The following is a 115,343-nucleotide window of genomic DNA, read 5'->3' on the forward strand; positions in this document are numbered from 1 at the left end:
TATAAGTTCCTGGTTGTAAATTTGAAACTGTTAAACTATTGTTGGTAAAATTATAATTAGTTCCATTTATAGTTGCCACATACGGATGTGATGCTTGGCCTGTAATAACTATCTGACCATTGTTTTTGTTTGGACAGGTTTCACTGATGGCTGTAACTGAAAAGTTGGATGCAGGTAAACTAAAAATAGGGCAGCCTGTAGCGTTTACATTTATCCCTAACGGTGTGTTTGGACATAAATCAGATGAATTAAAAACCCCATCTTTATCATCATCATCACTTATTACAACAACTCCACAAACATCTAAGCTCCAACTATTAATCACTCCAATATCATCTGGCCCTTCATCTATTACTAATAATTGCCATTCACCATATGATTCTTCATTTAAAAATTTACTTAAACTTTCTTGAGGAATAAAAACCCCAGTAAATGGAGGCATACCTAAGTTTATAATATCAGTACCAGCATCGTCAAAAGTTGTATTATCAAAACCATCCCCTTCATCTCCAACATTTGCAGCCAATAAAACTGTTGTTCCTTTTGGACTTATTAATTTTAATGTTAAGTCACCAACCCAAGGATGTGTAATATTAACTGTTAAAATAAGATCTGTAATAATTTTATTCTGAGTAATACTTATTTTTGAACTGATCCCAACAATTGAATTATCGGGAATATTAATTGGAGTATCTGTAGAATTTATTGAATTGCAAACTTCATCAGCTGTTGTAAAATTAAAAACTGTTGAGTAAGAACTTTCACCACAATCATTTTTACTTTTAACTCTCCAAAAATATTTAGTATTTAATTGTAACAGACTTGCGCTATATTTATTTTCAACTACCGTTGCAGATTCTAATATATTTGTAAATGTGTTATCTGTTGTAACTTCAACAATATATTCTAGCGCATTTATATCTGATTGCCACGATAAATTATATGGCTTTAAAACACTAATTGCATTGTTTTCTGGCAATATTAAATTTGGAGCAGAAATAACAGATGAAAAAGCATTTAAATTAACCGAAGTAGTTTTAACCTTCGCTGTTGTAGCAGAAGTTCCTGTAACCGAAATATTAAATTCACCAATATCTCCTATATCTAATCCACTAATTACCATTTCTACTGGTGTATTATTATTTTGCGCTTTTGTTGGATTAAATGTAACGGATGATCCAGCAGGTAAATTAGTTGCTGAAAAGGTTGTTTCTTCATTAAAACCTAAGAAAGTAGTATATGTGAAATTATAAGTTACATCATTTGGCAAACAAGACTTTTTTGAAAACTCCTGAAAATTCATTACAAACTCTGAAGTTTGAATTGCTATTTTACTTGCATTAATTGCATAAAAGATATTACCTACACTTTCAATTTTTATCCTTCCTTGCGCTGTTCCTACTAACGGAGCCACAATAACATGACTTCCATTATTATCAACGTTAGACGCTAAAACTGTTGGATATGTTAATCCTCCATCTGAAGAAAATAAAATATTTACTAGGCTACAATTTACAGGTGCATTATTTGTGTTAGCCACATTCCACGTAATTGTTTGAGATGTTCCCGCATCCCAAGTTACTGAAGTAGATTGTGAAGTAACTGCAAATGGACCCGCAGTTGCATCAAATGTAATTACATTTTCTTTACTTGCCGTTTGACCTCCTCCAACAAAATTATCTCTAACGTTTACACCAAATCGCATTGTTCTTGAAACTGAAGGTAAAACCTCCCAAGTACTTTGTAAATTTCCAGCTAATACAGTTGCCACATCTGGAAAATATCTTTTCGAAGAGGTAGATGGTTTTACAGATCGAAATGCAGGTCCAACTGTAGATGTTGAAACTAGGGGATGTACAGCTATTTCAGTGTCCAATTGCTCCCAAGTATACGTTAAATTATCACCATTCGCATCTGTTGCACTTGCATTTAAAACAAAAGGTGTAGAAACAGGAATAGTATAATTTTGAAGTGCTGCTATAACAGGTACACTATTTGAAGTTGCTGTTTGTACAGCACATGTACTATTTCCTGCTGAAATATTATTCCACATTTCTCTAATACTAACTAAATGAAAATAATCATCACTAGCATTTTGAACATTTTGAGGTGTACAAATTCCTGCATACGCCATAATTGTAGATCCACTTCCAGGCTCTACAGCTGTGCTATTATTTCTGTTGGTTCCACTACAATTTCCTGCATCGCCATTAAAAGTATGATGTGCCCCAAACTGATGCCCCATTTCGTGAGCTACATAATCAATATCATACGCATCACCAATTGGACTACCTGACCCTGTAATTCCCCTTGCTTTATTAGTAGTACAAGGCGAGTTTAATTGCGCTAAACCACCACCTCCGGTACTAAATGTATGTCCAATATCATAATTACTTATACCAATCCCTGCATTTATTTTTGTTTGACTTTCATCAATCAATTTATCACTATCATCATTTGTAAAACCATCAGTGGCTGCATCTAAAAAAATTATGTTCTTGTTAGTTGCTACTAAAACCATAGTTAAAGCCACATCCCTCTCAAAAATGCCATTCACTCTTGTCATAGTTGCTACTATAGCCGATAAAATTGCTGTTTTCTTTTCGTCGTCAGTTGCTGTTGCTAAAATCCCTTGATTTGTTAAGTGAAATTGCGAATATTCTCCTGTGGTTGCAATGGCCAACCTAAAGGTTCTTAATTTACCATCATTAGCGTTTTCAGCTTTAGCACTTACATCACTTGTATTGGTTTTAACATTTTGGTTTATTTCATCAAATTTACATTCAAAAGGATCTATGGCAGGTAAATTATTTTTTGAGTACACTACATAAGAGTTGTCATTTTTTGCTTCTGGATCTATATAAACTGTAGATTCTCCATCTTTTAAAATCATTCCATGTAAACCCATTGGAGTAACAGTAAATCGAATTAAAGCATTTGAATTATGTATTCCCTTTCCTACATAAGATCTTATTGAAGGATTTTCTTTTTGAAGTTTTTCATCCATTATTGAAGCTTCAACAACAGTGTATTGTTCTAAAATACCTTCAGCATTTGGAAAACTAATTGTAACTCCATTGGAAATCTGGCTTCCTTTTCTTTGCGGTATATTTTTAAGTTTACTTTTTAATAAATCAACATTTAAACTGAACTCATTAAACTTTGTTGGAATGGTTTTTCTAATATATTTTTTCGAACTATTTTTTTTAGAGTTCCCGCCCTTTTTCCATAATTCATCAGCATTTTGCCCAGAAACTGCGACACTTAAAAAAAACAATAAAACAACACTACAAATAGTATTTAACTTCAAATTACTCATATAAACCTAATTTTAGGGGTATTTAAGACAACAAATATATCATTAATAAATAGTTTGAATACAACTTTTGTACCATTATATTGTAGTTAATATTTCACATTGCAATAAAAAAAGTACTTTTGCACACTAATTTCACTTGTTATTATTTTGAAGATATTTAAAAATATATCTACCTACAAATCCACAAATAAATCATTTGTTACCATTGGAACTTTTGATGGTGTTCATTTAGGGCATCAAAAAGTGATACAAGATTTAGTTGAAAGTGCTAAAAAAAATAATGCAACATCTGTATTACTTACTTTTTTTCCACATCCCAGAATGGTGCTTCAAAAAAATGCAACAATTAAATTAATAAATACTATTGAAGAACGTATTAAATTACTTGATAACATTGGGCTTGATGCTATAATTATTCACAAATTTTCTGATGAATTTGCAAATTTAACAGCCTTTGAATTTGTCAAAAATATTTTAGTAGACAAACTGAAGATTTCTAGATTAGTAATTGGCTACGATCATCATTTTGGGAAAGACAGAACTGGAAATTTCACTTCTTTACAAAAATTTGGTACTGAATTTAACTTCACACTTAAAGAAATTTCACAACAAGATATTAGCAATAGTACCGTTAGTTCTACCAAAATTAGAGCCGCTATAGAAAAAGGAGAAATAGAAAAAGCAAACAGCTATTTAGGGTATAATTTTATGTTAACTGGCAGTGTTGTAAAAGGTAAAAACTTAGGTGAAAAAATAGGGTTTCCAACAGCAAATATTCATATAAAAGAAACTTACAAATTAATTCCTAAAACAGGTGCTTACATTGTAAAATCTACTATTGAAAATAGCGTTGTTTTTGGCATGATGAATATTGGCTACAGACCAACTGTCAGTGGTAAAAACCAAACTATTGAAATCAATTTTTTTGAGTTACATAAAGATTTATACAATCAAATTTTAACAATTGAAGTGTTACATTTTTTACGGGATGAAATTAAATTTAACTCCATTGAGAAATTAACAATTCAGCTTAAAAAAGATAAACAAAAATCGTTAGAAATCATTCGTGGCACTTTTTTTGAAACTAATTAAGTGAAATTCATTCTTATGAAAAAAAACATCTTTTTAACACTTATTCTTTTTGCAACATTAAGTTCTTGCAAAAGTTTTAACTTTCAAATAAACGAACCGATAATGATAGATTCTTTAGATTGTCCAGAAAATGGAACGTGTAATTTAGAACTTCTTCCGAATAAATCTATTGAATTTAAATCGGATGAATTTGGGAATTTATATCCGGTTATTTCAGATGGAGATAAAACACTCTTTCAATATACTTTTCAAAAAAATCCTTTAAAAAATACCGAAGACAGCAATTATACCGAAATTATCTATGCCGAATTACCTTCTGAAATTACAGAAGTTTCAATAACTAATGAAGAACTTCAAAATGTAAAACTTTATTTTGGAAGATTGTGTTACTGCAAAGGTGCTACAGGTTATTACGCTATAAAAAATGGTGAATTTAAAATTTCAAAAGCATCAAAAGATAGCATTACTTTTAAGGTAGATTTTAAAATAACCGAAGTTCCTCAAATTATTTCAACAATACACCAAACGGTTTCTTTAAAATGATTTGAAACTAAATAGTTACTATTAGCAGCATTTTCTTAAATTTGCGCATCATTTAAAGGAAAAAAACAATGTTACAAGTAGCTTTTATTAGAGAAAACAAAGAAATTGTTTTAAAAGGTTTAGCCAAAAGAAATTTTAAAAACGCTGAAGAATTAGTTGATAAAACTATTGCTGCAGATGAAGAACGTAGAGCAATTCAAACAGAATTGGATGCAATGCTTGCCGAATCTAATAAATTATCGAAAGATATAGGAATGCTTTTCAAATCTGGAGAAACTCAAAAAGCTGATATTTTAAAGAAAAAAACAGTTCAATTAAAAGATAAATCGAAAGATTTAACTGAAAGTCTTCAAAATAAAGCGAATGAATTACAAGAATTACTGTATTTAATTCCGAACATTCCAAATGAAATTGTTCCGAATGGCGTTTCTGCGGATGATAATTTAACTGTTTTTCAAGAAGGTAAAATTCCGGTGTTACACAAAGATGCTTTACCACATTGGGAATTAGCAAAAAAATATGATATTATAGATTTTGAACTTGGAAATAAAATTGCTGGTGCCGGATTCCCAGTTTATAAAGGTAAAGGTGCAAAATTACAACGCGCTTTAATCAACTATTTTTTAGATAAAAATACTGCTGCGGGTTACGATGAAGTTCAGGTGCCGCATTTGGTAAACGAAGCTTCTGGATTTGGAACAGGTCAATTGCCAGATAAAGAAGGGCAAATGTACCACGATGCACAAGATAATTTATATTTAATTCCTACTGCTGAAGTTCCAGTAACTAATATTTTTAGAGATGTAATTTTAAAAGAAGATGAATTTCCTATCTGCAAAACTGCTTACACTCCTTGTTTTAGACGTGAAGCTGGTTCTTATGGAGCACACGTTAGAGGCTTAAACAGATTGCACCAATTTGATAAAGTTGAAATTGTACGAATTGAACACCCAAACAATTCTTATAAAGCTTTAGACTCCATGGTTAACCACGTAAAAAGTATTTTACAAGAATTAAACATGCCATATAGAATTTTACGCTTATGTGGTGGAGATATGGGCTTTACATCAGCCTTAACATATGATTTTGAAGTATTTTCAACAGCACAAGATCGTTGGTTAGAAATAAGTTCAGTATCTAATTTTGAGAATTTTCAAGCAAATCGCTTAAAACTTCGTTTTAAAAATAGTGAAGGCAAAAGCGAATTAGCACATACTTTAAACGGAAGTTCTTTGGCATTACCACGCGTTTTAGCTGGTTTATTAGAAAACTGCCAAACACCTGAAGGTATAAAAATACCTAAAGTTTTAGTGCCTTATTGTGGATTTGATTTAATTAATTAGACTGAACAGCTATTAATAATTTTTTATAATAGTTCATTTCAATTAACGCATCAAAATATGCATTGATTTGACCTTTTTTCATAAATTTTATAGCTTTCTTTTTTGCTGTTTCGTAGTGTTTGATTAAGTCGTTCATTTTAATAAAATTTAGTTGTTTTATATTGTTAAGACAATTTCCGTGCCAAAATGTAACAGCGCCTAGTTCAAAATAACTTGTATTTATAAAAACTTTAACACTTGTTTGTGCTATATTTGATTGATAAACTATAGATAATGCGCTATTTATTTTTCATATTTTTTTGTTGTTTTTCTCTGCAATTTCAAGCACAGGAACAACAATTAGCATTTCAATATTTACGAAATGGTGACTATGAAAAAGCAGCAGCATTATACAAACCTTTACACGAAGAAAACCCTTACAATTCTATTTATTTAAACTATTTAATTGACTGTTATCAACAATTACAACAATTTGATACTGCTAATGAAGTTATAACTAAACAAATTAATACTTTAAAAAATCAGCAATATTTATTTATTGAAATTGGTTACAATTATCAATTACAATATTTACCAGAAAAGGCAGAGGAATTTTACAAAAAAGCGCTTAACGCAATAAATGAAACTCCAAATTTAGGTTACATTGTAGGTAAAACATTTCAAGATAATCATTTGTTAGATTATGCCCTATTAGCTTATAAAAAAACGATGGAATTAATTCCAAAAGCAAACTACAATTTTCAAATTGCTTTAATTTATGGTGAAAAAGGTGAAATTGAAAATATGTTTAATACATATTTAGATATGATTTTAATTAATGATACGTATTTACCTACTTCAAAAAGTTATATGGGAAGGTTTATAACAGATGATTCAGAAAATGAAAATAATCTTATACTTAAAAAAATATTAATAAAACGTCTTCAAAACAATCCCATAACAAGTTGGAATCAATTATTAAGTTGGCTTTTTATGCAGCAAAAAGAATATGAAAAAGCACTAATTCAAGAAAAAGCTATTTTTAAAAGAAATGAAGCTGGTTTAGAAAACATTATTGAAATTGGTAAAATTGCTTTTGAAAACAAATCTTACGAAGCTTCAAAAAATTGTTTCCATTTTGTATTGGAAAATATTTCAAATCTAGAAACAGAATTAACTGCAAAATTGTACTTACTAGAAATTGATATGAAAACAAACGCTTCAAATGAAAGCATTGAAAATCAGTTTCAACAATTATTTTTACAATATGGAAAAACTAAAAACACTATTGGAATACAAGCTATTTATGCCGAATTTTTAGCTTTCAAAAAGAATGAGCCTGAAAAAGGAATTGACGTACTTAAAGATGCTTTAAAAATACCTATTAATGAATTTCAAACTGGCTATTTAAAAACAAAATTGGCTGATATTTTAGTGTTTACTGGTAAATTTAATTCAGCTTTAATTTATTATACACAAGTTCAGAACGACCTAAAAAATCATACAATCGGACAAACTGCGCGTTTTAAAATTGCACAAACCTCTTATTTTAAAGGTGATTTTGAATGGGCACAATCGCAATTAAAAGTACTAAAAAACTCAACGTCGCAATTAATTTCGAACGATGCTTTAGACTTAAATTTGTTAATTACAGATAATGCCGTAAAAGACAGTTTAAAAATAGCTTTAAAAACCTATGCTAAAGCCGATTTATTAGCTTTTCAAAATAAAAACCAACAAGCAATTGATACTTTGCAAGTTATTTTAAACAACTATAAAGGTCACCCAATTGAAGACGAAGCTTTATTTAAACAAGCGCAACTTTTTGAAAAAACAAATCAGTTCTCAAGCGCTGAACAAAATTATTTAAAAATAATATCCATTAATAATGATGATATTTTAGCCGATGATGCGCATTATTTTTTAGCAGAATTGTACTTAAATAAATTACAAAATATAGAAAAAGCCAAAGAGTATTACCAAAAAATTATATTTGAATATCCATCTAGCATATTTTTAGTAGATGCTCGAAAAAAATTCAGAAATTTACGAGGAGACAACATTAATTAAAGCACCTCAAATTATAATAATATTAAATAAAAACACAAAAATGTACATATACAACGTAACAACTAATGTAGATGAATCTATTCACGATGAATGGCTTAATTGGATGAAATCAAAACATATTCCTGATATGTTAGCCACCGGTAAATTTACAGTTGCAAAAATGAATTTAGTTTTAATTGATGAAGAAATGGGTGGCTCAACATATGCAGTTCAATATTCAACGGATAGTATTGAAACACTTCATAAATATTACAAAGAAGATGCACCAAAATTACGCGATGAAGCCATGAATTTATTTAAGGATAAAATTGTTGCATTTAGAACTGAATTAAAAGTTATTAACGAACAATTTAGTACAAGTATAAACAACTAATTTTATGAGTGTAAAAGCAAAAAAACACCTAGGTCAACATTTTTTAACGGATGAATTAATTGCACAACAAATTGCAGATAGTTTAATAGGAACTAACTATAAAAATGTGTTGGAAATTGGTCCGGGAATGGGTGTTTTAACAAAATACTTGCTTAAAAAAGATTTTACAACGCACGTTATTGAAATTGATACCGAATCGGTTGAATATTTAAAAGCACATTATTTAAATTTAGCTGAAAGAATAATTTCTAAAGATTTTTTAAAAATTAATATATCTGAATTTTTTGGTGAAGAACAAGTAGCTATTATTGGAAACTTTCCTTACAATATTTCAACACAAATTGTTTTTAAAACATTAGAAAACAGGCATCAAATTCCAGAATTTGCTGGAATGTTTCAAAAGGAAGTTGCTTTAAGAATTGCTGAAAAAGAAGGCAGCAAAGTATATGGGATTTTATCGGTTTTAACACAAGCTTTTTATGATGTTGAATATTTATTTACGGTTCCTCCAACGGTTTTTAATCCGCCTCCAAAAGTAGATTCTGGCGTAATTAGATTGGTGAGAAAAGAAAATTACACACTTCCTGTTGATGAAAAATTGTTTTACAAAGTGGTAAAAACAGCCTTTCAACAAAGAAGAAAAACCTTACGCAACAGTTTAAAAACTTTGAATTTATCGGATAATTTAAGAGAAGATACTATCTTTGCCAAACGCCCAGAGCAATTATCTGTTCAGGAATTTATCAATCTCACTTCAAAAATAGAGAACGATGCCATTTGAAATTACCAATGAATATATTCAACAAATTCAACAATTAATTGCTGAAGATAATGAAGATGCACTGCTAACACTGTTAGAAGAAGTGCATTATGCCGATATTGCTGAAATAATTGAAGAAATTGAATATTCTGAGGCTATTTACATCATTAAATTATTAGAAAGCGATGTAACTTCTGAAATTATTGCCGAATTAGATGAAGATACACGTGAAAATATTTTAAAAGGACTTTCATCAAAAGAAATTGCAGAAGAATTATCAGAACTAGATACCGATGATGCTGCCGATATTATTTCTGAACTTTCCGACAAGCAAATAAAAGAGGTAATTTCTCATATTGAAGATGAGGAGCACGCCAAAGACATCATTGAACTTTTAAGGTATGATGAAGATACTGCGGGAGGTTTAATGGCAAAAGAGTTAGTGAAAGTTAACGAAAACTGGAACGTACTAACTTGTGTAAAAGAAATGCGTGCGCAAGCAGAAGAAGTTTCTCGCGTACATTCAATCTATGTGGTAGATGATAACAATATTTTAAAAGGTCGTTTATCATTAAAAGATTTATTAACAACCTCAACAAAAACGGCCATAAAAGATGTTTTTATTAAAAAAGTAGACTCGGTAACTGTTAATGATGATGCGGAAGATGTTGCTAAAATTATGCAAAAATACGATTTAGAAGCAATTCCGGTTGTTGATGAATTAGGTCGTTTAGTTGGTAGAATTACTATTGATGATATTGTAGACGTAATAAAAGAAGAAGCCGAAAAAGATTACCAAATGGCCGCAGGTATTTCGCAAGATGTAGAAGCCGATGATACCATTTGGGAATTAACAAAAGCACGGTTACCTTGGTTAATTTTAGCATTGTTTGGTGGTTTTGTAAGTGTTTCCATTTTAGGCGGATTCGCAACTGCTATGATAAAATATAAAGAGCTTTTCTTTTTTACACCATTAATTGCAGCAATGGCTGGAAATGTAGGTGTGCAATCTTCAGCAATTATTTTACAAGGTTTAGCCAATGATAGTTTAAAAGGTTCTTGGTGGAAAAGGCTTATAAAAGAAGTTTCTTTAAGCTTATTAAATGGTTTTGTTCTTGCGGCACTTTTAATGTCAGCAGGAATGTTTTTTCTAGGTTTTGATATTAAAGTTGGACTTACCGTAGCTATTTCTTTAGTTTCCGTAATAATAATTGCCTCCATAATTGGAACTTTTGTTCCTATAATTTTAGATAAAAGAGGAATTGATCCTGCGTTAGCTACTGGTCCTTTTATTACTACCAGTAATGATATTTGTGGGATTTTAATCTACTTTTGGATTGCCAAATTAATTTTAGGCTTCTAAATTATTTGGGCATTTCACGCTGTGTCAGGCTTTTCACACTCGCTTTCTAATTGTTTTTCAACAATTAAAAGAGCTCAAACAAATGCTTCAATCCTTAATGCAAAACAACCTTTTAAAATTGCATTTTTTTAAACAAATCCCATAAAACAACACCAACACTCACCGAAATATTTAAAGAATGTTTGGTTCCCAATTGTGGAATTTCAACACAATAATCAGAAGCAGAAACTACTTTTTGCTGAACTCCTTTTACTTCATTTCCAAAAACTACCGCATATTTTTTATTCAATTCAATGCTAAAATTTTGCAACATCGTACTGTTTTCGGCCTGTTCAATAGATGCAACAATAACACCCTCTTTTTTTAACTTTTCAACCAAAGCCAAGGAATCTTCCACATATTCCCAATCAACAGATTCTGTTGCTCCCAAAGCCGTTTTATGAATGTCCTTATGTGGCGGTTGCGCCGTAATTCCACAGAGGTATATTTTTTCAATTAAAAAAGCATCACTAGTTCTAAAAACCGAACCAATATTGTTTAAACTTCTAATATTATCCAACACCACAATTAAAGGAATTTTAGTTGTTCCTTTAAATTCTTCAATAGTTGGCCTGCCTAATTCGCTATTTTTTAATTTTCTCATAAATTCGTTTATCTTTAAAACGGAATAATTAACTTCGCAAAACTAACTTAATTTCCTATAAAATTGGCAGCAAAAAAAGAGAAAGTCACACCATTAATGAAACAATACAACGCAATTAAGGTAAAATACCCTGATGCAATGTTGCTATTTAGAGTGGGCGATTTTTATGAAACTTTTGGAGAAGATGCAAAAAAGGCTTCTAAAGTTTTAGGAATTATTTTAACAAAACGTGGCGCAGGAAGTGAAACTGAAACTGCACTAGCTGGTTTTCCGCATCACTCCTTAAACACCTATTTACCAAAATTAGTAAAAGCAGGAATGCGTGTTGCTATTTGCGATCAGCTAGAAGACCCAAAAATGACGAAAACCATTGTAAAACGTGGTGTAACGGAATTGGTAACGCCAGGTGTTGCTTTAAATGATGAAGTATTACAATCCAACACCAATAATTTTTTAGCAGCTATTCACTTTGGAAAAAAACATTTAGGAGTTTCATTTTTAGATGTATCAACAGGGGAATTTTTAACGGCACAGGGGAATACAGAATATATAGATAAGTTGTTACAGAACTTTAACCCAAGTGAGGTTTTGGTTCAAAAACAATATAAAAATAAGTTTAAAGAACTTTTTGGTGATCGCTTTTATACTTTTTATTTAGAAGATTGGATTTTTCAGGAAACCTATGCGATGGAAACCTTAACCAATCATTTTAAAGTAAAAACGTTAAAAGGTTTTGGTGTTGATGAATTAAATGAAGGAATTATTTCATCAGGTGCCGTGCTATATTATTTATCCGAAACGCAACATAATAAACTGGAACATATTTCCGTAATTAACCGTATTTCTGAAGATAATTATGTGTGGATGGATCGTTTTACCATCCGTAATTTAGAATTGTACAATTCAACTTCGGTAAATGCAGTAACGCTTTTAGATGTTATTGATAAAACCATTTCGCCAATGGGCGGACGTTTATTAAAACGCTGGCTTGCATTGCCTTTAAAAGACATTAGCAGAATAAAAAAACGACACGATATTGTAAAATATTTAATAGATAATGATGACTTTTTTGAGTTAACAACCTTTCAAATTAAACAAATTAGTGATATTGAGCGTTTGGTTTCTAAAGTTGCAACCGGAAAAGTAAATCCGCGTGAAGTTGTATTGCTTAAAAATTCCTTAAATGCTATTATTCCAATAAAAGAAGCTGCTGAAAAAAGTGATAACGAAAGTTTAAAAATAATTGGCGAACAATTACAAAACTGCAATACGCTTCGTGAAAAAATAACAAAAACTTTAAACGAAGATGCACCAGTAAATATTAACAAAGGAGATGCAATTGCCGAAGGTGTTTCAAAAGAATTGGATGATTTAAGAGCTATTTCAACCAAAGGAAAAGATTATTTAGATGCTATGTTGGCTCGCGAAATTGAGCGTTCTGGAATTACATCATTAAAAATAGCATTTAATAATGTTTTTGGTTATTATATTGAAGTTAGAAACACACATAAAGATAAAGTACCTGCCGATTGGATTCGCAAACAAACTTTGGTAAGTGCTGAGCGTTATATTACTGAAGAATTAAAAGAATACGAAACCAAAATTTTAGGTGCAGAAGAAAAAATTGGGAAACTTGAAAGTGAATTATTTGCAGAGTTAATCAGTAATTTAATAGATTATATTCAACCAATACAATTAAACGCACAACTTATTGCGCAAATAGATTGTTTATGTTCCTTTGCGCAAATTGCCAAACAACACAATTATGTACGTCCACAATTGGATGAAAGCACCGATTTAGAAATAAAAAATGGTCGCCATCCTGTTATTGAAAAGCAATTACCCATTGGTGAAGAATACATTGCAAATGATGTTGTTTTAAATACGCATCAACAGCAAATTATTATGATTACAGGACCGAATATGAGTGGTAAATCGGCTATTTTACGTCAAACCGCTTTAATTGTTTTATTGGCGCAAATGGGAAGTTATGTTCCTGCTCAAAATGCTCGAATTGGAATAGTCGATAAAATTTTTACACGTGTTGGTGCCAGTGATAATATTTCTATGGGCGAATCTACTTTTATGGTAGAAATGAACGAAACTGCTAGTATTTTAAATAATATTTCGGACAGAAGTTTGGTGTTGTTAGATGAAATTGGACGCGGAACAAGCACATACGATGGAATTTCAATAGCTTGGGCAATTGCAGAATATTTACACGAACATCCTTCAAAAGCAAAAACATTATTTGCTACACATTACCACGAATTAAATGATATGACCAATACTTTTGATCGTATTAAAAACTTCAACGTTTCGGTAAAAGAATTAAAAGATAAAGTTATTTTCTTACGTAAATTAGTTCCTGGAGGAAGCGAACATAGTTTTGGTATTTATGTAGCTAAACTAGCAGGAATGCCGAGTTCTGTTATTCATAGAGCAACAAAAATGCTGAAGCAATTAGAAAAAAATCATACCAATTCAGAAGTAAAAGAAACATTAAAAAATGCCGCTGAAAATGATATGCAATTAAGCTTTTTTAAGTTAGACGATCCTTTATTGGAAAATATAAAGGAAGAAATACTATCAACAAATATTGACACGCTTACACCAATTGAAGCTTTAATGAAATTGAATGAAATAAAAAGAATGTTAGTAAAGAAATAGTTATTGCTTCTAAACAAGAAGCTATTTAATACAAACTTTCTTTAACATTTTTTTGACATATTTTTTAATTACCTTTGTTTATTCTAAAGTTTAAAAACATGTATTTATTTATTAGTGGTGCTGAAATATTTGTTGTTTTAATTATCGCTGTTATGTTATTTGGCGCTGATAAACTTCCCGAAATTGCTAGAGGATTAGGGCAAGGTATGAGACAAATAAAGGATGCAACAAATGATATTAAAAGAGAAATTCAGAATAGTGCTGAAAAACATAATATTGATGTTGACCTTGCTGCAAAAGTAAGAAATGAAATTAGTAAAGTAACTGATAATGTTGAGGATATAACACAACCCGTTAAAAAAATTAAAGACAAAATTATTGATGACATTACTGGGCCAATAAAAAGAAACTTGTAATATTGGATCTATTAAATTCGCTTATTAATTACGACAAAGAATTACTGCTTTTTCTGCATTCAAAAGGAGCTACTCCGTGGGATGAGTTTTGGATATTTATCACCAATCCTTTATATTGGATTCCTTTATTTTTTATATTATTTTATGTTGGTTTTAAAGCTTTTGGCTTTAAAAAAGCTATTATTATAGCAATATTTACAGCATTAAGTGCCGCTTTTTCTTTATTAATTGTACATTTTATAAAAAATTATGTAGAACGCCTTAGACCTATAAATGACTTGAGTGTTAATGAATCTATTAGGGTATTAATTGAAGCACACGATTTTAGTTTTGTTTCTGGCCATTCTACAGTATCATTCACGGTTGCTTTTTTAACATTTTGGATATTGAAAAAACACTACAAATTTGCTTCGCTTATATTTTTATTTCCAATATTATTTGCATACAGTAGACTATATTTAGCGGCTCACTATCCATTAGATATTTTATTTGGAATGCTTTTAGGTTTTAGTATTGCATTCTGTTTTTACAAAATATTAAATAAATTTTTCCTTAAAAATTAAACAGTTTTTACTCTACTAATTGTTAAACCATCTCTAATTGGCAATAAAACTGTTTCAATTCTTTTATCATTATTTAATAATTTATTGTAAGCTAATAATTCTAAAGTATCCATATCATTTGGCTTAACATCTTCAATTACTTTTCCGCTCCAAAGTACATTATCTGATAAAATAATACCTCCTGGATTCATTTTTTCAATAATTAATTGAAAATAATTACTGTAATTCACCTTGTCAGCATCTATAAATACCAAATCAAACTTTTTATTGATGGTTGGAATAATTTCTAACGCGTTCCCTATTTCTTGTTTAATTTGATTTTTATATTCTGAAGCATCAAAATATTTCTTGCAAATAGCTTCTAATTCCTCATTTTTATCAATGGTAATTAGCGTTCCATCTTTTTGTAAACCTTCAGCCAAACACAATGCAGAATAACCTGTATAGGTTCCTATTTCTAATATGCTTTTAGGATTTATTATTTTTGAAATTATAGATAAAATTCTTCCTTGATAAGCACCACTTAGCATTCTTGGATTTAATACCTTCTGCCAAGTTTCTTTATTTAATTGTTGTAAAAGCAGTGGTTCATTTTGAGAATGACTTACCACGTAATCGTCTAATTTTTCAGGTAAAAATTTCATTATTTTTATTTAAAAAAGTAAAAAGGCTATTTAAAAAGAATTGAAAACCATCATTCTGAACTTAATTCTTATAATCAACATACAAATAATCAACAATTATAAGTACCTCAACAAGGAAAGGTTGATGAAAATTTCACTTTTTAAATAGCCTTTTTTATATTATTATATTTAAATTTTTGTTTTCAATTCCTGCTCCATTTGCTTCTTTTCCTGCTCACACAAACACATTTTTTGCTTATTTAAATCGGTTTTATGTTTTTCAATACATTTAGTAATTATTCCATTTTGTTTGGAATAAAGACCGCATTTTTTACATAAAATTAAATGAATATTTAGTTTTATAATTTCCCAAAAAGATGCCTGCTTATATTGGCTTTTATCACAAATTGTGGTTGCTTCGTTACACGTTAATTTCATTTGTACTTTCTTTAATTTTTAAACCAATTATCTTCCATACATTTTCTGAGTTGTGTTCTGGCTCTGTGAATTATTACCCAAAGATTTGACGAAGTAATTTCTAACTCCTTACAAATATCATCTGTTTCAAGCTGTTCAATAGTTTTCATTCTAAATACCATTGCATATTTTTCTGGTAAGCCATTTATACATTTTTCCAATACAACACTTAACTCTTCATTCTCAATGTTTTTTTCTATTTCATTATTCCAAGATGATGGAACTCGCTCTTCAATCCAATCACCTTCTCTTTCGCCATCAGCATAAAAATTCATTTTAACTTCAGCTTTTCCTTTTGTTGAATTTATTTTTCGATAATAATCAATAATTTTTCTTTTTAAAATAGCAACCAACCAAGTTCTTTCGCTTGCCAACCCTTGAAAGTTATCCATCGCTTTTAACCCCGCAAAAAAAGTATCTTGTACTAAATCTTTTGCTAAATCATGATTGTTTATTCTACCTATAGTAAAATTGTACAAATAATCGGCGTGAAGTTTCACCCATTTATCAGGGCTCAATTGGTGTTTTTCTTTTGACATTCGTTAATATTACTTTTGTCTTAATTTATTTAGAGTTATTATAATTTATAGATTGAACTATTTATTAATTATAATTTTGATGCGTAAGTGCTTAAAAGTGCAAATAATTTTTTTCTGTCTATTGGTTTAGATAAATACTCATCAAATCCGTTTTTTAAGGCCGTTTCTTTATCTGATTCCATTGCAAAAGCAGAAAGTGCGATAATTGGTATATTTGGATTGAATTTTTTTATTTCATGCATAGCTTCAATACCATTCATAATTGGCATTTTTATGTCCATAAAAATCAGCCCAATATCTTTATTAGATTTTGCCAAATCAACAGCTTCCTGACCATTAAATGCCTCAAGAATATTTATTTTTGAGTTAGAAAAAAGCTCATTCATATAAAGCATATTATATTCCTCATCCTCTGCTATTAGAATTGTAAGTTCCATATTTTCGATTGGTATTTGTGTGGTTTTTTGTTCTACAACTGATATTATTGGCTTTGCCTTAGATTTTAAATAAGGAATTGTAAAATAAATTGATGTTCCTTTTTTGTTAGAGTCTATCCAAATTTGTCCACCAAATAATTCAACAAATTTTTTAGATATCGCTAAACCTAATCCTGTCCCTTTACTTTGTTTACTTAAATTTAAGTTTGCTTGCATAAATCTGTCAAAAATTACAGAATGCAATTCTTTATCTATACCAACTCCAGTATCTTTTACATAAAACAATAAAGTTTCATTATCTTTTAATTCATATCCAAATTCAACACCACCTTCTTCCGTAAATTTAAAAGAATTTGACAATAAATTTGTTAATATTTGATTCAATTTTGGACCATCTATTTCAATAAAACTTTTTGCACTATCTAAACCTTTGCTAACTTTTAAATTTAAGTTATGATCCTTTGCAATTTGCTTGTAAAACTCATGTAAATCATCAATTAAATGGTTAATATTTGTACTTTGATAATTTAATTTTACTACACCTGCCTCAATTTTAGAAATATCTAATATATCATTTACAATAGCAAGTAACCGCTTACTACTATTTACTACTATATTAGCATATTTTTTTCTATCAAAATTTGATAACTCCGGATTTAAAAATAATTCTGAAAACCCAATAATACCATTCATTGGTGTTCTAATTTCATGACTCATATTGGCTAAAAAAGAAGATTTCAGCTTATCAGATTCTTGGGCCTTTATCAATGCTTTTTTAAGTTCGTCTTCACTGTTTTTTCTTTGTATAGTTATACTTATTTGATCAGCAACAAATTCCAGTAATTGTAAATCATCTTGATGGTATGCATTAATATTACTGTAACTTTGAACAGCTATAGCGCCAATAATTTTATCTTGAATTTTTAGAGGTACTCCAACCCAAATTTCGGCTTCCTCACCCACTAAATCTACTATTCCAAGATCTATAAGTTGTTTATGTTGTTGGTTAGAAACCATTAACGGTTTTCCAGATTTTATTACATAACCTGTTAAACTTTTTTCAGCAGGAAACTCAATTAAGTCTTCCTTTTCATCAACCATTACTGGCATTTTTATCATATCTGTACTTTCTTCATAAAGCGCTATATAAAAATTGCTAGTGTCAATAATTTTATGAAGTTCTTCTTTAATAAATAAACTAAATTCATTAAAATCATCTATTGCAGATGCTCCTTTGGAAATATTATATAATACATTTTCAAGTTCCTCTTTCTTTACTCTATCTGAAATATCTATTACTACGGCATGTATAGTTGTTGAATTATCAATATCTTCTATTTTTGTTAAGGTTACTTCCGCCGGAAAAACCTCACCGTTTTTACGTTTATGATACCATTTAAATCTATTAAAACCTTTTTCAACGGCTATACTTATTACTTTTTCAGCTTTAATAAATGAGTTTCTTTCGTCCTTTTGAAATTCAGGCGATAGTTCTGATGGATGTAACTTTAATAAATCTTCTTTATTTTTAAAACCAAACATTTTTAAGGTTGCCTCATTACAATCTGAAAATAATCCGTTTTTAAGCACCATTACGGAGTCTACTGATTTTTCAAAAATATCTTTATACTTTTTTTCAGACTTTTCAAGAAGTTTTTTAGCTTTTACCCGCTCTGTAATGTCATCAACCATACAGGCAACTCCAATTGTGTTGTTTTTAGCATCTTTAAGAGTAACGCTATACCAATCGCAAGTTATTATTTTACCGCTTTTTGTAATATTTTGGTTTGTATGCCTGAATCTATCACTTTCAATTAATGAGGTTTCTCTTATAGTTTTCATTTCATTTAACAAATGCGGTGGCGTTAGTAAATCTTTATTAGATTTCCCTTTTACCTCTGCTGAAGAATATCCAAAAATACGTTCTGCTGCATCATTCCATTCAATAATATTAAAATCTAAATCCCAAATTATGGATGCCAAAGGAGTATTATTGAATAAGTGTTTTAATCGTTGACTACTTTCAAAAAGTAATTCTTCAGTTTTTTTTCGTTCAGTAACATCTTCGGCTAAAGATGCAATACCTGTAATATTACCATAAGAGTCTTTTAGTGTTACATTATACCAATCGCAAATAATTATTTTACCGTTTTTGGTTTTATTTTTATTGGTACTTCTATAACCTCCTTTGTCATTTATTAAATTTTCCCAAATAGCTTCTACTTTGGTAAATGTGTCTTTTAATAACAATAACTCATTCACATGCTTTCCAATTGCTTCAGCTGCTGTATAGCCAAATATTCTCTCCGCAGATGAATTCCACTCTAAAACATTAAAATTATAATCCCAAATTATAGATGCTAATGGAGTATTATTAAATTGCTCTTTTAATTGTTGGTTACTTTTAAAAAATAAATCTTCGGTGTTTTTTTGCTCCGTATAATCTTCAACTATCCCTTGAATATGAGTTATTTCATTCTGTTCATTTCTAATAACATCAATATTAGGTTTAATCCACTTTATAGTTTTATCTTTTGTATAAACTCTAAAAGGTTTAGGCTTTATAGTTATTAAATTACTTTTTATTAGTTTAAAAATTTCGTTTCGTATATAACTTAAATCTTCAGGGAATACTGTGTCATGTATTTTTACACTTCCATTTAAAAAATCTTCTTGACTATACCCAAATAATTTTTCGGCATTTTCTGAGGCAAAAACAACTGGAAAATCTCTTTCATTCTTACATAGAATAGCAACGGAAGAACTTTTATTTATAATATTATACGCTTCCCTAATTATGTTTTCATTATGTTTTTTTTCGGTTATTTCATGAAAAAACACCATCAAACCCTTTTTTGAAGGTATAATTCTATTTTCAAACCATCTATTCCAAGGTTTAAAATAGTTTTCAAAACTAATTGGTTTGTTTGTTTTTATTGCAATTTGAAAATTATCATAAAATATGTCACCTTCTTTTTCTGGATACTCTATCCAAATATTTTTACCCAACAAATAATCTACACTCCTACCTAATAAATCTGCTGCTCTTTGGTTTAAATAAACATAATTGGCATTTGAATCTAAAAGTATAAATCCTTCTTTTATACTTGAAATAGTATCTGACAACAAGTCTTTTGTTAAATTAATTTCATGTTCTGCTAAAACACTTTCTGTAACATCTTGCGCAATTCCAATTATTTTAACAATTTTACCATCCTCAACAATAACACTTCTTTTTTCGGTTAAATATTTTAACTTATTGTTGCTTGTAATAATTCTATAATTTAACTGCTGATTGGTGTTTTTTAATAAATGTTCTAACGAAAAATTACAAACCACCGCTCTATCATCTTCATGTATAAATGATTCAAAAAACGATAAAGAAGGCTCAATTGATTGTGGTTCAATTTCAACCATATTAAAAGCTTCATCAGACCAATGAGTTTCATTTGTTTTAAAATTATAAAACCAACTTCCTAATTTTGCAATGGACTGAGATTGTTTGTAGCGACTTTCGCTTTCCTTTAATTTATTTCTAATTTTTACCTTTTCAGTAATGTTTTCAATAGATATCACTACATTTTCAAGAGATGCTATACTGTCATTTGCTACTTTAAATCTTATTAAAATATCAAATTCTTCACCCTCAATTGTTTTGTTTACCGTTTCTAATTCCGTTTCCGTTCTACCTAACAAAACATCTACAATTAATTTTGCAAATCCTGCATTAGATTTTTCGGTAAAAACAATGTTTAAATTATTTAATAAGTCTTTTTTACTTTTGGCTTTATAGAGTTGTACGGCAGTTTTATTTACATCTTTAATAGTAACTAGTGAAGCTAATTCTGGTATAAGGTGAGGGTTTTTGTTTAATAAGTCTATTAAATTAGTATTATGTTCCTTCAGTTTATTTTCAATAAATAATTTAGCTTTTGAAAAATCTTCAATCCACAATGCAATTGGAGCATATTCAAAAAAATTAAAATAATTAAAGTTTAAACTCTCATCATTCGAACCATTAGTAATAATTCTTTCCTTCATTTTATTAATTTATGGGGTTTAAATTATAAATATACTAAATATTTGTAGGATTTTACTTGTTGAAAAACTTAAAGTTTAGGATTAAAATTCCTAATTATTTGTTGGTAGGGAAATTGTAAATGAAGAACCTTTTAAAATTTCACTTTTTACAGAAATTTTTCCTTCATGTTTTTTTACAATTTTTTGTGCAATTGGCAAGCCTAAACCAATACATTTTACTTTATCTTCTGAATAGGTATTAACAACGCTAAACTCATTAAAAATAAACGACAAATCCTTTTCTTCAAGCCCAATGCCATTATCCGATATGCTAATAATTAAATTAGGGTTTTCATGAACTATCTCAACTTCAATTTCTGTATTTTCTTTTGAATAGCGAATCGCATTATTCAATATATTTAAAATTGCAATTTCAAGTTCATTCTTATCAAACTTAAATTCAATAACAGCTAATGGTATATGCTTTTTTATACGAATGCTTTTTTTATTGGCTAAAACTTCTGCTTTTTCAATTACAGCATTTATAAAATTATTAAAATTATATGCTAAAAAAGTAAACTTTAAATCAGGTTGTTGATATCTCGCATATTCCGCCAGTTTATTCAAAAAATTCAAAGAAAACTCGGCCGAATTTTTAATAATTTCAATATGACTTTTTAGTTTATCTGGGTTGTAATTTGGTAATCCTTCCAAAATCATTTCTGAAAATGAGAACGACACACCAACTGGATTTTTTAAATTATGAATAAGCTTTTTAAAAATTAAATTATTTAGGTCAACTACCTCGTTTAATTCGTTGTTTTTATTCTTTAGTTTTAGGCTTAATTCAATAATTTTTTCTTCTAGTTCATCCGTGTAATATTGCAACTCTTTAATCTCTTTTTTCAAAATAACATATCTTTTTACGGTAAATTTAAATGTATTACAGTAATAATTCAAATTTTTATATAAATATTATAATTCTAGCGCATCAAAACCTATAAATTGAACATTCTTTTTATAGCAATGTTTTTTCATTACTTTTACCGTTACTTATAATAATACACAAAAAATGTCGACTGCAAAAAAAGACTATAAGAGAATTACTACCAAAAGTTTGGTGGAAATGAAAAAAAATGGTGAAAAAATTGCCATGCTAACAGCCTATGATTACACCATGGCAAAAATTTTAGACAATGCTGGTGTAGATATTCTTTTGGTTGGTGATTCTGCTTCAAATGTAATGGCTGGTCATGAAACAACTTTACCAATTACTTTAGATCAAATGATTTACCACGCAAGCTCTGTAATTAGAGCTATTGACCGCTGTTTGGTAGTGGTAGATTTACCTTTTGGAAGCTATCAAGGAAACTCACGTAGTGCGCTTGATTCTGCCATAAGAATTATGAAAGAATCTGGTGGACACGCAGTGAAACTAGAAGGTGGAAACGAAATTAGAGAATCTATTTCTCGTATTTTAACAGCCGGAATTCCTATAATGGGACATTTAGGTTTAACACCACAATCTATTTATAAATTTGGATCTTATACAGTAAGAGCAAAAGAAGAAGAAGAAGCTGAAAAATTAAAAGAAGACGCTTTGTTATTAGAAGAATTAGGTTGTTTTGCAATAGTATTAGAAAAAGTTCCAGCAAAATTAGCCAAAGAAGTTGCAGAAAGTATTTCAATTCCTGTAATTGGAATTGGCGCAGGAAATGGTGTTGACGGTCAAGTATTAGTAACACACGATATGTTGGGAATGACACATGAATTTCACCCACGTTTTTTACGTCGTTATTTAGATTTATATTCTGAAATGACAACAGCCTTTGAAAATTACGTTACCGATGTAAAAAGCAGTGATTTCCCTAACGATAATGAACAATATTAAATGAAAATACTTCTTATAGATACCAATCATAGTATTTTAAAAGCTGGTTTAGAAAAATTAGGCTGTATTTGTGACGAAGATTATACTTCTTCAAAAGAAAAAATTGAAGAAAAAATAAGCAATTATAACGGTATTGTAATAAGAAGTAGATTTGATATAGATCAACATTTTATAAATAAAGCCACCAACCTTAAATTTATTGCTCGTGTTGGTGCAGGGATTGAAAGTATTGATGTTGATTATGCCAAAACAAAAGGAATTCATTTAATTTCATCTCCAGAAGGAAATAGAAATGCTGTTGGAGAACACGCACTTGGAATGATTTTATCTTTATTCAACAATATTAAAAAAGCCGATTTAGAAATCCGTCAAGGGAAATGGTTACGTGAAGCAAACAGAGGAATTGAACTAGAAGGCAAAACAGTTGGAATTATAGGTTACGGAAACATGGGAAAAGCCTTTGCCAAAAAACTAAAAGGTTTTGATGTTGAAGTTATTTGTTATGATATAAAAGAAGGTGTTGGTGATGAAAATTGCAAACAAGTAACATTGACTGAATTACAAGAGAAAGCAACTGTTTTAAGTTTGCACACACCATTTAATGAATTATCTTATAAAATGGTAAATACTAGTTTTATTTCAAAATTCAAAAAACCATTTTATTTAATAAACACTGCTAGAGGATCTGCCGTTGTAACAAATGACTTAGTTGAAGCACTTATAAATAAAAAAGTGTTAGGCGCTTGTTTAGATGTGTTGGAATACGAAAAATTATCTTTTGAAAATTTATTTGAAAACGATATTTTACCGGAAGCGTTCAGCTATTTAATAAAAGCTGATAATGTATTATTATCGCCACATATTGCTGGTTGGACAGTGGAATCTAAAGTTAAATTAGCCCAAGTAATTGTTGATAAAGTGCAAACTACTTTTTTTGAAGAAAATAGTATTGAAGAAAAAACAACAACTAAAAGAGTTACCGGAATTGGTGGATTATTTTTTAAAACCGAAAATCCAACTGAATTAAAAGAATGGTATAAAAAACATTTAGACTTTAATGTAGATGATTACGGATGTACTTTTTGGTGGAAAAACAACAATAACAAACCCGCAAGTACGCAATGGAGTCCTTTTAAAAGTGACACCACTTATTTTTCTCCTTCAAAAAAAGACTTTATGTTTAACTATAGAGTTGAAAATTTAGTAGATTTATTAGTGCAATTAAAAAATGAAGGCGTCACCATTGTTGGAGAAATGGAAGCATACGAATACGGTAAATTTGGTTGGATTTTAGACCCTGAAGGTAATAAAATTGAACTTTGGGAGCCAATTGATAGTGCTTTTTTATAAAAAAATTAATTAAAACAATAAAAAATGGATGTAATTGATGAAAAAGGAAACGTAATTCCAAAAAGCAGTGAAGAAAGTAAAAGAGTATTGGCGGGAATTTTAGCTATTTTACTTGGTACCTTAGGTGTTCATAAATTTGTACTGGGATACACAAAAGAAGGTATTATTCAACTTATAATATCGGTATTCAGCTGCGGAACATTAGGAATAATTGGTTTTATTGAAGGAATAATTTACCTAACAAAATCTGATGAGGAATTTATTTATATGTACCAAACCAATAAAAAAGGCTGGTTTTAAATTTATTCTGAAGCTGAAGTTTCATTAGGAGTTTCAGCTTCATTGTTTTCATTTTCCAAACGGCTTTCTAACTCTGCCTGAAATTCTTCCATAACAGGTTTTACAGTGCTTTCTGGTATTTCAGAAATTCTGATATACATTAATCCATCAACAGAATTATTAAACAACGGGTCAACATTAAACGCCACTAATCGTGCATTTTGTTTTACGTATTTTTTAATTAATACAGGAATACGCAATGCTCCAGGTTCAATTTCATCAATAACCTTATCAAATTTATTCATATCTGCCTGCGTAGCATCAAAAACAAAATCTTTATCGGCATCTTTTAGTTTTACTTTATATTCTTTTTTAGGATGAATATATTGCGCAATGTATGGATCGTAATAATGAGATTTCATAAACTCAATCATTAACGATTTTGAAAAATTAGAGAACTGATTGCTAATACTAACTCCGCCAATTAAATATTTATATTCTGGATATCGCAATGTAACGTGTACAATACCTTTCCAAAGTAAAAATAAAGGCATTGGCTTTTGTTGGTATTCTTTTATTATAAAAGCACGCCCCATTTCAATAGAATATTCCATCATGGAATATAATTCGGGCTCAAACTTAAATAAGGTTTGCACGTAAAAACCGTGAATACCATACTTGGCGTAAATATCTTTTCCCAATCCCATTCTATAAGCACCAGCTAAAGCTTTTGCTTCATCGTCCCATAAAAATAAATGATGATAATAACTATCAAAACTGTCTAAATCTATAGCTTCATTAGTTCCTTCTCCAACCTCTCTAAAAGTAATTTCACGCAAACGACCAATTTCAAAAATTAAATTTGGTATATCTTTTCTTTGTGCAAAAAACACTTCGTAATTCTTACTCTTTAGCAATCGCCCACCATTTTCTCTTAATGCATCAACCTCAGAAATCATCTTATCCGTGTCTCTTTGCCCAACAATTTCTTTTGGAGCTTTTGGTAATTTAAGTGCTGCAGTAGTTAGCGGTTTTGATTCCTTTTGATAAGGATTTGCTAACATATATGTTTTCCTACGAATAAAATCGCAAAAATCGTGAGTGCTTTTATACTCTTCTTGATCTGCAACCGAAATTGCTTTCCCAATCCTAACTTTAATAACTCTACCTTTTTGAGATAATAGTTCTGAAGGTAATTTAGCTGTACGAAAGGTTGGATTTAATTTTGATAACAAATAAAACAACCTGCTATTTCTAGCATGAAAATATATTGGAATTACAGGTACGTTGGCTTTTTGAATTAATTTAATGGCACCTTCTTCCCAAGGTCTATCAACAATTAGTTTTCCATCTTTATAAGTAGACACTTCACCGGCAGGGAAGACTCCTAGTGGGTTTCCAGCTTTTACATGAGCTAAAGCATTTTTTAAACCAGAAACACTTGATTGCGCCTCCTTTCTATCTTCAAAAGGATTTACAGGCATTATAAACGGTTTCATAGGTTCAATTCTATGCAATAAAAAATTGGCTATTATTTTATAATCAGGACGTTTTTCAATTAATAATTTAAGTAATAAAATTCCGTCAATTCCACCTAGTGGATGATTAGAAACAGTAATAAAGGCTCCTTCTTTTGGGATTCTCCTTAAATCTTCTTCAGGAATTTCAAACTTTATTTCTAAATCATCTAAAAGAGCCGTGAAAAATTCTAAATCTTTTAAATGTTTATGCTTGCTATAAATTCTATTTATCGCAGAAATTCTAAGCACTTTCATAAGCACCCAGCCAAAAAATGTCCCTATAAATCCATATTTATCAAGGTTTACAGCCTTTGCAACTTCTTTAGCAGATACTAAACTCATTTATATAAAATTAACGTAGCTACAAAAATACATAAATTTATTTCAATACAAGTTGAACAGTGCCTTTTGTAGCTTGTTTTAATAATATTTCCCCTTTTTCCTCAATTGTATTTACAGCCTCTTCATTTGCGTGTCTTACGGTATATAACGAAACATTTTCGGAATATGTTACTTTATATTTTTGATTTATTTCTGATAAAAATTGTTGGAAATTATTAAACTTATCTTCAATACACACTGAAAAACTTAATGCTGAATTTTGAATTAAGTTTACCTTTAATTTATAATTATGTAAAATTTTAAAAATATCACTTAAATTATATTCTACCATAAACGAAAAATCCAGCGCTGCAATGGACACCAATATTTGTTGTTGCTTTAAAATGAAACAAGGAATTTCTGGCAATAAATGATGTCCTTTTCCTACAATAGTTCCTTTTGACTCTAAATCGAAAAAAGAACGAACAAATAACGGTATATTTTTATTTTCTAATGGTTTCAAAGTTTTTGGATGAATTACTGAAGCACCATAAAATGCCATTTCAATAGCTTCCCCATAAGATATTTGTTGCAATAGTTGAGCGTTATTAAAAAACCTCGGATCTGCATTTAAAACTCCATCCACATCTTTCCAAATTGTTAAACTATCTGCATTTAAACAGTAGGCAAAAATTGCAGCTGAATAATCTGACCCTTCTCTTCCTAAAGATGTTGTGTTTCCTTGAGGCGTTCTTCCTAAAAACCCTTGTGTTATGTATAAATTATTTGGATTTAACGTTGAAATATTTTGCAACGTACTTTCCCAATTCACATAAGCATCGCGATAATTATCATCTGTTTTTATATAATTCCGAACATCAATCCAACTATTTACAATCCCAATTTCATTTAAATAAATACTGACAATTTTTGTAGAAAGTAATTCTCCAAAACCAATAATTTGATCGTAAATAAAGTTGTAATCTTTAATTTTATTTTTAATTAAAAATCCACTTAACTGACCAAAAAACTGTTCAATTTCTAAAATAATTGTTGCCTTATTATTTGTAAATAAATTGTCAATAATATTAAAGTGATACGTTCTTACAAATTCAATTTTTTGAGATAAATCGTCCTTCTTAGTATGATACGAATGTATAATTTCTTCAAATGCATTGGTCATTTTTCCCATTGCAGAAATTACAATTAAAGTATTTTCAAATCCTTCATGTTGTAAAACTCGTACAACATTTTTTATACTTTCTGCATCTTTAACTGATGCTCCTCCAAATTTAAAAATTTTCATGTTTACTAATTTTACAAACTGTTTATATAATTTTCAATTGCTTCATTTTCAATGTGTACCGTATCCCAATCTCGTAAAACACGCGCGCCCGTTTTTTCATAAAAATCAATTGCTGGCTTGTTCCAGTCTAGCACAGCCCATTCAATTCTTCTTACACCCTTGTTGTAACCAAATTCAATTACTTTGGTATATAAAGCACTTCCAATTTTAAGTCCTCTTTTCTTTTCGGTAACTATTAAATCTTCTAAATGAATTGTTGGCCCTTTCCAAGTGGAATATCTTGAATAAAATAATGCCATTCCAACAATTTTTGAGTCAATTTCAGCAACAAAACAATTGAATAAAGGTATTTTCCCAAAACCATCGTTTTCTAAATCTTCAACCGTAACTTCAACAGCCTCGGTTTCCTTTTCAAAATGTGCTAATTCTTTAATTAAACTTAACACTTCAGACATATCCTCTTTAATTGCTTCTCGAATAGTAAAACTCATTGTAAATAAAAATATTTAATTAGTGTTGCTAAAGTAAAAAATTTGAACACAAAGTATCTTACAATCTCTTCATTATTAAAAAAAAAAATCTCGATATTTGTAAAAAACAATTCAACTTTTAATATGAAAAACGACAATCTTACCTTAGGAGAATTTATTATTGAAAATCAAAAACACTACAAATACACTTCTGGAGAATTTTCTAGATTGTTGAGCTCCATCAAATTAGCAGCTAAAATTGTAAATTATAAAGTTAACAAGGCTGGTTTAGTAGATATTTTAGGAGCAGCGGGAGATACTAATATTCAAGGTGAAGATCAGCAAAAATTAGATGTTTACGCGAACAATGTTTTTATGCAAACACTTATAAATAGAGAAATTGTTTGTGGAATTGCCAGTGAAGAAGAAGATAATTATGTAACAATTAAAGGAAAACACGGTACTAATGAAAACAAATATGTAATGCTTATTGATCCATTAGATGGATCTTCAAATATTGATGTAAATGTTTCCGTAGGTACAATTTTTTCTATTTATAGAAGAATTACTCCAATTGGCGCTCCAGTTGAACAAATTGATTTCTTACAAAGGGGAAACCAACAAGTTGCAGCAGGTTATGTAGTTTACGGAACTTCAACAATGTTGGTGTATACATCGGGCCACGGAGTAAACGGATTTACTTTAAACCCTGCAATTGGCTCCTTTTATTTATCACATCCAAATATGAGTTTTCCTAAAGATGGTAAAATATACTCTATAAATGAAGGTAACTACGTACACTTTCCACAAGGAGTTAAAGATTATTTAAAATATTGTCAGGAAGAAAAAGATGACAGACCTTATACATCACGTTATATTGGATCATTAGTTTCAGATTTTCATAGAAACATGATTAAAGGTGGAATTTATATTTACCCGACAAGTTCCATTGGTCCAAAAGGTAAATTACGTTTATTATATGAATGTAATCCAATGGCATTTTTAGCTGAACAAGCAAATGGAAAAGCAACTGATGGATATAAAAATATTTTAGAAATTAAACCAACCGAACTTCATCAACGTGTTCCTTTCTTTTGCGGAAGCACTAATATGGTTGATAAAGCTGGCGAGTTTATGGCTAAATATCCTGAAAATGCCAATTATTAGTTTTAAATTTAATAACTTAAAACAATAGTACTATAAGAACAATCAATTCTAAGATTTTTTAGAATGAAAACCGTTCATTACCTTTGATTACAATAAATGTTGAACTAAAAAATACAATTATGGCTTTTGAATTACCAAAATTACCGTACGCTTACGATGCACTAGAACCACATATTGATGCAAGAACTATGGAAATACACCATACAAAACATCATGCAGGATATACAAACAACCTAAATAATGCTATTGCTGGAACAGCTTTAGAAGGAAAATCTATTGAAGTTATTTTAGCTGATTTAGATATGAATAATGCTGCTGTTAGAAATAATGGTGGTGGTTTTTATAATCACTCATTATTTTGGGATGTTATGAAACCAGAAGGAAAGGGATATTTATCAGGAGAATTAAAAGATGCTATTATAGCTGCTTACGGTTCTGTTGATGCCTTTAAAGATGTATTTGCAAAAGCTGCTGCAACTAGATTTGGATCTGGATGGGCTTGGCTTTGTGTACATAAAGGAGGAAAAGTTGAAGTTTGCTCAACTCCAAACCAAGACAATCCATTAATGCCAGGTGTTACTTGTGGAGGAACACCAATTTTAGGATTAGATGTTTGGGAACACGCATACTATTTGCATTATCAAAACAGAAGACCAGACTATATTAATGCATTTTTTAATGTTATTAACTGGAACGAAGTTGAAAGACGTTACGCTGAAAGTAAATAATTTATTTACCACTAACTAAAATAAAAAAGTCCGCAATTGCGGACTTTTTTTATCTCAATTATTTGCTTTTTAAACAGCTTTAAATAAGTTTATTATTGCACATAAACTTAGTAAGTTTTAAGTACATTAGCTCCTTAAATTTTATTGTTGATACTTATGTTAACATCTCATTTAGGGGAACTATTCGCTTTATTAACCGCCGTTTTTTGGACAACCACTAGTTTATCCTTTCAACAAGCAACAAGAAGAGCTGGATCATTATCCGTTAACGTTTTACGTTTAATTATTGCATTTTTCATTTACGGTATTATATCCTATTTTACTAGAGGTTTATTTTTACCTTTTGATGCAGGTACTCATCAATGGATATGGATGTCTATTTCCGGATTAATTGGTTTTGTTTTTGGAGATTACTTTCTATTTAAATCGTATGAGTTAATAAGTGCCAGAATCTCCATGCTAATCATGTCTTTAAGCGCACCAATAGCTGCTATTATTAGTTGGTTTTTATTAGGTGAAACAATGAACTTATTATCCATTTTCGCAATGTTTATAACCATTTTTGGTATAATGATGGTTATTACTGAAAAAAAGAAATTAGATGATGAAAAAGCAGGAATAAAAAACAAAAAAATCCAATTTTCATTTTCTCCAAAAGGCATGTTATTTGCATTTTTCGGTTCAATTGGGCAAGCTTTAGGATTGGTTTTAAGTAAATATGGAATGCAAGATTACAATGTTTTTGCAGCCACTCAAATTAGAATTATTACAGGATGTATTGGTTTTATAATTTTAATTTCACTTATAAAAAGGTGGCCTAAAGTTAAACAAGCAGTTGCAGATTCTGTTTCCATGAAATTTATTGTAATTGGCTCTATTTTTGGACCATTTTTAGGTGTTTATGTTTCATTGTTAGCTGTTAAATTTACTACTGTAGGAATTGCATCTACTATTATGGCTATTATTCCAGTTTTAATTATTCCTCCCGCAATTTTATTATATAAAGAAAAAGTAACCTTAAAAGAAGTTATTGGAGCATTTATAGCGCTTAGCGGAATTGTATTGTTTTTTATCAACTAAGCTTGGGGTGTTCTTTTTTTCTGGGATCTTGATTTAATAATTGCGCTAAAGAATTATATAATTTTGGTAGTTTTTGACTAAACTCATCAGGTTTTTCAAAAAAAGACTCTAATGATACCGAAAAAAATTCCATCAAATTTTCGCCTCCATAATTTCGTAAAAAAGAATTCTCGGCAGCTCTTATTTGAGCTATAAAATAGTTGGCAGTATTGCTATAACTTTTAAAATTATTTTCATTAAAAATTCCAATATAATTTCTTTTGGAATTTTCAATTATTAAACAATGACCAAATTCGTGAATACATAAGTTTAAAGCATCATCAGAAATTTTAAAACCTCGCTCCACCGCAGGCCAAGATAAATTTACACGACTAGTTTTCACATTAACATCCCCATCAAAAAACTGATGAACTCTTTTATAAGTGTACGATGAAGGAGCAATAAAAATAGTGTTAAATTTAGAAAATGTAACAATTTTCAAACCAAATGTAACTTGTGTAAATGCACTTGAAATTACTATTTTCATTTCTGGGCTTATATAAAAATTGGGATCCGATAAAAACCGCGTAGTTTTAATAAATATTAAGGTTCTGATTTGAAATATTTCTTGATTTATGGTTGATAAATCCTTGTAATAAGAACTCCATTTCAATAACACCCAATGAACTTCGGCTTTTGATTTCTCTTTTAAAAAATACCCTAAAACTTTATATTTTAAACTCAATGATTATTCAAAATTTAACGGACCAAAATAACCCATTTGCCTTACAATCCAGTTTTTTCTTCTCTCAATATAGTTAGAAGATCTAACAGCTTTGTATTTTCTAGGATTTGGTAAAATAGCGGCAATAGATGCAGCTTCGTATGTTGATAGTTTTTTCGCAGATTTCCTAAACCAATGTTGTGCTGCAGCTTCGGCTCCGTAAACGCCATCACCCATTTCAATACTATTTAAATACACTTCTAAAATGCGTTCTTTACTCCAAATTACTTCAATTAAAAAAGTAAAGTAAAGTTCAAAACCTTTTCTTACATAACTTCTTTGTGGCCAAAGAAAAACATTTTTTGCAGTTTGTTGCGTAATTGTACTTCCTCCTTTAATTTTTTTCCCTTTTTTATTACCTTCATAAGCCTTTTCCATTGCTTCCATATCAAAACCAAAATGCTCCGAAAATTTTTGATCTTCACTTACAACAACTGCTTTTGCTAAATTTGGAGATATGTTATCCATAGAAACCCATTGATGAGTAAGTGTAGCCGGTTTGCCTTGAGACCATTGTTCAATATTTCTAATAAACATTAACGGTGTAAATGGAACTGGCACCCATTTAAATACAATAACTGCGAGTATAGATGTGATAAAAAAGACAATGATTGCTTTAAAAAACCATCGTTTTATTTTTTGAAAAAAACCTTTCATTCAACAAAATTTCAGTAAAAGTATTGATTTTTTGATTTGTTTGGAATTTTATTTTTAAGTGATTTAGATTTTAAAAATTTTAGATTTTAAAAAAATAAGCCTATTTTGTAAAGAAATTCTAATGTATTTATTAAAATTTAAAAAAAATAGAAGACTTTTGTCAATTCTTATTTAACATATAATGAATAATTTTCTGAATAGTATTAAACAATTCCTTTTGAAATTTAATTTTAAGAATTTCACTTTTAAAAAAGCTGTAAAATATGGTTTTATCATATTTTCATTTCTTTTTTTAAGTTTTTTTATAGCCATTTATTTTGGTTATTTTGGAAGAGTTCCTACCAACAAAGAAGTGCAACTTTTTCAAAACATGGAAGCTTCAGAAGTATATTCTGCAGATAACATTTTGTTGTATAGATTTGATAAAGAAAATAGACTAAATATACCATACGACTCTATTCCAAAACATTTGGTAAATGCCTTAATTGCCACAGAAGATACTCGTTTTTTTGAACATAGTGGTGTAGATATAAAAAGTTTATTTCGTGTTTTAGTGAAAACCATAATTATGCGCGATAAAAGTTCGGGCGGAGGAAGTACCATTACGCAACAATTGGTTAAAAATTACTTTCCAAGAAAATCTCATCGCTTTTTCTCAACACCAATTAATAAGCTTGAAGAAATGGTTGCTGCTTATAAATTAGAACAACATTTCACTAAAGAACAACTTATAGAATTTTATTTTAATACCGTTCCATTCGGACAATCTGCCTTTGGGTTAGAAAGTGCAGCACAACGTTTTTTTAGCACAACAACTTCAAAATTAACAGTTGAACAAAGTGCAGTTTTGGTTGGAATGTTAAAAGCAAGTTACACCTATAATCCTGTGAAATTTCCAGAAGCTTCCAAAAAAAGAAGAAATATTGTTTTAAACTTAATGAAAGAAGCTAAATTTCTAACACAAAAAGAAGAAGATTCTATTTCAGATCTACCTTTAGTTACCAAGGAGAAAAGACTGGTTCGCCACGTTGGAAAAGCAAAATATTTTACTGAATATGTGCGTTCTGAAATGAAAAAATGGCTAGAAGTAAATAAAAAACCGAGTGGTAAAGATTACGATTTATATAAAGATGGATTGAAAATTTACACTACTTTAAATTACGAAATGCAACAATATGCAGAGCAATCTGTTTCTAAACAAGTAAAAAAATTACAACAAGAGTTTAATTACGAATGGCAAAATGAAGAACCTTGGAGTGCTATTCCGGTTGTTTTAGAGAATGCTATAAAAAATTCTAGTAGATATAAACGCTTAAAAGAAAAAGGGATTTCTGAAGCCAATATTAGAGCAAATTTTAATACTGAAATTCCAATGAAAATTTTCACTTGGGATGGAGACAAACAAGTAACAATGTCTCCGCTTGATTCTATAAAACATTATTTAAGACATTTACACGCTGGTTTTATAGCTATTGAGCCACAATCAGGTCATATTAAAGCCTATGTTGGCGGAATTAACGAGCAACATTTTCAATATGACCACGTAAAAACAAAACGACAAGTTGGTAGTACATTTAAACCATTTGTTTACACGGCTGCAATAGAAAAAGGTGTTTCTCCTTGTGATATGTATCCAAATATTTTAATAAAATATCCTCAATATGAAGATTGGGAACCTAAAAATTCTGATTGGATTTATGGCGGTGAATTTAGCGTTTGGGGAGCTTTGGCAAATTCCACAAATACAGTTACCGTACAATTAATGGAAAAGGCTGGATTAAAAAACATTATTAATTTAGCACATAACATGGGTATTGAAACTAAACTACCTGAAATTGGTTCTTTATCCCTAGGTACAGCAGAATTATCGCTGTTAGAAATGACACGGGCGTACACTACATTTCCTAATTATGGAAAACCAGTACACGAAGTTTTTTTAACTAAAATTGTGAGCCGTGATGGTGAAAACTTACCGCTTTTTGAAGAAAAAATCAAAAAACCCGTTTATTCTGAAAAAACAGGTGAGATAATGGTACAAATGTTGAGTAAAGTTATTAAAAATGGAACTGCCGCATCTTTAGTTTATGACTATGGTTTATACAACGATTTGGGTGGAAAAACAGGTACATCACAATCACAAGCTGATGGATGGTTTTTTGCGTTTTCATCGAATTTAGTAACTGGAACTTGGGTAGGAGCAGAAAATCCATCCATTCATTTTAGGACAATGGATAAAGGGCAAGGCTCACATTCAGCATTACCAATAAATGGTAACTTTTTAAGATCATTAAACAATAATCAATCTTTTAAATATTACTTAACAGGTGAATTTAAAAAGCCATCAAAAGAAGTTTTAAAACTGTATGATTGTTTATCTCGCAAGGGTGTTCCTTCACCTAAAAAAGATACGTTGGATATTGTTATTGATTCTTTAACTATTGATCCATCAAACATTGTGTTAGATTCTATTCAACCACAAAATTAATAAGAATTATTACAAAACCAATAGTCCATGTTTTCTAAGCGTGTCTATTGGTTTTGAATACCAAAAAAGCTCAAAATTTTCTAAATCAATTTCAAAATCAGTTTTTAAATGTTGAATTGTGAGCGATTCATTGGTATAAACACTTAACTTTTTTAGATTTTGAACCAACCAATTTCCATAATTTTCAGGAACTGAAATTTCAAAATTTCCAGTTGCAACAAAAAAAGTAAGTTGCAACATTTGCCACGTATTTCCTTTTTTAGTTTTTGAAAAAGCACGAACCAAAGGTTCTCCACCTAACCAAATTACTTTTGCTGTTGGTTTAAAAATTTCAAAAGATTGATTTTCTAATGATGAACTAATAAAGTTATTTTTAATACTAGTTCTCGGAATTTTAAAACTGAACCAATCTTGCAATGGTAAGTTAAAACCTATGCCGTACATAAAATTAAAGATAGACTTTTTTAAACCTTCACTAAATTTTTCGTGATGAATACCCGATTTATCAGTAAACTCAATATCATTATTTGCAAACGAAATATTTTTTAAATCAGGAATAATATGGTAATTCTCAGTATTTCGTCCAATTGGACTATGTGTTGTTAAAGCAAATTGATGCCAAAAACCAGATTTTATAATTCCAAGTTCAAAACATTGACGTACCATTTCTAAACTATCAACAGTTTCTTGAATAGTTTGTGTAGGAAAACCATACATTAAATATGCGTGAACCATAATACCAGACTCAGTAAAACTCTTTGTTACTTTAGCAACTTGTTCAACGGTTACACCCTTTTGAATTAATTCTAACAATCTATCTGAAGCAACTTCCAAACCGCCAGAAACAGCAATGCAGCCTGATGCTTTTAGCAACAAACACAAATCTTTGGTAAAACTTTTTTCAAACCGAATGTTTGTCCACCAAGTCACAATTAACCTTCTTTTAATTATTTCAATCGCCAACGCGCGCATTAAAGCTGGAGGTGCTGCTTCATCAACAAAATGAAAACCAGTTTCTCCAGTTTGGGCAATTATTTGCTCCATTCTGTCTACTAATAATTTCGCGGTAATGGGTTCGTAAATTTTAATATAATCGAGAGAAATGTCGCAAAAAGTGCATTTTGCCCAATAACAACCATGCGCCATTGTTAATTTATTCCAACGTCCATCGCTCCATAAACTGTGCATTGGATTTGCAATTTCTATTACGGAAATATAGTTTTCTAACAATAAATCGCTATAATCTGGCGTGCCGATTTGTGCCTGCTTGTAATCGTTTTTTATGGATGAATTATTATAAATAACTTCACTATTTAATCGTAAAAAAGTTCTTTTAAAATTATTAAAATCTAAATTTTCTTGGGTTGGATTTACAACATTTGAAAAAAGAATCTCAATAGGTAATTCGCCATCATCTAAAGTTATAAAATCGAAGAAATCAAAAACACGATTATCCGTTAAACTGCGCAATTCTGTATTTGGAAATCCTCCACCCATGGCAATTTTAATGGTTGGATAATTGACTTTAATATATTGCGCACATCTAAAACCACTATACAAATTCCCTGGAAATGGAACTGAAAAACACACTAGTTTTGGTTGAATTGTTTGCAATTTATCCTCTAAAATTTTCAAAGAAATTTCATCAATAAAACTTGGTTTTGCTTGCAAATTCGTATGCAATTCATCAAAGCTATTAGCACTTTTTCCTAATTGTTCTGCATAACGGCTAAAGCCGAAGTTTTCATCAATACATTCAACAATAAAATCAGATAAATCTTCTAAATACAACGTGGCTAAATGTTTTGCCTGATCTTGAATTCCCATAGAACCAAATGCCCATTCTAAATCATCAATTTCATTAAATCTGGAAGCTTTAGGGAGAAAGTTTTCTGAACAAATTTGTCGTGCAAAAGTTTGATTTTTACCTTGAAGAAATTTAATAATTACATCAATAGTGCTTATATATTTATTGCGCAATCCATAAATAAGTTGTGCGTTTTCAGAAGAAATAGTTTGCTTTTCAAAAGCTAATTCAAAAACCTCATGAAGTTTATCTTTAGAAAAAAGCACTAAAACAACTTCAATCCCTAAATCTGCTTGAAACGAAGAAATATTCTTAGTATTCAAAAAACCTTTTAAATACATAGTAGCTGGATACGGTGTATTTAACTGGGTAAACGGAGGAGTAATTAAAAGAATATCTTTCAAGAGCTATTTATTTTTATTGTTTTTTAAACTTTTCTATTCCAATTTAACACTAATAATTGAAATTCCATGCTTATCTTCTAATTGGTTTTTTAAAATTCCTGGACCAATTGAAAACTGCAAACTTTCAACTTCATTAATATTAAAACTAGAAGTTAATTTATGAGTTAAATAATATGGTAAAAAACTAGGATATGGTCTTGGAAGTGTCACCGTTTTAACAGGTTTTAAATTATTTAAAGCTATTTTATATTCCTTTAATTCTGTTCCAATTTCAATTACTTCACCATATGAATTTCCATCGGTCATAACAAAAGCAATTTGCAATTTGCACGGTTTATTATTTAACGCTTTTCCATAAAAAACAATATTTTCTTTACTTGAAAGGTCTTCATTCCTCCCTTTTATTTTATTAATTATAAAGTGTTTAAAGGAGTAATCATATATTGGTTTTGCATTTAAATTTTCATTATCTGTAACAAATAGCTTTTCAATATTTATTTGATATTCTGCCTCATTTTCATTTTTAGTTGGCAATAACTTAAACTCATTTCTCCATTCTTTTACTAATAAATCTGAGTCTGTTTTTGCATTAAAAAGATATATTGGATTTTCTATAGGTACTATTCGAGTTTCATAAAAGGATCTGTCATAAAAATCCCAATCAAATAAATTTCCTTCTTTATTTGCAGGAAACGAATGTGTTGCATTATTTTCTTTTACACTAATTACATATTTTAAATAGCCTTTTGAAAGAAGTTCTTTAGGAATAGTCACCGAATAATTATAGCCACTGCTTCTCTCCATTTTTAACACTTTTCTTATGTAACCATTATTTGCAATTAATTGAACCGAGGTTGGTGTTTTAGGCGTAACAATTTGGGCAGAAATTTCTATTGGAAGCCCTTTTGTAATTTCAACAGCTGGTATGTGATTTACATAAATTTTATCAACTGTATTTTCTGTAGCAAAAAAATCTTTTAGTTGGTTGTTTTTCCAGAAATCTGTTGATTTCCACTTTTTATCAACTCCTATTTTATTTAAAATATATGTTCCTGGTTTAATATTAAAACTAGACTCTTTCACTTTTGGAGAATACTCATTTCCATCATTTATAGCCTGAATTGTAAAATTTTCACCTAAATCTTTTAGGTTTAATTTCATATTCCATTCATTCCATTTTATAACAGCCACTGTTTTTTTAAGACTATTTTTTCCAAACGGATTGTCAACCCAAACAGCATCTGGCATTACTTCTAATCTCCAGATTCCGTTAGATAATTTATCTAAAAAATACGCGCCTAAACCTTGGTAATTAACAACAACTGAATTCCCAAAACCTGCAATTTGCTTTAGCGAATTTTCATCAACAATTTTAGAATTAGTTGTATTTGTATATATAAATTTTTCTTTAGTATTGTATTCCGCCAAATCCGCTTTATAATTTATTTTGAAATCACCAAAAGAAGTGTTGTTCGGATATTCTTCAAATTTTGAATACATTGGAATTTGATGAAAAACCTCTGAAGCTATCATTAAACTTAAAGCCTTTTGAGGCGTATAAACCAAATTCATATAATGCGTATTATATTCTGTATTTGCATACGCTACATATGTTGGCTCATAGGCAAAATGAGTCGCAATTTGAATTCCTGCAGTTCTAAAACTTCTTGCCATTGCAGGATAAATATAAGATCTGCCTACATCGGCAGCATCAAATTCATATACTAATTTTGCGCCTTTATGGTTTTTTATAGTTTCATTAAAAGGAATATTATAATCATTAACATTTGGCAGCAAATTTCCCGAAAGTTCTCGTTGGTATCCTAAACCTGTGGGATACCATTGAAAAGTTCCACCTTGAATACCAGCATTAAAGTAAGCATCCATAAAGTGAACTGCGTGACTAACATTATAAAAAATGGGTTTTGTACAATTCGTTTTCCGCATTGATTTCACCATGCCTTTTATAAATTTTGTAACTAGTTTAGCTTCACCTTTATGATGTGGTTCGTTACTAATTTCAAAAGCAATTAAATTTGGCTCATTTTTATAGGCTACTCCTGTATATGGGTTTGTGTGATTCAAAAACTGGTACAAATAATTTTGCTGTGCTTTAATAGCTTCTGGGTTTGTAAGGCAATCTGCTTTTCCATATTTATTTGAAAATCCAGGTGTGTTTTCATCAGGTTCTGGCCATCCATTTCCCCAAAAAGCAATTGGCGTAATTACAAAATTAATGTTCTTTTCTTTTAACTTTTTTAGTAAGTAATCAAAAGTATCTAAATGTTCATTTTGTATTAAATTACCTAATGTATCACTAATTTCAGTATCCCAAACGTGAATTCTATACAAATCAAAGCCCAATCTTGAAAAATGATAAACATCATTATCAATAGCTTTTTTAACATTAACATTCATTGCTTTTGCAGAACGAAAGGCATGTGCAAAAGGAGCTGTATAATTTACACCAAATCCTTTTACTTCATCATTACTTTTTTCCCAACGCATGGTGCCGTGGCTATCTATATAAACATTGTTTATATGACTATTTTTTTGAGCAATTAAAAATGAAGTATTTAATAATAGCAAAAAAAATAAAAGAGTTGCTTTTGTTTTCATGCTACCAAATTTAAGAATTATTTAATAAGCTCTTCCCTTATTTCCTTCATAAAAATTAATGAATGAATCATTTACAACTCTGTTTCCACCAGGAGTTGGATAATCTCCGGTAAAATACCAATCCCCTAAATGGTTTGGACAAGCTATGTGTAAATTTTCAACTGTTTGAAAAATAATTTCAACTTCAGAGTTTATTTCTGGAGTTTTTAGCATTTCAGCAATTTTATTTGAAATTTGCTCATTTGTAAATGGCTGGTAAATTTCCTTAACAGCATTGCTTATTTCTGCATCTTCAAGCGGTTGCATTTCTTTACATTTATTGTAAACCTCCTCCACAATATGGTATTGATTTGTGTCTTTTAATAGCTCTAAAGCAGCTCTAAAGGCAATAAAATCTCCCATACGTGCCATGTCAATTCCATAACAATCTGGGTAACGAATTTGAGGAGCTGATGAAACTATAATTATTTTTTTAGGATGTAATCTGTCTAAAATTTTAATAATACTTTTCTTCAAAGTTGTTCCACGAACAATACTATCATCAATTACAACTAAATTGTCTTTCGGTTTTACAATTCCGTAAGTTACATCATAAACATGCGCTACTAAATCGTCTCTACTATTATCATCTGCAATAAAAGTTCTTAATTTTGCATCTTTTATAGCCAACTTTTCAATACGTGGTCTTGCTGATAAAATTTCGGTCACCTGTTCGGCAGAAAGTGTTCCTCTACCATTTAAAATTGCTTTTGTTTTTTGAAGGTTTAAAAAATCTTCAGCTGCTTCCCGCATTCCATAAAATGAGGTTTCAGCAGTATTTGGAATGAAAGAAAAAACAGTGTTTTTTAAATCATTTTTTATTCTTTTTAGTATTTCAGGAAATACTAATTTTCCTAATTTTTTGCGTTCATTATAAATATCCGCATCACTTCCTCTTGAAAAATAAATTCGCTCAAAAGAACATGATTTTTTTGGCAAAGGTTCAATGATTTTATTCATTGTAATTTTACCATTTCTTTTGATGATTAAAGCACAACCAGGATCAATTTCTTTAACATCTTTAATTTGAATATTAAAAACTGTTTGAATAACAGGACGTTCAGAAGCAACCACCACAATTTCATCATCTTTATAATAAAATGCTGGTCTAATTCCAGCTGGATCACGCAATACAAATGAATCTCCATGGCCTAATAAGCCAGCAATTGCATAACCACCGTCCCAGTTTTTTGCAGAGCGTTTTAATACTTTTTTTATATTAATATGTTCTTCTATTAAAGGAGATGCATCCTTTTTATTTACGCCTCTTTCTTCTTTAATTTTTTTATATAATTTGGCAACCTCATCATCAATAAAATGACCAATTTTTTCCATAACCGTTACAGTATCAGTCATTTCTTTTGGGTGCTGACCAATTTCAACTAAATCATTAAATAACCGTTTAGAGTTAGTCATGTTAAAGTTACCGGCCACAATTAAACTTTTATGCATCCAATTGCTTTGGCGTAAAAATGGATGCACACTTTCTATACTGTTTTTACCAAAAGTTCCGTAACGAACATGACCTAAATACAAATTCCCTATATAAGGAGCGTTGTTAACTTGCCAATTAACATCCTCAATTTTCTCAGGAAATTCTTCATTTAAATCGTTTAATCTACCATTTATTTGTGCAAAAATATCTTGAATTGGCTGATCTGCATTAGAACGAATTCTACTAATATAGCGTGTTCCTGGCGCAACATTAAATTTTATACTTGCCAAACCAGCACCATCTTGCCCACGATTATGCTGTTTTTCCATTAACAAATACATTTTATTTAAACCATAAAAAGCAGAACCATATTTATCTTTATAATACTGTAATGGTTTTAATAACCTAACCATTGCAATTCCACATTCGTGCTTAATAGCGTCGCTCATAATAGTAGTTTTAGTTGTAGTTTTTTAAATAAAAAATTCCGCACAGATGCGGAATTTAAATGTTATCCTATTTCAATATCAAATTGAGTTAACAACTTAAATTGTAATAATCGCTCTTGTATTTCGTTATGTGTTAAATTTTCCATACGCTCAGTTCCAAATTTTTCAACACAAAACGATGCTAAATTTGATCCTGCAATTACACCTCTTTTCATATTTTCAAAAGAAATATCTTCCGTTTTTGCCATATGTCCAATAAATCCACCTGCAAAAGTATCTCCTGCTCCTGTTGGATCAAAAACCTCTTCTAATGGTAACGCTGGCGCAAAAAATACATTGTCTTCATGAAATAATAATGCTCCGTGCTCACCTTTTTTAATTACCACATATTTTGGACCCATTTCATAAATTTTTTGGGCTGCTTTTACTAAAGAATATTCACCAGATAATTGTCTAGCTTCTTCATCATTAATAGTAATTACATCAATTTTTGCAATAACTTCCATAAGTGCATCCCATGTGTTATCCATCCAAAAATTCATAGTATCTAACACTACTAACTTTGGACGAACTGGAATTTGATTAATTACAGCCATTTGAACTGCTGGATGCAAATTTCCTAGCATTAAAAATTCTGGTTGAATAAATTTTTCTGGTACCACTGGATTAAAATCTGCCAATACATTTAAATCTGTTATTAAAGTATCTCTAGAATTTAAATCGTTATGATATTTTCCTTTCCAAAAGAAAGTTTTTCCTTCTTCAATAATTTCAATACCATCGGTATTAATATTTCTATCATTCAGTTTTTTCAGATATTCTTTTGGAAAATCTCCTCCCACAACCGAAACAATACCAGATTCAACACCAAATTGCGAAGCTGATAGCGAAATATATGTAGCTGCGCCACCTAAAATTTTATCTGTTTTTCCGAACGGAGTTTCAATAGCATCAAATGCAACTGTACCTACAATTAATAATTTACTCATATTTTTAAATTTCTTTTCACACCTTAAAATGGTATATTTTGTGTTTATATTTTTTTTAAACAGCAGATGTGATTAATTTTGCAAAAATAAGTTTAAAAAATGACTATCAAAGAAATACAAGAAGAAATTATAGATGAGTTTTCAATGTTTGAAGATTGGATGGAACGCTATGAGTATATTATAGAAATTGGAAAATCTTTACCAATCATTAATGAAACATTTAAAAAAGATGAAAATTTAATTGTAGGATGCCAATCTAAAGTTTGGTTACATTCTGAAATTGAAGGAAATAATTTACAATTTACAGCAGATAGCGATGCTATTTTAACTAAAGGAATTGTAGCGCTTTTACTACGTGTTTTCAACAATCAAAAACCACAAGATATTTTAGATGCAGATTTATATTTTGTTGATGAAATTGGACTGAAAGAACACTTATCTCCAACACGAGCCAATGGATTGGTTTCTATGATAAAACAAATTAAATTGTATGCCTTAGCTTTTCAATCAAAATTAAGTTAAATAGTGTATATTTGCACTTATTTAGAATGAATATAAAGAAAGGTTTATACAATGAATAGTGAACGCGTAGCAGATTTAGGAGATAAAATAGTGGAAAAATTGAAGACTATTTACGATCCAGAAATACCTGTAGATATTTTTGAATTAGGTTTAATATATGACGTTTTTGTGAGTGAAAACAATGACGTTAAAATATTAATGACGTTAACTTCACCAAACTGTCCAGTTGCAGAAACGCTGCCTGTTGAAATTGAAGAAAAAGTTAGAACCATTGAAGAAGTTAAAAGTGCTGAGGTTGAAATTACTTTTGATCCAATGTGGACACAAGATATGATGAGTGAAGAAGCAAAACTAGAACTTGGTTTTTTATAAATGGCAGATGAAATTGTAAATAGAGTTGCGAATAGCAACTTAATAACAATTAACCTTGAGGATTTTTATCCAAAAGGAGAAAGGACCATTATTGATATAAAAAACTGGCTTTTTCATGAATTAATTTTAAAAGAAGTTGATTTTAGAGAACATTTAAAAAACCATGATTGGAGCCAATATCAAAACCATTATATTGCTTTAACCTGTTCTTCTGATGTTATAATACCCTCTTGGGCTTATATGCTTATTACAACATTTGTAAGCCCTTTTGCTAAAAACATTGTTATTGGAAACCTAAAAGAATTAGAAACTTCCATTTTCCAAGATATTATTACAAACCTAGATGTTGAACAGTTTAAAGATAAACCAGTAATTATTAAAGGTTGTGCCCACAAACCAATACCTGAAACTACTTATATTCAGTTAATTCAAAAATTACAGCCAATTACCAAAACAATTATGTTTGGTGAGGCTTGCTCTACAGTTCCTCTTTTTAAAAGAAAAAAATAGTTTTATTGTGACTTTTTCACAAAATTATTGTCCTATATAAAAATATCAAAAACACATTAAGTAAAAATTAAATCAAAAGGTATGAAGAAAATAGTTTTATTTTTAGCAATTGTATGCAGTATTAACTCAGTAGTTGCTCAGGAAAAAGAAGGACCTAAAGAAGGATGGACTAAAAAAGGAAATATTTCATTACTATTAAATCAATCAGCATTTAATAATTGGGCAGCTGGAGGAATAGATAATGTTGCCGGTAATTTAGGTCTGAATTATGATTTTAATTACATAAAAGGTGATATTACTTGGGATAACAAAATTATTGCAGCTTACGGAATAACAAAAATTGATGGAGGTGATCAACAAAAAACCGATGACCGATTAGAACTTAACTCTTTAGTTGGTAAAAAAGCCAGTGGTTTTTGGTACTATTCTTTATTTGCTAACTTTAAAACTCAAATGGATTCTGGATTCGACAAAGCTACCAACGTAAAAACTACACATTTTATGTCTCCTGCTTATTTACAAGTTGGACCAGGTATGTTATGGAAAAAAAGGGATAATTTAAAAGTAAATATTGCGCCTGCAACATCTAGATTAATTTTGGTTCACGATCATTTTACTGTTTTAGGACCATCATTTGGTGTTGAACAAGGTGAAACTTCAAGATTTGAATTAGGAGCTTCCGTTGCCGCTTACTATAAATTAAATATAATGGAAAATGTTTCTATGGAAAATACTTTAAATTTATATTCAAACTATTTAGAAGATGCACAAAATGTAGATTTAGATTATACTATGAATTTAGTGATGAAAATCAACAAATATTTATCTGCTAACTTAGCATTTCAAACAATTTATGACGATAATGCGTACCAAGGATTTCAAACAAGAGAAGTATTTGGTTTAGGTGTTAACTACGGATTTTAAATCTAAAAATATAATTATTTAAAAAGACGCTCTTGGTAGCGTCTTTTTTTATTGTTAAATTGAATTTTTATTGTATAAATTTGTCCAAACTTTATAATAATGTCATTATTAATATTTTATGCGGTTGCCGCTATTTTCTTTTCATTTTTATGCTCCATATTAGAAGCTGTTCTATTAAGCATATCTCCAACATTTATTAATATTAAAAAACAAGAAGGAAAAAAATTTGCTTTCATTCTTGAAGATTTAAAAAAAGATGTTGACAAACCTCTTATTGCTATTTTAACAATAAACACAATGGCACATACAGTTGGCGCCATTATGGTTGGGGTTCAGGCAGAAACTCTTGATTATAAAATTGACATATTAGGTGTAAATACCGTTGGTATTGTATCTGCAATTATGACTGTTTTAATTTTAGTCTTATCTGAAATTATTCCAAAAACAATTGGCGCTAAATACTGGAAACAATTGGCAGGTTTTACTGCTAATGCTTTAATCCCATTAATTGCATTTTTAAAATACACAGGTATTTTATGGATTTTACAACTTACAACTAAACTTATTGGAGGTGGCGCAACTCATGGTTCAATTTTAAGTAGAGAAGATTTTCATGCAATGACAGACATGGCGCATGAAGATGGTGTTTTTGAAAAAAATGAAAGCGCCATCATTAAAAATTTATTGACTTTTAAACAAGTACAGGTTAAAGATGTTATGACACCTAGAACAGTTATGGTTAGAGCTTCTGAAAACGCTACTGTGCAAGATTTTTTTGATGAACACCCAAAATTACGTTTTTCAAGAATTCCTATCTATAAAAAAAATTCTGATAATATTACTGGCTTCATTTTAAAGGATGAAGTAATGGAAGAAATTATAAATGGAAATGGAAATAAAAAACTATCAGAAATAAAACGAGAACTATTAATTACAAATAGATCTATACCAATACCTAGCCTTTTTGAAAAATTTATAGCCAATAAAGAACATATAGCTTTGGTTGTTGATGAATATGGTTCTACTAGCGGTATTGTAACTATGGAAGATGTAATTGAAACTTTACTTGGTTTAGAAATTATGGATGAAAGCGACAATGTGGAAGATTTACAACTTTTGGCTAGAAAAAGCTGGGAGACAAGAGCGAAAAAATTTGGCTTAATAGATGAAAACAATAAAAATGAGGAATAAATTATTTGCTACTTATCCTCAAAGCTAATTTACAAATAATAATTAAGAAGTATTTACTAAACCTCAGTAGAAATATTTTTACTATCCTTTTTTTAAAATTGCAAAATATTTGTAGTTAAAATCCATCAATCTATTGATTCAATTCTTTAGTTGGTTGAATGTTTTTTATTTATACACACTTGCAACGTTACTTTGTTTCATAATAGTAAATGAATTTTGAAAACAAAGAATTATGTCCATTGAAAGTATAAACGGTTGCGTAGGATGTGAGGAGTGCATAAAAAGCTGTCCTACAGACGTAATTAGGTTAAATTCCACCACAAAAAAAGCAGAGATTTTATATCCGGAAGATTGTCAAATATGTCATTTATGCCGTATGTATTGCCCGGTAGACGCTATTACAATTTCTCCTGAAAAAAGTATTCCAGTAATTGTATCATGGGGTTAATTATGAAAAAACAACGTAATATATTTAGACTATTAGTACTTGCCGTACTTTTCATAATTGTACCCATAATATTATACCTCTTAGGAGATTTTTCAAAACGTAATTTTTTAATGGAAACATTATCAATCATTACAATTCTGGGATTTACTTTATTTCTTTCACAATTTTTTTTAACTAGAATAAATCAAAAATTGGTAAAAGATATTAGAATGGTTAATGTGCTGAAAATTCACAAAATAATTGGATACACTTTTATAATAATACTACTCTTTCACCCAATATTTATTATTGTGCCAAAGTTTTTAGATAATACTGTAGCACCTGTTGATGCCTTTTTAAAACTAATTACAACTTTCAGTAGTTTGGGTGTTATATTAGGTTTAATAGCCTATGTATGTATAATTGTAATATTAATTACCTCATTCTTTAGGTTTAAGTTACATTTAAAATATAAAACTTGGAGAAGTTTACATGGCTATTTTACAATGCTATTTGTAATTACAGCAACTTGGCATGTAATTAATATTGGACGCCACAGCAATACTCCACTCTCAATTTATTATGTATTAATGGTAGCAAGCGGAATAATATATCTGCTAAAAACCTACCTATTTAAATCTCCAAAAAATGAAAGAATTAATTAACAATATCTCTCGAAGAAAATTTATAACATTAGCTGGCGGAGCAGCAAGTTTTTCGGCATTAGCAGCAATGGGATTACCAACTGATTGGGCAACAAATAACCCAGAAATTGATGTAGACTCCTTAAATATTGATAAAATAAGCACCGATGTTTTAGTAATTGGAGGTGGAATGGCAGGTCTTTTTGCTTCAGTAAAAGCACATGATGCCGGAGCAAAAGTTTTAATGGTTTCAAAAGGAAGATTAGGAGCTTCTGGACAAACCCCTTTTGCTAAAGGAATATTTGCCTATGTTCCTAAAAAAGAAAAATTAAGCATTGATGAATTTGCACAAGCCGTATCAAGATCAGCTCTAGGAACCAATAATCCTGCTTACACAAAACAATTAGCAGAACATTCACTAGATAGAGTAAATGAATTAAAACAAAGGGGATTTTTTGATTCTTCATTGTACAACAAAAGCTTTAGTAAACCCATAAACGAACGCAATATTCCTCTACAAGAGCGTGTAGTAATAACACATTTAATAAAAGAAAATAATAAAATTGTGGGCGCTGCAGGATTTAGTTTAGATTCTGAAAAAATTATTTTTTATGAAGCAAAGAGCGTGATACTTTGTACAGGAGCAGGTGGTTTTAAACCAAACGGATTTCCTATTTGCGATTTAACGCATGATGGCACTATAATGGCTTACAACATTGGTGCAAAAGTAACAGGTAAAGAATGGAACGATGGACATCCTGCAAAATCTGAAAATGCAGCAGCCTGTTATGATGGTTGGGGAGATATGTTTGAGAAAAAGCCTGAAACCACAAGTGTTGAAATTCGTCACGATTTAGGCATAGATATGAATTATACTGCATATATAAATGGTGGCGCTGCACAAATGGGACCTCCAGGAATGGGAAAACAGGAAAACACAGTGGTAGGAGGCCCATATAGACCAGAGGAATTTAACAATGCTGGCGGTCATCCGGGTGGAGAAAAAGAAGGTGAAAAAAGACCTCCAAGAAAAGAAGGTAAAGGAGGTCCTCCAGGAATGGGAGGTAGTGTAGTTGGTGGTTCTTCTGCCGGAATGTCTATTCACAAAGCTGAGGGAATAGTTCCCATAAATGATCAATGCGAGTCTAACATTCCAGGTTTATTTGCTGCAGGTGATGCTTTAGGGTCTTATATGGCTGGCGCAATTTACACGCAAATTGGTTCTTCATTAGCAGGTTCTGCAGTTCAAGGAGCTGTTGCAGGTAAAGCTGCTGCTAAGTATAGTAAAACTGTAAAAACAGCAAGTATTTCTTCAAGTAAAATAAAAGAAATTCAAGAAGAAATTTTAGCACCATTAAAACGTGAAGCTGGTTACAGCGCTGCTTGGGTTACGCAAACATTACAAGGAATTATGATTCCTAACTTTATAATTTATATAAAAAAGGAAAACTTATTAAAAGGCGCTTTGGCTTATGTTGAAGAATTAAGAGATCATCATTTACCAATGTTAAGAGCAAAGAATTTTCATGAATTGCGTTTGGTACATGAAACAGCAAATATGATTGTTACTGCTGAAATGAAATTGAAAGCATCTATTATGAGAACTGAAAGTAGATGTAGCCATTACCGTTTGGATTATCCCAAAGTAGATTATGAAAATTGGAATGTTTGGATAAATATTTTTAAAGGTGAAGATGGAACTATGCAGTTTGAAAAACAACCTTTTAATACTTGGCCCGTATAATAGTAGTATTTAAATAATTAATATTTTTGGTTTGAATTAAGTTGAAAAAATCGGTCAGTCATAGGCCGATTTTTTTTGTCCGTTTTGTAAAACCATTTTCATCAATAATAAAGTATAAGTTTTTTAAAGTTTATAAAGTTATTAGTGCTAAAGTATCCGAATTTGGTTGATAAAATACCTGAGTACATTGATTTTAGTTTCTAAAAATACACTCATTTCATTTCTTTGTTTCAGCAAATGATTAAATAACAACCTTTTAAAAATAAAATAATGAAATTAAAAATGAACAAAATTTGGAAAATGTTAGTTGTAGTATTAGTAATTACAACAACAGCTTGTGGACAACAAAGAGGTGGACAAGGTGACGGACAGCAAAGAGGTGGACAAGGAGGACCTCCTGCGTTACCAACAGCAAAAGAAATTAAAACTATGGTTAGTGATTTATCAAAAGAGATTCTTTTAAGTGATGAACAAGAAGCACAAGTTTTAAAATTATATACTGCACATTTTGAAGAAGTGAAAGAAAAAACAAGTGCTGGAAGACCAGATAGAAATGAAATGGAATCTTTAAAAACTTCATTTGAAAATAAAGTTAAATCCATTTTAACAAAAGATCAACAAATAAAATACGCTTCTTTTTTAAAGAAAAATCTTATGAAAAAAATAAAAAGTGATTTGAATAAGCATTAAAATATCAGTTTGAGTTAATAATTAAGTTTGGTTAAATTTTCCCCACATTTTAATTTCTTTAAAATGTGGGGATTTTTTTATTTGGTTGATAAAAAAAGCCAGTTCGTTGATTTCTTTTCTTAAAACCTTGCATATCCATTTACTTTGTTCTCAAATAAACAAAACCACAAATACTAAATTATGGAATTTTTAGATATCCCAATTTTTGATGAAGATTTTTACAAAATGCTTTTTAGATTTTGTTTAAACATATTTTTTCTAACTATCATAATTAGGTTTTTATATTATAAAAATTCAAAACGAAAAGACTATTTATTTACTTATTATATGATTAGTCTTATAGTATTTTTCTTATGCTTTACCCTAAAAAAATACAATTTAGACATTGGTATGGCGCTTGGACTTTTTGCAATTTTTGGAATTATTAGGTACAGAACTGATGCTATTCCCATAAAAGAAATGACCTATTTATTTATAGTTATTGGCGTTTCTGTAATTAATTCATTAGCTAACAAAAAAATGAGCTATTCAGAAATTTTAATCGCCAATACACTTATAATTTTTGTACTAACTATTCTAGAAAAATTCTGGCATTTAAAACATGAAGTCTCTAAAAAAATTACCTACGGAAATATTGAAAATGTAAAACCTGAAAATTATAGTTTGTTAAAACTAGATTTAGAGAAAAAAACTGGGTTAACTATTAATAGAGTTACAATTGGTGATTTAGATTTATTAAAAAATACTTCAAAGGTTACAATTTACTATTACAACGGAAAACCATAATTAAAAATCACCCCATGAAAAAAATAAAACTTCAAGCATATCTAATTATTTTGTCTATAACAATTTCAAGTATTGGTTATACTCAAAACAACAATGATTTTGGGTCTTGGTCTACTTTAGCATTGGAATATAAATTCAATAAAAAATTAAGTTTCGGATTAGAAGAACAACTTAGATTAAAAGAAAACATATCGCAAATAGATGAATATTTTACAGAAATAAGCACTGAGTACGATTTAACAAAAAACTTCTCAATTGGCGCTGCTGCAAGATTCATTAAAGAAAATGATAATGAAGGAAAAATTCAAGGATATGAAAATCATTTCAGATTTCAATTAGATGCAGCTTATAAACATAAAATTGATCAGTTTTCACTTAAATACAGACTTCGTTATCAAAATAAAAATGAATTAGGAATTAGCACATCTGAAGGCGACTATGCTAACCAACATATTCGATTAAAAACTTCAATAGGCTATAATATTAAAAATTGGAAATTAGATCCTGAATTTTCTGCAGAACTATTTAATCACTTCGAAAAAAATGAAGAAAATGGGTTTGATAAATACAGATTATCTATAGGAACTGATTACGATTTGAAAAAATATGGAAAAATAAATTTGTACTATCAATTTGAAAAAGAACTTAATTCAACAAATCCAAATTCCTTAAATGTAATAGGACTTAAATATAAATACACTTTTAAAAACAATTAAACATGAAAAATTCAACTATTAAAATTGCATTACTTTTTATTGCAATTTCTATCGCATCTTATGTGCATATTAGCTGTTCTGATGATGAAACAATTTCTGATGCAGATGCAACTGAAACAACTGAGACAACTGACGCAGTTGTAGACGATTTAGACTTTACACCAACAGATTGGACAACCGAAACTCACAGCAAAGATGCAGACCCAAATTACACAGAAGTATTTGATAATACTGTTGTAAAAAGATTAGACTTTGTAGTATCAAACACTAACTGGAAAGCCATGTTAACTGATATGACAAGCCTTTACGGAACCTTTGGGTCATCAAATTCTGGCCCTGGTGGTGGTGGCACAAGTTTTTCTGATGAAGACCCAATTTTTGTTCCAGCTTCTGTATTTTATAACGGAAAAGAATGGTATAAAGTAGGTATTCGTTTTAAAGGAAATTCTAGTTTATCATCAGCCTGGGAATCAGGAATTTTAAAACTTTCTTTTAAATTAGATTTTGATGAATATGAAGATGATTATCCACAAATTAAAAATCAACGTTTTTACGGTTTCAAAAAATTTAGTTTAAAAAATAATTATGATGACGATGCTTTATTAAGAGAAAAAGTTGCAGCAGAAATTTTTAAAAATGCTGGTTTAGCTGTTTCAAACACTTCGTTTTATACCTTATATGTTGACTACGGTGATGGACCACAATATTTTGGACTATATACATTGGTTGAAGAAATTGATGATACAGTTATTGACACTCAATTTTCAAGCGGTGATGGAAATTTATACAAACCTGAAGATGATGGTGCAAATTTTGCAAACGGATCTTTTAATGAAGATGGATTTGAAAAGAAAACAAACGAAGATGAAGCTGATTGGAGCGATGTTAAAGCAGTATTTAGTGCCTTACACGCTAGCACTAGAACAACAGATCCTGCAGCTTGGAGAGCAGGTTTAGATGCTGTTTTTGACACAGATGTATTTCTTAATTATTTAGCTGTAAATACAGTAATTCAAAATTGGGATACTTATGGTAGAATGGAACACAACTATTATTTATATAACAATCCTTCTACTAATAAACTAACTTGGATTCCTTGGGATAATAATGAAGCTTTACAATCAGGAAAACAACAAGGTGCTTTAAACTTAAATTTCTCAAATCTTTCTGGTGATTGGCCATTAATATCCTATTTATATGCAGACAGCGTTTACAAAGCAAAATATGACGCCTATGTAAAAGCAACTATAGATGGCCCATTTGAAACAACATACATTCAAGGTGTTTATGATACTTATGCAGATTTAATAGAACCATACGCAACAACAGAAGTTAAAGGATACTCCTTTTTAAGTAGCAGCAGTTCATTTTATTCTGGAATTAGCACCATAAAATCTCATGCAAGCAGCAGAGCAAGTGCAGTAACAACTTATTTAAAATAAATTGATTTTAATACCTTTGTTTATACATTAAATCATAAATTGTATAAACAAAGGTGTTTTTAAAATAGAATAAAGATAGAAACCTTTAAACGATGAGCTTAATTAAAAAAAAATACAAATTCAATTATTTTGAGCCTTTAATAATTATTGCCTTTTGGGCATTATTATTTGCATCTCCTCTCTTATTTGGACGATTTGAAGACCAAATTGAGTGGCAAAAAGTACAAACTGCTTGGTTAAACTTTTTACCTTTATTAGTGTTGTTTTTCATCAATCGTTTTGCTTTATTACCTAGGCTTTTTTTTAAAGGAAAAAGAGTTGGTTATTTTTTGAGTACCATTTCAATAATAGTCCTTTTTGCTGTTAATATTCATTTTTTTAATGACATTCCAACACAAAAAAGACCACGACCAGAAGGAATTGAAAATTCAGGATTATTAACAGAGCCTCCAAGAGGTTTTGATAGAATGCCACCTCCAAATATCAGACCTTCAGAATCTGCACCTCAGCCAATTCCTCCATCAATAAACTTTTTAATTTTAGCCGTTTTATTGGTTGGTTTTGATACTGGATTACAAATTTCTATGCGTTGGTCTAGTTTAGAAAAAGAAAAATTTAAACTTGAAAAAGAAAGTGTTGAAAACCAATTGGCTATTTTAAAAAACCAAGTAAGTCCGCACTTTTTTATGAATACTTTAAACAATATTCACGCATTAGTAGATATTGATTCTGAACAAGCAAAAACCTCTATTATTAAACTCTCTAACCTAATGCGTCATTTATTATATGATTCTGAAGGTACAAAAACACCCATAAAAAAAGAAATATCCTTTATTGAAAGTTATATTGAATTAATGAAGCTACGCTTTTCTGAAAAAGTAAAAATAACAGTAGATATTCCTACCGTAATTCCAGAAAAATTAATTCCACCACTACTTTTCACCTCATTAATTGAAAATGCTTTTAAACATGGAATTAGTTATAATTCAACTTCTTTTATTGAAGTAAAAATGAGTTTTACAGAAGAAAATTTAATTTTTATAATTAAAAATAGCAATCCTAATTTCAATAAAACAAATGAAACAAAAGGAATTGGAATTGAAAACACTAAAAAGAGATTAGACCTTATTTACAGCGAAAATTACACTTTAAATGTTGATGAAAATAAGGAATTTTACATGATAAATTTAAACGTACCACTATGATTACATGCATAACAATTGATGATGAACCATTAGCTTTAAAACAAGTGGTTAGTTATATAAATAAAACACCCTTTTTAGAATTAAAAGGCAATTTTGAAAGTCCAATTGAAGCATTTTCTTTTATTCAGGAAAACACTATTGATTTGATTTTTATTGATATTAACATGCCTGATTTAAACGGATTAGATTTTGTAAAATCATTAAAAAATCCGCCAAAAATTATTTTCACTACGGCTTATAGTGAATATGCTTTAGAAGGTTTTAAAGTAGATGCTTTAGATTATTTGTTAAAACCTATTGATTATGCTTCGTTTTTAAAAGCAGCCAACAAAGTCAAAGAATGGTTCGATTTAAAACAAAATGCTGCTGAAGAAATAAAAAGTAATGACGATTATTTATTCATAAAGTCTGAATATAAAATTGTACGTGTAAAATTAGATGACATCACCTACATTGAAGGAATGCGCGAATATGTTCGAATTCATTTAACAGTTGAAAAACCAATTATGACTTTGCTAAGTATGAAGCTTTTAGAGCAACAATTACCTTCAAGCAAGTTTATGCGTGTACACAGATCTTACATTGTTAATTTAACAAAAATCTCCACAATTGAAAGAAACAGAATTGTATTTGATAAAACGTATATTCCTATAAGTGAACAATATAAAGATGTTTTTCACCAATTTATTGAAAAGAATTTTTTACAGTAAATTTTTAATCTTCATCCGTATATTCTTCGTATAAAAAGTCGTTATACGGAAAACGAGTGATGTGAATTTTCTTTATTTCTTCAAAAACTTTTTCTTTAAACTCTTCTAAATTTTCTTTATTTAAAGCGGAAATAAACAGGCAGTTATCACCTAATTTATTCATCCAAGTTTTACGCCATTCATCTAATGTATAGTGAATTTCTGTTTTTTCAGTCACTAAATCATCGGCTTCAATAACTTCTGGTTCGTACGCATCAATTTTATTAAAAATCATCATTGTTGGTTTATCTGAACACTTAATTTCATCTAAAATTTTATTTACAGATGCAATATGATCTTCAAAACTAGCATGTGAAATATCTACAACATGTAATAATAAATCTGCCTCGCGAACCTCATCTAACGTAGATTTAAAAGATTCTACCAATTGTGTAGGTAATTTTCTAATAAAACCAACAGTATCCGTTAACAAAAATGGAATGTTTTTTATAACTACTTTTCTAACTGTAGTATCTAACGTTGCAAACAATTTATTTTCAGCAAAAACATCGCTTTTACTCACCACATTCATTAAGGTAGATTTTCCAACATTGGTGTAACCGACCAATGCAACACGCACCATTTTTCCACGGTTTTTACGTTGCACGGCCATTTGCTTGTCAATTACCTTTAATTTTTCCTTCAACAAAACAATTTTTTCCCGAATAATACGTCTATCCGTTTCAATTTCAGTTTCACCAGGTCCTCTTAACCCAATTCCCCCTTTTTGTCTTTCAAGGTGTGTCCATAAACGCGTTAAACGTGGCAATAAATATTGACATTGTGCCAATTCAACTTGCGTACGTGCATAACTAGTTTGCGCACGAGAAGCGAAAATATCTAGAATTAAATTGGTTCTATCTAACACTTTGCAATTTAACACTTTCTCTATATTTCTTAATTGACCTGAAGAAAGTTCATCATCAAATATAGCTGTTTCAATATTGTGCGTTTCCATAAAAGCTTTCACTTCATCTAACTTTCCTTTACCAATAAATGTTTTAGGATTTGGACTTTCTAATCTTTGCACAAATCTTTTCACCGCAACTCCACCAGCAGTTAAGGTTAAAAACTCTAATTCATCTAAATATTCATTAGTTTTTTCTTCTGTTTGATGTTGCGTTATAATTCCTATTAAAACGGCTTCTTCAGATGTAACTTTTCTTTCTTCAATCATATTCAAAATGAAATTTTTGTACTTAACTATTTGCTGCAAAGATACAATACTAATGTAAATCTAATTTTGTATTTTGGACTTTTAATATATTATTTATGTTTTCATTTTTTAAATCGGTAGGAAAAAACAAACAAGCCTATACCATTGCATTTTACAACCTTGAAAATTTGTTTGACACAAAAAAAGATCCATTAATTTTAGACGATGATTTTACACCTAATGGAAAAAAGCATTGGAATATTAAACGATATAAAAGAAAAATAAATAAATTAAGTAATGTTATCTCTCAAATAGGAACAAAAAGGTCGTTTTTTTCACCAGCAATAATTGGTGTTGCAGAAGTTGAAAATGATATCGTTCTAAATGATTTAATACAAACAATTAATTTAAAAAATGAACATTATGGAATTGTGCACTATGATTCTCCTGATGAACGTGGAATAGATGTAGCTTTATTGTATAAAAAAGAGTTGTTTGAATTATTACATTCCGAAACCTTTACTTTAAATATTGAAAACGAATATGGTGAACGCGATTTTACTAGAGACGTACTGCTAGTAAAAGGAAATCTTAATGGTGAATTAATGCATATTTTAATAAATCATTGGCCTTCTAGAAGAAGTGGTGAAGATGTTTCTGAAGAAAAAAGAATTAAAGCAGCAGAATTGGTAACATCTATTGTGCATCAAATTAATTATGAAACAAATAATGCTAAAATAATTGTAATGGGCGATTTTAATGATGACCCAACAAACATTAGCGTTAAAAAATATTTGGTGAATGATACTTTTTACAATCCAATGGAACGTTTAATAAGTACTGGACACGGAACCTTAAATTACCAAAAGAAATGGCATTTGTTTGATCAAATTATTTTTACAAAAAACTTTATTGAAATTGAAGAAAATAAACACTCCTTTAAATATGCAGAAGTTTTTGATGAACATTTTTTAAAAGAATGGAAAGGAAAATATAAAGGAAATCCGTTTAGAACATATATAGGAAAATGGTATCAAGGAGGTATTAGCGATCATTTTCCTGTTTATGTGTATTTAAAAAAGAACTAATATTTCTTAAAAAAAAAACTCAAGCACTAGGCTTGAGTTTTTTCATTACTATTTTTGGTTATTTAATATTTGGTTACTACGTTAATTGGCATTGTATATTCTCTATTTACTCTACCTGGTTTATCAAATTTTTTGTGATTTAATTGTTCACGAATAAATTTTAAAATATTTTCATTCATTGAATCAACTTTTAAAACAATAATTTCTCCCTCTGTATTAAAAGTAAATGTAATATTTACATAAGAGTTTTGTTCAAAAGAAAGCTCAGAAGAATCAAAAAGTTCAACAATTTGTTTTCTGATTTCATCTTTTGATACGTTTGGAGTTTCAATATTGTTAGCAAATAAACCTATAGTTCCTATTGCAAATGCTACTAAAAATAATTTTACGTTTTTCATACTATTTAGCTTTAATTTTTATGTCTAATTTTTATACTTCAAATTTACGACTAAAAAGGCTTATTTTTAAGCTAAGGTTAGATTTGCTACTTTTGAAATGATTTTTCACCAGTATTACATTATTCGCAATTTATAGATATTTTTTATATTCTATTTTACGTTTTGTTAGTTTTTTTGTACATTTTTTTACACTATCTTAAATTTGGAGAGAAGTCATTTGGTGCAATTTTCGGCGAATTTGGGTAAGAAATCAAATTATTTGCTGCATCTGAATAAACTGTCCATTCACTAATTTCAAAGACAGAATTTGGCTCAATTATATCTAAATTTCTTACAGCCCTTCCATCCAAATATTCCCAATTTGTTCCATTTCCATCCTCACCTATTACACCATATATATCTATTGTTGCACCAGAGTTATCCACCAACTCATAAACATCATCACCATTTCCGGAAATATATGTAGATTCAATTTCAGGAATGTCATTAAATACCGTTTTATAATCTGAATTTGCAATTATCACAAAACCGCCTGCTGAAATGGTAATTCCATTTAAATCAATAGCACCGCTTGATACATTCACTGATCCATTTACATATTTATTCAACTTCCATCCTGATAAATTAATTTCCGAATCTCCAGCATTAAATAGCTCTACAAATCGAGCAGACACATTATTAATAGGATCAGCAACTTCAGTAATCATTATTTTTGGAATAATTACTTCGCAAACTTCATAAGCTGCTTCAAATTGAACATCATCAACCGATCTAATTTCTATATTTTCACCTAAAACACCAACAATTGAGCCGTGACCTTTTGGGAATAATTGATTTGCAAAATTTGCATTACCATTAGTAAAAACAATTAATTTAAATGATTCTCCACAAGTTTCCAAAGTTCTACTTCCATCATTATCTCCAGTAAAAAATGCAAATGCTTTGCCTAGTTCATTTTGAACCAATTGCACATCTGTTACTTTTACCAATGTATTTTGATATTGTTCATTTAAAATATCTGAAATATTAATTTCTGTTGGAAGAATAGCTTTATTTTCTCCACTATTATAAATAAAACTTCCAATTGCTTCGGTTTCAATGGCTGCAATTTTTGTTCCATTCGGATAACCCACTGTTAAAACGCCATCAACTTTGGTCATATATAACTTGTTCAGTTTTACAAAAACCTTATCGCCAATTTCGAATTGCTCAAAAATAGCATCATTATCCATTAAAATAGTAATTCCTGCAGTTGGATTTTCAACCTTATCTTGAATTACTAATTTCTTTTCAAAGCTCCCATTCAAATCACTTGAAACCACATAACCTTCCACAATATAGTCTGTTGAAACACCAAATTCAATCATTGCTCCGGTGTACATCGCTTTTATTTCTGAAATTGTTTTTGTTGGAGTTAACACATTTGAATAATCACAACGTGGCTGCGTTAATTGAACATCATCTGTATCTCTTAAATACAATTGATAATCTTCATAATAATTACTAAAAATAGCAACAACACTTCCTTTTCCTTCTGGTAATAGTTCATCTTTAAATTTTGAATAGCCGCTATTTCTAACAATTACCTCATCAACCAAATTACAATTGTTATCAAAACTTTCTAAAACTCTATTTACAGTAGCTGTATTACCAACATTTCCGTAAGCTTGACCAATATCGACTGTTTTAAATTGTATGTTTTCAATTTCAACTAACATTTCTAACATACTTTCATTCAACTCATTAATGATAACTTTTTTAGGAACAATAGCAGCAACTTCACAAGAGCGAATAATGTAATTATTTATTTCATAGCTTGAAATTCTACCTAATTCTCCCGCAACTGCTTTCCCAATTTGAACACTTCCAAAACTATAACCAACAGCTAAACCTTTTAGTTTTACATAAATTTTTCTACCAACTTCATACTTTGCGTATAAATTGGTTTCATCAATAGAGATTTTTATTGCTGATGTTGGGTTTTCTGGCTTATCTTGAATTGAAATTGATTTATAAATATTACCAGATTTATCGCTAGAAACTACATAACCTTCAATTATTACATCATTTTCAATTACTGTTGCGCCGCCAAAAGTGTACATGTCTTTTACTTGGGAAATGGTATTTGTAACTTGCAATAGAGGCTCATCACAATCTACATTTGGAGTTGAAAAGTCCTGGTCTTTAACACAACCTGCAAAAACACTAATTAAGAGTACTAATGAAGTTGTAAATTTTATAGTTTTATTATTTTTCATTGCTAATTATTTTTTAAAATCTTAGATATACGTTTAAATAATATGAGGTTTTATTGCCATACCAATATTTAGGTCCAAAAATCGGCTTGTTTAATTGTTTGTCTTCTTTAAACTCTGGATAATTAGATTTTCTGGATTGTTCAAAACCTCCAGTTTTGTACAATTCACCTAAAACATTGTTTATTCCAGCAAAAAAACCAACATATTTATTATCAATTCTCCAAGATTTTCCTCCAACAACATCCAACAAAAAGGCATCATCAAATTTTTCTTGAACCAATAAATCATCTACTTGTTTTTGAGTGATTTCCAATCCTGTTTCATCATCTAAAAATGGAACACCATCCGCATCTATATAAAAATTATCTGTGCGTAATAATGGCGAAATATCTAAATAGTTGTTGCTTAAAAAACTTCCATTTACCTGAAACCACCAATATGCCGGATCTCTATATTCAAAAGCTAAAGAATAGGCTCTTTGTGGCGTTCCTGAAACTCTATAATCTTTTAAATACGCCGTTCCAAAATCACTATCTTCATTAATTAAACTTTCTGATTGAATGTATAAATGCGGATTGTTATTATATGTGAATTGACCGAAAGAGCCAGAACCTAATAATTTTATAGTTGCTGTAACTTGGTACTCTAAACTTAACTCGGCACCGATATTTAATTTATCTACACCTGTTGTAATTTCATTAACAAAATCTGCCTGATCACCTAACAATCCTTCAGCAAAAAAGAAGGACGTTTCAATGGCATCGCTAAACTTTGTGTAATATGTTGTTAATCTCGATTGAAATTTTGGGGATCTAAAAATATAACTAACATCACCAGTTACAATTTTCTCACTAGTTAATTCTGGCGTAATATTATTGTTAACTCTTGAATTTGAAAAAGTAGTTCTAATACTTGGAGCGTTTGATATAAACGCGCCATTTACATTAAATAAATGCCTACCTGTTAATTTATAAGTAAAACCAGCTTTTGCACTAACATCAAAAAAAGATTGTTGCTCACCTTTACCATAAGAATTATTAAAATACGTTCCGTTTTTATACAATCCTTCACGTTGATAACTAGTTGATTTAAAGCTAATACCAGCAAAATAATCTACTTTTCTATTTACAACTTGTATTTGGGCAAATACACCAGTAACACTCCCATTAATTAAATAATCATATTGAAATTTGTCGCCTTTACCAACAATTCTATTTGGGTTATTTAAATCGTTTTGTTGTGCATCACCAATAGCGTATTGATCTAAATCAACAAAACCTTCGCTCCCCAATAAATCTAACATTTTACCGTAATTTTTCGAAGTTAAATTGGTGTAATTAACTCCTGCATTTAGAATACTATTATTTTTTAAATTGGTATTTAACACCGAGTTAAATGTAAGCTGGGTGTCGTCTACTCTGTCTTCATATAAGTAATACAATGCATTGCTTTTATTTGCATTCAGCTGGTAAATTTCTTCCCAATTAATTTGTCCGTTATTTATAAAATTTTGTTCGGACAAATACGCATTGGCGTAATCTAAATTATCTTCATAACGCAAATAACTACTTGGTAAATTTTTCCAATACGTTGGATCTGGATTTGGTGCGTTTGAATATCCTAAACGGCTGTTCCCAATATGCCCAAATTGATACGCAACAGTTGATTTAATTGTGGTGTTTTCCTTTTCATAATAATGAGTTAGCATAACAATTGGCTCAATTACTTCCTTTATTCTGGAATTTCGCTTATCACCTTCCTGATTTCCCCAATAAGCATTGTATTGATATCCTTTTAAATCAAACACCTCTTGTGTGTTTGGTGAAGATTTCCCTCTGCGGTTTGGTGAAGTAAATGCTGTTAAATTTAAACTATGATTGTTATTCAACTTTTTTTCAACAGCTAAAAATGCAGCCCAAGCATTGTACGTTGTTCCTTCAAAATAACCTTCATCTGCAAATCTTCTTGAAGCCGAAACAGCAAAAGCCCAGTTCTTTTTATTAAGATCTGTTGCATAATTTGCCATAATTCTTCCCGTATAACTCTTGTTAGTTGCCGCTGTAGAAACTTTACCTCCTGCTTTATAATCTGATACTCGTGTTGTAAAATTGGTTGTTCCTAAAACATTTCCAAAAGAATGATCGGACGCTGCCAATCCGTTTGAAAATTCTTGATTTCTAAAAACATCGTTTAATCCACCCCAATTTCCCCATTGTGGTCTTCCATCGTACAGTTTATTCATTTCAATTCCATTAATTGAAATAACTCCATAGCTAGAATCGTACCCACGAACTTTAAACCACGCCTGGCTGAAATTAAAAGCTGCTGCTCTTAAAAATGCGTCTTTTGATGATTGAAAAAGACCTGCAATATTATCCGAACTACGCTCACCATCATCTAATAAATCATCATCAGACAATAAAATAATGCTCGATTCCTGGATTTCTTCAAATAATTGCTGCAAATAAATTGCACCTAAATCATACGCTGTTGTATTTGAAATAGTTATAGGTATCTTTTGGTTTTCAAATCCTTTAAAAGAAATTTCAATAATATAATTTCCTTTTGGAATGTTTTCAAAAATAAATAACCCTTTGTTATTTGATTGAATAAAAAAAGAAGTGTTTAAAATTTTCACTGCTACTCCATCCAATTCCTTTTTAGAATTGTAATCATACACAACACCTTTTAATGTTGAGCTGTTTTGTGCCGATAAATTAAGAATACAGAAAATTAAAACACTAGCAGTAAATACTAAATGTTTCATATACAATTTTTTTCGAAAATAACTATTTTTTATTTTTTTTCCAAATTGAATTTTTATAAACTGATGCCAAAAACTTGTTCTAAATCAATCTTTGTTTGTAAATTTAGGCCCCAAAAAAGTATATATGAAAATTTTTAGCTTCCTCCTTGCATTTATTTTATTAACATCAAATTCAATTTTTAGTCAAAAAAGTTATGATATAAAGACTATTGCTTTTTACAATTTGGAAAATCTTTTTGACACAGAAAATGACACGCTGATTAATGATGAAGCAAGTCCTATCATGGAAATTAAAGAAAATAGAACAGAAATTTATCAGAAAAAATTAAATAATATGGCTAAAGTTCTTTCTGAAATTGGCACAGATGAAGCTAAAAATAGCCCAGTAATTATTGGTGTTGCAGAAATAGAAAATAGAAAAGTGTTAGAAGATTTAATTGCTACTGATTATTTGAAATCTAAAAAATACAGCATCATACATTACGATTCTCCAGATTTAAGAGGAATTGATGTTGGCTTTTTATATCAGCCGAATTTTTTTAGACCCATTCATCATGAAACTTTTGAATTAAAACTATGGGAAGAAAACGGAATGAGAATTTACACAAGAGATCAATTATTAGTTTCTGGTTATTTAGGTGATGAATTGATTCATATTATTGTAAACCACTGGCCATCTAGACGAGGAGGAGAAGAAAAAAGTCGACCAACAAGAGAAAAAGCAGCTTATTTAAACACTCAAATAATTGAGCAAATTAAACTAACAGATCCAACCCCGAAAGTAATTATTATGGGTGATTTAAATGATGACCCAATTAATACAAGTTTAAAAGAAGTATTAAAAACTAAAGCAATAAAAGCCGAAGTTAATGAAGGAGATATTTACAACCCTATGGAAGATATATTTAGCCGTGGACAAAACACCTTAGTTTATCGCGATCAAATAAATTTATTTGACCAAATTATGTTCACCTCTCCATTGTTAACAACTACAAAAGATTATAGTACCTATAAAATGTACAAAGCAAATGTATTCAATCCTCAATATTTAACAACCCAAACAGGTAAATATAAAGGATATCCATTTAGAAGCTGGAGTTATAGCGGATTTACTGATGGTTACAGCGATCATTACCCTGTGTATATTTATTTAATCAAAGAAACTACCGAATAAATTTAGGTTACATTTCTTCTTGCAAATCTTTTAATAGCAACTGTAAGGATGTATTACCATTCCAATGGTTTTCATCAATATTGTAGGCTGCTTTAAATGGTTTTCCATGTTGAATTAAATCAATTTTATTGCCCATACTAAAACCAATAGCGTTATACGTAGTTTGGTTAGAACCTTCAAAAATATTTAATTTTAAATGTGTTTCATCAGCTCCAACTTTTTTACCATAACCATTATCTCTTAATCCAGCGGAACAAAAAGTAGGCTTCATATTTTGTGGCCCAAAAGGTGATAACTGATTTATAATTCTGAAGAATTTTGGAGTAACCTCTGAAAGACTTATTTCTGCATCAATAGAAATTTCTGGTGTTCGCAATTCTTCCGGAAGTGAATTTTTAACAACTTCTTCAAATTTTTGTTTAAAATTTAAGTAATTTTCTTCTTTTATAGTTAAACCAGCGGCATATTTATGCCCACCAAATTGTTCTATAAATTCTGAACATTCTTCCAACGCTTCATATACATCAAATCCTTTTACAGAGCGTGCAGAAGCTGCTAATTTATCGCCACTTTTGGTAAAAACTAAGGTTGGTTTGTAATAGGTTTCTATTAATCTAGAGGCCACAATGCCAATAACACCTTTATGCCAATTTTCACTATAAACAACAGTTGAAAAGCTTTGTTGTTCATTATTTTCTTCTATTTGCTGTAATGCTTCAATGGTAATGGATTTATCTAACTCCTTTCTATCAGTATTATTTTGTTCAATTTCGGCTGCAAATTTAATTGCTGTATCAAAATCAATTTCAGTTAACAATTCAACGGCATAATTTCCATGTTTAATTCTTCCAGCCGCATTAATTCTTGGTGCAATAATAAAAACCACATCCGTAATTGTTAATTCTTCTTTTTTAACCTGATGAATCATGGCTTTTATTCCCGTTCTTGGAGATTCATTTATAACTTGCAATCCAAAATATGCCAAAATTCTGTTTTCCCCAGTAATTGGAACAATATCTGCCGCAATAGCAACAGCAACCAAATCTAAATATTCAACTAAATCATCAATAGTTTGTCCTCTTTTTTCAGCCAACGCCTGAATTAATTTAAAACCCACGCCACAACCACATAATTCCTTATATGGATATGAACAATCTGTTCGTTTTGGATCTAACACTGCAACCGCATCAGGAATTTCATTTCCAGGTCTGTGATGATCACAAATAATAAAATCGATACCTTTTTTTGTCGCGTATGCTACTTTATCAATAGCTTTAATTCCGCAATCTAATGCAATTATAAGAGAAATATCATTATCCTCTGCATAATCAATTCCTTGATATGAAACTCCATAACCTTCGGCATATCTATCCGGAATATAAGTCGCAACATTAGGATAAAAAGTTTTTAAATACGAAGCCATTAATGAAACAGAAGTAGTTCCATCCACATCATAATCTCCAAAAACCAATATGTTTTCTCCGTTTTTTATAGCGCTTTCAATTCTTTTAACAGCCAAGTTCATATCTTTCATTAAAAACGGATTGTGTAAATTCTCTAAACTTGGTCTGAAAAAAGATTTGGCTTGTTCAAAAGTTTCAATTCCTCGCTGCACTAATAATTTAGCAATGGTAAAATCAACTCCTAATTCTTGAGCTAAATTTGATGTAATAATTGGGTTTGGTTCGGGCTTTAAAGTCCAACGCATAGCATTAATTTTTTTCAAAAATAATGAAAATTTATTCAAAAAAAAGCCAATAGCATTTCACTATTGGCTTTTTATAAATGAATATTGTAATTCAGATCCTACTGCTCAATATATATTATTTCAGTAGTAACTTCAGAAAATTTACGGAACATTTCCATTACCCCGCAGTAACGTTCTTCAGAAAGATTTACCGCTTTTTCAATTTTATCTTTTTTAAAGTCTTTTCCATAAAAACGAAACGTAACCTTCACTTTATCATAAATTTTTGGGTGCTCATCGGTTAAATTTGCCTCCACTTCAATTTTAAAATCATCCACTTCAGCACGCATTTTTTTAAGTAATGATGCAATATCCATCGCTGAACAACCAGCTAAAGCGGTTAACATCATAGCTTTTGGGCGTAATCCTTTTCCTTGTCCGCCAACATCTTCGGCGGCATCAATCATTACACTTCCTTCAGGAGCAACTGATTCAAATAACATTTGCCCTTTCCAACTAACTTCAATTTTATTTGTCATAATAGTAAATCAAAAATTATAAAAATCAAATTTACATGAAATAATTTCCTTTTGCAGTAACATTTTTCACAATTCAACAACTAATACTTGTATATGACATTCTTTATTAAGGAATCATAAAAGACTTAGCATTAAATAACGTTTTCTCTTTTAAAATTAGATGAATAATTAGTATATTCGGTAACTACTTAAAATTGTTAAATATGAAAGATTTTTTTAGTCAATTATCAACCTTAGAACAAACCTATTGGATAATAGCGTTGGTTGGTTCTGCCGTTTTTATTGTTATTTTTTTACTCACATTTATTGGTGGTGGAGACTCCGATATGGATGCCGATGCTTCAGATTTTGAAACTGATGATGGCGGTGTTGGTTTTCAATTTTTTACTTTTAAAGGAATTGTGGCCTTTTTTACCATTTTTGGTTGGACAGGTATTACGTGTTTAAATAACGGATTTTCTAGTACGGCAACCATTATTATTGCTTCCATTGCTGGATTATTAATGATGGTTATTACCTCATCATTATTTTATTGGATGCATAAATTAGCAGCATCTGGTACGTTAAAAATTGATAATGCCATTGGAGTTATTGGTGAAGTATATTTACCAATTGGTGCTGAGCGCTCTAAAATGGGAAAAGTACAAATAAAAGTTCAAGGTAGTTTGCGTGAATTAGAAGCAATTACCGATGAATTGGAAGATTTAAAAACAGGCGCAATGGTAAAAGTTACCAAAATTGTAAGTGCTGAAATATTACTTGTTGAAAAAATATCTAAATAAAAATAACTATGAATTTATTATCTCTTTTATTACCGCTTCAAGCTGCTCCAACAGCAGTTTATTTAATTGGAGCTGTAATTTTTATTATTGTTGTTTTCTTCTTTTCTATGATAAGAAGATACAAACGTTGTCCGTCTGACAGAATTTTAGTTGTGTATGGGAAAACCGGCGGAGGACAATCTGCAAAATGTATCCACGGTGGAGCTTCATTTATTTGGCCAATAATTCAGGATTACGAATTTTTGGATTTAACACCAATGTCTATTGAAGTAAACTTAACCAACGCATTAAGCAAACAAAATATTCGTGTAAATGTTCCTTCGCGCTTTACCATTGGTATTTCAACAGAGCCAAGTGTTATGCAAAATGCTGCGGAACGTTTATTAGGTTTAACATTAGAATCTGTAAAAGATTTAGCACAAGAAATTATTTTTGGTCAATTACGTTTGGTGGTTGCTTCAATGGATATTGAAGAAATTAATTCAGATAGAGATCAATTTTTATCGCATATTACACATAGTGTTGAAGCCGAATTAAAAAAGGTTGGGTTAAAATTAATCAACGTAAATATTACCGATATTCATGATGAATCTGGTTATATTGAAGCTTTAGGAAAAGAAGCTGCTGCAAAAGCAATTAATGATGCTAAAATATCTGTAGCTCAAAAAGTAAGAGATGGATCTATTGGAGAAGCAGAAGCACACCAAGATCAACGTGTTAGAGTTGCAGACGCATTAGCTAAAGCAAAAATTGGTGAAGCAGAAGCCAACCAAACAGAACGTGTACAAGTAGCAGATAAAATTGCCACTGCAATGATTGGAGAAGCAAATGCAAATCAAAAAGAGCGCGTATTAACTGCAGATGCAAGAGCGAAAGCTAAAATTGGTGAAGCAGAGGCATTACAAATTGAAAGAATTAAAACTGCTAGCGCAAACGCAAAAGCAATTGAAGGAGAAAACCTTTCAAAAATTGAAATTGCAGAGTCCGATGCTTTAAGAAGGGAAAAAGAAGCAGAAGCTGCAAAAAGAGCCATTGCTGCTGAAAAAGTACAAGCCGCAAAAGCTTTAGAAGAAGCATATGCTGCAGAAAAAATTGCAGAAGATGCAAGAGCAAAACGCAAAGAAGCAGAACAAGGTGCAGATATTATTGTACCTGCTCAAATTTCTAAAAGAAAAGTTGAAATTGATGCTGAAGCAGAAGCAGAACAAATTAGAAGAATTGCAAAAGGTGAAGCCGATGCTATTTTTATGAAAAAAGAAGCAGAAGCAAAAGGTATGTATGAAATACTTACAAAACAAGCACTTGGTTTGGAACAAATTGTAAAAGCTGCTGGAGATAATGCTAAAGATGCTGTGTTATTATTAGTTGCAGATAAATTACCAGAACTAGTGAAAACACAAGCTGACGCAATTAAAAATATTAAAATTGATAAAGTTACTGTTTGGGAAAATGGAGGAGGAAAAGATGGAAAAACATCTACTTCAAACTTTATTTCCGGAATGTATAAAGCCGTTCCACCTTTGCAAGAAATGTTTAATATGGCTGGAATGCAATTACCAACCTATTTAAAAGGTGAAGAAATTAAAAACCCTGATTCTGAAAACAAAAAAAACATTGAAGATACTACCGAATTAACTAGTGAAAAAGAATAGTTTTTATCCAATTGCCCATATGAAATTTAGTAGTATGGGCAGTTAAAAACTTAAATCAACAAATAATGGAAGATCAATTAAAAAAATTTCTTTTTGACCCAACTGTAGGTAAACTAGCAACAATTTTAATTGGCATTATTATTATTTGGCTTGTTATAAAAGCTATTCAGCGTAATTTTATTTCAAAATTAAAAGATAGTAACAATAGGTATAAAACTAAAAAAATATCAACTTTTGCAGGTTATTTGTTCTCTGTTATATTAATCGCAATTGTTTACAGTAATAAATTAGGAGGGTTTACCATTGCTTTAGGTGTTGCCGGTGCAGGAATTGCATTTGCATTACAAGAAGTAATTGCATCATTTGCCGGATGGTTAGCCATTTTGTTTGGAGGTTTTTACAAAACTGGAGATAGAGTTCAATTAGGCGGAATTAAAGGGGATGTAATGGAAATTGGGGTTTTAAGAACCACCGTAATGGAAATTGGACAATGGGTAGATGGCGATTTGTACAACGGAAGAATTGTATTAATAGCGAACAGTTTTATTTTTAAAGAACCTGTTTTTAATTATTCTGGAGATTTTCCATTTTTATGGGATGAAATAAAAATACCCATTCAATATGGAAGTAATTATGAAAAAGCAAAATTACTGTTTATTGAAATAGCCAAAAAAACTGTTGGTGATTTAACCAACGTTTCACAAGAAAAATGGCACACACTTCAAAAAGAATTTTTACTGGAAAATGCCCAAACAGAACCCATGGTTACATTAATAGCTAATGATAATTGGGTTGAATTTACGCTTCGTTATGTTGTTAATTTTAGAAAAAGACGCATCACAAAATCTGAATTATTCACTCAAATATTAACTGAAGTTGAAAAAACAAATGGAGAAATTAAATTTGCTTCTGCAACATTCCATATTGTTGAAGCTCCAGAGTTAAAAATTAATCTTTCAAAAAAATTATAAATGTTTTTAGCATCAAAATTAGACCCAACTGTGGCGTTTGTTTCAGTTTTGGCAATACTTATTATTCTGTTAGGTTTAATTCTAAAAAAATTTAAACAACCCTACATAATTGGCTATATTATTGTTGGTGCTATTTTAGGTGAACATGGTATTGGGCTAATAAAAGATTCTGAATCCATCCATCATTTAGGTGAAATTGGCATTATTTTACTACTGTTTTTTATTGGAATGGAAATTAGCCTTCCAGAACTTGTAAAACAGTGGAAACTTGCAGTAATTGGAACTTTATTACAAGTAGGAATTAGCGTATTAATAGTACTTTCAATCGGTCACTTTTTTAATTGGAATATTAATAGATCCATAATTTTAGGTTTTGTAATTGCATTAAGTAGTTCTGCAGTTATTATTAAAATTATTCAAGACAAACATTTGATTACAACCAGAATTGGGAAAAATGTTTTGAGTATTTTATTAATGCAAGATATTATAATTGTGCCATTATTAATTATAACTTCTGTAATTGGAGGTAAAGAAGAGCCAATAGAAAATATTATTTTAATGGTTATTGGAGGGCTACTTGTAATGGCTATTTTAATATATATTTACATTAAAAGAAGTATAAAATTACCTTTTGAAGACAAAATTGAAAATGATCACGAATTACAAGTTTTTGCAGCTATTTTATTATGTTTCGGTGGAGCTCTTTTAGCTTCAGCCTTCGGATTATCACCCGCGTTAGGTGCATTTGTTGGTGGTATGGTAATGCATGTTTCTAAAGCTACTGATTGGATTTATGATACGTTGCACTCTTTTAGAGTAATTTTTGTAGCGCTATTTTTTGTTAGTATAGGACTTCAGCTTGATTTTGAATTTATTCAACAAAATTATATTGAAATTTCAATAGTGCTATTATCTGTTTATTTTACCAACCATCTTGTTAATTCGTTTATTCTTAAGCTATTTTCTTGCAAATGGCATGAAGCCATTTTAGGTGGTGCATTACTGGCTCAAATTGGCGAATTAAGTTTTTTAATAAGTTCATCGGCATATTCACTTGAAATTATGGAAACTTTTGGCTACAAATTCACAATTAGCCTAATTTCATTAACACTTTTAATAAGTCCGTTTTACATATCTATCACTGAAAAATTACTTAAACGTCATCAAAAAAAGAAAATTATTAGATTAGGTGGCCATATTTAATACTAATAAAAAATGAGTTTTGGAGGACAAGTAAATGACATGGTTAATAGAATAAAGCAAAATGCTGCTTTAAAAAATGCCAGAAAAGGAAAGTTCAAAGGTGGTAATGATTATGCTCATATTAAGTATACTAAAACTGAATATGATTTTCCAAAAATTTCAGAAAAAGAATTAGAAAAAATTAAAATAAAAATTAGAAAAACAACAACATTCGAAAGAAATAAGCAACTGCTTTTTGGCGTTATTATAGCTTTTATAACTGTTTTAGCATTGTTAATTTTAAATTCTTAACAAAACAGACTTAAATAAATAATTCTAAAATTTAAAAATTAATGGAGTATTAGATTTCGTTTTCCTATTTTTACAAGTTAATACCTGATTAATTTAGTTCAATGATGTTTAAAAAAAATATTTTGGTTTCTTTTTGGTTATTAGTTCCATTTTTATTTTTAAATAATATCTATTCAAGCACTCCTCCAACTTTAACCGCTGCTGGAAATCAGTATTATTGTCCTCAAAGTCAACAAAACATAGTTACAGATTTTAACATAACTAATCCAGATAATGCTGAAATTAAATCAATTTACATTCAAATCTCATCAGGGTATCAACGTGGTGAAGATATTTTAAAATTAAACGGAACTGTAGCGAATATAGCTGTATCTTCTTTTGATAGTCTTGAAGGGAAAATTGTGTTAACATGGGTTGGATCAGGAACTGCAAATTTATCTAGCCTAATTACTGCAGTAAAAAATATTGTTTTTCAAAGCAACTCTGCAACTCCAACAGGAACAAAAACTTTTTCAATAACCATTGGAGAGGCAAACTACTTACCAACAACAAAGCACTACTATGAATATGTTCCATCACTAGGTATTACCTGGCAAAATGCTAAAACTGCTGCGGAATCCAGAAACTACTATGGTTTAAAAGGATATTTAGCTACTGTTACCACAATTGAAGAAGCAAAATTAACTGGCGAGCAAGCGTCAGGAGCGGGATGGATAGGTGGAAGTGACGTTGCAGTTGAAGGGACTTGGAGATGGATGACTGGGCCAGAAACTGGTAAATCATTTTGGATTGGAGGTGGAAACGGAACAACAGCAGGTACTGATATTCCATTTGCTTTTTGGAATTCAAGCAACAATGAGCCTAATAATTTAGGGAATGAAGATTACGCGCACGTAACGGCACCAGGCATTGGAACTCCTGGATCTTGGAATGATTTATCAAACATTGGAGGATCTTCTGGAGATTATCAACCAAAAGGCTATATTGTTGAATATGGAGGAACTCTAGGTGATCCAGTTTTAAATATTTCAGCAAGTACAAAAATTTCTATAGCCGAAATAACTTCTTCATCTGGAGATATTGGTTGCGGAACAACTAAAGTTTCATTAACAGCTTCCTCTTCATCTGGAAAAATTTTATGGTTTAGCTCATTAACTGGGGGAACTCCAATAGCTAGTGGTTATGTTTTTTCCCCAACTATTTCAACTACAACAACATATTATGCTTTAGCCTCATCGGATGGAGTTTGCGAAAAAGGAACTAGAGTGCCAGTTGTTGCTACTATTTATCAAATACCAACAATTACCAATACAACCACCCAATCAATTTGCCAAGTTGGCTCAGCATTCTTATCTGCCGCAGCTTCATCGGGAATTGTAAATTGGTATTCAAATTTAACTGGTGGATCTATTTTACATTTAGGAAATTCATTTACAACTCCAATAATAAATAGTACAACTACTTATTATGTTGATGCTACTGAAAATGGTTGTACTACTGCCCAACGCACACCCGTTACTGTAACCGTTTTTAAAACAGATAAGCCTACTACTTCTTTACCTGAACAAACTTTTTGTTCATCAGAAAATGCTACTTTAAACAATCTCTCCATAAATGGGACTGACATTTTATGGTATGCAACAGCTAATAGCACAATTCCTTTAAATAAAATACAATCTATCTTAAATAACACTTCGTATTTTGCAACACAAACTATAAACTCTTGTGAAAGTACTGAGCGCCTTGAAATTAAAGTTAAAATTTTTGAAACTCCAACTCCTCAAATAAATATACCAAAACTTAGTTTATGCGACTCCAACATTACAGGAACCGATGTTGATGGCGAAGAAACTTTTGACCTAACTTTAAATAATACTTTTATTTTAAATGGAAAAAACACTACCGATTTTAACATTAGGTTTTATAAAGATGCTGCATTAATACAACCAATAAATAATCCTACCAATTTTAAAAACACAAAAATTGGAAGCCCACAAACAATTTATTTCTTTATTGAAAATAAAAATTCACCTTCTTGCAACGCAACTGGATCATTTAAAATTGAAGTGAGTCCATTGCCAGTTTTAAAAAGCTCGCAAGTGATACTTGAGCAATGTGATGATGATGAAAATAACGATGGGTTTAGTTCATTTAACCTTAACCAAGCTAATGAATTAATTTCAGCAAATTATAAAAATGAGCAGTTTGAGTTTTATAAAGATGCTGGCTTTACACAATTAATTACAAATCCGTTAGCTTATGAAAATCCAACTGTAATAAATAGTACTGTGTACGTTAAAATTAAAACCGTTTTTGGTTGTGAAAGGTTTGCAAGCATAAAATTAAAGGTTGGAGCAACCCAAATACCAAGTACTTTTCATTTAAATTATTATACTTGTGAAGATTTACCATCAACAAATCAAGATGGTAAAACCATTTTTAATTTTAGTGATGCAACTCAACAATTAATTGATACAAAAAGTATATTTTCTTCACAACTGGTTCGAATTTCATATTATGAAAGTTTAGAAAATGCGCTTTCTGAAATAAATGCTATACCAGATATTTCAAATTATAAAAACTCAACTCCTTGGGAGCAAAAAATATATATTAGGATTGATAGTGATGATGTGAATGCTTGTTTGGGGTTAAACCATGTAATTACGCTACATGTTGAGCCATTGCCAGTTGCAAACCCAGTAACTATTGATAGACAATGTGATGATAATGATGATGGATTTTTCCCTTTTGACACCTCAAAAGTTGACGAAACGGTTAGAAACGGACAATCAAATATTACAGTAAATTATTTTGATGAAAATAATAATTTACTTCCTAGCCCATTACCAAATCCTTTTTTAACCAAAAGTCAGACAATTACAATTAAAGTTGAAAATTCAACATCCTCCGTAAACCCAAGTTGTTCTGATGAAACAACTTTAGAGTTTATAGTAGATGTTTCACCAAAAATATACCCTGTTACAATTCCAGCGCTTTGTGATGATGGACTTGACACAACTGATGGGTTTTCTTCTTTTGACACTTCAAACATAGAAGCTCAATTATTAGGAGCTCAAAATGGTATGAAAGTAACTTATACCAATGAAAATAATACAATTTTACCAAGTCCATTGCCAAATCCATTTTTTTCAAACTCTCAAAAAATTACAGCGACAGTAACAAATAAATTAAATGAATTTTGCTCAATTTCGGCAGATTTAAATTTTGTTGTAAATCCACTTCCAAGTTTTGAGGTAGAACCAGAACAAATAGTATGTTTAAATTTATTACCTAAAACTTTAGAAATTTACAATTCAAAAGACAATTATACCTATGAATGGTTTGATGAACAAGGAAATACAATTGGGAACAGTAATGAAGTTTTAATAAATAAAGGAGGAACGTATACCGTTTTAGCAACTTCTAATTTAGGCTGTGTTTCCTTACCAAGATCTATACATGTTGAAGAATCTATTATTGCAGAAATTGACTTAAATGATATTGTAATTGTTGATGATTCCAACAATAACACTATTACAATAAATACTAGCAATAACAATTTAGGTATAGGGAATTATGAATTTTCTTTAGATGATATTTTCGGATTTTATCAAGATGAACCTTATTTTGATAATGTTGAAGCTGGAATTCACACTATTTACATAAGAGATAAAAATAATTGTGGAATTGCTGCAATTGACGTTTCTGTTTTAGGTTTTCCAAAGTTTTTCACACCAAACAATGATGGTTATAATGATACTTGGGAAGTAAAGGGTGCAAATGTGTTGTTTTACCCAACTTCATCAATTCAAATTTTTGATAGATTTGGAAAATTAATTACACAACTAAATGTTTCCAGCAATGGTTGGGATGGCAGTTATAAAGGTGAAATGCTTTCTTCAACAGATTATTGGTACTCTGTACAACTCATTGATACGAGCGGAAATATTAGAGAAAAGCGTGGACACTTTAGTTTAATTAGAAAATAAAAAAATTATTAAAATAACTCTTTTAATAGTTTAGCAACGCCGTCATTTTTATTAGTGTCGGTAATTTTATTGGCTACTTTTAAAACTTCGTCATTCGCATTTGAGACAGCCACACCTAAACCTACAGCTTTCAACATTTCAATATCATTATAATTATCACCAAAAGCAATTACATTTTCCATAGATAATTGTGGATAAATTTTACGTAATAATACTTCAATAGCTGTTTTTTTTGAAATAGATTTATGAGAAATTTCTATATACGTTTCTTTTGATCTGTAAAGCATAATTTCTTCTGAAAACTCATTCTCTAATGTTTTATACAGTACATCAATTTCATTTTCATCACCCATACACATAATTTTATGAGCTCCTTTTCCTTCATTTTTCCAAGTGTTTAAAACATCAATATGCGATTTTATTGTTGGCGTAACTTTGGTGTTATTTTCTTCTCTTTTCGCCCAATAATCCATTGATTGAACATACCATTCATCTGCATGAAATAAACTTAAATGAATATTGGTATTTGCACATTTATTGATGGTGGCTTCTAACACCGAATTATTAATAAAAGTTGAATGTAAAATTTTGTCACCATCTAAAATCAAACCTCCATTATAAGCAATTAAAGGTGTTGAAATATTCCCAAATTGATGTTGTAAATGACGCATTCCTTTTGGCATTCGCGATGAAATTAGCACAAACGGAATTGGCGAAATTCGTTTTACTTGAGCAATAGTAAGATCAGATAATTCTCTATCTTTATTTAAAAGCGTCCCGTCAATATCTGTACAAACTAATTGGTATTTCATAATAAAAATTTAGCCGCAAAAATAAGGAATTCAAATAAGAATCCTTTTTATAAGTGCTTAAGTTTTTAGTACTTTTACAAAAAAACAAATGAACGCAACAGATTGGTTAGGTTTTATTGGAGTTGCTTTAATTTTAATGGCATATTTTTTAAATGAAATTGGTAAAATTTCTAATAAAAATATAGCTTTTATTCTATTAAATTTAATAGGTTCTTCTCTTGCTTGTTTAGCTTCTGTTTTAATAAATTATGTGCCATTTATAATTTTAGAAGCAGCTTGGGCTGTAGTTTCAGCAATATCATTATATAAATATTACAAGCCGGTAAAAGTATAATTATTTATTTTTTACATAAATTAATTTAAATCTGCCACTTGTTTTATCGCGCTCTTCAATTTCAAACTTTTTTAAAGATTTAAACAATTGCGTTAATTTTTCAAAACCAAAATTACGCGCATCAAAATTGGGTTGTTTTTTTAATATTAATGAACCAACATCGCCCATAAACGCCCAGCCATCATCATCTGCTGCATCATCTACAGAATTTCTTAATAAACGAATTACTTTTGGTGTGATTTTATCTAAATTTTCTTTCTTATGAGTTTTCTTACCATCTTGACTTTCTTCCTCCTTTGCTAAAATTTCCAAATAAATAAATTTATCGCACGCCACAATAAATGGTTCCGGTGTTTTCTTTTCACCAATTCCGTACACAACAACGCCTGCTTCACGCAAACGCATAGCTAACTTGGTAAAATCACTATCCGATGAAACCAAACAAAAACCATTCACTTTTTCTGAATATAAAATATCCATAGCGTCAATAATCATTGCGGAATCTGTAGCGTTTTTACCTGTTGTATAACTATATTGTTGAATTGGATTGATGGCATTTTCTAACAAAAGAGTTTTCCATTTTGCCAATTGAGGTTTGGTCCAATCTCCATAAATTCTTTTTATGGTTGGTGTTCCATATTTGGTAATTTCCTCCATCATTTCTTTAATGTATTTTGAAGGAATGTTATCACCGTCTATTAGTACTGCTAATTTTGTGTCTTTTATCATAATTTATAAAGGTACTGAAAATTAGAATTACTTAAAAATTCATTTTAAATATTGCAGTAACAAAAATAAAAAGTTTATTGTATTTTTGACTAATTGAGTTAAATTCAATTATTTTTCTATGAAAAGTATATTAAAAGCTATTAAAGAATTCTTAGAATTAGAAATTATTAGCATTGGTAATTATAAAATAATGGTGCATACTATTGTGCTAATTATTGCTATTTTTATTTTTACAAAAATTGCTCTTTGGATAATTAAACAAGCGCTTAACCGCCAACAAAGAAAAAATAATTTAGATTCTGGTAATACATATGCTATATTTCAAATTATTAAATATCTTATTTGGGTAATAGCTTTTGGCTTTATATTAGAAGCTATTGGTATTAAAGTTACAGTTTTAATTGCTGGTTCTGCTGCGCTTTTGGTGGGTGTTGGTTTGGGTTTACAGCAAACTTTTAATGATATAATTTCGGGAATTATTTTACTTTCTGAACGCTCCATAAAAATTGATGATATTTTAGAAATTGATGGTGATATTCTTAAAATTCAAGAAATTGGATTACGAACTTCAAAAGGGTTAAATAGAGACGAAATTTCTATTATTATTCCAAATTCATTAATTACCACTAACAAGGTGATTAACTGGAGTCACCAATCTAGACAAACACGTTTTAAAATTAACGTTGGTGTTGCCTATGGAAGCGATGTAGATTTGGTTGAAAAAGTTTTAACAGAAAGTGCATGGGAACATCCTGAAGTTTCGGACAAAAATTTAATTAATGTACGTTTTTTAGATTTTGGAGATTCATGTTTACAATTTCAAGTCATATTTTTTAGTAAAAATATCTTTAGAATTGAACGTGTAAAAAGTGATATTAGAAAAGTAATCAATAAAAAATTTATTGAAAATAATATTACAATTCCTTTTCCTCAAATGGATTTACATTTTAAAACAAATTTTTCAGATGCTAACAAATAAACAAAACATCACTTATAAATGATACTTATAGACCAGCCTTTTGCTTCAGATTTTTTAGTGAAAACTATTAAAGAAAATCAATTTCCTATTATTGCAACTGAGGTTGCAAAATCTATGATTAGCGATGAATCGTTAAACTGGATTTCAGAAGAGAAAGCTATTCAACAATATACACAGAACGATAAAACTCGTATTTATTCCAATTCGGAAAATGCCATAAATTGGATTGAAAAACATTTAAAAAACACTGAATTACCTCAAAAAATCCAGCTATTTAAAAACAAAATAACGTTTAGAGAATTAATAAAAGATGCTTTTCCTGAATACTTTTTTAAAGGAATTCCGCTAGAAAAATTAAAATATTTTCCGGTTTCTGAATTAAAATTTCCTTTAATTATAAAACCGGCAGTTGGTTTTTTTAGCTTAGCGGTTCATAAAATTGATAACATTGAAGAGTGGCTTGCAATTATAAATACTATTGAAACTGAAGTTGAAACTTTTAAAGATATGTATCCGAAAGAAGTGGTTGATGTTTCCGATTTTATAATTGAAGAATATATTGAAGGCGAAGAATATGCCGTTGATTGCTATTTTGACAACCAAGGAAAAGTGGTAGTTTTAAATATTTTGCATCATATTTTTTCATCTTCAAAAGATGTAAGCGACAGAGTTTACACAACTTCAAAAGAAATTTTAAATCGTTATTTATCTATAATTGAAACCTTTTTACAAATAGTTGGAAATAAAGCTCAGTTAAAAAACTTTCCAATGCACGTTGAAGTTAGAATTGATTCACAAGGAAAAATTACTCCAATTGAAATAAATCCTCTACGTTTTGGCGGTTGGTGTACAACTGGAGACATTTCTTGGTTTGCTTTTGGAATTAATTCTTATGAATATTTTTTAAATGGAAAAACCCCCAACTGGAACGAAATTTTTAAAAATAATGCCAACAAACTATACAGTTTAATTGTGCTGGATAATAATTCTGGAATTGATGGAAATACAATTAAATCATTTAATTATAATTTGCTACTAAAAGACTTTGAAAAACCTTTGGAAATTAGAAAAGTAAACTACAAAAAATACGGAGTATTTGGTTTTTTATTTACCGAAACCAGTGTTGGAAATGAACAGGAATTAAACACTATACTAACCTCCAAATTAACAAATTATATAGAAAAATAAACACCTTTTAAATAGAAAATTCTATATATATTTGTGAATATTTTGATAAATTACCCCAAACAAATGTTCGAATTCGGATTAAAAATTGAAAACAAGATTTTAATAACCTGTATTTCATTTATTACATTATCCTGTATTGGGTTATTAGATTACTATACAGGTTCAGAAGTTTCCGTTTTATTAGCCTATTTAATCCCTATTCTATTAATTTCTTTTCATAATAAGTCTGAAAAAACCTTACTTATAATTAATGCATTTTTCGCTGCAACTATTTGGTTTACTGTAGATTACACAACTATAAATTATTCAAACCTATTCAATCCAATATGGAATGCTTTTGTCCGTTTCATCGTTTTTATGATTATTGGAATGCTAGTACTTAATTTAAAAGAAAAATATAAAAGTGTTTTAAAATTAAATGAAGATTTAAAACTTATAAATGAAGAAAAAAACAAATTTATAGGTGTTGCAGCACACGATTTAAGAAACCCTATTGGTGCAATTTATTCATTTTCAGATTTAATTATAGAAAATTATTCCGAAAAAATAGATGTTAAAGGAATGAAAATGATGAATCATATTAAAAGTTTAAGCAGCAATTCACTTAAATTATTAGAAGATTTATTAGATGTTTCTAAAATTGAATCTGGAACAATTAAACTTCAATTAAAAAAAGAAAACTACATAGATTTTATCACTAAATATATGTATTTCAATTTATTAGTTGCAAAAAAGAAAGATATTAATATTCGATTAGAAACGAATGATAATGAATTATTCTTTCCATTTGACGAACATTATTTAAGCGAAGTAATTAATAATTTATTAACCAACGCTATAAAATTTTCTTATCCAAAAAGTGAAATAATTATAAAAATATCAACTTCAAAAAGCGTTGTAAAAACTGAAATTATTGACCAAGGACAAGGAATTCCTGTTGAAGAGCAAACAAAACTTTTTAATTATTTTCAAAAAACAAGCGTACAACCAACAAATGGCGAAACTAGCACTGGACTTGGGTTGGCAATTGCTAAAAAAATTATATCTGAACACAAAGGAACCATTGGAGTAATTAGCGAAATAAATAAAGGTGCTACTTTTTATTTTGAATTACCTTTAAAGTACGCTTAAAAACAATTTTTTTATGATTGAATTCATTAGAACCGACTCGAAAAATTCCGATTTTAAACAATTGGTAAAATTATTAGATGCTGCTTTAAAAATTAGTGATGGTGAAGACCACGCTTTTTATGATCAATTTAATAAAATTGACGCTTTAAAAAATGTAGTTGTTGCTTATAAAAATAATGTAGCAATAGGTTGTGGAGCCTTTAAAAATCACCCAAACAATACTGTTGAAATTAAAAGAATGTATGTTGCTGTTAATGGAAGAAGATTAGGAATTGCATCAAAAATATTAACTGAATTAGAACATTGGGCAAAAGAATTAGGCGCTACAAAATGCATTCTTGAAACTGGAAAAAAACAACCAGAAGCCATTGAATTATATAAAAAATGCGACTATAAAATAACCGCAAATTTTGGCTTTTATGAAAATGTGGAGAATAGTGTTTGTTTTGAAAAATTAATTGGATAATTCCCTAATCACTCTTTATTGTAACCCATTAATTTTTAAATCTAAATTTCCAGTTGTGCCAATTGTAACAACCATTGCCTGATCTGTTAATTGAATATTTTTAATAACAATTGGATCAACCTTTCCATTAATTAAAATCCCTTTTGCTGGTGAATAATTGTTTAAATATTGTGACATTTGGTTTTTAGCCATCTCTAATTCTGGCTTAATAGAATAGGAAGTATATGCCTGTATTTTCTTCAAAATGATTCCTTGCGCCAACCAATTTGCAGTTTTCATCAGCTTGCTTTTGGTTTCTAAAACATAGTTTAAATTATCAAAATAAATCAACTCATCAACATTATTATATTTAGGAATCCCAGATAAATAAACCGTTCCATTTAAACTACCATTCATAGTTAATGCAATAACAACTTTCCCATTTTTATGCCATAAATCTACTTTTTGAATCGTCACTTTTTTTGATCCTGAACTAAATTCCTTATTTTGAAAATTTTTGGTCATAACTTCTGAAGCTTTCAAATAAGGGGAAACTACAATTAAAGAAGCTGAAAATTTATCTTTCATTTTATCAACCAATCTTAATTGAATTGCTTCTTTATTAAAAGTTTCATACGCTGGTTTTCCAATAAAACTTTCCATAAAACAAGCCATTTCCAAATTCATTGAAACTACATCTTTATTAAGAATTGCTTCTGTAGCATTTAAACCCAATGGCTTAATTTTAAACCAAGTATCATAACCTTCATGAACATTTACAGGAGCAGACACTTTTTCTAAAGCATCTAATACATAGTCTTGAAAATTTAAAGATTTTGCAATTGCCGCATCAATCTTTTGCTCCATAGTTGTTTTAAAATAAGACATTGCAGGATTTATTAAATAAGTAATTGGCACACTTCTTCCGGCAATTGTTACACTCGGACTTTCTTTCCAAACTACAGATTGAACAGTTGATTTTGCCGATAATTGCCAGTTCGTAAATTTAGCTTCACCAAGTAAAGTAACAACTCCATTAAAATTTAGCTCTCGCGTATCATATAAATCCATCCCAAAAACAGTACTTCCATATCTAACTTTTGCCCAAACTTTTAGTGGTAATACAACTTTAATTTTTCCTTTTGAATCGGTTATTTCAATTGGGGCTTGTTTCCAAACTTTCATCATTAAATTGTCATCCTCTAAAATACCATCTTCATAAATTAACCCAGTTAAAATGCTGTTAGTTTGAAAAGCTAAATCTTTCAATTTTATTGAAATTGGTATGTTTAAGTAAGATAATTCCTTATCATATAAAATTGGAGCTGCCAAATCTGCTTCGGGTTTAAGTGTTTGAATTTTTTTTGATGAACTGCAGGAAGCTACAATAATTGCAACTAACAAAATTAACAGTAAGCGTATTTTCATGGTTTCAAAATTTCGGCAAAAGTAGGCGCTATTTAAATACAAATTTATTTATTTGTATTTTTAGAAAAATATATTTTTAGGCTAATTTTATGTTAAAAAAAGATCCACCAATTATTACACAACAAACTTTTAATCAATCAATTATTTTAGTTTGGAACGCCATAACTAATTGTAATTTAATGCAACAATGGTTTTTTGAATCTATGCCATCTTTTGAGGCTAAAGTCGGCTTTAAAACACAATTTAATGTAAGTTCCAATACCAGAGATTTTTTACATTTATGGACTGTAGTTGAAGTGATTCCACTTAAAAAAATTACATGCAATTGGAAATATCAAAATATTGAAGGAGACTCCAACGTAACTTTTGAATTAAACGAAACAAAACTTGGAACCAACCTAACTGTTATTTGTGAAATTTTAGAGGATTTTCCAGAAAATATTTCTGAATTTAAAACCGAAAGTTGTATTGCTGGCTGGAATTATTTTATAAATGAACGTTTAAAAAATTTCCTTTCCAAAACTTCATAAAATAACAAAAAACGCTGTACTATTTTTACTGTATCTTTGCAAAAATATTTTTTGTCAAATTAAGCACTATGCAATTTAAAGATTTACAGTTAAACAAACCTATTTTAAAAGCAATTTCAGCCAAAGGTTACGAAATTCCAACACCAATTCAAGAGCAAACTATTCCATTGGTTTTAGCCAAAAAAGATATTATTGCATCTGCACAAACTGGAACTGGAAAAACTGCTGCTTTTGCTTTACCTATTTTGCAATTATTATTTGACAAACAAGATGCATCAAAAAAAGGAAAAAAAATAAGAGCTTTGGTCATTAGTCCAACACGCGAACTAGCTTTGCAAATTGAAGAAAATTTTGCTACCTACGCTAAATTTACCAACCTTAAAAGCACCGTTATTTTTGGTGGCGCCTCTATTGAACCGCAAAAAGATGTGCTTAGAAAAGGAGTTGATATTTTAATTGCTACACCTGGAAGATTATTAGATTTACATAAACAAGATTGCATAAATTTAGATTACATTGAAACATTGGTTTTAGATGAAGCCGATTTAATGTTAGATATGGGTTTTATAGACGATGTTAAAAAAATAGAACGTTTATGTCCAAAATCTAAACAAATACTACTTTTCTCTGCAACAATGCCTCATAAAGTAGTTGAATTAGCCAATTCAATTTTAAATGAACCAGAAACCATTGATATTACACCATCACAATCTACTGCGGAAGGTGTACTTCAAAAATTGTATTATGTTGGTAAAAACAACAAAATGGAGTTGTGTTTACATTTGCTTAGAAACACTATAAAAGGTGATATTTTAATTTTTAGACGCACCAAATTTGGTGTTGAAAAATTAGAAAATATGCTGAAAAAAAATGGCTATAGCGTTGACAGTATTCACGGAGATAAAACGCAAAAAGACAGAGAAGCAGCTTTAAATAAATTCAAAAATAAAAATGTAAATATTTTAATTGCAACTGATGTTGCTTCACGTGGAATTGACATCAGTAATTTAGATGCCGTTATTAATTTTGATATTCCAAACGTTCCAGAAACATATGTACATAGAATTGGAAGAACTGGAAGAGCTGGAAATATAGGAGCTTCGTATTCATTTTGCGCTGCCGACGAAAAAACATACATTAAAACTATTGAAGAATTAATTGGAGATAAAATACCAGTTGAAGCAGAACATCCATATCCGTTAGATCCAAAAGCAAAACCTGAAGTTTATTTTAAAAAAGGAACTGAGAATAAAAAAAATAGAAAATCAGCAGGTTCTAAAAAGAATAAAAAACGTTGGTATTAAATAAATCGCCATTAGAAGTTTGAAATAAAAAAACTTTCCAAAACAAACATATCACCTCAAAACATTCAGTAATGACGATTTTTTAAAATAAACTATGCTAATTCACCTATTTTTTCAATAGAGTGAAACTTTCCTTTTAGCAATAAACTAATAGGCGTTACCTCTCTTAAATTATCTGAAACAGGGCATCTATCTTCAATTTTTTGTAGCCATTGCTCTAAAACTTCAACAGAAGCATCGCAATCTGGCTCTATAGAAACATCAATTCCTTTATAACCTGCTCTTTCTTTAAATGAAGTTCCAAATAAACGCTCCGGATTTAAATTTCCACACATTTTAATTTTCATGCTTCTTAATTCAAAATCCATTTCTTTAGCAATTACATGACCCATTACATTTATACAGCCACAAAAAGCGGCAAGAATGTATTCAACCGGATTTGCTCCCTGGTTGGTTCCTCCTAAGCTTTCAGGTTCATCTAAAATAATTTCAAACCCTCTTGCTTTAACAACAGTTTTTGTAGAATTTTCACTATGTGCTTGCACTCTAAATTTTAAATCTTCCATAATAATTTTACTATTAATTGCGGTAATAAAATTACAATTAATGCTAAAATTGTTTTGAAATTAAAGTATGGATTAAAGCATTTTTAACTATGCAATATTACACTAGTAGAGCAGTATTAAAATGAGGCTACTATTTTTGTAAATAACAGATTTTTATTTTTTGTGAGTAAATTCCTATCTAATAATGATAGCCTAAAATACCTGATCTTTTATTTCGATTGTATCACTGAAAATATTGTACTCAATTTTGAGGATTTTGTACAAGAATTAACGCTTTTAAACTCGTTTTTTAATTTAAAAAATGGGCTATTTTAGTCATTCAATATTTTGCTTTTTTAAACCTTTATTTAAAAAATAAGACTTTTATGAAATTTATAACATCACTACTTTTAAGTTCGCTTTTAATTTTAAGTTGTTCAGAAAAAAATAAAGAAATGATTACAATTAAGGAAGAACCTGTAAAACCTTTTTCACCTCCAGTAAGTTATGAAGTTGCTTCTAAAAAAGCAGATGAAATTCTTACCCAACTTACAATTGAAGAGAAAATAAATTTAATTGGTGGCCACAATTGGTTTTTTATAGAAGGCATTGATAAATTTGGAATTCCAAAATTATATTTATCAGACGCCACGCAAGGTGTTCATATTCGCAAAGAATTAAGTGGGCAACTAGAAAAATCCACCGCTTTTCCTTGTCCTATTTTACTAGCTTCAACTTGGAATCCAGAAATCGCTCAAAGCTATGCAACTTCTATTGGAGAAGAATGCAGAGCTGGTGATATTGCAGTGTTATTGGGTCCTGGAATGAATATTTACAGAGTTTCTAAAAATGGAAGAAATTTTGAATATTTTGGTGAAGATCCTTATTTAACTTCAAGATTTATTGAAAATTACGTAGTTGGAATTCAAAACACTGGAACAATTGCCACTTTAAAACATTTTTTAGCAAACAATCACGAATTTCATAGAAGAAAAACAAACGTAATTATTGATGAAAGAACTATTCATGAAATTTACACACCTGCATTTAAAGCAGGTATAGATGCCGGAGCAATGACAGTTATGACATCTTACAATAAAGTAAACGGTGAATGGGCAGGACAAAGTAACTATGTAATTACCGATTTATTAAAAGGTGAATTAGGTTTTAAAGGAATGGTGATGACCGATTGGTGGTCTGTTTGGGATCCTCAAAAAACTATAACCTCAGGAATGGATCTTGAAATGCCAGGTGAAACCAATGAAGGTTTTGCAGTAAATGGTGATGTGTATGTTCGTTCAAATGCAAAAAAATTATTAGACGAAGGTAAAGTATCTGAACAGGATATAAACCGTATGGCAAAAAACGTTATTACATTATCTTTAGCAATGGGATTAGATAAAAGACCTGTAAAAGACGAAAATTATTTAGCTAAATTTCCTGAACACGAAAAAGTGGCTTTAAAAACTGCTAAGGAAGGAATTGTTTTATTAAAAAATGAACATATTTTACCTATTTCAAAAGATAAAAAGATACTGTTAACTGGAGAATTTGTTGAAACACTAGCGCGCGGTGGCGGTTCAGCAGAGGTTGAAGGCTACAACATTGTTTCAATGCTAAATGCTTTTAAAACAGAATTTGGTGATAAATTAACTTTTTCTAAAACTCCTTCAAATGAAGAAATTAAAAATGCAGATGTTGTTCTTATTAGTATTGGTACGTTAGATAATGAAGGTTGGGACAAATCTTTTGAACTTCCAAAAGAAACCAATGAAATGATTTTATCAATTGCATCCAAAAATCCAAATACTGTGGTTATTGTAAATTCAGGTAGTGGTATTGAAATGACTCCATGGAATAGCAAAGTTGCTGGAGTTATTAACTCATGGTACGTAGGACAAAATGGAAATATAGCTTTAGCCGAAATTGTTTCGGGCAAAACAAATCCATCTGGTAAATTACCAATTTCAATTGAAAAACAATTTTCTGATTCTCCAGGCGCAAATTATCTTCCAGAAAATGCAGTAATGTATTCTGGTTGGTTAGAAGATGGAAATATGGAATATCCTCAAATAGATGTTACCTATAGTGAAGGTGTTTTAGTTGGTTACCGTTGGTATGAAACTAAAAAAATTGAACCATTATATGCTTTTGGTTTTGGATTGTCTTATTCAACTTTTGAGTTTTCAAATTTAAAACTGTCTACTAATAAATTAACTGAAAACAATACTTTAAAAGTTACTTTCCAAATAACAAATACAAGTAATATTGAAGGCGCAGAAGTTGCTCAATTATATGTTCAAGATCTTGAATCTTCAGTTATAAGACCTCTAAAAGAATTAAAAGGATTTAAAAAAGTACAATTAAAAAGAGATGAAAGTGTTTTAATTGAGATGGAATTAACTCCAAAAGATTTATCGTTTTATGATGTAAATAGCAAAAGTTGGAAAGCTGAAACTGGAGTGTTTAACATTTTAGTTGGAAACGCTTCTAACAATACACCATTAAAAACTTCATTCACCTATTCAGAAAAGTAAATTGAGCATATATTTATTTAAAAAAAGGTTGTTTCAATAATTCTAACAACCTTTTTTTCTATATCTTAGTTATGTTAATTTTAGCACTTATTAAAAAACAACTTTCAACTAAATATCAAATGAAAAACCTTATACTAATTACAATTTTAAGTATTTACACTTTTGCAAATAGCACTGCTCAAACAGGAAAAGTATTTGATAACCTAACAATGAAAAGTACAATTTTAAAAAGTGAACGAAAATTCGCAGTGTATTTACCACCAGATTATGAAACTTCTCAAAGAAATTATCCGGTACTTTATTTATTACACGGAATGGGAGACGATCAAACAGGCTGGGTACAATTTGGAGAAGTGCTACGTATTACAGACAATGCAATTAAAGAAGGGACAGCAACGCCAATGATTATAATTATGCCCGATGCAAATACCAATAAAGTTGGCTATTTCAACACTATTGAAGGTGATTGGGATTATGAAAATTTCTTTTTTGAAGAGTTCATGCCTTATGTTGAGAAAACTTATAGAATTAAAAGTGAAAAACGATTTAGAGCTATTGCCGGTCTTTCAATGGGTGGTGGCGGCTCTTTTATGTATGCCATGCATCGTCCAGAGCTATTTTCTTCAGCCTGCCCATTAAGTGCTTATATTGGTCCGCTTTCAGTTGATGATTTTAAAACTCAACTGCAAAGAATGAATTCAAAAATAACAGATGAAACAAAAATTCAATCTTATTTTGAAAACCATAACGCTGTTTCATTAATTAATAATTTACCAATAGATAAATTAAAGTCTGTACGTTGGTTTATAGATTGTGGTGATGATGATTTTTTATATGAAGGAAATAGTTTAGTTCATATTGCTATGCGCAAAAAAGAAATTCCACATGAATATAGAATAAGAAATGGTGCTCACAATTGGACCTATTGGCGTGAATCACTCCCTGAAGTTTTAAAATTTGTGTCAGACGCTTTTCATCAGTATTAATTAAATTAAACCTTTTTAAACATAATTTGGTATTTCATTAACCTGTTACCAATTAAGCTGCTCTTCTTTTGTTAAAAAAGTCCAAGCAACAATACGTGTAACTTTGTTACCTTGATGCATGGGAATTGTTTTAATCTCAGTTGCGCCCAATTTTTTTAAAGAACTCAACATACTTTCTGCATTTTCTTTTCTAGAAACTAAAGTAGAAAACCAAAAGCAATTGGTTTTAAACATAGAGCTTTCGTATAAATAGGTATGAATAAACGCTTTTTCGCCACCTTTATACCATAGTTCTTGTTGCTTACCACTAAAATTTCTTGCTGTATCAGTTTTTCCTAAACCTTCTAATTTTCTGGAATTAGCCCGCATAGCTTCTTCTTGAGATCCATAAAAGGGAGGATTACACATAGTTGCTGCAAATTTATCTTCAGTAGTTAAAATTCCTTCAAAAATATGTGTTACATCCAATTGCTGTTGTAATTTAATAACATTTAAAAGATTGTTCTTTTTTAAAATTTTTTCAGCTCTGTCAATTGATTTTTTATCAATATCAGTTCCAACAAAATTCCATTTATATACTGCATTTCCCAATAATGGATATATACAATTTGCACCAGTTCCAATATCTAAAACGGAAACATTATTGTGAATACTTGAGTCTTTTAACAAATCTGCCAAATAATGAATATAATCTACACGACCAGGAATTGGCGGACATAAATTATCATCAGGAAAATCCCAAAAAGAAATATTATAATATTTAAATAGTAAGGCCGTGTTTATTGCTTTTACTGCTTTGGGATTTGCAAAGTCTATGGATTCTGTTCCATATTGGTTTACATATACATATTCCTTCAAATCTTTATATACTTCAATTAAATCTGTAAAAATATAATCATCCTTATGTATATTATTTGAATGTAATTGTCCGCTATTTTTTCCTTTCGTTCCCATATTCTTAATTAAGTTACAAAAGTAGTCTTTTTAAGTTTTAACATTATTTTATATTTACAAAATGAATGAATGTTCGTTTTATAAATATTTTTATATATATTTGCACTCACAACACAGTATCTATGAAATCAAACTCATTAAAAATTTGGACTATTTTAAAATTTGTAATTGCGATATTTATGATATATGCAGGTGCACAACATTTTATTAAACCCACATTTTTTATGCCATTTGTTCCGGATTTTTTACCTTTAAAAACATCAATAATCTATATTTCTGGAGCCGTTGAAATTTTATTAGGAGCAATGCTATTCTTAAAAAAATATTCAAAATTTGGAGCTTTAGGAATAATCATATTATTAATAGTCTTTTTACCAATTCACATTTGGGATGTATTTTCACAAACACCTGCTATTGGTAGTAAACAAGCAGCTTTTATTAGATTACCAATTCAATTTATATTAATTTATATTGTTTGGAAGATAAAAAATTCGATTTCTCAAAGTAAAAAAACAGCTAGTCATGGCAATTAGACAAAAATGTAATAAAAAGCGAATGGCTTTATTAAATGCAACGCTTAGTTTGGTTAACAACCAAGGTTTTCATGATGCACCAATGAGTAAAATTGCAAAAATGGCTGGAGTTTCTCCTGCAACTATTTATATTTATTTTGAAAATAAACAAGATTTAATTAATAAATTATATTTAGAGGTAAAAGCTGCTTTTAGCACACACGCATTTAAAGATGCTCACGAAGATTTACCTGTTAAAAAAGGGTTTGAACTAATTTGGTACAATATTGCTGATTTTAAATTAAATCATGTTGAAGAAGCTACTTTTTTATCGCAATGTGACAACACACCAATGATTGATGAAGAAAGCAGAAGAGAAGGGCTAAAACATTTACAACCCTTATTAGATTTATGGGAGCGTGGACAAAATGAAGGAATTATTAAACCGCTATCTCCATTTATTTTATACGCCTACACAATTTATCCGTTAGCATTTTTAACACTAATTCAACAACGTAACTTTTGCCAGTTAGATACTAAAATGCTAGACGAATCATTTTTAGCCGCTTGGGACAGTATAAAAGTTTAAAACAAGTTTACAAAAAGAATAATCATTCATTTTAATATTTAAATGTGAAAAAAACAGCAATAATTTTAGGAGCCACTGGTTTAACTGGTTCAATTCTTTTAGAAAAACTAATAAATGATGACCGCTATGAAAGCATCAAATTATTTTCTCGTACAAAAATTGATGGGTTACCAAAAAAAGTTCAACAATTTATTGGAAACATTTTAGAATTAGAAAGTTTTAAAGATAATTTTAAAGCAAGCGAAGTGTTTTGCTGTATAGGCACAACGGCCAATAAAACGCCTAATAAAGAAACCTATAAACGTATAGATTTTGGCATTCCTGTAACTGCTGCAAAACTTTCAAAATTAAATAGCATACCAACATTTATAGTGGTTTCTGCAATGGGTGCTAATGCAAAGAGTAGTGTGTTTTACAATAAAACAAAAGGTGAAATGGAACTAGGTGTTTTACAAAAAAACATAACAAACACTTATATTTTAAGACCTTCTATAATTGGTGGCGAAAGAAAAGAAAGTAGACTCTTAGAAAAAATTGGCTTAGTTATATTTAAAGTAATTCAACCACTTTTTATAGGAAAATTAAAACAATACAAAATAATTGAAGCAAAAGAAATTGCTCAGGCAATGCTGAATTTAGCAAACTCAAAAACTTCAAAAGAAAAAATTATTAATTCTGATAAAATCAGAGAAATTTCAAAAATAAAGAACAACTAAAAAATAAATTAAGATAAAAATTATGGAGTTATTAGATAAATTAAATTGGAGATACGCAGCAAAAGCAATGAATGGAGAAAAGGTTTCTGAAGAAAAAATTGCAAACATTATTGAAGCTGCACGTTTAGCACCAACCTCAAGCGGATTACAACCTTTTGAAATAATTGTAGTTAAAAACCAAGCAATTAAAGAAGCAATTAGACCGGTAGCTTGGAACCAAGCAATGATTACAGATTGTTCTCACCTATTAGTTTTTGCTGCTTGGGATACATATACTGAAGACAGAATTAACAAAATGTTTGACCTTACTAACGATGTTCGTGGATTTAAAAACGAAGGTTGGGAAAATTACCGTCAAATGTTATTAAGCTCTTACCCACAAAAAGATGCTGAAGAAAACTTTAATCACGCTGCAAAACAAGCTTATATTGCATTTAGTGCTGCTATTATTGCTGCTGCTTATGAAGGTGTAGACACAACACCAATTGAAGGTTTTGATCCGGATGCAGTTGATAAAATATTAGGTTTACGTGAAAAAGGTTTAAGAAGTTGTGTATTACTTCCTGTTGGTTACAGAGATGCAGATAAAGACTGGTTGGTAAACCTTAAAAAAGTAAGAAAATCAACTGAAGATTTAGTAACAGTTGTTGAGTAATTTCAATAATAATATTAATTATGAATAATTTTCAATATAAAAACCCAACAAAAATTTTATTTGGTAAAAATCAAATAGAAAACCTAACAACTGAAATACCAGAAAACGCAAAAGTTTTAATGCTTTTTGGAGGTGGTAGTATTAAAAAAAATGGAGTTTATGAACAAGTGTCAAAAGCACTTTCAAACTTTGAAGTAATTGAATTTGGAGGAATTCCTGCAAATCCAGAATATGATGTTTTAATGGAAGCTTTAGCTATTATTAAAGCGGAAAAAATTACTTTTTTATTAGCTGTTGGTGGAGGTTCTGTAATTGATGGAACTAAATTCTTGTCGGCTGCAGCATTATATGAAGGTGATGAACCTTGGGATATTTTGGTTAAAAACATTCGTACTTTAAAAGGGATGCCTTTTGGAACAGTACTTACTTTACCAGCAACAGGATCGGAAATGAACTCTGGAGCTGTAATTACTAGAGCTGAAACCAAAGAAAAATTTGCAATGGGCGGTCCTGGATTATTTCCTTTATTTTCAGTTTTAGATCCAGAAGTTGTAAAATCTATACCTCAACGTCAAATTGCAAATGGATTGGCTGATGCTTTTACACACGTTTTAGAGCAATACATGACCTATTCGGTAGATGCAAAATTACAAGATCGTTTTGCTGAAAGTATTTTACAAACACTTATTGAAGTTGCTCCTGCAATTTTAAAAGATCCATCAGATTATAAAGCAGCATCAAACTTTATGTGGAGTTGTACAATGGCATTAAACGGATTAATTCAACAAGGTGTGCCTTCAGACTGGGCAATTCATATGATGGGACACGAATTAACAGCATTATTTGGTATTGATCACGCTAGAACATTAGCTATTATAACTGAAAGTCATTATACTTTTAATTTAGATAGTAAAAAAGATAAGTTAGCACAATATGCAGAACGCGTTTGGAATGTTAACGAAGGAACAAAGGCTGAAAAAGCAATGGTAGGAATTAAAAAAACAACCGAATTTTTTCATTCTTTAGATATAAAAACAACTTTATCAGAATACACCAAAGATTACAAAGGTACCGCTGAAATTATTTCAAAAAGATTTGAAGAAAGAGGTTGGAAAGGTATTGGAGAACACGGAAAAGTAACTCCTAGCGATGTTGAGAAAATTGTAAAAATGAGTTATTAAAAAATGACAAAAACAATAAAATATTTAATGGTAGTTTTTATAATAATTACAGTTTCAAGTTGTAAAAATGAAAAGCAAACATCAAAATCAGAAACTGAAATAACTAATAAAAAAGAAAAAACAATGAATATATTATTTGTATTAACGAGTCACGAAGATTTAGGAAAAACCGGAGAAAAAACTGGTTTTTGGATTGAAGAATTTGCAAGTCCTTATTATTTTTTAGTAGATAAAGGTGTAAAAGTAACTATTGCGTCACCAAAAGGAGGGCAACCACCAATTGATCCAAAAAGTGAATTGGCAGACTTTTCTACACCAGCAACTGAAAGATATAACAAAGATGATGCTACAAAAGAACTTATAAAAAATACAGTAAAATTAGAAACCGTTAACCCGTCAGATTATGATGCAGTTTTTTATCCAGGTGGTCACGGTCCGTTATGGGATTTAGCTGAAGATAAAACATCCATTTCATTAATAGAAAAGTTTTACAATGCTAACAAGCCAGTTGCTTTTGTTTGTCACGCACCAGCGGCATTAAAACACCCAAAAACAGCAGATGGTATTCCATTGGTTAAAGGTAAAAAAGTAACAGGTTTTAGTAATACTGAAGAAGAGGCCGTACAATTAACAAAAGTTGTTCCTTTTTTAGTGGAAAATATGTTGCAAGAAAATGGTGGAACATACTCTAAAGGAGCAGATTGGACTCCTTACGCTTTAGAAGATGGTTTATTAATCACTGGTCAAAATCCAGCTTCGTCTGAATTGGTAGCAGAAATGTTATTGAAAAAATTAGAAAAATAATAGTATTATTCTTTTAATTAAAAAGCTCATTAATTTTCATTAATGAGCTTTTTTACACCATTCAAATTATATTTTTAAACCAATTTTAAAACGGTTCTTCCTTTTAAATTACCTGTTAACATTAAGTTTAATTTTTTACTTAATTCAGCTAAAGAAATTGTGGTAGCATTAGATTCTAAATTATCTAATTTCCACTCATTAGCTAATTTATTCCAAACTTGTTCTCTGTAGTCCATTGGGTAATTTTGAGAATCTATTCCTATTAAAGAAACACCTCTTAAAATAAATGGAAACACTGTTAATTCTAACTTTATTGAACCTGCATTTCCACAAGCAGTTACAATGCCTAACGGGTGAACAGATTTAATCATATTTTCTAAAATTACACCGCCAACAGTATCAATAGCTCCAGCAAATAAAGGTTTTAGTAAAGGTCTGTTTTGTAGTTCTTCAAAATCTTTACGTAAAATAACTTCAGTAGCTCCTAAATCTAATAAATATTGTTTTTCAGTTTCTTTTCCTGTAATTGCAGCTACCTTATAACCTAATTTTTTCAAAATCATCACACTTACGGATCCTACTCCACCAGTAGCTCCAGAAACAACAATTGTTCCATCTGTAGGTTTTACAGTTTCAGTTAATCTTAAAACCGACATACCAGCCGTTAAACCAGCAGTTCCAATAATCATAGCTTCTTTTATAGAAAGACCTTCAGGCAATTTAACAACCCAATTTTCAGGAACTTTTACATATTCTGCAAAACCTCCATTGGTGTTCATACCTAAATCATAACTTGTTACAATTACCTTTTCATTAATGTTAAATTGAGCAGATTTGGACGAAACAACAGTTCCAACGGCATCAATTCCTGGTGTATGTGGAAAATTTCTAGTAACACCTTTATTTCCACTTGCCGATAAAGCATCTTTGTAGTTTAATGAACTATAGTGTACTTTAATTAAAATTTCTCCTTCTTCTAATGCTTCAAAAGGCATTTCTTTTATTGCTGAAATAAATTTTTCGTTTTCTTCTTCAACTCTAAAGGCCTTAAAAGTAGTTTTAGTATGTACCATAATCTCCTGTCTTTTTATTAAATTTGTGTCAAATTTCGACCAATATTTTATTGTACACAAGGGCTTACAATTGATGCACTTACGAACATTTTGTGCTGTTTTGTGTATATTTAAGGTCTAACAAGTAAAATAAAAATGAAAAAAAGTTATTGTCCTATTGACACTTTCATAAATGTGGTTAAAGGAAAGCGAAAAAGCACCATTATATTGCACCTTTCTCAAGGAAATAAAAGGTATAATGAATTGGTTAAACTTATTCCTGATATTAGTGAACGAATGATGACTAAACAGTTAAAGGAATTAGAGGCTGATAACTTAATAAATAGAGAAGTTTTTGCAGAAGTACCGCCTAGAGTTGAATATAGATTAACGGATTTAGGTAAAGAAATTCATCCGTTTTTAAAAGGAATGTTTAGAGGTGGTGTTATTTTTGAAAAAATGATTGATACCGAAAAAAATTAAGTTATTTAGTACTTTTTCCACCAACAACCACAACAAATTCTCCTTTTGGATCCTTTTTAGTGAAATGAGCCAACACTTCCGTAACGGTTCCTCTTATAGTTTCTTCGTATAATTTTGTTAATTCACGAGAAACGGAAATTGGACGATCTTCACCAAAATATTCAACAAAATTTGTAAGCGTTTTTACTAATTTATGAGGCGATTCATAAAAAATCATTGTTCTTGTTTCTTCGGCTAAAAAATTCAATCTAGTTTGACGACCTTTTTTTACTGGTAAAAATCCTTCAAATACAAACTTATCATTTGGCAAACCACTATTTACCAATGCAGGAACAAAAGCGGTTGCGCCTGGCAAACATTCAATTTCAATTTCATTTTCTAAGCAAGCTCTTGTTAACAAAAAACCTGGGTCAGAAATTGCAGGCGTTCCAGCATCAGAAATTAACGCTACAGAATCTCCGTTTTTTATACGTTGTACAATATTTGCAACCGTTTTATGCTCGTTATGCATATGGTGACTATGCATATGTGTAGAAATTTCAAAATGCTTCAACAATTTTCCGCTGGTCCTTGTGTCTTCTGCTAAAATTAAATCTACTTCCTTTAAAACTCTAATTGCTCTAAAAGTCATGTCTTCTAAATTCCCAATAGGGGTTGGCACTAAATACAATTTTGCTTCCAAAGTTTTAAAGTTAAATATGAATAAACAAAGTTACTGCTGTTTTTAAAAATAACAATTTATTTACTGCATAAAAAAAAGACGCTTTAATTAAAAAGCGTCTTTCCCAACATTAATATATAAAACCAAACTTACTTCCATTTAAAATCTCCTTTTTCAATGGACCAATCATTTCCGAAAAATCCAGCGCATTTTACATCTTTATCTCCATTTAAAAGTACAGAATCATCAAATAACAAAACATCAGGAAAAGTTGTTCCATTTACTAAATAATGATTTGCATATGTTGCTTTCATTCCTTGTAAGCCAGAAGCAGTAACTACTCCAATACTGGCAAAATCGCTATCATTTCTTGGAACTGTAAAATACATTCCCCATTGATTTCCCTTTAACTTTTTTGAACCAAAATTCACCAATCCATTCTCTACTTGTATTGGACTGTTTTTAAGTAATTTATTCCAAGCGGTATTATTAGTTTTATTACCATAAATAATTACATTTCTATTTGTATACTTTTTAAGATTAAAATCAACGTCTTTAATAATTTCAATACAACCATTTGCTTTATACCAAAAAGTTTCAGCATCAAACTTTGCTTTATTATAATACCATTCGTTTTCTATTTTAGATCCATTTGTAGCATATACAAAAACTACATTATGCCTAAAAGCATCTTTAAAACCACCATTTCTATGCGGTCCTTTTTCTTGTATTGATGGATTGTTAACAACTGTCCACTTCCCGTTTTCAGAATTTAAAAACAATTTTGAATTCGTTTCAATATTAATTTCTTGTCCATCAACAACTATTTTAGTAATTGTATCGTTTAATTTTGTTAAATCAACTTCTAATAAAGAAACATTCTCCGTATCAATGGTACATGAATTTTCTTTTGAAAAGTTAAATGAACTTATTTCAAAAGGTATTTTTTGTTGATGAATTGTTATAAAATTTGAGCTTGCTGAAACACCTGGTGAAGCTGTATAAAACTCTAAATTTTTAATGTCATTAGGGTTTTTAAGTGTTCGCTCCTTAAAGAAATTGAATATTTTATACCAATCTAAACTATGATTTCCATACCAATGTGTTCCGTCTGGATATTCATAATAGGTAAAATCATTATGAAATGTTCCTAAACGTTCTCTCATATCACGTGCAATATATGTAGGAACAACATCATCCTTTTCTCCGTGTAAAACATATACGCCAAAATGTAAATAATTACGTATTAATTTTAATGTTCTGCTTGGATTACCAGCTCTTTTCATTAATTTTTCAACTGCTGTTAGTTGAGATGGTTCATTTAAATTATATGCAATTTCAGGAGTAATTCCAATTTTTGTTAATTCTTCTTGAGGAAGTTCTAAAGTTTTCTTCAAAAAACTATCTCTATATAATAACAAATCTGGATACCCTGCACAAGGTGCAATGGAAGCAAATTTATCTGGATATGTAGCTCCCAAATACCAAGTTCCGTGACCGCCCATTGAATGGCCTGTTAAGTAAATTTTTGTTGGATTTGGTTGATATATGTTTTTAGCATCTTCTAAAACTTCTAAAGCATCTAAACGCCCCCAATCTTCCCAAGCAAAACCAAATGGACGACGATTTGTTGGAGCAACAACATTTCCCCAATCTTTTTTCTCATATGCATTTGCTTGATTTACTGCCTCTACAGATGCACCATGAACAGATAGAAATAATGCCTGCTTTTCTGAATTTTTATCAGTTGAAGGCGCAACGCTATAATATTGTACACTTCCATCAATACTACTTATAAATGTTTTTTTATGATGTTGATACTTTGATTTAACCTCCAGTTGTATTGTTTTATTTGAAACAACTTGATTCTGATTGTTTTTTAATTTCACCATTAATTCTGCTGTTCCTAAATTAGTTTCATTTGAAACAGAAGCAATTGAAAAAGGAACTTTAAGCACACTCATTGGAGGAATGGAAATTAATTTTGATTCTTTAGTAATTCCAAATAATTCGGAAACTATTGTGTAATTTTTCACCCAAGTATTAGATGCATTTATTACTCTAATTGCACCTTTATAATCTTTAGTTTCTTCAACCAAAATATCTGGCATTGTTAAATCTCTTGTGGTAAACTGAACTGGTTTTTCAGGCTCAATTAAACGCGCTCTAATTCTTGGAAATCGTCCAACTTTTAACACAAAAACATTGGTTCCTTTTTTTAGTTTTAGCGGGATTAAATTCCATCCAAAATCATAATGATCACCTTCATGTGGCAATCCATTTACAATAAACATTGTATGACCTGAAGCTTCAAAAAGCACTGTTTTTTCTACATTAGATTTGTAGGTTAAATACACGTAACTAGAATTTAAATCTTCATTACTAAATGTATTTGTTTCATCTGTTGAAATGACTTTCCATTTTAATTCTTTTCCAGAAAAATCTATATCAAAAACCTCATTTTCAACTACTTTTAAATCAGGATTCATTAAAAATCTTTCAAAAACAGGCTCTTTAGGAAACGATGAGGAATTAAAAGAAAAATCTTGAATTTTTAAAGAAAGTGCATTTTTAAATATATGAAGTAGCTTTCCTTCACTTATTTCATTCACCTTTTCTTTTCCGAAATACTCAACAATATTTCCTGTTCTCTGTTGGGCAAATTGTACTGTTGAAATGAAAATAATTAGAATTAAACAAGCAATTTTTTTAAACTTAAAATACGCCATTTTGTAACTTATGATTTATCCGATATAAATATCTCATAAATATAAATAGAAATACAAAAATTTAGACAAATAACACTTCTTTTAAGTTGAAGGTATATTTTACTAGTAGTATTTTAGAAAAATTAATCTTTGTACATTTTATCAATCAACTCTTTATATTTTTGCTGAATAACTTTTCGCTTTAATTTTAAGGTTGCAGTAATTTCTCCAGCTTCAATACTAAATTCTTTCGGTAAAAGCGTCACTTTTTTTATTTTTTCAAAAACAGAAAATTCCTTTTGCAACTCCTCTAAACGTTTATCAAACATATCTTTTATTTGATTATGATTGATTAACTCTTCCACATCTTTAAAGGTAATTTTATGTTCTAAGGCATACTTTTTTAAATTTTCAAAACTAGGAACCGCTAATGCTGTTACATATTTTTGTTGATCTCCAATTACAGCAATTTGTTCAATAAAAGCATCGTTTATTAAAGCTAATTCTAATTTTTGAGGGGCAATATATTTTCCGCCAGAAGTTTTCATTAAATCTTTAATTCTATCTGTAATTACCAAATTTCCTTCAGCATCTATAGTTCCTGCATCACCGGTTTTAAACCAGCCATCTTCAAAAACCTCAGCAGTAGCTTCTGGTTTTTTATAATAACCTCTCATTACTCCAGGCCCTTTTACTAAAATTTCTTCATTTTCACCTATTTTAATTTCAGTTCCGTGAATTGCTTTTCCTGCTGAATTAAATTCGAAATGTTTATACCCGAACAATGTAGCCGTAGCCGTTGTTTCTGTTAATCCATAACCGCATTTAATATTTAAACCAAATGAATGAAAAAACGAAACCATATCTGCTGCTAAAGGTGCGCCTCCACAAGGCATAAATTTTATGCGACCACCAAACAAGGCTCTTAACTTACTGAGCACTAACTTATCGGCAATTTTAAACTTTAATTTTAATAATAATGGAACTTTTACATCCAATCGTTTATGTTTATTAAAAAACGCATTTCCAATACCTAATGCCCAACTTGCTAATTTCATTTTAGTTGGTGAAGCTTCTTTTCTTTTATCTTGAATGGCAGCGAATATTTTCTCAAAAATACGCGGCACAGTACACATCACAGTTGGTTTTACTTCTTTTAAAACCTCAGCAATTAACTTCGGATTTTGATTGAAATAAACCTCAATTCCCATATGTAAACAGAAAAACACCCAACTGCGTTCGTAAATATGACTTAATGGTAAAAAACTTAATGAGGAATCTTTATCGGATACTTCTAACTCATACTCATGTGCGTTTAAAGATTCAATAAAGTTAGAATGATCCAACATTACTCCTTTTGGTTCACCAGTAGTTCCTGATGTATAAATAATACTTGCTAAATCAGTTTCTACAGCTTCATAATATCTTTTTTGAAGTTCAGTTTCTACGGCTTCATTTGCTTCAATAGCAATAAATGTGCTTAAATGAGTTGAATTTTCAGAATTTTGAAGTTTTACATCATTAGACAATGCAACAATTAATTTTAAATACTTATTTGTTTGTAAAATTTCAAAAGCTTTATTGTATTCTTCCTGATTGCCAACAAATAAAACACTTATTTCAGCATCATTAATAATGTATTCAACTTCATTTTTAGAATTGGTAGCGTAAATTGGCACAGTTACCGCTCTAATACTCATGATAGCAATATCTGCAATCATCCATTCAGGTGAATTTTCAGAAAAAATAGCTACATTTTGTTGTTCTTGTATTCCGAAACTTATTAATGATTTTGAAACACTTTGCGTTTTTTTTCCGAAATCTAACCAAGAAATTCCAACCCAAGTATTTACTTTGTCATTTTTATAATAAATGGCATTTTTATCTTGGTATTGCTGTACCTTCTTTCTAATTTCTATACCAATATGTCTATTGCTCATTTATTAAATTTTAATTATTTTGAACTGCAAAGCTACAAAGTTTTTTTTATGCTAATGCGTAATTGAATACATAACGCATAAAATTGCAATTTAAGTAAAACTTTAAGTTAAATGGTGGAGTTTAAAAAAATAGTATAATCTGTTTAAACTATCTACGAAATAACTAAATTTGCACAACTTATTTAAACAAATAGAACAATGTATAGAACACATTCTAACGGAGAATTACGAATTGAAAATGTTGGTCAGGAAGTTACGTTGGCCGGATGGGTACAAAAAACACGTGACAAAGGATTTATGATTTGGGTTGATTTACGCGACCGATATGGAATCACACAGCTTATTTTTGATGCCGATCGTACTTCTAAAAAAATGGTTGAAGAAGCAAAAACTTTAGGTAGAGAATTTGTAATTCAAGTAAAAGGTGAAGTAATTGAACGTGTTTCAAAAAACAGCAATATACCAACAGGTGAAATTGAAATTTTAGTAAAAGAGCTTACTATATTAAATAAATCTTTAGTTCCACCTTTTACTATTGAAGATGAAACTGATGGTGGTGATGAGTTAAGAATGAAATATCGTTACTTAGATATTAGAAGAAACCCAGTAAAAAACAACTTAATTTTTAGAAGTAAAGTTGCCATTGAAACTCGTAAATATTTATCGAACCAAGGATTTATTGAAGTTGAAACGCCAGTTTTAATTAAATCTACCCCTGAAGGTGCTCGTGATTTTGTGGTGCCAAGTAGAATGAACGAAGGTCAGTTTTACGCTTTACCACAATCTCCACAAACATTTAAACAATTATTAATGGTTGGTGGATTAGATAAATATTTTCAAATTGTAAAATGTTTTAGAGATGAAGATTTACGCGCAGACAGACAACCAGAATTTACTCAAATAGATTGCGAAATGGCGTTTGTGGAACAAGAAGATATTTTAAACACATTTGAAGGTTTAACACGTTACCTACTGAAAGAAATTAATGGTGTTGAAATTGATAAGTTTCCAAGAATAACGTATGAATACGCTATGAAAACATACGGAAACGACAAACCAGATATTCGTTTTGATATGAAATTTGGCGAATTAAATGATGTTGCACAACATAAAGATTTTGGTGTTTTTAACAATGCCGAATTAGTTGTAGGTATTGCTGTTCCGGGAGGAAATGCTTATACAAGAAAAGAGATTGACAACTTAATTGAATGGATTAAAAGACCACAAGTTGGTGCTTTAGGAATGGTGTATGTTCGTTGTAACGAAGATGGCTCTTTTAAATCATCTGTAGATAAGTTTTATACTGAAGAAGATTTAGCAAAATGGGCAGAAAAAACAAATGCTAAAGCCGGAGATTTAATATGTATTTTATCAGGGAATACAGATAAAGTTAGAACTCAATTAAGTATTTTACGTATGGAATTAGCAACACGTTTAGGATTACGTAAACCAAACGAATTTGCACCACTTTGGGTGTTAGATTTCCCATTATTAGAATGGGATGAAGAATCTAAACGTTACCATGCAATGCATCATCCGTTTACATCGCCAAAACCAGAAGATATGCATTTACTGGATACTGATCCAGGTAAAGTGCGTGCTAATGCCTATGATATGGTTTTAAACGGAAATGAAATTGGTGGTGGATCTATTCGTATTCACGATAAAAAAACACAAGCTTTAATGTTTGATCATTTAGGTTTTACACCTGAACAAGCAAAAGAACAATTTGGTTTTTTAATGAATGCCTTTGAATACGGAGCTCCTCCACACGGTGGTTTAGCTTTTGGTTTAGATAGATTGGTGGCTATTTTAGGTGGGCAAGAAACTATTAGAGATTTTATTGCGTTCCCAAAAAATAATAGCGGAAGAGATGTAATGATTGATGCTCCATCAAAAATTGATGATGCACAATTAAAAGAATTATGCTTAAAATTAGATTTATAGATTTATAAACTTAAACCTTGATATACTTATATCAAGGTTTTTTTTAATAAAAAATTAAATACCCAATTGGAAACTAAAAAAGTTCATAAAAAATTAAATGAATTGGCCTCTACCGCTATTTGTGGTAATGATATTAGTTCTTCAGTTTTATATGTATCTGCATTAGCCATTGCATTTGCAGGCCAATATGCTTGGATAACTCTTTTAATTGTTTCACTTGTATTATTTTTATTTCGAAAAATTTATGGTGAAGTTGTTGGCGCCTTACCGTTAAATGGTGGTGCTTATAATGCGCTTTTAAATACAACAAGTAAGGGAATGGCTTCATTTGCTGCAACGCTAACTTTACTATCGTATATGGCAACTGCAGTAATTTCAGCTAATGAAGCTATTCATTATTTACATCATTTAATACCTTCAATGCCAATTATAATTTCAACAATTGGATTGCTATTATTTTTTGCAATTTTAACTATTGGCGGAATTACAGAATCCTCCAGAGTTGCCATCGGTATTTTTCTATTTCATTTAACATCATTAGCAATTTTAAGTGCATTCATCATTTATTTTTTAAATAATAATGGCGTTCAGATGTTTTTTCAAAACTGGCATTTTCCAGTAAAAGGAGGAAGCGTTATTAATGCAATATTTTTAGGTTTTGCAGCATCTATGTTAGGGGTTTCTGGATTTGAAAGTTCTGCTAATTTTGTTGAAGAACAAAAAGCTGGTGTTTTTCCAAAAACCTTAAGAAATATGTGGGCAATTGTAAGTATTATAAACCCACTAATGGCTGTTTTTGCTTTAGCTTTATTCACTATTCCACTTTTACAAAGTAATGAGTTTCAAAATACTTTACTTATTGAAATGGGAAATTATGTTGGCGGAAAATGGGTTGCGATTTTAATAGCTGTAGACGCGTTTTTAGTGTTGAGCGGAGCTGTTTTAACAAGTTTTGTTGGCGTAACAGGTTTATTAGAACGTATGACATTAGATAGAATTATGCCTCAATTTTTCTTGAAAAAAAGTAAAACTGGCAGTTCTTATAGAATTATAATTATGTTCTTTTTTCTATCCGTTTCTGTTTTATTGATAACAAATGGTGATGTAAAATTATTAGCTGGTGTTTATACTATTTCGTTCTTATCTGTAATGGCATTATTTGGTGTTGGAAATATTCTATTAAAAGTAAAAAGAAGCTCATTACCTAGACCTGAAATTGCATCTTGGTTTTCAATTTTTTTTGCAATTGGGGCCGTTTTAATTGCATTAATTGGAAATGTTTTAATGGATACTCCTGAAGGTTCTTCAAATAACATTATAGTATTTTTAGATTACTTTGTTCCTTCAATAATTTTTATAATTATAATGTTAAATAGAACCATGCTGTTAACGTTTTTATTAAATGCAATTCATACAGTATTTGACCCTATTAGAAAATTTGTGTATAATATTGATAAAAATATTTTAGCAACAATAAATCAAATCAATTCTCAAGAGTTTGTATTTTTTACCAAAGGAGACAATATTGCAACACTTAATAAAGTAATGCTTTATATTATTAAAAATGAACACACTAAAAGAATAAAAATTGTATTGGCCTTAGAAAAAGATCAAGAAGCTCCTCCAAATTTACCTAAGGAAATAGAATTTTTAGGTAAAGAATATCCCGAAATAAATATTGAATTTTCAGTAGTGGATGGACAATTTAGCCCTAAACTTATTAAGGAACTTTCTCAAAAATGGAACATTCCTGTAAATTTTATGTTTATTGGTTCACCAAGTGATAAATTTCCATACAAAATTGAAGAACTTGGTGGAGTAAGATTAATTATTTAAATATAATTTTTAAAACCGCTTAATTTGATAAACCATATTAAAAAGAACTTTACGCTAAAGTTATTATATAAAATAGCTTTCTTTTTAACTCTTTTCGGAATATTTATTTTAATTTTTGATTTTGGTTTCAACCAACCAGCCAATTTACAAATTAAGATAAATGCCTTATATTTTCTTATTCTAAGTACAGGTATTGTAACTACTATTTTAAGATATATAACCCAACGAAAAGAGATAGAAACTAAAGTATGGCTTTTTGACTTTTTGAGTATTTTTATAACATTAGTTGTAATTTATATTCACTTCTTTTCTCAGGAAGCCCATCAACATTTAACTTTTTTATACAATGATAATTGGATAAAAATTACAATTATTCTCACTTTTATTAGAGAGTTTTCAGAACAAAATATCAATTACAAACGCACACTATTAAACCCTGCACAATTATTTATTATAAGCTTTTTAGCTATTATATTTTTAGGCGCTCTTTTATTAATGCTGCCAAATGCAACTTATACAGGTATTTCATTTATAAATGCGTTATTCACCTCCACTAGTGCCGTTTGTGTAACGGGCCTTATTGTGGTTGATACTAGTAATTATTTCACCCAATTTGGACAAACAATTATTCTAGTTTTAATCCAAGCTGGAGGTATAGGAATATTAACGTTTGCAAGTTATTTTAGTTACTTTTTTAAAGGAGTTTCTTCTTATGAAAACCAATTGGTGCTAAGTGATATGACAAATTCAGATAAAATTGGAGAGGTTTTTACCACCTTAAAAAGAATTATTGTTATTACTTTCACCATTGAAATTATAGGAGCTATTTTAATTTTCTTAAGTTTAAACAGCGCGTTATTTACAGGTTTTTTAAATCAAGTGTTTTTTGCAATTTTTCATTCCATCTCTGCATTTTGTAATGCTGGTTTTTCAACGCTTCAAAATGGCTTATATGAAACAGGTTTTAAATTCAATTACATATTACAACTTATTTTAATAATACTACTTATACTTGGTGGGTTAGGCTTCCCAATTTTAGTAAATATCATGAAATATTCTAAATACTATTTAACAAGAAAAATATTAGGGATAAAAAGTTGGAAAAAACAATATAAGCCTTGGATGTTAAGTTTAAATAGTAGAATTACACTCATAACCACTTTTTCATTATTGGCAATAGGAACCGTTTTATTTTATATTACTGAATATAATAATGCGCTTGTTGAACATCATGGTTTTGGAAAATTTGTAACAGCATTATTTGGTTCTGCAACTCCAAGAACAGCCGGATTTAATACTGTAGACATGACAACATTAACGCTTCCAACAATTTTAATAACAATGTTTTTAATGTGGGTTGGAGCATCTCCTGCATCAACTGGTGGAGGTATAAAAACAAGTACATTTGCCATTGCAACACTTAACTTTATAAGTTTAGCAAAAGGAAAATCAAGAATTGAAATTTACCGAAGAGAAATTGCAGATTCTTCAGTAAGAAGAGCATTTGCAATAATTTCTCTTTCTTTAATAATTATTGGTTTCGGAATTATCTCAATTTTAATTTTTGATCCAGAAAAAGGTTTATTGAATGTCGCTTTTGAATGTTTTTCCGCGTACAGTACTGTTGGTTTAAGTTTAGGCATAACTGCCAGCTTAAGCGATACAAGTAAACTTATTTTAATTATTATAATGTTTATTGGAAGAGTAAGTATGCTTTCAATTTTAATTGCAGTATTTAAAAAAGTAAAACATAAAAATTATCGTTATCCTACCGAAGAGATAACTATCAACTAATTAAAAAATATAGATATGAAATTTTTAATAGTAGGTTTAGGAAATTTTGGCGCTTCATTAGCTGAAAAATTAACAAATCAAGGAAATGAAGTTATTGGAATTGATTCTAGTATGGCAAAAGTAGATGCTTTAAAAGAAAAAATTTCACATACCATTTGTATGAACGCTACTGATGATTTTACAGTTTCAGGATTACCATTAAAAGATACTGATGTTGTAATTATTGCTATAGGAGAAGACCAAGGCGCTAATGTTATGGCAACTGCACTATTTAAAAACTTAAAAGTTAAAAGATTAATAAGTAGAGCTATTAACCCATTACACGAAATGGTTTTAAAAGCATTAGGTGTTGATGAGATTTTACACCCAGAAGAGGAAACCGCAGAAAGATGGGCTAAAAAACTATGTTTAGTTGGTGTTGTAGATTCATTTGAATTAAGTGATGATTATAGCCTAATTGAAGCAAACGTGCCTCAAATTTATGCTGGAAAAAAAATTGGTGAAATAGATTTCAGAAAAAAGTATAACATATTAATTTTAACTACCATTAAAAAAACCAAAATAGAAGGCGATTTAGGAAAAAGTATTTTTGTAAATCAAGTACAAGGTGTTGCTTCTGCTGAACTTGTTTTAGCAGAAGATGATATTTTAGTACTTTATGGCGCAAATAAGGATATCCAAAAGTTTTTAAATAATTACTAATTCAACAAAATTCATTTTTTTCGTATTGGTTTTCAAACAATTTCTATATTTGCTTAAAATCATTCTAAATAAGCAACTTGGTGTTAAACGATAAGCCAAAAAGTATCTTTAATTACGACTTTGATTGGGATTCTATAAAAAAAGAATCAACAAAAGAAATTTGTTGTGAAAAACACAAGAAGAAAGGTGAGAAAAAGTGTAGAAATTGCCCTAAAAGAAAGGTGAATTAACTATATTTTGGTACTTTAGCAAATTCTGTTTTTATATATAGCTCGCATGTCTGATAGGTTTAAAAATATTCTTAAAAAATTTTTAATTTGGAAATACCAACACCTTTCTGATAAACAATTTATCTATATTTCAAGCGCCGTAATAGGTTTATTAGCAGGTCTTGGAGCTGTAATCTTAAAAAATTTAACACACTTTATTCAGCATTTATTAGAAGGTGAATTTATTAATGATATTCACATTGCTTTCTATTTTATTTTCCCAATTATTGGGTTATTTTTAGTTAGAATGATAAAAAGGTATGTGATCAGAAAAAAAGTTGGTCATGGAATTCCTTCTACACTTTTTGCCATCTCAAAATTAAAAGGAATCTTACCCAGTCACCAAATGTGGTCTTCAATTATAACAGCTCCTTTAACGGTTGGTTTTGGAGGTTCTGTAGGTTTAGAAGGACCAACTGTTGCAACAGGAGCTGCATTGGGCTCTAATTTTGCCCGTTTAATGCACTTAAACCAAACTACAAGAACATTACTAATTGGCGCTGCTGCTGCAGGTGCTATGTCTTCCATTTTTAAAGCGCCTATTGCCGCAATTGTTTTTGCTGTGGAAATTTTTAGCTTAGAACTTACGCTAGCATCCATGGTGCCTTTATTATTGGCATCTATTACAGCCGTTCTTACATCCTATTTTTTCCTAGGAAACGATGTGTTACTTCACTTTAATTTACAAGATAAATTTGTATTAAACGATGTGTTATTTTATATTCTTTTAGGTGTTTTTTCCGCTATAATTTCAATTTATTTTAGCAAAGTATACTCAACTATAGGTGAGTTTTTTAGAAATTTTAAAGGCGCACACAAAAGATTGCTTTTTGGAGGAATTTTACTAGGAGTTATGGTGTTTTTAGTTCCACCTCTTTTTGGAGAAGGCTATTCAACAATTAATCATATTTTAAAAGGAAATGTAAGCGAAATTGTTTCAAATAATTTTTTCCACATTGAGGTTGATAATATTTTATTGATTCTAGTGTTTTTATTTGGTTTAATTTTATTAAAAGTTATAGCAACATCCCTTACATTTGGAGCTGGAGGTGTTGGTGGTGTTTTTGCCCCTACATTATTTACAGGGAGTATTACTGGATACTTTTTTGCTCTGGTAATAAATAATAGCTTTTTGTTTGATCGCGAATTATCATCCACCAATTTTGCAATGGTTGGAATGGCAGGTTTAATGGCTGGAGTTTTACAAGCGCCACTTACTGCAATTTTTTTAATAGCAGAAATTACAGGAGGTTACGAGCTTTTTGTTCCTTTAATGATTGTTGCTTCTATCTCATTTTTAATTTCTAGATATTACCTTCCTCATAATATATATGCCACAGAATTAGCTGAAAAAGGACAACTAATTACACATGATAAAGATAAAAATGTATTAATGTTAATGGATATTGATAAGGTTATTGAAACCAACTTTATTGTTTTACGTCCAGATATGGATTTAGGTGATATTATTCAGAATGCAGTAATTAAATCATCCAGAAATCATTTTCCTGTTGTAAATAATAACGGTGAGTTTTTAGGAATTTTAATGCTTGATGATATCCGTAGTATTATGTTTGAACAAAAATTATATAAAAAACTGAAAGCCAGTAGCTTAATGCAAACAGCGCCTGCTATTATTGATTATGATAAGGACTCAATGGAAGTTATTATGGAAAAATTTAAAGAGACCGTAGCTTGGAATTTACCTGTAATAAAGGACGAAAAATATTATGGGTTTATTTCAAAATCAAGATTATTGACCTCCTATAGAAGAAAACTGATAAATGTAACTGCTTAGCTTTTGCTAAAGACAAGTTTTTTGTTAAAATTCTTCAAAAAATTTCTTACTTTAAAAAACACCACAATACAAAAGGTTAACAGCTATTTTTTGTATTTTTGCAAATTCTTTTTTTACTTAAACTCACGTAATGTCATTAGGATTTAAAAAATTTCTTAAAAAATTTTTAATTTGGAGATTTCAACATATTTCTGATAAACAATTTATAAATATTTCAAGTGCTGTTATAGGATTATTAGCGGGTGTTTCTGCTGTTATTTTAAAAAACTCTACACACTATATTCAACTATTGCTGGAAGGCGAAATTATTAGAGATATACACCATGCATTCTATTTTATTTTTCCACTTATTGGATTGGCAATTGTATATGTTATTAAAAAATATTTCATTAGAAAGAAAATGGGACACGGTATTCCCATTACTCTTTTTTCTATTTCCAAATTAAAAGGTGTAATACCAAGTTACCAAATGTGGTCTTCATTAATTACAGCTCCTTTTACAGTTGGTTTTGGAGGATCTGCAGGTTTGGAAGGCCCAATTGTGGCAACTGGAGCAGCATTAGGTTCAAATTTTGCGCGTTTAATGCACTTGAATCAAACCACTAAAACGCTGTTAATTGGCGCAGCTGCAGCAGGTGTATTTTCTTCCATTTTTCAAGCACCTATTGCTGCCATTGTTTTTGCAGTAGAAATATTCAGTTTAGAGTTGACAATGGTTTCTATGATTCCAATTTTATTAGCTTCAATTACTGCTGTTTTAACTTCTTATTTCTTTTTTGGAGATGATATACTTCTACACTTTGAAATTTTAGATAGATTTCACTTAAATGATGTTATTTTTTACATATTTCTAGGAGTTTTTTCTGCTATAGCTTCTATTTATTTTAGTAAAATTTATTTTAAAATTGGTGCTTTTTTTAGAGATTTTAAAGGCTTTCATAAAAGACTTCTATTTGGAGGAATTCTTTTAGGCGTTATGGTGTATTTAATACCTCCTTTATTTGGTGAAGGTTATTCAACTGTTAATAATATTTTAAGAGGAGATATTAGCAAGGTAATTTCAAATAATATTTTTCATTTTCAAGCTGATAATGTTGTAATAGTTGTTGCTTTTTTAATTGGTTTAATTTTATTTAAAGTAGTTGCAACTTCCTTAACTTTTGGAGCAGGTGGAGTTGGAGGCGTTTTTGCTCCAACCCTTTTTACTGGAAGTGTTACAGGTTATGTATTTGCGCTAATAATTAATAGTAGTAATTTATTTGATCATCAATTATCAACTTCAAATTTTGCAATGGCTGGTATGGGTGGTTTAATGGCAGGCATTTTACAAGCACCTTTAACAGCAATTTTCCTAATTGCAGAAATAACAGGTGGTTATCAGCTTTTTGTACCATTAATGATTGTTTCGGCAATTAGCTATTTAATTACAAAAATGTACATTCCTCATAATATTTATACTGCTGAATTAGCTAAAAAAGGACAATTAATTACGCACGATAAGGATAAAAAAGTACTATTACTTATGGATATTGATAAAGTAATAGAAACCAATTTTATTCAAATTCATCCTAAAATGAATTTGGGAGATATTGTTCAAAAAGCAGTTATTAAATCTACCAGAAATCATTTTCCTGTTGTTAATGAAGATAATGAATTTTTAGGAATTTTAATGTTAGATGATATCCGTAGTATAATGTTTGAGCAAAAATTATATAAAAAAATGAAAGCTCATAATTTAATGCAAATTGCGCCTGCAATTATTGATTATGATAAAGATTCTATGGAAGTTATTATGGAAAAATTTAAGGAAACTGTTGCCTGGAATTTACCTGTTATAAAGGACGGTAAATACTATGGTTTTATCTCTAAATCTAGATTATTAACATCTTACAGACGTAAATTAATTAATGTTACTGCCTAGTTTTTATTTAAAAAATCAACTACTTTATCTGGGAAATCAGTAAAAACACCATCAATATTAGCTTCAAAAAAGGCAACTTGCAATAATTCATTAAAAGTTGTAAAACCATCTAAATCGTCTGATCTAAAAGTATATGCATGCACTTTTAAGTTATTTTTATGTGCATTATCTACCAAATTTGATATTTGATATTTTCCGTTTTCGCCCTTTCCTTTAATAATTTGTTTATACCACGGCCCAATTCCATCTGCATATGTAGCAAACTCCTCCAATTTATTTTCTTCCGTTTCAAATTCAATCAACTGAACTAAAAAAAGCTCACTTTTTAATTCAAATCGTATTCGTTTTAATTCATTGCTATCAAAACATTGTAAAATACAATTGTCTTTTTTTGTTTTATATCCATAATTAGATAAAATATCTAATACAATTTTTGAAATATCAAACCCTTCTTTTTTATGAAATACCGGCTCCTTTATTTCGGAATAAATACCAATATTTTTCCCCGTGCTTTTATTTAAACCCTGAATTAATTGAATTTCATCTTGTAAGGAATGCAATTTAAAGTTCGATTTTTTTAACGGAAATCTCATAGGGAAAATCGCATTTTTTGTTTCTGAATTAAATCGTTCATAAACATTTAACTTTTGTAACTCTTCAAAAGTAAAATCAATTACATAAAATTTTCCGTCTGATCTTTTTCTCGTTGGAAAAATATCTTGAACATTGGTTACTGTTTCTAAATGAATATCGTGAATTACAATTGGAACAGCGTCTTTACTTAACACAATATCTTGTTCTAAATAATCAACATTCATAGCATACGCCATTGCTTTTGAAGCCAACGTATGCTCCGGTAAATAACCAGAAGCTCCACGATGTGCAATTACAATTTTAGATTTATTTATTGGATTTGAATTCATGTCAATTTTATTTTTTTTGCAACTTATAAAACAAACCGTAAAACACACAAATATTAGTCTAAACATATTCTATCTTTAAAATCTCTTAAATATATTACTTTTTGTAATTTTGCACTAAATTAAAAAATACTAATTATGAAGTTTGTGTTAAGATTTCTATTAATTGTAATTATTGGTACATTAACCTATGGATTTTATGTTAAAAATAATGGCGATACAAACGGTGAAATTATAATTGGTATTAGTGTATTAGCTATTGCATTTATTTTTATGCCTATATTTATTTACCATCGCTATAAAAATAAAAATATAAAAGATTTTACTTTTGAAAAGTTCAGAAAAGACCTTGAAGAAAGAAGTAAATAACTTAATTTAAGTTTCTTTTTTCAATAAAGAAACGCGTTAATAAAGCACTACACTCATTTTCTAAAACTCCGCCAACAACAATTGTTTTAGGGTGCAGTGTTGTTTTTAAAGCCATAAATCCTCTCTTCTCTTCGGTTGCTCCATATACAATTTTACCTATTTGCGCCCAGTAACTTGCTCCTGCACACATTTGGCAAGGCTCTAAAGTAACATAAAGTGTACATTCTTTTAAATATTTACCACCTAAAAAATCGGCAGCAGCAGTAAATGCTTGCATTTCGGCATGTGCTGTTACATCATTTAATGTTTCGGTTAAATTATGAGCTCTAGCAATAATTTGATTGTTCATTACAATTACTGCTCCAACAGGAACTTCGTTTCTATCAAACGCAAGTTCAGCCTCTAGCAAGGCTTTTTTCATAAAATAAGAATCATCAAATGGTTGTATCATGTTTCAAAAATAATTTTTTTATTTTAAAACAATCGTAAAAATATTTGAAATTGAAAAACTGTACTTAAAACTTTCCTACAAATCAATTAAATAAGAAACACCAATATTAAAATAACTGGTGTTTTTTAAATTAGATTCGTCTCCAATTTCAGAAGGAAAGTTTAAATTATAACCCAGTTCAAAATCGAAAGAATTGGTATTATACTGCAATGGAAGGTTAATTTGGGTATTTATAAGTCCAAAAATATTGTTTTGTGTATATAATTCTTCAATAGTTTCATCTAGAAACGTTGTACTTGAAAGTACATCAACAATTTGTGTTCCTGTATAAATACTTAATTGAGGTCTAAATTTTAGGTGATGTTTTTTTGTTTTAAGTAATTCTAAATTTGCATACGCTCTAGATATTATTTGATAGGTGGCATTATCTCCAAGATAGTACGAGCCTGATAATACAGTGCCAAGTGTTCTTTTTTTATTTTGAATTCCAAAACCTGCATTTACATTTCCTTTATATAAGCCTTCAATATTATTTTCTGAATAAAAATATCCTGATAAAGAAGTGTAATATCTCCATATTTTATCTTTCCCAAAACTTTTTCCGTAACCAATTGTTGCCGTTGTAATATCCCAACTTGGAATAAATTCGCTATAGTAAATTCCAGAAATACTTGCATAGAATCCTTTGGAATGCATATAAGTAATTTGAGGTGAAATATTATATTGATCTACGTCTATATCTCGACCTGAAAAGTAAGTATCTGTATTATAATTTACTGAGATATACAAAAAGTTAAAATTTATTAAAGAGGCAAATAATGCATCTAAAGATTCATCTTCTAAAAGAAATTCATCAATATCAATTTTTGGTGAAGGTGGTTCTTGTGAAAATACTGAAACAGTGCAAAATAATAAACATAAATATAATAGAATCGTTTTCATTTTTTAAATCTTTAAAAGATAAAAGTGGTTGTATTAATTTACAACCACTTTTATTAAATTTTACCTTTATCACTATCCATTTCCTTTGCCATTTCCATTTCCCGAACCAGTGCCAGTTTTTGTTTTTCTTTGTTCACGAATATTTTCACGCAATTCACTACCATTTTCGGTATTTTTATTTGCTTTTAATTGCATACGTATTTGTTGTCGTTGTTCTGTTGTAATAGTATTTCTAAATTGTTCTTTTAGTTCTCTAACACTTTCTTTGTTACTTTCTATTAGAGCTAATTGCGCTTCTGTAAATGTTGCTACTAAAGCTTCGTGTCTTTCTTCTTTTGTAAGTTCCGCATTTTCTAGAATTGCTAATTGTTCTTCTGAAAAAGAGGCTTTTAAAGTTTCTCTATTTTGAGCAATTAAAGCTTGTTGTTCTTGAAAAAGTTGTTGTTGTTCTTTAGTTAGGTTTTTTAATTTTAATTGACCACTATCTCCGTATTGCTGTGCGTTTATAGATGAAACTCCAAGTAAAATCCCAATTACTAAAACTGCTATTATTTTTAATGATTTCATTTTTTAAATTTTTAAGTTATTGTATTATTATTTTTGAACGTTCTATTGTTTAGACCTTTTTATTATTAAAAAGTTTTAAAATAGTATCAAAAAAATTAAAATATATCATCTGTCATTAATTCATCTATAATATATTCATCTAAATATTCATCAGCTAAAACATTATTAATAAATTCATTTGTAATAAAAGCATCTACATTTGCTTCATTTACAAAAAGAGAGGCAATTAAAACATCCTCTTCCTGAAAAGAATACGCTAATAAATTTTCATTTTTTTGTGTATTTATAGTGTCTGAAACTATCTGATTCATTTCAAAAATCTTAGGCGATGTGTATTGCTTATACATTGTAATAGTAAAAACCAATGCAATACTTGCTGCTACAAACCAAACCATTTTGTTGTTGTAAAATGATATTAATTTTGAATTCTTAGTTTTAGAAACCTTTGATAATATCTCATTTTTAGAAATCAAGAAATAATCATCTGGTGTTTTAAAACCCAATTCCTTACAGTGCCTTTTATCTAAATTTTTATCTTTTAAATCCATGTCTTATAATTTTAAATGAATGTGCAATTATTTAATTTTTATTTAATTTTTAACTAGTAACTCTATATTAAGCATATTTTTTTCAATAGTACTAACTGTGTTATAATAATACGTTTTTATGGTTCCTTCATGAATGCCCGTTATTTCAGCAATTTCACGGAATTTTAAATCATCATAATATTTCATTTGAAATATTTGTCTGGTTTTTTCAGGTAAATCAGCTAAAATTCTATGTAACTTTAATTGAATTTCATCCCCTTCAAAATAAGAATCTGCTGCCAAATTATTAGAATAGTTATTTTTCACATCATCTAAAGAGTCATGGTATTTTGCTTTACTTTGGTCTACAAAACGCATTGATTCGTTATAAGCAATTCTAAACATCCAGGTTGATAATGAACTTTTTTGTTGAAAATTAGGTAGGCTTTTATAAATTCTTATAAATGTGTTTTGTAATACATCATTTGCGTTATCATGCGTTATTACTAGTTTTCTAATATGCCAATACAAACGTTTTTGATAAAGATCCAACAATTTATTAAACGCTTTATCTTTTTTATTTGCACCTAATAATTCACTAATAAATTCAGCTTCGCTTTTCAATGTAAAATTAGTTTAGAGATTTCCTTTTAGGAATATTAAACTTCATATTTATTTAGACCCAAAGAATTATGAATAGTTTAAAATTAAGTATATAAATATTTAAAATATGCCAACTAAGTTACACATACACTCATATCTTAAAAGTTTAAAAAATTAAATAATAGTATAAACACTGCATTAGTTGAAAAACCTAGGTATTTTTCAGTTCAAAATATTGTAGTTTTGTAATAGATGAAAACAAAATTGTTACAACATATTAATTCTCCAAAAGAATTACGAGAACTTTATAAAGATCAATTACCTCAATTGGCAACAGAATTACGTGATTTTATAATTGATATTGTTGCAACAAAAGAAGGTCACTTAGGTGCTAGTTTAGGTGTTGTAGAACTAACCATAGCTCTACACTTTGTGTTTGATACGCCTAATGATTTGCTAATTTGGGATGTTGGGCATCAAGCTTATGGACATAAAATATTAACCGAAAGAAAATCTGTTTTTCATACAAACAGGCAATTGGGTGGTATTTCTGGATTTCCAAAAAGAAGCGAAAGTGTATACGATTCTTTTGGAACAGGACATTCTTCAACATCAATTTCCGCAGCTT

Annotated in this window: 100 protein-coding genes and 1 pseudogene (1 of these 101 running past the window's edge); 63 read left to right on the forward strand and 38 right to left on the reverse strand. The window is 29.7% G+C overall.

The features are described 5' to 3' along the window. Positions 1-3,319 (reverse strand): reprolysin-like metallopeptidase (locus JEY78_RS05885; RefSeq protein WP_291847971.1); only part of this gene is annotated, 3,319 nt, incomplete at its 3' end. Positions 3,320-3,466: 147 nt separating this feature from the next. On the opposite strand from JEY78_RS05885, the gene JEY78_RS05890 reads away from it, so the two are divergent. The 3 genes from JEY78_RS05890 to serS all read left to right on the forward strand — a co-directional run bounded on the left by JEY78_RS05890 (position 3,467) and on the right by serS (position 6,297). Then, positions 3,467-4,411 (forward strand): bifunctional riboflavin kinase/FAD synthetase, encoded by a 945-nt coding sequence (locus JEY78_RS05890; protein WP_291847974.1) that lies wholly within the window; start codon positions 3,467-3,469, stop codon positions 4,409-4,411. 15 nt (positions 4,412-4,426) lie between these two features. Beyond that, a complete protein-coding gene (locus JEY78_RS05895) occupies positions 4,427-4,954 on the forward strand; it encodes a hypothetical protein (protein WP_291847977.1) in 528 nt (175 codons plus the stop codon). A 68-nt stretch (positions 4,955-5,022) separates the two neighbouring features. After that, the gene (gene serS / locus JEY78_RS05900; protein ID WP_291847980.1) at positions 5,023-6,297 is read left to right on the forward strand and encodes a serine--tRNA ligase; all 1,275 of its coding nucleotides are present in this window, start codon (positions 5,023-5,025) and stop codon (positions 6,295-6,297) included. Here the strand turns inward: serS and JEY78_RS05905 are convergent. After that, positions 6,290-6,433 carry a hypothetical protein gene (locus tag JEY78_RS05905; protein ID WP_291847983.1) on the reverse strand — a complete coding sequence of 48 codons (144 nt, stop codon included), beginning with the start codon at positions 6,431-6,433 and terminating at the stop codon, positions 6,290-6,292. The two genes, serS and JEY78_RS05905, sit on opposite strands and share 8 nt — an antisense overlap. A gap of 137 nt (positions 6,434-6,570) precedes the next feature. Here JEY78_RS05905 and JEY78_RS05910 point away from each other — a divergent pair, with 137 nt between their 5' ends. From JEY78_RS05910 to mgtE, 4 genes are read left to right on the forward strand one after another with little or no spacing between them, the layout of a single operon-like run. Further along, on the forward strand, positions 6,571-8,346 hold the full coding sequence (locus tag JEY78_RS05910) for a tetratricopeptide repeat protein (protein ID WP_291847985.1): 1,776 nt from the start codon (positions 6,571-6,573) through the stop codon (positions 8,344-8,346). A 40-nt stretch (positions 8,347-8,386) separates the two neighbouring features. After that, entirely contained in the window at positions 8,387-8,719 is a 333-nt protein-coding gene (locus JEY78_RS05915) for a DUF4286 family protein (protein WP_291847987.1), read from the forward strand. A 4-nt stretch (positions 8,720-8,723) separates the two neighbouring features. Continuing rightward, a complete protein-coding gene (rsmA, locus tag JEY78_RS05920) occupies positions 8,724-9,500 on the forward strand; it encodes a 16S rRNA (adenine(1518)-N(6)/adenine(1519)-N(6))-dimethyltransferase RsmA (protein WP_291847989.1) in 777 nt (258 codons plus the stop codon). Next, complete coding sequence (mgtE, locus tag JEY78_RS05925) at positions 9,490-10,842, forward strand: magnesium transporter (protein ID WP_291847991.1); 1,353 nt, start codon at positions 9,490-9,492, stop codon at positions 10,840-10,842. The genes rsmA and mgtE overlap by 11 nt, the downstream gene beginning before the upstream one ends. A 112-nt stretch (positions 10,843-10,954) precedes the next feature. Here the strand turns inward: mgtE and JEY78_RS05930 are convergent, their stop codons facing one another. Further along, positions 10,955-11,485 (reverse strand): RNA methyltransferase, encoded by a 531-nt coding sequence (locus tag JEY78_RS05930; RefSeq protein WP_291847994.1) that lies wholly within the window; start codon positions 11,483-11,485, stop codon positions 10,955-10,957. A 63-nt stretch (positions 11,486-11,548) separates the two neighbouring features. On the opposite strand from JEY78_RS05930, the gene mutS reads away from it, so the two are divergent. The 3 genes from mutS to JEY78_RS05945 all read left to right on the forward strand — a co-directional run bounded on the left by mutS (position 11,549) and on the right by JEY78_RS05945 (position 15,134). After that, positions 11,549-14,155, forward strand: a complete 2,607-nt coding sequence (gene mutS, locus JEY78_RS05935; protein ID WP_291847997.1) for a DNA mismatch repair protein MutS — start codon at positions 11,549-11,551, stop codon at positions 14,153-14,155. Between the two features lie 98 nt (positions 14,156-14,253). Continuing rightward, complete coding sequence (locus JEY78_RS05940; RefSeq protein WP_291848000.1) at positions 14,254-14,571, forward strand: twin-arginine translocase TatA/TatE family subunit; 318 nt, start codon at positions 14,254-14,256, stop codon at positions 14,569-14,571. 2 nt (positions 14,572-14,573) lie between these two features. Beyond that, complete coding sequence (locus JEY78_RS05945; protein ID WP_291848002.1) at positions 14,574-15,134, forward strand: phosphatase PAP2 family protein; 561 nt, start codon at positions 14,574-14,576, stop codon at positions 15,132-15,134. Here the strand turns inward: JEY78_RS05945 and JEY78_RS05950 are convergent. The 5 genes from JEY78_RS05950 to JEY78_RS05970 form a co-directional block, all read right to left on the reverse strand. Then, the gene (locus tag JEY78_RS05950; RefSeq protein WP_291848005.1) at positions 15,131-15,778 is read right to left on the reverse strand and encodes an O-methyltransferase; all 648 of its coding nucleotides are present in this window, start codon (positions 15,776-15,778) and stop codon (positions 15,131-15,133) included. The two genes, JEY78_RS05945 and JEY78_RS05950, sit on opposite strands and share 4 nt — an antisense overlap. A 168-nt stretch (positions 15,779-15,946) precedes the next feature. After that, positions 15,947-16,195, reverse strand: coding sequence for a hypothetical protein (locus JEY78_RS05955; protein WP_291848007.1), 249 nt, complete (start codon positions 16,193-16,195; stop codon positions 15,947-15,949). Positions 16,196-16,206: 11 nt separating this feature from the next. Then, on the reverse strand, positions 16,207-16,773 hold the full coding sequence (locus JEY78_RS05960) for a sigma-70 family RNA polymerase sigma factor (protein ID WP_291848009.1): 567 nt from the start codon (positions 16,771-16,773) through the stop codon (positions 16,207-16,209). A gap of 68 nt (positions 16,774-16,841) precedes the next feature. After that, the gene (locus JEY78_RS05965) at positions 16,842-21,251 is read right to left on the reverse strand and encodes a PAS domain S-box protein (RefSeq protein WP_291848011.1); all 4,410 of its coding nucleotides are present in this window, start codon (positions 21,249-21,251) and stop codon (positions 16,842-16,844) included. Between the two features lie 90 nt (positions 21,252-21,341). Next, complete coding sequence (locus JEY78_RS05970) at positions 21,342-22,139, reverse strand: HAMP domain-containing sensor histidine kinase (RefSeq protein WP_291848013.1); 798 nt, start codon at positions 22,137-22,139, stop codon at positions 21,342-21,344. A gap of 163 nt (positions 22,140-22,302) precedes the next feature. Here JEY78_RS05970 and panB point away from each other — a divergent pair, with 163 nt between their 5' ends. From panB to JEY78_RS05985, 3 genes and pseudogenes are all read left to right on the forward strand, one after another. After that, positions 22,303-23,121, forward strand: coding sequence for a 3-methyl-2-oxobutanoate hydroxymethyltransferase (gene panB, locus JEY78_RS05975; protein ID WP_291848015.1), 819 nt, complete (start codon positions 22,303-22,305; stop codon positions 23,119-23,121). Then, positions 23,122-24,045: pseudogene (locus tag JEY78_RS05980) on the forward strand (2-hydroxyacid dehydrogenase); the annotation flags it as partial. It abuts the gene before it with no gap. A gap of 450 nt (positions 24,046-24,495) precedes the next feature. Then, positions 24,496-24,771, forward strand: a complete 276-nt coding sequence (locus JEY78_RS05985; protein ID WP_291848017.1) for a TM2 domain-containing protein — start codon at positions 24,496-24,498, stop codon at positions 24,769-24,771. A 2-nt stretch (positions 24,772-24,773) separates the two neighbouring features. On the opposite strand, the gene JEY78_RS05990 is transcribed toward JEY78_RS05985, so the two are convergent. The 3 genes from JEY78_RS05990 to JEY78_RS06000 are packed head-to-tail and all read right to left on the reverse strand — an operon-like array spanning position 24,774 to position 28,388. After that, positions 24,774-26,612, reverse strand: coding sequence for a lysophospholipid acyltransferase family protein (locus JEY78_RS05990; RefSeq protein WP_291848019.1), 1,839 nt, complete (start codon positions 26,610-26,612; stop codon positions 24,774-24,776). Between the two features lie 37 nt (positions 26,613-26,649). Continuing rightward, positions 26,650-27,897: an aspartate kinase gene (locus JEY78_RS05995; protein WP_291848021.1), complete on the reverse strand. Its 1,248-nt coding sequence runs from the start codon at positions 27,895-27,897 to the stop codon at positions 26,650-26,652. 11 nt (positions 27,898-27,908) lie between these two features. Further along, positions 27,909-28,388 (reverse strand): GNAT family N-acetyltransferase, encoded by a 480-nt coding sequence (locus tag JEY78_RS06000; protein ID WP_291848023.1) that lies wholly within the window; start codon positions 28,386-28,388, stop codon positions 27,909-27,911. A 123-nt stretch (positions 28,389-28,511) separates the two neighbouring features. Here JEY78_RS06000 and fbp point away from each other — a divergent pair, with 123 nt between their 5' ends. The 3 genes from fbp (at position 28,512) to JEY78_RS06015 (ending at position 31,342) form a co-directional block, all read left to right on the forward strand. Further along, positions 28,512-29,534, forward strand: coding sequence for a class 1 fructose-bisphosphatase (fbp, locus tag JEY78_RS06005; protein WP_291848026.1), 1,023 nt, complete (start codon positions 28,512-28,514; stop codon positions 29,532-29,534). A gap of 119 nt (positions 29,535-29,653) precedes the next feature. Beyond that, positions 29,654-30,262 carry a superoxide dismutase gene (locus JEY78_RS06010; protein ID WP_291848029.1) on the forward strand — a complete coding sequence of 203 codons (609 nt, stop codon included), beginning with the start codon at positions 29,654-29,656 and terminating at the stop codon, positions 30,260-30,262. Positions 30,263-30,418: 156 nt separating this feature from the next. Then, the gene (locus JEY78_RS06015) at positions 30,419-31,342 is read left to right on the forward strand and encodes a DMT family transporter (RefSeq protein ID WP_291848032.1); all 924 of its coding nucleotides are present in this window, start codon (positions 30,419-30,421) and stop codon (positions 31,340-31,342) included. Here the strand turns inward: JEY78_RS06015 and JEY78_RS06020 are convergent. Next, a complete protein-coding gene (locus JEY78_RS06020) occupies positions 31,335-32,066 on the reverse strand; it encodes a zinc-dependent peptidase (protein WP_291848035.1) in 732 nt (243 codons plus the stop codon). The two genes, JEY78_RS06015 and JEY78_RS06020, sit on opposite strands and share 8 nt — an antisense overlap. Positions 32,067-32,069: 3 nt before the next feature. Beyond that, positions 32,070-32,762 carry a monofunctional biosynthetic peptidoglycan transglycosylase gene (mtgA, locus tag JEY78_RS06025; RefSeq protein WP_291848038.1) on the reverse strand — a complete coding sequence of 231 codons (693 nt, stop codon included), beginning with the start codon at positions 32,760-32,762 and terminating at the stop codon, positions 32,070-32,072. Positions 32,763-32,979: 217 nt separating this feature from the next. On the opposite strand from mtgA, the gene JEY78_RS06030 reads away from it, so the two are divergent. Further along, positions 32,980-35,247 (forward strand): transglycosylase domain-containing protein, encoded by a 2,268-nt coding sequence (locus tag JEY78_RS06030; RefSeq protein WP_291848041.1) that lies wholly within the window; start codon positions 32,980-32,982, stop codon positions 35,245-35,247. Between the two features lie 9 nt (positions 35,248-35,256). On the opposite strand, the gene JEY78_RS06035 is transcribed toward JEY78_RS06030, so the two are convergent. From JEY78_RS06035 to JEY78_RS06050, 4 genes are all read right to left on the reverse strand, one after another. Beyond that, positions 35,257-37,458 carry a radical SAM protein gene (locus JEY78_RS06035; protein ID WP_291848046.1) on the reverse strand — a complete coding sequence of 734 codons (2,202 nt, stop codon included), beginning with the start codon at positions 37,456-37,458 and terminating at the stop codon, positions 35,257-35,259. Positions 37,459-37,491: 33 nt separating this feature from the next. Then, positions 37,492-40,077: a hypothetical protein gene (locus tag JEY78_RS06040; protein ID WP_291848049.1), complete on the reverse strand. Its 2,586-nt coding sequence runs from the start codon at positions 40,075-40,077 to the stop codon at positions 37,492-37,494. A 21-nt stretch (positions 40,078-40,098) separates the two neighbouring features. Further along, positions 40,099-42,000 carry an amidophosphoribosyltransferase gene (locus JEY78_RS06045; RefSeq protein WP_291848052.1) on the reverse strand — a complete coding sequence of 634 codons (1,902 nt, stop codon included), beginning with the start codon at positions 41,998-42,000 and terminating at the stop codon, positions 40,099-40,101. Positions 42,001-42,062: 62 nt separating this feature from the next. Further along, positions 42,063-42,989, reverse strand: coding sequence for a PfkB family carbohydrate kinase (locus JEY78_RS06050; protein ID WP_291848056.1), 927 nt, complete (start codon positions 42,987-42,989; stop codon positions 42,063-42,065). A 99-nt stretch (positions 42,990-43,088) separates the two neighbouring features. On the opposite strand from JEY78_RS06050, the gene JEY78_RS06055 reads away from it, so the two are divergent. The 14 genes from JEY78_RS06055 (at position 43,089) to JEY78_RS06115 (ending at position 54,872) form a co-directional block, all read left to right on the forward strand. Next, positions 43,089-43,511 carry a SufE family protein gene (locus JEY78_RS06055; protein ID WP_291848059.1) on the forward strand — a complete coding sequence of 141 codons (423 nt, stop codon included), beginning with the start codon at positions 43,089-43,091 and terminating at the stop codon, positions 43,509-43,511. A gap of 51 nt (positions 43,512-43,562) precedes the next feature. After that, positions 43,563-43,883, forward strand: a complete 321-nt coding sequence (locus JEY78_RS06060; protein WP_291848062.1) for a DUF59 domain-containing protein — start codon at positions 43,563-43,565, stop codon at positions 43,881-43,883. Then, positions 43,884-44,393, forward strand: a complete 510-nt coding sequence (locus JEY78_RS06065; RefSeq protein ID WP_291848064.1) for a DUF2480 family protein — start codon at positions 43,884-43,886, stop codon at positions 44,391-44,393. It begins immediately after the preceding gene. A gap of 81 nt (positions 44,394-44,474) precedes the next feature. After that, the gene (locus tag JEY78_RS06070; RefSeq protein ID WP_291848068.1) at positions 44,475-45,317 is read left to right on the forward strand and encodes a DUF3078 domain-containing protein; all 843 of its coding nucleotides are present in this window, start codon (positions 44,475-44,477) and stop codon (positions 45,315-45,317) included. 99 nt (positions 45,318-45,416) lie between these two features. Next, positions 45,417-46,508 (forward strand): CNNM domain-containing protein, encoded by a 1,092-nt coding sequence (locus tag JEY78_RS06075; protein WP_291848071.1) that lies wholly within the window; start codon positions 45,417-45,419, stop codon positions 46,506-46,508. A gap of 232 nt (positions 46,509-46,740) precedes the next feature. After that, a complete protein-coding gene (locus JEY78_RS15770) occupies positions 46,741-46,956 on the forward strand; it encodes a ferredoxin family protein (protein WP_367158769.1) in 216 nt (71 codons plus the stop codon). 110 nt (positions 46,957-47,066) lie between these two features. Beyond that, positions 47,067-47,600: a ferric reductase-like transmembrane domain-containing protein gene (locus tag JEY78_RS06080; protein ID WP_291848074.1), complete on the forward strand. Its 534-nt coding sequence runs from the start codon at positions 47,067-47,069 to the stop codon at positions 47,598-47,600. Then, positions 47,584-49,323 carry an FAD-binding protein gene (locus JEY78_RS06085; RefSeq protein WP_291848077.1) on the forward strand — a complete coding sequence of 580 codons (1,740 nt, stop codon included), beginning with the start codon at positions 47,584-47,586 and terminating at the stop codon, positions 49,321-49,323. Before JEY78_RS06080 ends, JEY78_RS06085 begins: the two co-directional genes overlap by 17 nt. A gap of 270 nt (positions 49,324-49,593) precedes the next feature. Next, entirely contained in the window at positions 49,594-50,013 is a 420-nt protein-coding gene (locus JEY78_RS06090) for a hypothetical protein (RefSeq protein ID WP_291848080.1), read from the forward strand. A gap of 225 nt (positions 50,014-50,238) precedes the next feature. Then, on the forward strand, positions 50,239-50,799 hold the full coding sequence (locus tag JEY78_RS06095; RefSeq protein WP_291848575.1) for a DUF4956 domain-containing protein: 561 nt from the start codon (positions 50,239-50,241) through the stop codon (positions 50,797-50,799). A 14-nt stretch (positions 50,800-50,813) separates the two neighbouring features. Beyond that, positions 50,814-51,515, forward strand: coding sequence for a DUF2490 domain-containing protein (locus JEY78_RS06100; RefSeq protein ID WP_291848083.1), 702 nt, complete (start codon positions 50,814-50,816; stop codon positions 51,513-51,515). A 2-nt stretch (positions 51,516-51,517) separates the two neighbouring features. Further along, complete coding sequence (locus tag JEY78_RS06105; protein WP_291848087.1) at positions 51,518-52,957, forward strand: CotH kinase family protein; 1,440 nt, start codon at positions 51,518-51,520, stop codon at positions 52,955-52,957. Positions 52,958-53,049: 92 nt separating this feature from the next. After that, entirely contained in the window at positions 53,050-54,162 is a 1,113-nt protein-coding gene (locus JEY78_RS06110) for a sensor histidine kinase (protein WP_291848090.1), read from the forward strand. Then, positions 54,159-54,872 (forward strand): LytTR family DNA-binding domain-containing protein, encoded by a 714-nt coding sequence (locus tag JEY78_RS06115; protein ID WP_291848092.1) that lies wholly within the window; start codon positions 54,159-54,161, stop codon positions 54,870-54,872. The genes JEY78_RS06110 and JEY78_RS06115 overlap by 4 nt, the downstream gene beginning before the upstream one ends. Before the next feature lie 4 nt (positions 54,873-54,876). Here JEY78_RS06115 and hflX read toward each other — a convergent pair whose 3' ends face one another. After that, positions 54,877-56,088, reverse strand: coding sequence for a GTPase HflX (hflX, locus tag JEY78_RS06120; protein WP_291848095.1), 1,212 nt, complete (start codon positions 56,086-56,088; stop codon positions 54,877-54,879). Between the two features lie 95 nt (positions 56,089-56,183). On the opposite strand from hflX, the gene JEY78_RS06125 reads away from it, so the two are divergent. Next, on the forward strand, positions 56,184-57,155 hold the full coding sequence (locus JEY78_RS06125) for an endonuclease (protein ID WP_291848098.1): 972 nt from the start codon (positions 56,184-56,186) through the stop codon (positions 57,153-57,155). A gap of 62 nt (positions 57,156-57,217) precedes the next feature. Here JEY78_RS06125 and JEY78_RS06130 read toward each other — a convergent pair whose 3' ends face one another. The 3 genes from JEY78_RS06130 to JEY78_RS06140 form a co-directional block, all read right to left on the reverse strand. After that, on the reverse strand, positions 57,218-57,553 hold the full coding sequence (locus JEY78_RS06130; protein WP_291848101.1) for a hypothetical protein: 336 nt from the start codon (positions 57,551-57,553) through the stop codon (positions 57,218-57,220). A gap of 191 nt (positions 57,554-57,744) precedes the next feature. Next, positions 57,745-59,811 (reverse strand): DUF5689 domain-containing protein, encoded by a 2,067-nt coding sequence (locus JEY78_RS06135; protein WP_291848104.1) that lies wholly within the window; start codon positions 59,809-59,811, stop codon positions 57,745-57,747. Positions 59,812-59,824: 13 nt separating this feature from the next. After that, positions 59,825-62,578, reverse strand: a complete 2,754-nt coding sequence (locus tag JEY78_RS06140; protein ID WP_291848107.1) for a TonB-dependent receptor — start codon at positions 62,576-62,578, stop codon at positions 59,825-59,827. A 124-nt stretch (positions 62,579-62,702) separates the two neighbouring features. Here JEY78_RS06140 and JEY78_RS06145 point away from each other — a divergent pair, with 124 nt between their 5' ends. After that, on the forward strand, positions 62,703-63,752 hold the full coding sequence (locus tag JEY78_RS06145; protein WP_291848110.1) for an endonuclease/exonuclease/phosphatase family protein: 1,050 nt from the start codon (positions 62,703-62,705) through the stop codon (positions 63,750-63,752). Between the two features lie 7 nt (positions 63,753-63,759). On the opposite strand, the gene recJ is transcribed toward JEY78_RS06145, so the two are convergent. After that, positions 63,760-65,460, reverse strand: a complete 1,701-nt coding sequence (recJ, locus tag JEY78_RS06150) for a single-stranded-DNA-specific exonuclease RecJ (RefSeq protein WP_291848578.1) — start codon at positions 65,458-65,460, stop codon at positions 63,760-63,762. Positions 65,461-65,558: 98 nt separating this feature from the next. Next, a complete protein-coding gene (locus JEY78_RS06155; RefSeq protein WP_291848113.1) occupies positions 65,559-65,978 on the reverse strand; it encodes an OsmC family protein in 420 nt (139 codons plus the stop codon). Between the two features lie 203 nt (positions 65,979-66,181). Between JEY78_RS06155 and JEY78_RS06160 the strand changes: the two genes are divergently transcribed. The 6 genes from JEY78_RS06160 (at position 66,182) to JEY78_RS06185 (ending at position 74,866) form a co-directional block, all read left to right on the forward strand. Next, a complete protein-coding gene (locus JEY78_RS06160; protein WP_291848116.1) occupies positions 66,182-66,760 on the forward strand; it encodes a hypothetical protein in 579 nt (192 codons plus the stop codon). A gap of 107 nt (positions 66,761-66,867) precedes the next feature. Beyond that, positions 66,868-68,412, forward strand: a complete 1,545-nt coding sequence (locus JEY78_RS06165) for a flotillin family protein (protein ID WP_291848582.1) — start codon at positions 66,868-66,870, stop codon at positions 68,410-68,412. 65 nt (positions 68,413-68,477) lie between these two features. Beyond that, positions 68,478-69,383 (forward strand): mechanosensitive ion channel domain-containing protein, encoded by a 906-nt coding sequence (locus tag JEY78_RS06170; protein WP_291848118.1) that lies wholly within the window; start codon positions 68,478-68,480, stop codon positions 69,381-69,383. Next, positions 69,384-70,586 carry a cation:proton antiporter gene (locus JEY78_RS06175; RefSeq protein ID WP_291848121.1) on the forward strand — a complete coding sequence of 401 codons (1,203 nt, stop codon included), beginning with the start codon at positions 69,384-69,386 and terminating at the stop codon, positions 70,584-70,586. 12 nt (positions 70,587-70,598) lie between these two features. Further along, entirely contained in the window at positions 70,599-70,877 is a 279-nt protein-coding gene (locus JEY78_RS06180; RefSeq protein WP_291848124.1) for a hypothetical protein, read from the forward strand. Between the two features lie 101 nt (positions 70,878-70,978). Then, positions 70,979-74,866, forward strand: a complete 3,888-nt coding sequence (locus JEY78_RS06185) for a T9SS type B sorting domain-containing protein (RefSeq protein ID WP_291848126.1) — start codon at positions 70,979-70,981, stop codon at positions 74,864-74,866. An 8-nt stretch (positions 74,867-74,874) separates the two neighbouring features. On the opposite strand, the gene JEY78_RS06190 is transcribed toward JEY78_RS06185, so the two are convergent. Beyond that, positions 74,875-75,678, reverse strand: a complete 804-nt coding sequence (locus tag JEY78_RS06190; RefSeq protein WP_291848129.1) for an HAD family hydrolase — start codon at positions 75,676-75,678, stop codon at positions 74,875-74,877. Positions 75,679-75,766: 88 nt separating this feature from the next. Between JEY78_RS06190 and JEY78_RS06195 the strand changes: the two genes are divergently transcribed. Beyond that, positions 75,767-76,012: a hypothetical protein gene (locus tag JEY78_RS06195; RefSeq protein ID WP_291848133.1), complete on the forward strand. Its 246-nt coding sequence runs from the start codon at positions 75,767-75,769 to the stop codon at positions 76,010-76,012. On the opposite strand, the gene JEY78_RS06200 is transcribed toward JEY78_RS06195, so the two are convergent. Continuing rightward, positions 76,013-76,741 carry an NYN domain-containing protein gene (locus tag JEY78_RS06200; protein ID WP_291848136.1) on the reverse strand — a complete coding sequence of 243 codons (729 nt, stop codon included), beginning with the start codon at positions 76,739-76,741 and terminating at the stop codon, positions 76,013-76,015. 118 nt (positions 76,742-76,859) lie between these two features. Here JEY78_RS06200 and JEY78_RS06205 point away from each other — a divergent pair, with 118 nt between their 5' ends. From JEY78_RS06205 to JEY78_RS06220, 4 genes are all read left to right on the forward strand, one after another. Next, on the forward strand, positions 76,860-77,720 hold the full coding sequence (locus tag JEY78_RS06205) for a mechanosensitive ion channel domain-containing protein (protein WP_291848139.1): 861 nt from the start codon (positions 76,860-76,862) through the stop codon (positions 77,718-77,720). 18 nt (positions 77,721-77,738) lie between these two features. After that, positions 77,739-78,908, forward strand: a complete 1,170-nt coding sequence (locus JEY78_RS06210; RefSeq protein WP_291848142.1) for an ATP-grasp domain-containing protein — start codon at positions 77,739-77,741, stop codon at positions 78,906-78,908. 63 nt (positions 78,909-78,971) lie between these two features. Beyond that, on the forward strand, positions 78,972-80,039 hold the full coding sequence (locus JEY78_RS06215) for a HAMP domain-containing sensor histidine kinase (RefSeq protein WP_291848145.1): 1,068 nt from the start codon (positions 78,972-78,974) through the stop codon (positions 80,037-80,039). 13 nt (positions 80,040-80,052) lie between these two features. Continuing rightward, positions 80,053-80,505: a GNAT family N-acetyltransferase gene (locus tag JEY78_RS06220; RefSeq protein WP_291848148.1), complete on the forward strand. Its 453-nt coding sequence runs from the start codon at positions 80,053-80,055 to the stop codon at positions 80,503-80,505. 15 nt (positions 80,506-80,520) lie between these two features. Here JEY78_RS06220 and JEY78_RS06225 read toward each other — a convergent pair whose 3' ends face one another. Then, positions 80,521-81,912 (reverse strand): DUF4403 family protein, encoded by a 1,392-nt coding sequence (locus JEY78_RS06225; protein WP_291848153.1) that lies wholly within the window; start codon positions 81,910-81,912, stop codon positions 80,521-80,523. An 89-nt stretch (positions 81,913-82,001) separates the two neighbouring features. Here JEY78_RS06225 and JEY78_RS06230 point away from each other — a divergent pair, with 89 nt between their 5' ends. Both JEY78_RS06230 and JEY78_RS06235 read left to right on the forward strand, forming a co-directional pair. Then, positions 82,002-82,442, forward strand: a complete 441-nt coding sequence (locus JEY78_RS06230; RefSeq protein ID WP_291848156.1) for an SRPBCC domain-containing protein — start codon at positions 82,002-82,004, stop codon at positions 82,440-82,442. 68 nt (positions 82,443-82,510) lie between these two features. After that, positions 82,511-83,746 (forward strand): DEAD/DEAH box helicase, encoded by a 1,236-nt coding sequence (locus JEY78_RS06235; RefSeq protein WP_291848159.1) that lies wholly within the window; start codon positions 82,511-82,513, stop codon positions 83,744-83,746. Between the two features lie 92 nt (positions 83,747-83,838). Here the strand turns inward: JEY78_RS06235 and JEY78_RS06240 are convergent, their stop codons facing one another. Beyond that, entirely contained in the window at positions 83,839-84,312 is a 474-nt protein-coding gene (locus tag JEY78_RS06240) for an OsmC family protein (RefSeq protein ID WP_291848162.1), read from the reverse strand. Positions 84,313-84,677: 365 nt separating this feature from the next. On the opposite strand from JEY78_RS06240, the gene JEY78_RS06245 reads away from it, so the two are divergent. After that, positions 84,678-86,828, forward strand: a complete 2,151-nt coding sequence (locus JEY78_RS06245; protein ID WP_291848165.1) for a glycoside hydrolase family 3 protein — start codon at positions 84,678-84,680, stop codon at positions 86,826-86,828. A 119-nt stretch (positions 86,829-86,947) separates the two neighbouring features. After that, entirely contained in the window at positions 86,948-87,814 is an 867-nt protein-coding gene (locus JEY78_RS06250) for an alpha/beta hydrolase-fold protein (protein ID WP_291848168.1), read from the forward strand. A 45-nt stretch (positions 87,815-87,859) separates the two neighbouring features. On the opposite strand, the gene rlmF is transcribed toward JEY78_RS06250, so the two are convergent. After that, positions 87,860-88,768 (reverse strand): 23S rRNA (adenine(1618)-N(6))-methyltransferase RlmF, encoded by a 909-nt coding sequence (gene rlmF / locus JEY78_RS06255; protein ID WP_291848171.1) that lies wholly within the window; start codon positions 88,766-88,768, stop codon positions 87,860-87,862. A 122-nt stretch (positions 88,769-88,890) separates the two neighbouring features. Between rlmF and JEY78_RS06260 the strand changes: the two genes are divergently transcribed. The 6 genes from JEY78_RS06260 to JEY78_RS06285 are packed head-to-tail and all read left to right on the forward strand — an operon-like array spanning position 88,891 to position 93,225. Then, entirely contained in the window at positions 88,891-89,301 is a 411-nt protein-coding gene (locus JEY78_RS06260) for a DoxX family membrane protein (protein WP_291848174.1), read from the forward strand. Continuing rightward, entirely contained in the window at positions 89,291-89,869 is a 579-nt protein-coding gene (locus JEY78_RS06265; protein WP_291848177.1) for a TetR/AcrR family transcriptional regulator, read from the forward strand. The genes JEY78_RS06260 and JEY78_RS06265 overlap by 11 nt, the downstream gene beginning before the upstream one ends. 44 nt (positions 89,870-89,913) lie before the next feature. Continuing rightward, entirely contained in the window at positions 89,914-90,585 is a 672-nt protein-coding gene (locus JEY78_RS06270; RefSeq protein ID WP_291848180.1) for a nucleoside-diphosphate sugar epimerase, read from the forward strand. Between the two features lie 22 nt (positions 90,586-90,607). Continuing rightward, entirely contained in the window at positions 90,608-91,240 is a 633-nt protein-coding gene (locus tag JEY78_RS06275; protein WP_291848183.1) for a nitroreductase family protein, read from the forward strand. A gap of 20 nt (positions 91,241-91,260) precedes the next feature. After that, positions 91,261-92,421: an iron-containing alcohol dehydrogenase gene (locus JEY78_RS06280; protein WP_291848185.1), complete on the forward strand. Its 1,161-nt coding sequence runs from the start codon at positions 91,261-91,263 to the stop codon at positions 92,419-92,421. Between the two features lie 3 nt (positions 92,422-92,424). Further along, positions 92,425-93,225, forward strand: a complete 801-nt coding sequence (locus JEY78_RS06285) for a type 1 glutamine amidotransferase domain-containing protein (protein WP_291848188.1) — start codon at positions 92,425-92,427, stop codon at positions 93,223-93,225. Between the two features lie 74 nt (positions 93,226-93,299). Here the strand turns inward: JEY78_RS06285 and JEY78_RS06290 are convergent, their stop codons facing one another. Further along, positions 93,300-94,298: a YhdH/YhfP family quinone oxidoreductase gene (locus tag JEY78_RS06290; RefSeq protein ID WP_291848190.1), complete on the reverse strand. Its 999-nt coding sequence runs from the start codon at positions 94,296-94,298 to the stop codon at positions 93,300-93,302. Positions 94,299-94,433: 135 nt separating this feature from the next. Between JEY78_RS06290 and JEY78_RS06295 the strand changes: the two genes are divergently transcribed. Then, complete coding sequence (locus JEY78_RS06295; protein WP_291848192.1) at positions 94,434-94,760, forward strand: helix-turn-helix domain-containing protein; 327 nt, start codon at positions 94,434-94,436, stop codon at positions 94,758-94,760. A 1-nt stretch (position 94,761) separates the two neighbouring features. On the opposite strand, the gene rsmI is transcribed toward JEY78_RS06295, so the two are convergent. The 3 genes from rsmI to JEY78_RS06310 form a co-directional block, all read right to left on the reverse strand. Next, on the reverse strand, positions 94,762-95,442 hold the full coding sequence (rsmI, locus tag JEY78_RS06300; RefSeq protein WP_291848194.1) for a 16S rRNA (cytidine(1402)-2'-O)-methyltransferase: 681 nt from the start codon (positions 95,440-95,442) through the stop codon (positions 94,762-94,764). Between the two features lie 128 nt (positions 95,443-95,570). Continuing rightward, positions 95,571-98,150: a prolyl oligopeptidase family serine peptidase gene (locus JEY78_RS06305; protein ID WP_291848229.1), complete on the reverse strand. Its 2,580-nt coding sequence runs from the start codon at positions 98,148-98,150 to the stop codon at positions 95,571-95,573. 122 nt (positions 98,151-98,272) lie between these two features. Continuing rightward, entirely contained in the window at positions 98,273-100,069 is a 1,797-nt protein-coding gene (locus JEY78_RS06310) for a long-chain fatty acid--CoA ligase (RefSeq protein ID WP_291848232.1), read from the reverse strand. A 198-nt stretch (positions 100,070-100,267) separates the two neighbouring features. Here JEY78_RS06310 and aspS point away from each other — a divergent pair, with 198 nt between their 5' ends. From aspS to JEY78_RS06340, 6 genes are all read left to right on the forward strand, one after another. Continuing rightward, positions 100,268-102,016, forward strand: a complete 1,749-nt coding sequence (gene aspS, locus JEY78_RS06315; protein ID WP_291848236.1) for an aspartate--tRNA ligase — start codon at positions 100,268-100,270, stop codon at positions 102,014-102,016. Positions 102,017-102,082: 66 nt separating this feature from the next. Beyond that, complete coding sequence (locus JEY78_RS06320) at positions 102,083-103,852, forward strand: APC family permease (protein WP_291848239.1); 1,770 nt, start codon at positions 102,083-102,085, stop codon at positions 103,850-103,852. A 24-nt stretch (positions 103,853-103,876) separates the two neighbouring features. After that, positions 103,877-105,646, forward strand: coding sequence for a TrkH family potassium uptake protein (locus JEY78_RS06325; protein WP_291848240.1), 1,770 nt, complete (start codon positions 103,877-103,879; stop codon positions 105,644-105,646). 15 nt (positions 105,647-105,661) lie between these two features. Further along, on the forward strand, positions 105,662-106,348 hold the full coding sequence (locus JEY78_RS06330) for a TrkA family potassium uptake protein (protein ID WP_291848243.1): 687 nt from the start codon (positions 105,662-105,664) through the stop codon (positions 106,346-106,348). Positions 106,349-106,624: 276 nt separating this feature from the next. After that, a complete protein-coding gene (locus tag JEY78_RS06335; RefSeq protein ID WP_291848246.1) occupies positions 106,625-108,415 on the forward strand; it encodes a chloride channel protein in 1,791 nt (596 codons plus the stop codon). A gap of 130 nt (positions 108,416-108,545) precedes the next feature. After that, positions 108,546-110,336 (forward strand): chloride channel protein, encoded by a 1,791-nt coding sequence (locus JEY78_RS06340; protein ID WP_291848249.1) that lies wholly within the window; start codon positions 108,546-108,548, stop codon positions 110,334-110,336. Here the strand turns inward: JEY78_RS06340 and glpQ are convergent. Then, positions 110,333-111,259, reverse strand: coding sequence for a glycerophosphodiester phosphodiesterase (glpQ, locus tag JEY78_RS06345; RefSeq protein ID WP_291848251.1), 927 nt, complete (start codon positions 111,257-111,259; stop codon positions 110,333-110,335). The two genes, JEY78_RS06340 and glpQ, sit on opposite strands and share 4 nt — an antisense overlap. 135 nt (positions 111,260-111,394) lie before the next feature. Between glpQ and JEY78_RS06350 the strand changes: the two genes are divergently transcribed. Continuing rightward, complete coding sequence (locus JEY78_RS06350; protein WP_291848254.1) at positions 111,395-111,625, forward strand: hypothetical protein; 231 nt, start codon at positions 111,395-111,397, stop codon at positions 111,623-111,625. Between the two features lies 1 nt (position 111,626). Here JEY78_RS06350 and JEY78_RS06355 read toward each other — a convergent pair whose 3' ends face one another. The 5 genes from JEY78_RS06355 to JEY78_RS06375 form a co-directional block, all read right to left on the reverse strand. Beyond that, positions 111,627-112,076, reverse strand: a complete 450-nt coding sequence (locus JEY78_RS06355; protein WP_291848257.1) for a nucleoside deaminase — start codon at positions 112,074-112,076, stop codon at positions 111,627-111,629. Positions 112,077-112,151: 75 nt separating this feature from the next. After that, complete coding sequence (locus JEY78_RS06360; RefSeq protein ID WP_291848259.1) at positions 112,152-113,018, reverse strand: hypothetical protein; 867 nt, start codon at positions 113,016-113,018, stop codon at positions 112,152-112,154. A 72-nt stretch (positions 113,019-113,090) separates the two neighbouring features. Then, on the reverse strand, positions 113,091-113,585 hold the full coding sequence (locus JEY78_RS06365; RefSeq protein ID WP_291848262.1) for a hypothetical protein: 495 nt from the start codon (positions 113,583-113,585) through the stop codon (positions 113,091-113,093). Between the two features lie 95 nt (positions 113,586-113,680). Then, a complete protein-coding gene (locus JEY78_RS06370; RefSeq protein ID WP_291848265.1) occupies positions 113,681-114,133 on the reverse strand; it encodes a hypothetical protein in 453 nt (150 codons plus the stop codon). 42 nt (positions 114,134-114,175) lie between these two features. Continuing rightward, positions 114,176-114,736 (reverse strand): RNA polymerase sigma factor, encoded by a 561-nt coding sequence (locus JEY78_RS06375; protein ID WP_291848268.1) that lies wholly within the window; start codon positions 114,734-114,736, stop codon positions 114,176-114,178. 231 nt (positions 114,737-114,967) lie between these two features. Here JEY78_RS06375 and dxs point away from each other — a divergent pair, with 231 nt between their 5' ends. Further along, positions 114,968-115,343, forward strand: the 5' portion of a protein-coding gene (gene dxs, locus JEY78_RS06380; RefSeq protein ID WP_291848270.1) for a 1-deoxy-D-xylulose-5-phosphate synthase. The gene runs 1,394 nt beyond the window's last position; only the first 376 of its 1,770 coding nucleotides appear in the window; the start codon lies at positions 114,968-114,970; the stop codon falls past the right edge of the window.

Origin of the sequence: Lutibacter sp. (assembly GCF_016342705.1) — a bacterium.
In the GTDB taxonomy this organism is placed as follows: Bacteria; Bacteroidota; Bacteroidia; order Flavobacteriales; family Flavobacteriaceae; genus Lutibacter.

Coding starts and splice junctions, on each gene's coding strand:
- JEY78_RS06050 (WP_291848056.1), bottom strand. CDS start 42,989: ATGAGTAAATTATTAATTGTAGGTACAGTTGCATTTGATGCTATTGAA.
- rlmF (WP_291848171.1), bottom strand. CDS start 88,768: ATGGGAACGAAAGGAAAAAATAGCGGACAATTACATTCAAATAATATA.
- JEY78_RS06280 (WP_291848185.1), top strand. CDS start 91,261: ATGAATAATTTTCAATATAAAAACCCAACAAAAATTTTATTTGGTAAA.
- JEY78_RS06175 (WP_291848121.1), top strand. CDS start 69,384: ATGTTTTTAGCATCAAAATTAGACCCAACTGTGGCGTTTGTTTCAGTT.
- JEY78_RS06130 (WP_291848101.1), bottom strand. CDS start 57,553: ATGAAAAACGTAAAATTATTTTTAGTAGCATTTGCAATAGGAACTATA.
- JEY78_RS06160 (WP_291848116.1), top strand. CDS start 66,182: ATGAAAGATTTTTTTAGTCAATTATCAACCTTAGAACAAACCTATTGG.
- JEY78_RS06080 (WP_291848074.1), top strand. CDS start 47,067: ATGGAAACATTATCAATCATTACAATTCTGGGATTTACTTTATTTCTT.
- JEY78_RS05990 (WP_291848019.1), bottom strand. CDS start 26,612: ATGAGTTTAGTATCTGCTAAAGAAGTTGCAAAGGCTGTAAACCTTGAT.
- JEY78_RS06305 (WP_291848229.1), bottom strand. CDS start 98,150: ATGGCGTATTTTAAGTTTAAAAAAATTGCTTGTTTAATTCTAATTATT.
- JEY78_RS06340 (WP_291848249.1), top strand. CDS start 108,546: ATGTCATTAGGATTTAAAAAATTTCTTAAAAAATTTTTAATTTGGAGA.
- JEY78_RS05950 (WP_291848005.1), bottom strand. CDS start 15,778: ATGAAATTTTTACCTGAAAAATTAGACGATTACGTGGTAAGTCATTCT.
- JEY78_RS06065 (WP_291848064.1), top strand. CDS start 43,884: ATGGCAGATGAAATTGTAAATAGAGTTGCGAATAGCAACTTAATAACA.
- JEY78_RS06210 (WP_291848142.1), top strand. CDS start 77,739: ATGATACTTATAGACCAGCCTTTTGCTTCAGATTTTTTAGTGAAAACT.
- JEY78_RS06240 (WP_291848162.1), bottom strand. CDS start 84,312: ATGGAAGATTTAAAATTTAGAGTGCAAGCACATAGTGAAAATTCTACA.
- JEY78_RS06355 (WP_291848257.1), bottom strand. CDS start 112,076: ATGATACAACCATTTGATGATTCTTATTTTATGAAAAAAGCCTTGCTA.
- mgtE (WP_291847991.1), top strand. CDS start 9,490: ATGCCATTTGAAATTACCAATGAATATATTCAACAAATTCAACAATTA.
- JEY78_RS06260 (WP_291848174.1), top strand. CDS start 88,891: ATGAAATCAAACTCATTAAAAATTTGGACTATTTTAAAATTTGTAATT.
- JEY78_RS06360 (WP_291848259.1), bottom strand. CDS start 113,018: ATGAAAACGATTCTATTATATTTATGTTTATTATTTTGCACTGTTTCA.
- recJ (WP_291848578.1), bottom strand. CDS start 65,460: ATGCGTTGGACTTTAAAGCCCGAACCAAACCCAATTATTACATCAAAT.
- JEY78_RS06105 (WP_291848087.1), top strand. CDS start 51,518: ATGAAAAATTCAACTATTAAAATTGCATTACTTTTTATTGCAATTTCT.
- JEY78_RS06245 (WP_291848165.1), top strand. CDS start 84,678: ATGAAATTTATAACATCACTACTTTTAAGTTCGCTTTTAATTTTAAGT.
- JEY78_RS06170 (WP_291848118.1), top strand. CDS start 68,478: ATGGAAGATCAATTAAAAAAATTTCTTTTTGACCCAACTGTAGGTAAA.
- JEY78_RS06330 (WP_291848243.1), top strand. CDS start 105,662: ATGAAATTTTTAATAGTAGGTTTAGGAAATTTTGGCGCTTCATTAGCT.
- JEY78_RS06045 (WP_291848052.1), bottom strand. CDS start 42,000: ATGAGCGACGCTATTAAGCACGAATGTGGAATTGCAATGGTTAGGTTA.
- JEY78_RS06275 (WP_291848183.1), top strand. CDS start 90,608: ATGGAGTTATTAGATAAATTAAATTGGAGATACGCAGCAAAAGCAATG.
- JEY78_RS06055 (WP_291848059.1), top strand. CDS start 43,089: ATGACTATCAAAGAAATACAAGAAGAAATTATAGATGAGTTTTCAATG.
- panB (WP_291848015.1), top strand. CDS start 22,303: ATGTCGACTGCAAAAAAAGACTATAAGAGAATTACTACCAAAAGTTTG.
- JEY78_RS06090 (WP_291848080.1), top strand. CDS start 49,594: ATGAAATTAAAAATGAACAAAATTTGGAAAATGTTAGTTGTAGTATTA.
- JEY78_RS06115 (WP_291848092.1), top strand. CDS start 54,159: ATGATTACATGCATAACAATTGATGATGAACCATTAGCTTTAAAACAA.
- JEY78_RS05960 (WP_291848009.1), bottom strand. CDS start 16,773: ATGTCAAAAGAAAAACACCAATTGAGCCCTGATAAATGGGTGAAACTT.
- JEY78_RS06205 (WP_291848139.1), top strand. CDS start 76,860: ATGAAAAGTATATTAAAAGCTATTAAAGAATTCTTAGAATTAGAAATT.
- JEY78_RS05905 (WP_291847983.1), bottom strand. CDS start 6,433: ATGAACGACTTAATCAAACACTACGAAACAGCAAAAAAGAAAGCTATA.
- JEY78_RS05955 (WP_291848007.1), bottom strand. CDS start 16,195: ATGAAATTAACGTGTAACGAAGCAACCACAATTTGTGATAAAAGCCAA.
- JEY78_RS06140 (WP_291848107.1), bottom strand. CDS start 62,578: ATGAAACATTTAGTATTTACTGCTAGTGTTTTAATTTTCTGTATTCTT.
- JEY78_RS06125 (WP_291848098.1), top strand. CDS start 56,184: ATGTTTTCATTTTTTAAATCGGTAGGAAAAAACAAACAAGCCTATACC.
- JEY78_RS06100 (WP_291848083.1), top strand. CDS start 50,814: ATGAAAAAAATAAAACTTCAAGCATATCTAATTATTTTGTCTATAACA.
- JEY78_RS06335 (WP_291848246.1), top strand. CDS start 106,625: ATGTCTGATAGGTTTAAAAATATTCTTAAAAAATTTTTAATTTGGAAA.
- JEY78_RS06070 (WP_291848068.1), top strand. CDS start 44,475: ATGAAGAAAATAGTTTTATTTTTAGCAATTGTATGCAGTATTAACTCA.
- JEY78_RS05985 (WP_291848017.1), top strand. CDS start 24,496: ATGGATGTAATTGATGAAAAAGGAAACGTAATTCCAAAAAGCAGTGAA.
- JEY78_RS06365 (WP_291848262.1), bottom strand. CDS start 113,585: ATGAAATCATTAAAAATAATAGCAGTTTTAGTAATTGGGATTTTACTT.
- JEY78_RS06265 (WP_291848177.1), top strand. CDS start 89,291: ATGGCAATTAGACAAAAATGTAATAAAAAGCGAATGGCTTTATTAAAT.
- rsmA (WP_291847989.1), top strand. CDS start 8,724: ATGAGTGTAAAAGCAAAAAAACACCTAGGTCAACATTTTTTAACGGAT.
- aspS (WP_291848236.1), top strand. CDS start 100,268: ATGTATAGAACACATTCTAACGGAGAATTACGAATTGAAAATGTTGGT.
- JEY78_RS05910 (WP_291847985.1), top strand. CDS start 6,571: ATGCGCTATTTATTTTTCATATTTTTTTGTTGTTTTTCTCTGCAATTT.
- JEY78_RS06165 (WP_291848582.1), top strand. CDS start 66,868: ATGATAAGAAGATACAAACGTTGTCCGTCTGACAGAATTTTAGTTGTG.
- JEY78_RS06000 (WP_291848023.1), bottom strand. CDS start 28,388: ATGAGTTTTACTATTCGAGAAGCAATTAAAGAGGATATGTCTGAAGTG.
- JEY78_RS06235 (WP_291848159.1), top strand. CDS start 82,511: ATGCAATTTAAAGATTTACAGTTAAACAAACCTATTTTAAAAGCAATT.
- JEY78_RS06185 (WP_291848126.1), top strand. CDS start 70,979: ATGATGTTTAAAAAAAATATTTTGGTTTCTTTTTGGTTATTAGTTCCA.
- mtgA (WP_291848038.1), bottom strand. CDS start 32,762: ATGAAAGGTTTTTTTCAAAAAATAAAACGATGGTTTTTTAAAGCAATC.
- JEY78_RS06095 (WP_291848575.1), top strand. CDS start 50,239: ATGCTTTTTAGATTTTGTTTAAACATATTTTTTCTAACTATCATAATT.
- JEY78_RS06285 (WP_291848188.1), top strand. CDS start 92,425: ATGACAAAAACAATAAAATATTTAATGGTAGTTTTTATAATAATTACA.
- JEY78_RS06075 (WP_291848071.1), top strand. CDS start 45,417: ATGTCATTATTAATATTTTATGCGGTTGCCGCTATTTTCTTTTCATTT.
- JEY78_RS06060 (WP_291848062.1), top strand. CDS start 43,563: ATGAATAGTGAACGCGTAGCAGATTTAGGAGATAAAATAGTGGAAAAA.
- glpQ (WP_291848251.1), bottom strand. CDS start 111,259: ATGAATTCAAATCCAATAAATAAATCTAAAATTGTAATTGCACATCGT.
- JEY78_RS06190 (WP_291848129.1), bottom strand. CDS start 75,678: ATGAAATACCAATTAGTTTGTACAGATATTGACGGGACGCTTTTAAAT.
- JEY78_RS06250 (WP_291848168.1), top strand. CDS start 86,948: ATGAAAAACCTTATACTAATTACAATTTTAAGTATTTACACTTTTGCA.
- JEY78_RS06015 (WP_291848032.1), top strand. CDS start 30,419: ATGTTAACATCTCATTTAGGGGAACTATTCGCTTTATTAACCGCCGTT.
- JEY78_RS06040 (WP_291848049.1), bottom strand. CDS start 40,077: ATGAAAACAAAAGCAACTCTTTTATTTTTTTTGCTATTATTAAATACT.
- JEY78_RS06110 (WP_291848090.1), top strand. CDS start 53,050: ATGAGCTTAATTAAAAAAAAATACAAATTCAATTATTTTGAGCCTTTA.
- JEY78_RS06215 (WP_291848145.1), top strand. CDS start 78,972: ATGTTCGAATTCGGATTAAAAATTGAAAACAAGATTTTAATAACCTGT.
- JEY78_RS05930 (WP_291847994.1), bottom strand. CDS start 11,485: ATGAGAAAATTAAAAAATAGCGAATTAGGCAGGCCAACTATTGAAGAA.
- fbp (WP_291848026.1), top strand. CDS start 28,512: ATGAAAAACGACAATCTTACCTTAGGAGAATTTATTATTGAAAATCAA.
- JEY78_RS06180 (WP_291848124.1), top strand. CDS start 70,599: ATGAGTTTTGGAGGACAAGTAAATGACATGGTTAATAGAATAAAGCAA.
- JEY78_RS06085 (WP_291848077.1), top strand. CDS start 47,584: ATGAAAGAATTAATTAACAATATCTCTCGAAGAAAATTTATAACATTA.
- JEY78_RS06195 (WP_291848133.1), top strand. CDS start 75,767: ATGAACGCAACAGATTGGTTAGGTTTTATTGGAGTTGCTTTAATTTTA.
- JEY78_RS05895 (WP_291847977.1), top strand. CDS start 4,427: ATGAAAAAAAACATCTTTTTAACACTTATTCTTTTTGCAACATTAAGT.
- JEY78_RS06350 (WP_291848254.1), top strand. CDS start 111,395: ATGAAGTTTGTGTTAAGATTTCTATTAATTGTAATTATTGGTACATTA.
- JEY78_RS06010 (WP_291848029.1), top strand. CDS start 29,654: ATGGCTTTTGAATTACCAAAATTACCGTACGCTTACGATGCACTAGAA.
- JEY78_RS06230 (WP_291848156.1), top strand. CDS start 82,002: ATGTTAAAAAAAGATCCACCAATTATTACACAACAAACTTTTAATCAA.
- serS (WP_291847980.1), top strand. CDS start 5,023: ATGTTACAAGTAGCTTTTATTAGAGAAAACAAAGAAATTGTTTTAAAA.
- JEY78_RS06145 (WP_291848110.1), top strand. CDS start 62,703: ATGAAAATTTTTAGCTTCCTCCTTGCATTTATTTTATTAACATCAAAT.
- JEY78_RS06370 (WP_291848265.1), bottom strand. CDS start 114,133: ATGGATTTAAAAGATAAAAATTTAGATAAAAGGCACTGTAAGGAATTG.
- JEY78_RS06200 (WP_291848136.1), bottom strand. CDS start 76,741: ATGATAAAAGACACAAAATTAGCAGTACTAATAGACGGTGATAACATT.
- JEY78_RS06155 (WP_291848113.1), bottom strand. CDS start 65,978: ATGACAAATAAAATTGAAGTTAGTTGGAAAGGGCAAATGTTATTTGAA.
- JEY78_RS05915 (WP_291847987.1), top strand. CDS start 8,387: ATGTACATATACAACGTAACAACTAATGTAGATGAATCTATTCACGAT.
- JEY78_RS05965 (WP_291848011.1), bottom strand. CDS start 21,251: ATGAAGGAAAGAATTATTACTAATGGTTCGAATGATGAGAGTTTAAAC.
- JEY78_RS05995 (WP_291848021.1), bottom strand. CDS start 27,897: ATGAAAATTTTTAAATTTGGAGGAGCATCAGTTAAAGATGCAGAAAGT.
- JEY78_RS06225 (WP_291848153.1), bottom strand. CDS start 81,912: ATGAAAATACGCTTACTGTTAATTTTGTTAGTTGCAATTATTGTAGCT.
- JEY78_RS06135 (WP_291848104.1), bottom strand. CDS start 59,811: ATGAAAAATAATAAAACTATAAAATTTACAACTTCATTAGTACTCTTA.
- JEY78_RS06220 (WP_291848148.1), top strand. CDS start 80,053: ATGATTGAATTCATTAGAACCGACTCGAAAAATTCCGATTTTAAACAA.
- JEY78_RS06290 (WP_291848190.1), bottom strand. CDS start 94,298: ATGGTACATACTAAAACTACTTTTAAGGCCTTTAGAGTTGAAGAAGAA.
- JEY78_RS05940 (WP_291848000.1), top strand. CDS start 14,254: ATGTATTTATTTATTAGTGGTGCTGAAATATTTGTTGTTTTAATTATC.
- JEY78_RS06295 (WP_291848192.1), top strand. CDS start 94,434: ATGAAAAAAAGTTATTGTCCTATTGACACTTTCATAAATGTGGTTAAA.
- JEY78_RS15770 (WP_367158769.1), top strand. CDS start 46,741: ATGTCCATTGAAAGTATAAACGGTTGCGTAGGATGTGAGGAGTGCATA.
- JEY78_RS06310 (WP_291848232.1), bottom strand. CDS start 100,069: ATGAGCAATAGACATATTGGTATAGAAATTAGAAAGAAGGTACAGCAA.
- hflX (WP_291848095.1), bottom strand. CDS start 56,088: ATGATTGAAGAAAGAAAAGTTACATCTGAAGAAGCCGTTTTAATAGGA.